Below are 113271 nucleotides of genomic sequence, written 5' to 3'. Positions count from 1 at the left end.
ACCTGATCACGCGGGTGCGTGGTTGGTTGGGCTCCCTGACGGGCGACATGCCGCGTACCGTCGCGGTGACGCATCCGGCAGTGATCCGGGCGGCGATCCTGCTGGCACTCGATTCCCCACCGAAATCGTTCTGGCGCATCGACATTGCGCCCCTGAGCCAAACCGTCCTGCACTTCCGGGACGGCCGCTGGACGCTGCGGTTGTGAGGGTTACTGCGGCGCGATCAGCGTGAACACCTGCTTGGCGACCTGCAAGAACCAGCCGGTCGCCGTCGGGCCATGATCGCGGGGCCAGTTCAACTGGAAGCTGACCACCCATGGCTGCCCCGTCTTGTCGACGGCGTACCAGCTGAACGTCAGGTCGCCCGGTAGGCCGCCGGCCTTCGCGCCGATGTACGGCCAGACGTTGCGGTCGAGCTGGATGCCCGATACGGCGGAAAGGATCTGTCTTACCGGCGCGGCCGCGCCCACGGCGTCGGCCTGCAGCGCCGCATGGACTCGGCAGATGTCCTCCGCGTTGCCGTACCACTCAGCGCCGTAGCTCGAGGCTGGAGTGTGGGCTCGGGTGGGATCGGGTTGATAGGGAGCGGAATTCGCCTGCGTCAGCAGCCGAGCCCGGTCGTCCGGCGAGCCCTGTTTCCACTGGTTGCGCAGATCAGGTTGGCCCCAGCCGACGGAGAACAGCTCGTACATCGTGGGGAAGGGCGTCATGCTGGCCGGATCGTGGTGGCCGGCCGTCGCGAGCGCTTCCTCGATCGCGTGCGTGCCCATCCGCCCGATCAGCAAGTCGGTCGCCATGTTGTCACTGGTGGCGATCATCTTCTCGGCGGCCGTGCGAACCGAAACATGAGCTCCCGGAGGCAATTCCAGGCCCGAGGAACCGACGGCCCTGCTCTTCTCCGTGACCGTCAGCTGGTCATCCCAGGACACCGTGCCGTTTTGCACCGCACCCGCCAGCGCGTGCAGCACGTACAGCTTGAAAATCGATGCCAGCGGCAGGGATTCGCGGGCGTTGGTGCCCTGCACCGGGTCGCAGCGACCGTTGTCGACCTTGGAAACCTGGTAGGAGTAGCGGGCGCCGGTCTTGCTCAACACCGCATCGACGTCGTGCCATGAGGAGACCGTCGGGGGTTGCGTCTCGAGGTCGAACCGATCGACACGCCCGTCGTCGTCGGTGTGGATCCGGATGTCTTGTCGCGCACCGTAGGAGGAGATGAGATGCAGCGTGGCGACGCTCGCGCCGATATCGACGCCCCCGAGGGTGAAGGGGCGATCCCACCACAAGCCCTCCATCGTGGTTTCCACCGACTCGACCTTGTCGGGCGCGGCGAGTGTGCGCACACCGACCGGGCCGATGGGCCAGTCGGAGTTCAGCATGTCCAACGTCTGCTGCGCGCGAATGCCGGGCGGAGTCCGGGTGTCGATCTGCCGTCCCGGGTTCGCCGCGTTCGCCTGTGGCGAGGGTGAGGGTGCGCAGCCGGGCGCCAGGGTGACCACCAGTGCTGCGGCGGCGCTTATCGCCGCCGCCCGGCGTCGCGCGGATGGCCGCTTGCTAGCCGGTCTTGTCGTTGGCGGCAACGTCCAGCACAACCTCGAATTCCAGCAGCGTCGCGCCCGTCGCCACGGGGTTGGCCCGGTGGCCGGCATGGGCTTCGATGGCAGGCCCTTTCGCCCACGCCTGGAATGCTTCATCGGACTCCCAGTGTGTCACCACGAAGTAGCGGTCCTCACCCTTGACCGGACGCAGCAGCTGAAAGCCGAGGAAACCGGGTTGGTTTTCCACCGCGTGAGCGCGATGGGCGAACCGCTTCTCCAGCTCGGGGCCAGCGTCCGCGGGTACTTCGATTGCGTTGATCTTCACCACTGGCATTCCGTTAGGCTACCGCGGCCCCTCGCCCGTCGAACTCGAGGGCGGGACACGCAAGATGGTCATATGCCCGGCGATCTGCTGACCTGCCACGGCGGCCAAGGCGCACCGTTGGTACTGGTGCACGGCCTGATGGGCCGGGGCACCACCTGGTCGCGGCAGCTGCCGTGGCTGATCCGTTTGGGCACCGTGTACACCTACGACGCACCGTGGCACCGCGGCCGCGACGTCGACGATCCGTTTCCGATCAGCACCGAGCGGTTTGTGGCCGATCTCGGCGACGCGGTGAGCGGATTGGGGGCACCGGCCCGGATGGTCGGGCACTCGATGGGTGCCCTGCACTCGTGGTGTCTGGCCGCGCAGCGTCCCGATTTGGTGTCGGCGTTGGTGGTCGAGGACATGGCCCCCGACTTCCGCGGGCGCACCACCGGCCCCTGGGAGCCCTGGCTTCATGCCCTTCCGGTCGAATTCGATTCCGCGCAGCAAGTATTCGATGAATTCGGCCCCATCGCGGGGCAGTATTTCCTGGACGCCTTCGATCGCACCCCCACCGGCTGGCGGTTGCACGGCCACACGTCGCGATGGATAGAGATCGCAGCCGAGTGGGGCACCCGCGACTACTGGTCGCAATGGCGGGCGGTGCGGGCGCCGGCGCTGCTCATCGAGGCCGGCAACTCGGTCACGCCGCACGGCCAGATGCGCGCGATGACTCAAACCGATTCCCCGACAACGTATTTGGCGGTCAAACAGGCGGGTCACCTGATCCACGACGAAGCGCCGCAGGTGTACCGCGAGGCGGTCGAGTCATTCCTCGCCGGCTGCTGAGCCTGCTACCCTTCGCCGGCCAGCGCGAAGCGGCCGTCGAGGGTCCGCGTCACCAACCCGTCGGCGAGTAGCGAATCCAGCGCCCGGTCGCGCTGAGCGCAATCGGTTAGCCACGCCACGTCCAGCTGGGCGCGCGTCACCGGAGAATCGTTGGCCCGCAACACATCCAGCAACCGCCCGCGGACCTGACGGTCCGTTCCGGCGTAGGTCTGGACGCGTCGCGCCGGACCCTGCGCCGGCGGGTATCCCGCATGCCGCCACGCGCACCGGTCGAGGGGACACAGCCCGCATCGCGGCGTGCGCGCGGTACACACCGTCGCGCCCAGTTCCATCAGCGCCACCGAAAACTTCGGCGCCGTGTCGTCGCGCGGCAGGAGCGCCGCGACGTCGGTGTGATCGCGCGCCGCGGCGGGTGCGGCGGCGTCGGCCAGGCCGTGTACGGCGCGGGCCACCACCCGTCGCACATTCGTGTCCACCACAGGTACCGCGTGGCCATAGGCGAAGCAGGCTACGGCGCGCGCGGTATAGCTGCCGATGCCGGGCAGCGTCAGCAGGGTTTCGACGTCGTCGGGAACCACGTCGCCGTGGTCGCGGGCAATGACCGTGGCGCATTCGTGCAGCCGTTTGGCCCGCCTCGGATAGCCCAGCTTTCCCCAGGCGCGCAGGACGTCGGCCGCGCTGGCGGCGGCCGTGGCCGACGGGGTGGGCCAGCGCTGCACCCAATCCGGCCAGATCGCCAGCACCCGGGCCACCGGCGTCTGCTGCAGCATGAACTCGCTGACCAGGATCTGCCAGGCGCTGACTCCGGGCTCGCGCCACGGCAGGTCGCGGCGCGATCGGTCATACCAGTCGATGAGCTCGTTCGGAGGGACGTTCATTCGCCCGTGCGGCATGATGTGTGCCATGCCCAACACCAGTCCGGTAACCGCGTGGAAAGCACTCAAAGAGGGTAACGAGCGATTCGTGGCCGGCAAGCCGCAGCATCCCAGCCAGAGCGTCGATCACCGGGCCAGCCTGGCCGCGGGTCAAAAGCCCACCGCGGTGATATTTGGCTGCGCGGACAGCCGGGTGGCCGCCGAGTTGCTCTTCGATCAGGGCCTGGGCGACGTGTTCGTGGTGCGCACCGCCGGTCAGGCGATCGATTCGGCGGTCCTGGGCTCCATCGAGTACGCGGTGACGGCCCTCGACGTGCCGCTCATCGTCATCCTCGGCCACACCAGTTGCGGTGCCGTCAAGGCGGCGATACAGGCGATCGATGACGGCGCGATACCGGCCGGTTTCGTCCGGGACGTGGTGGAGCGGGTCGCGCCGTCGATCCTGATGGGCCGCCGCGACGGGTTGAGCCGGGTCGACGAGCTCGAGGAACGCCACGTGCGCGAGACGCTGGCGCAGCTGGTGGCGCGTTCGACGGCGATCGCGGAGCGGGTCGCGGGCGGCACGCTGGCGGTAGCGGGCGTTACCTATCAACTCGCCGAAGGGCACGTGGTGCTGGTCGACCACGTGGGCGATATCGGCGAATAACCGGCCTCTTACACGCCTGCTGGCCAGCTAACATCGCGACACGCCGGGGCGGGTCGGGCAAAACCACGTGACCTGGCCCTACGGTGTGAATGTGCTGGATCTGGAACCGCGTGGCCCGCTACCGACCGAGATCTATTGGCGGCGCCGGGGCCTGGCCCTGGGCATCGCGGTAGTAGTGATCGGGATCGTCGTCGCCACCGTCATCGCCTTCATGAGCAACAACGCGGGTGCAAAGCCCGCCAACGCCGACAAACCCAACTCCGCGCAGAGCAAGCCGGGATCGCCCGCACCCCAGGCGCCCCCGCCGGTTGCGCCGGAAGGTCCGGCCCCCGCGCCGGCGCCGCAGGGTCAGAACCCGGAGTCGCCGACACCCACCGCCGCCGTGCAGCCGCCGCCGGTGCTGAAGGAGGGCGATGACTGCCCCGATTCGACGCTGGCCGTCAAGGGGCTGACCAACGCTCCCCAATATTTCATCGGTGACCAGCCGAAATTCACCATGGTCGTCACCAACATCGGGCTGGTGTCCTGCAAGCGGGACGTCGGGGCCGCGGTGCTGGCGGCATATGTGTACTCGCTGGACAACAAGCGCCTGTGGTCCAACCTGGACTGCGCGCCGTCCAACGAAACCCTGGTGAAGACCTTCACCCCGGGTGAACAGGTGACGACCGCGGTCACTTGGACCGGGATGGGGTCGGCGCCGCACTGCCCGCTGCCGCGGCCGGGTATCGGGCCGGGTACCTACAACCTCGTGGTGCAGCTGGGCAATCTGCGCTCGCTGCCGGTCCCGTTCATCCTGAACCAGCCGCCGGCGCCGCCGGGTCCGGTGCCGGGTCAGCCGGCGGTGCCGCAGCCCGAGGCGCCGCCCGGGGTTCCCCCGGGCCCTCCTACGGGGTAACCGAGCTCAGCTCAGCGGGTCGGCGATCGTCGACTCCGCCAGGTGCGACAACCCCTCCCGCACGTGGCGGGCCCACATCGTGCCGATGCCGTCGACCGATTGCAGGTCGTTGGCGCTGGCCGCCAGCAGGCCCTGCAGCGTCCCGAACGCCCTGACCAACAAATCCACGTGGGCGAACTGCAGCCGCGGGATACCGGCCATCGCGCGATAGCCACGCGGGCTCAGCGCCGAGTCCTGCGCCTCGGCGGTCGTCGGATACCCGAAAACCTTTGCCAGCGAAGTGAAGTCGAGTAGCTCGGTGTCCGACAGGGCGTCCAACTCGCTGAGGGTGGCGGTGATTTGCGCTTCGGATAGCGGTTCGGGGCTGGCGTGATAGTCGCGCACGATCAGCTCGCGGGCGGTGTCGTTGCCGCCCAGCAGCTCCTCGAGCTGCAGCCGCAGCTGACGTCCGTCGGTGCCGAGCTCGACGCAGTCGTAATCGATCGCCAGGCCGATCCGCCGGACCAGCTCCAGCCGCTGCACCACCGTCATCGCGTCGCGCAGCGTGACGAAGTCCTCGATCTCGGCCCGCGACAGCTGCCTGCTGACCTCGTCGAGCCGGGCCTTGTAGCGTTCCAGGGTCGCGATGGCTTGATTGGCCCGCGAGAGGATGGTCGCGGAGTCCGCGACCACGTGCCGTTCCCCGGCGACGTAGACGGTGACGATGTTCATCGAGTGGCTGACCGAGATCACCGGGTGCCCGGTCTGGATGGCGGCCCGTTCGGCCGAGCGGTGCCGGGTTCCCGATTCGTCGGTGGGGATCGACGGATCCGGCACCAGCTGCACGTTGGCGCGCACGATGCGGCTGCCGTCGGTGGACAGCACGACGGCGCCGTCCATCTTTGCCAGCTCGCGCAGCCGGGTGGGGGCGTAGCGGACGTCGAGGGCAAAGCCGCCGTCGCAGATAGCCTCAACGTTCTCGTCGTTGCCGAGCACGATCAGCGCACCGGTACGGCCGCGCAGGATGCGCTCGAGGCCGTCCCGGAGCCCAGTGCCGGGTGCCAGCCGGGCGATGGTCTCACGCAAGGTCGGACGGGTCACAGCGTGCATTCTGCGGCCCGATTGGGCGCTGCGTCTAGCCACGTCTAGCCACTGAGGCCTGGAATCGCGTTGCCGCGGTGGTCGCCGATGTCGACCATGTGCTCCAGCGCGGCGCCGATGGTGGGTGCGCGCAGCGCCCGCATGCCCGGTGGCACGATCTCGCGTCGCGGGTCGTCGCCGTCGGGGATCAGCGCGATGTTGAAGCCCTGGCGCGCCGCTTCGCTCAGCCGCCGTTCCATGCCGCTGACGCGGCGCAGGTCGCCCGCCAGACCCACCTCGCCGATCATCACCGCCGTCGTGGGCAGCGGCAGCTTCGCATACGCCGACGCCAGCGCCACCGCGACGGCCAGGTCGGACGACGGATCGGTCAACCGCATGCCGCCCACGGTGGACAGGTAGATGTCGTTGACGGCGATTGCCAGCCTGGCGTGCTTTTCCAGCACGGCCGCGATCATCGCCGCCCGCGAGTGGTCGATGCCGCTGACGGCGCGGCGCGGCGAACCGCCCGAAGGCGTCGCCAGCAGCGCCTGGACTTCGCCGATGAGCGGTCGCTTGCCGTCCAGCGTGACGGTGATCGCGGTGCCCGCGACCGGCGCGGGCCGTTGATCCAAGAACAGGTTCGACGGGTCGGCCACGCCTTCAATGCCGTTGTCGTGCAACATGAAACAGCCGACTTCGTCGGCGGCACCGAAGCGGTTCTTGATCCCGCGGACCATCCGCAGCGTGCCGTTGCGGTCGCCTTCGAAATGCAGCACCACGTCGACGAGGTGTTCGAGTGAGCGCGGCCCGGCGATGGCGCCGTCCTTGGTGACGTGGCCGACGAGGATCAGCGCGACGTCGCCGGCCTTCGCGGCGGCGGTCAGCCTGGCCGTGACCGCCCGCACCTGGGTAACGCCGCCGGCGACGCCGTCGGCTTCGGTGGTGGACATGGTCTGCACCGAGTCGACGATGACCAGCGCGGGCTTCACCGTCGCGATGTGGTCGAGCACGGTGTGCAGATCGGATTCGGTGGCCAGATAGAGCTCGTCGCCGCCGCAGCCGATCCGGTCGGCGCGCAACCGGATCTGGCCGGCGGACTCCTCACCGGAGATGTACAGCGCGCGCCTGCCGGACTGCGCCCAGCGGTGGGCGACCTTGAGCAACAGCGTCGACTTGCCCACGCCGGGATCGCCCGCCAGCAACGTCACCGAGCCCGGCACCACACCGCCGCCCAGAACGCGGTCGAGTTCATCCACGCCCGTCGACCGGTGCCGGCTCACGTTGGGCGCAATGGAATTGATCGGAACGGCCTGCGAGTTCGAGCCCGAAGCCAGGCCCACCCTGCGGCCGTTGCCGCCGACCGCGCTGAGCACCGCTACCTCGTCGACCGTGCCCCACGTACCGCACTCCAGGCAGCGACCCACCCACTTGGCGGTGACATGCCGGCATTCCGAACAGCGGTATTGCGAGCGCACGTTTGCCACGCCATGACGGTATCGGGCTGGACCGACAAGCCCGGCCGCACAGGACGGCGAGTCGTGCCTCAGGCTGGCTGTGGCCCCAGCCCGGCCGAGATCGGCACCAGCACGCTGGCCTGCCCGGCCTTCTCGAAGTTGAACGTGAAGTTGTAGGTGAGGCCGTTGGTGATGGGCTTGGCGAGGGCGACGGTCGCCTTTGCGGCATTGCTGGAACCCAGGGGTCCCGGCGCCACCTTCGCGCCTTCGGGCGTCCCGACGAACAGCATCCCGCCGGCGGGCAGTCGCGCGTCGCCAGTGACCGTCACCGTCCCGATGTCGCTCGTCACGCCCACCAGTCGGTCCTCGACGTCGGGCGACTGATTGACGGCGACCAGCACCAGGTCCACCGGTCGGCCCGGCTGAATGTAGTCGCCGGTCTGCACGGCCTGGATGCGGATGTCGCGCAGCGCCACGTTGTTGATCGTGACCTTGTTGCCGTTGACGGCGGGCTCCTGGGTGGCCATCTGCGAGATCTGCCCGGCGCCGCAACCCGTGAGCGCGACGGCGATCAAGGCGACCAGGCCGATCTTGAAGCGGTTCACTCATTGCCTCCTGCGGGGCCTCGCGCCGTCGTACGGCCGTTCCATGGTGCAACTATGCACAGTAGTAGGAAGGCCATCGGAGCGGTAGCGCAGGGCACCAGACCAGGGCCGCAGGGGTCCGGACGGGGTCCCCGGACAGGTCAGGTGAGGACGTTGGTACTGTGTTCCAGTGCACGTTCTTCTCCGCCTGTCAACCCCTAATCTGCACGTGTTGTGCCCCTGACCTGCACCGTTGTTCCGCATGCGTCGGCCCGCCGTGCTAGCATGAAGTAACGAAAGGGGCTCCAATCAGATGATCTTCAAGGTCGGCGACACCGTTGTCTATCCACACCACGGTGCTGCGTTAGTCGAGGCGATCGAAACCCGAACCATCAAAGGGGAACAAAAAGAGTATCTCGTCTTGAAAGTGGCGCAGGGGGACCTGACCGTTCGAGTACCCGCAGAAAACGCTGAGTACGTCGGTGTCCGCGACGTCGTCGGCCAAGAAGGCCTCGACAAGGTTTTCCAGGTGCTGCGCGCTCCCCACACCGAAGAGCCCACCAACTGGTCGCGCCGCTACAAGGCGAACCTGGAAAAGCTCGCCTCCGGTGACGTCAACAAGGTGGCCGAGGTAGTGCGCGACCTATGGCGTCGCGACCAGGAGCGCGGCCTGTCCGCCGGCGAGAAGCGCATGCTGGCCAAGGCGCGCCAGATTTTGGTTGGCGAGCTGGCGCTGGCCGAGAGCACCGACGACGCCAAAGCGGAGACCATCCTCGACGAGGTTTTGGCCGCCGCTTCCTGAAAGCCCAGAGGCTCTGGTGGTCGGGGCAGCGGGCAGCGTAGTCGCAATCGTCCCGGCCGCGGGCTCGGGTGAACGACTGGCGGCCGGGATTCCGAAAGCATTCTGCGAGCTCCATGGCCGCACGTTGCTCGAATGGGCCATCTCGGGCCTGCTGAAGTCGGGGGTCGTTAACCACGTTGTGGCGGCGGTGCCTTCCGATCGCATCGACCAGGCCAACCAAGTCCTGGGAGCCCAAGCCACCGTCGTGGCCGGCGGCGCCGCTCGCGCCGACTCGGTCAATCTGGCTTTGTCCGCCCTGCCCGGCCAACCGGAATTCGTGCTCGTCCACGACGCCGCCCGCGCGCTGACGCCACCGGAATTGATCGTGCGGGTGGTCGAGGCGTTGTGGTCGGGCCACGCGGCCGTCGTGCCCGCGCTGCCGTTGTCTGACACCATCAAGGCCGTGGACGCCAACGGGGTGGTCCTGGGCACGCCGGAGCGGGCCGGCCTGCGCGCCGTGCAGACGCCGCAGGGCTTCGCGACCGACCTGCTGCTGCGCGCCTACGCGCGCGCGGGTACCGCCGAATTCACCGATGACGCGTCGCTCGTCGAGCAACTCGGCGGCCAGGTCCAGGTGGTCGACGGCGACCCGCTGGCCTTCAAGATCACCACCCAGCTGGATCTACGGCTGGCCGAAACGATCGTGCACCGGTGAGCGAACTGCCGAGGGTCGGGCTGGGCACCGACGTGCACCCGATCGAACCGGGTCGGCCCTGTTGGGTGGTGGGGCTGCTATTTCCCGGAGCGGACGGTTGCGCAGGCCATTCCGACGGCGACGTCGGGGCTCACGCGCTGTGCGACGCCGTGTTGTCGGCCGCGGGGCTGGGCGATATCGGCGGTGTCTTCGGCATCGATGATCCGCGCTGGAAAGGCGCCAGCGGCGCCGACATGTTGCGCCACGTCGTCGATTTGATCGCGCGGCACGGCTACCAGGTGGGAAACGCCGCCGTGCAGGTGATAGGCAACCAGCCCAAGATCGGCCCGCGCCGCGCCGAGGCGCAGGAGGCGCTGTCGGGTCTGCTGCGGGCGCCGGTATCCGTGTCGGCCACGACCACCGACGGCCTGGGCCTGACCGGGCGGGGCGAGGGCCTGGCCGCCATCGCGACGGCGCTATTGGTCCCGATCGGCGACGAACCGGGTCATGCGGGGCAATAATCACGGTAGGCGGGGCTGGATATAGGAGTGCACGATGAACAAGCCGACAGCCGCTCTATTGACAGCGATGGCGCTCGCCGCGGCGCCGCTGGCACTGGCGCCGGTGGCGCACGCCGATGTGTGCGCCGGCGCCGACGGACGCCACGTCGCCGTGGGTGGATGCAGCCACGTGGCCGGCGATGTCGCGGCCGGCGCGGCCATAGCGGGGGCCACCGATCCGTACTGGCCGGGTGAGGTGCCGTGTTACTCGGTCGAGGGCGTGCCGTATTACACGCCCGATGGCGACCCCTGCTGACGGCAGCGCGTTCGGCCGCCGCGGCCCTGCCCTGAGGGCCGGGCAAATCGGAACCAGCAGGTAAGCTGGCACGTCGTGACCGATCACGCCCGCATGCGGCTACACGACACGGCCGCCGGTGCCGTGCGTGATTTCATTCCGCTGCGCGAGGGCCACGTCTCCATCTACCTGTGTGGCGCGACGGTGCAGGGCCTGCCACATATCGGCCACGTCCGCAGCGGGGTGGCCTTCGACATCTTGCGGCGCTGGTTGATCGCGCGCGGCTACGACGTCGCATTCATCCGCAACGTGACCGATATCGACGACAAGATTCTCAACAAGGCCGCCGCGGCATGCCGGCCGTGGTGGGAGTGGGCGGCCACGTACGAACGCGCTTTCAGCGCGGCCTACGACGCCCTGGATGTCTTGCCGCCGTCCGCGGAGCCGCGGGCGACCGGGCACATCACGCAGATGGTCGAGTTAATCGAGCGGCTGATCGAGAAGGGCCACGCGTACACCGGCGACGGCGACGTCTACTTCGACGTGCTCAGCTACCCGGAATACGGCCAGCTCTCCGGGCACAAGATCGACGACGTCCACCAGGGCGAGGGCGTGGCCAGCGGCAAGCGAGACCAGCGTGACTTCACGCTGTGGAAGGGTGCCAAACCCGGCGAGCCGTCGTGGCCGACACCGTGGGGGCGCGGACGCCCCGGCTGGCACACCGAATGCGTGGCGATGGCGCGCGAGTACCTGGGCCCGGAATTTGACATTCATTGCGGTGGAATGGATTTGGTCTTCCCGCACCATGAGAACGAAATCGCGCAGAGCCGTGCCGCCGGGGATGGGTTCGCCCGCTACTGGCTGCACAACGGCTGGGTGACGATGGGCGGGGAGAAGATGAGCAAGTCGCTGGGCAACGTGCTGGCCATCCCGGCGATGTTGCAGCGGGTGCGGCCCGCCGAACTGCGTTACTACCTGGGCAGCGCTCATTACCGGTCGATGCTGGAATTCTCCGAGGCCGCCCTACAGGACGCCGTGAAAGCCTATGTCGGCGTTGAGGATTTCCTGCACCGGGTCCGCAACAGGGTCGGTGCGGTCGTGCCCGGCGACTGGACACCGCGCTTCGCCGAAGCGCTCGACGACGATCTCGCCGTCCCGATCGCGCTGGCCGAGGTGCATCACGCCCGCGCGGAGGGCAACCGGGCGCTCGACGCGGGCGATCACGAAGGAGCGTTGACGTACGCCGGGTCTATCCGCGCCATGATGGGCATCCTGGGCTGCGATCCACTCGACGAACGCTGGGAATCTCGCGACGAAACATCCGCCGCGCTCGCGGCCGTCGGCGTGCTGGTGGAGGCCGAGCTGGAAAGCCGGCAGAAGGCCCGCGAAGAGCGCAATTGGGCTCTCGCCGACCAGATTCGGGATCGACTCAAGCAGGCCGGCATCGAGGTCACCGATACCGCCGACGGGCCGCAGTGGGAGCTGCTGGCCGGTCAAGACAAGTAGGGCCGGTAGATGGCCGGTAACTCGCGGCGCCGCGGAGCGATACGCAAACCCGGCACCAAGAAGGGCCCCACCGTGGGCTCGGGCGGACAGCGCCGCCGTGGGCTGGAGGGGCGCGGTCCCACGCCGCCCGCACATCTGCGTCCGAACCATCCCGCCGCCAAACGCGCCCAGCAGCCGCGAAGGCCGGCCAAACGCAGCGACGAAACCGAAACCGTGCTAGGCCGCAACCCGGTGCTGGAATGCCTGCGCGCGGGCGTGCCGGCGACCGCGCTCTACGTCGCGCTCGGCACCGAAGCCGACGAGCGTCTCACCGAATCCGTCTCTCGCGCAGCCGATTTGGGCATCGCGATCCTCGAGGTACCGCGCACGGACCTGGACCGGATGACCAGCAACCACCTGCACCAGGGCATCGCGTTGCAGGTGCCGCCGTACAACTATGCCCACCCTGACGACCTGCTCGGGGTCGCCGCCAAATCGCCGCCGGCGCTGCTGGTCGCGCTGGACAACATCTCCGATCCCCGCAATCTCGGTGCCATCGTCCGTTCGGTCGCCGCGTTCGGTGGTCACGGCGTGCTGATCCCGCAGCGACGTTCGGCCTCGGTGACAGCGGTGGCGTGGCGCACCAGCGCGGGGGCGGCGGCGCGTATTCCGGTGGCGCGAGCCACCAATCTAACCAGGGCACTTCAGAATTGGGCCGATGCCGGCCTGCGGGTGATCGGATTGGACGCCGACGGTGACACCGCGCTCGACGACCTGGACGGCACCGACCCGACGGTGGTGGTCGTCGGCTCCGAGGGCAAGGGTCTGTCGCGGCTGGTGCGTCAGAACTGCGACGAGGTCGTGTCCATCCCGATGGCCGGTCAGACCGAATCGCTGAACGCGTCGGTGGCCGCCGGTGTGGTGCTCGCCGAAATTGCCCGTCAGCGAAGGCGTTAGTTGACCGGCCGCCTTGTCGCCACACTGTTGGCGCTGGCGGTGCTTCTTGCGTCGCCGGCGTCAGCGCAATCGCCCGTCTTCGACCTGCAGGCCCATCGCGGCGGGCGCGGCGAGACGACCGAGGAGTCACTGCGGGCATTCGCCAAATCGCTCGAATTGGGGGTCAGCACACTCGAACTCGATGTCGGCATCACCAGGGACGGGCAGCCCCTGGTATGGCACGACCCGACGATTCAGCCCGAGAAGTGCTCCGACACCGCGCCCGTCGTCGCTGGCGACCCCGAGTACCCCTACGTCGGCAAGCTCGTGCACGAGCTGACCCTGGCGCAGATTCGCACGCTGGACTGCGGCCGCCGGCTCGAGGAGTTCCCGCGGGCGGAAGTGGTGCGGGGCAACAAGATCGCGAGCCTGCCGGAAGTGTTCGCGCTGGCCGATTCGTATCGCGCCGACGTCCGCTACAACATCGAGACCAAGGTGGAAGCCGATGACCCGGGCAGATCGGCAGACCCGCAGGAATTCGTCGATGTGATCCTGGCCGCGGTGAGATCGGCGGGCAAGATCGACCGCGTGGAGGTCGAAAGCTTCGACTGGCGCACGCTGCCCATGGTGCACCGGGCCGAGCCGTCGATTCCGTTGGTCGCCTTGTACGACGAGGAGACCTGGGCGCCGGGCTCTGCCTGGGTCGCGGGCGAAAATGTCGCCACGATCGGGGACCCGATGATCGGGGCGTTGCTGGTTGGCGCCAACATCCTCTCACCGGACTACCAACAGGTCACCGGCAAACCCTACGTCGATCGCGCGCATGCGTTGGGGCTCAAGGTGATTCCCTGGACCGTCAATGACGCCGACGCCATGCGTTCGCAAATCGCGGACGGCGTCGACGGCCTCATCACCGACTACCCGACGCGGCTACGCGGCGTGCTGGCCGAACTCGCGATGCCGCTGCCGCCAAAGGTCTAGGCCTCGACCTCGACTAGCCAGCCACGCTGTCGGCCAGAACACCGACGTCGTCGAGATCGTGTCGGCGTCTGCGCTGGTTGGCGCGGGCTGCGCGCCAAATCATGCCCGGGCGCAGCAGCCGGGTCGCGGGATCGACGAGTGCTGTCACCCTGAAGAACTGATTGAATGCGGTGGTGTCGTGTTCGGCCGCGGCGAGCACGCGATCGACGTATACGTTGAGCAGCCGGGTGACCAGCGGTGGTGTGCCGTCGATTTCGGGCAGAGACAGGTCGGGATTGGCCGAGAGCTCCCAAGCTTGGCGGATCGGCACCATCGCGTCTCGGAAAAACCTCCGCGCCAAATCCCTTGTGCCGCTGGATAAGCATTCGCGCAGCGCCACCGCCTCCAATGCGGCCACCGTCATGCCCTGGCCGTAGATCGGGTTGAAGCTGCAGATCGCATCGCCGATAACCAGCAAGCCCTCGGGAAATCGTCGCATCTTGTCGTAGCGGCGCCACTGACTGGATGGCTGACGGTGCCGCGCGGGCTCTCCGACAGGTTCGGCGGCTCGCACTGCGGCGAGCATGTGGGCCGGTGCGTAGTCCTCGACGAACTCGCACATCGCCGCGATGTCGGCGGGTGGCTCGTGTCCTGCCATTCCGAACACGGTGAACATCCAGGTGTCGTTCTCGCAGTGCAGAATTCCCAGCCCGTGCGGGCGACCCGGCACGACACCGACGAGGAAACCGCGTTCGTGCAGCGCGTCCGGCGCCATGCGCAGCAGCTGGCTCACATAGGTCAGCTGCACCGAGACATGATCCTCGCGCGGGCGGTCGTAGCCCATCCGGTTCAGCCACAGCGGGGTGCGGGCTGCGCGCCCTGTGGCATCGACCACCAGATCGGCCCTCAGCGGGGCGACTTCGCGGGTGCGACGATTGACCACCTGCGCTCCCGTGACGCGGTGGTGGTCGGGAGTTGATGTCAACTGCACGATGTCGTGCTCGTCGAGCAGGGTGACGTTGGGGACGCCGCGTAGCCGTCCGCGGACGTGTTCCTCGATGAACGGGCGGGTCGCGAGATAAGCGGTAACCGAGGTGGCGCTGCCGGTGCGCGCCATCAGGTGGCCGCCCAATTCGTAGTGCAGCCGCGACAGGTCCCGGCCGTCGATGTAGTGCGCACCGTCAAGGACCAGCTGATCGAGGATGCCGGGGAACAGTTCCTCGAGCACCTGGGCGCCGCGGGGCAGCAGGCCATGGAGGTGCCGGCCCTGCGGCACGCCTCGACGAGCCTCCGGGTTGGTGGGAAGGGCGCCGGGCAGCGGGTCGCGCTCGACCACCGTGACTGCTTCGTAGAACTCGCTCAGCGACCGCGCGGCCAGCAGGCCGGCCATGCTCGCTCCCAACACCACCGCTTTATTGCCGATCTTGGCCATGGTTTCCGCCTTTGCTCAGCGCCTATCTGACGAAAGCCATGCTCACGGCCCGCGGGTAGGGGCCGATAGCGTAGTCGACTACTTCACTAATGCGTGTCACGCGAAACGCGGGAAAATCGCCGTGCGTGGGAATCGCTGCGGGAACTCGTGCCTACCGGCAATCGTCTGCCCGCGCTGCGGCGTGCTCGCAGACGAGATTGGCGCCTGAAGCTCTTGGCCGGGGCCAACCGCCGACCCTAGAGTCCCAGCAGCCGCGCCGACCCCCACAGCGCCACCACGGCCACCGCCAGCGCCGGGGGCACGGTGCACAACCCGAGGCGGGTGTACTCGCCGACACCAGCGTCCGTATCGTGCTGTCGTAACACGCGCCGCCACAACAGGTTTGACAGCGAGCCGACATAGGTCAGGTTCGGCCCGATGTTGACTCCGATCAGCACCGCCAGGATGACAACCGGGCCGCCAGGCGCGACGAGCGGCAGCAGCACCAGCGTCGCCGGCAGATTGTTGACGACGTTGGCCAGCACGGCGGCCACCGTGGCGACGGCGAGCAGCGCGGGCAGTCCCGAGCCCGACGGCAGCACTGTGGACATCGCCCTGTCCATCCCATGGACCATCACCGCCTGCACAACGACACCCAGCGCCAACACGAACACCAGGAACGACGGTTGCGCCGAACGCGCGATCTCGACCACTGAGGTGTGCCCGCGGCTCAGGCTACGTACCGCCAGCACCGAAGCGCCGACCAGCGCGACCCACGCCGGGGCCACCCCCACGGATTGGCCGAGGGCGAACCCGGCGAGCGTGAGCCCGACGACCACCAAGACGAAGACGGGCGGCCGCGGTGCCGGCCCGGTGCGTTCCGGGTCGGGCTGGACGCGTAGGTCCCCGGCGAAAAACAAGCGGAACGCCACGTAGACGACGGCCACGGCGGCCACCCACGGCAACGCCATCGCCAGGGTGAACTTGGTGAACGAGAGGTTGGCGGTGTGAAAGGCCAGCAGGTTGGTCAGGTTCGACACCGGCAGCAGCAGCGAGGCGCCGTTGGCAAGGTGGGCGGTCGCGTACGCGTAGGGCCGCACCGGGGTCCGCAGCCGCCGGACGGCGGCCAGCACCACCGGGGTCAGCAACACCACCGCGGCGTCCAGGCTCAGCACCGCGGTGATCGCGGCCGCAATGCCGAACACCCGCAGCAGCAAGCCGGCCGACCCGACGCGCCCCTGGGCGATCGCCGCGCCCGCGGCCTCGAACAGACCTTCGTCGTCGCACAGCTTGGCCAGCACGAGCACCGCGCCCAGGAACGCGACCACGCCCGACAGCCCGGCGATCTCGTCGGCCGCCTGATGCACCGATATCGCGCCGACCGCGATCAGGATTGCCGCCGCCGGAACCGCCGCGGCCGCCTCGGGCCATCCCCGGGGCCGGACAACCGCAAAGCCGAGAACCACGGCGAGGAGCAGCAGGCCGAGGGTCAAGGCCATGCGGCGGGGCTCCTAACGCTGAATGCGGTGACGCCGCATGGTACCTGTCGGCGGCGCAATCCCGCGCGCGCTGAACGGCGGCGGGATCGGTTACTCTACGTCGATCCTTCTGACCGTCCCGGGAGAGCGGAATCGATGACGGAGCCGAACACCGTTGCGGCGCTTCCGCGCCGGACGGTGCACGCGCTGGATCTACTGTCCTTTTCGCTGGCCGACGTTCGCGATGGTTTGGGCCCGTATCTGTCCGTATACCTCCTGCTGACCCATCATTGGGATCAGGCTTCCATCGGATTCGTCATGGCGGTCGGCGGTATCGCCGGCGTGGTGGCGCAGACGCCGGTCGGCGCGTTGGTCGACAAGACGACCGCGAAGCGAGGCCTCGTCATCGGCGGCGCGGTGGGGGTCGCCGCGGCCGCGTTGGCCATGCCGCTGCTGCCCGGCTTCTACACGATCTCGTTCCTGCAAGCGGTTACCGGGATCGCCGGGTCCATTTTCAATCCGGCGTTGGCCGCGATAACGCTGGGCATCGTCGGCCCGAAATTGTTCTCCAGACGGGTCGGACGCAACGAATCGTTCCGGCATGCCGGCACCGCGTCGGCCGCCGCCGCCGCGGGCGGGCTCGCGTACTTCGTCGGTCCCGTGGTGGTGTTTTGGCTGCTGGCGGCGATGGCGGCGATCAGCGTTGTTGCGACGCTGCGTGTCCCGCGCGACGCCATCGACAACGACGTCGCGCGCGGTATGGACAAGGCAACCGGAAAGCGGCACGGGGAGCCGTCGGGATTCGCGGTGCTGCTGCGCAACCGGCAATTGATGATCTTCGCCGCGGTGGTCTTCGCCTTCCACCTCGCCAATGCGGCGATGCTGCCGCTGGTCGGCCAGGAGCTGGCCCTGCACAACAAAGAGGTCGGGACGGCGCTGATGTCGGCGTGCATCGTCGCCGCGCAGGTCGTCATGGTTCCGGTGGCCTACCTCGTCGGCACTAAAGCCGATGTCTGGGGCCGAAAGCCGATCTTCCTGGTCGGTTTCGCCGTGTTGACCGTTCGCGCGTTCCTGTACCCGCTGTCGGACAACTCGTACTGGCTTGTCGGTGTGCAGTTGCTCGACGGTGTCGGCGCTGGCATATTCGGGGCGCTGTTTCCGATCGTCGTCCAGGATGTCACGCACGGCACGGGCCGGTTCAACGTCAGTCTCGGGGCGATAACCACCGCGTGGGGAGTGGGCGCGGCGCTGTCGAATTTCGTCGCCGGCGGGATCGTGGTCGCCGCCGGGTACGGCACCGCGTTCATGTCACTGGGCGCCATCGCCGCGGCGGGATTCGCCCTCTATCTGATCGCGATGCCCGAGACGCTGGCCGGATCCGCTTCACGCCCAGGGGTTTTCGCGACGCCACACCGTGGGCATGTGCAGGGCGACGCCGTCGCGTCCGGCCAGCTCGTCGAGGACGGCGATGGACGCGTCTAAGTCGTCGCCCGCATAGGGCAAGGCCCGCAGCGGTTTCGACAACGGGCGGAAGAAATCGTCCCAGTGGATCAGGATCACCCGTCGCGCGCCGACCGCGCGCACGGTCTCATTCCAGTAGGCATCCAGGTACGAGCGCGGCTGCACGCCCAGCTGCCCGACGCTGAGGTAGACCGCGTCGGCGCGGTGCCCCGCCAGCGCGCCCTCGACGTAGCCGGCGCTGCCCTGGATCAGTAGCCGCTGCCCGGACGGCAGGTGGTGGACCAGCGTCGACCACGCCTCACCGCACCGGTAGGCCGACACCTTCACCGGCGGCGTCAGCGGTGCGTCGATCGTTCCGGGAAAGCGGTCGGGTGGACAGTGGTGCGACTCCACCAGCGTTACTTCGTAGGCGCCCAACCGAATTGGCTCACCGGAGGCGGCGACGACGAGGCGGTCTTCCGGCAGGCCGTATCCGCGCCCGACGTTGGCCGCCGACTCGCCCCCGACCAGCTGCGCGCCGGTGCGGTCGGCGACCAGCGCGGAATCCATCACGTGGTCGATGTGCGTGTGCACCGGGATGACGGCCACCAGCCGCGACACCTTCGCCCGGGCCAGGCAGCCGTCCACCCGCGCCGATGACGGCGAGAGCTTGCCGGCCGCGACCCGCGCCAGGCTTGGCCGGGAGAAGTAGCCGTCGGTCATCAGCGCGCACGACCCGTCGTCCAGCAGCAGTGTCGCCACACCCATCCACGTCACCGAAAGCGAATCGGCTTCGGCCGCGGGCACGTCGAACCGATCCGAATACCGCGCGATATCGGGACGACCGAGCCGCAGGCGCATCAGGCGAACGACCTGAGGTCGACGCCGGCCGCGGTGAGTCGCTCGCGTACCGCGGCCGCGATCGCCACCGCGCCCGGCGAATCACCATGCACGCAAACGGATTCCACGCTGACCGGAATCTGGGCGCCGTCGATCGCGGTGACCTGTCCCGAGGTCACCATTGTCACCACCCGCTCGGCGATTGCCGCCGGGTCGTGCAGCACCGCGCCCGGTTCGCGACGGGAGACCAGCTGGCCGTCCGGCCGGTAGGCGCGATCGGCGAACGCCTCGGCCACCGCGCGCAACCCGGCGCGGGCGGCTTCGTCGAAAAACGCCGAGCCCGCCATGCCCAGCACCGGCAGCTCGGCGTTCACCAGGCGTACCGCTTCCGCGACGGCGGCGGCCTGCTCACGGTTGGTCACGATCGTGTTGTACAGCGCGCCATGGGGTTTCACATAGGACACCGTCGAGCCGGACGCCTGCGCGATAGCCTGCAACGCGCCGATCTGATAGACGACGTCGGCGACGAGATCGTCGGCCGCGACGTCGATGAACCGCCGGCCGAACCCGGCCAGGTCCCGGTAGCTGACCTGCGCGCCGATGCGCACGCCGCGCTCGGCGGCCGAGCGGCACACCCGCAGCAGGCCGGCGGGGTCCCCGGCATGGAATCCGCACGCCACGTTGGCGCTCGTGACGATGCCGAGCATGGCGTCGTCGTCCCCGAGGCTCCAGACGCCGAAGCCCTCGCCCAAATCGGAGTTCAGGTCGATACCGGCCATCCGCCTAGCTTATTGGGGCGCTAATCGGACGGCTGGTGTCGCCGCCCCAGAACCCAGCAGAACACGTAGATCACGAACGAGATGCTGGCGACGAAAACCGACACCGGGACACCGGGCGCCAGCGAGAGCACGATGCCCCCGACCGCGGACACCTCGGCGAAGACCACCGATGCGACCATCGCCGCCGCCGGCGAGACGACCACCCGGGCCGCCGCGGCCGCCGGCGTGATCAGCAGCGACATCACCAGCAGCGCCCCGACGATCTGGACGGCCTGGGCGGCCACCACGCCGACCAGCGCGGCGAACACGATGCCCAGCGCGCGAACGGGCACGCCGCGCGCGGCCGCGACGTCGGGATCGACGGTGGCGAACAGCAGCGGGCGGTAGCACGTCGCCAGCGCGGCGATGACCAGCAGGCATACCAGCGCGAGCATGGCCAGCCCGGTGTAGCCCACCCCGACGATCTGGCCGGTCAGCAGCGCAAAGCTCGTCGCCGTGCGCCCCGGATACAGCTGGATGAAAAGCACGGCCAGGCCCAACCCGAACGCCAGCACCACCCCGATCGCCGAGTCGCGCTCCCGGGTCCGCTGGCCGAACAGGCCGAACAGCACGGCGGCCAGGGCGCTGCCGATCAGCGCGCCCAAGCCCACCTCGAAGCCGACCAGCAGCGCGAATGCCGCTCCGGTGAGCGACAATTCGCTGGATCCGTGCACGGCGAACGACATCTGGCGCATCACGATGAACGGCCCGATCAGCCCGGCCACCAACCCCAGCAGCGCGGCCGCGAGCAGAGCCTGCTGGACGAAGTCATGGGCGAGCAGGTTGGCGGTCACGTCGAAGGCGAACAGGTGGTCCAGCATGTCGGCGAGCCGGTGGTTCATCCGGTGCACCCCTCATCCGGCTCGCCCACCACCGCATAGCCGTCCTTGACCTTGACCACCTCGATGTCGGCGCGGTAGAGGTCCGACAGCGTCTCGGTGGTCATCACCTGCTCGACGGTGCCGATCCTGAATCGGCCGTCGACCAGATACAGCACCCGGTCGACGTAGGGCAGGAAAGGGTTGATCTCGTGGGTGACGACGATGACCGTGGTGCCGGCGTCGCGCCGGCGCCGATCGATCAGTGCCGACACCAATTTCGTGTTGGCGGGGTCGAGGGTCAGCAACGGTTCGTCGCACAGCAGCAGCGTCGGGTCGCTGACGAGCGCCTGCGCGATCCGCACGCGCTGCAACTCGCCGCCCGACATCACCCCGACCGGGACGTCGGCCAGGTGTTCGCCGTTGACCTGGCGCAGCGCCTGCCACATGGCCGCGCGCCGTCGGGCCCGGTCGGCGGAGCGCAGCGGCGTGCCGCCCCAGCGGCGTCCGTCGATGCCAAGCCGGACCAGGTCGCGCCCACGCAGCATCACGCCCCGGTCGATCGGGCGGTGTTGCGGCACATAGCCGATGTCGCCGCTACCCGCCGTAATCGGCTTGCCGCCCACCAATGCGGCGCCGGCGCTCAGCGGCAGTTGTCCGAGCAGGACCTTGAGTAACGACGTCTTGCCGCTGCCGTTGGGACCCAGCACGGCGATGAACTCGCCGGGCGAGACCGACAGGTCGAGGTGATCCCAGAGCACGCGATCACCGAACGCCAGCCGGGCGCCTGTCAGAGAAACGGCGGGACGGTCGACGGGCTGGACCGGTTGGACGCTCACCGGCCCGACCGCAGCGCGGCGAGCAACTGGTCGACGGTGTTGCGCTGCCAGGTCAGGTAGTCGGTGCCGTCGGGCAGCGTCTCCGTCACTTCGGTCACCGGCACACCCGCGCGGCGGGCCGCGGCTGCCACGCCGTTGATAGCCGAGGTGGACGTCTGCCGGTTGACCAGCAGCGCCGAGACTCGCCGGTGGTTGATCAGATCGAGGACCGATGCCATGTCAGCCGGCGCTGGGTCGGTCTCGTTCTCGTTGGCGGCGGAAAAGGCGGCGGGGGTGCGATCGGTCAGGCCGGAGGCCTCCAGCAGGTAGTCCGCCACGGGCTCGGTCGCGATGACTCCGGCGTGTGGGTACGCGCTGGCGATGGCGTGTTCGGAGCGGGTGATCGAGTCGGCGCCGCGGCAGAATTCGGCCGCGTTGGCCCGATAGTCGGCGGCATTCGCCGGATCGATGGCCGCCATCCGGTCGGCGATGGCGGAGGCAACCGATTTGGCGACGCTCAGGTCGTAGAAGACGTGCTCGTTGGGCGGATCGCCGGGGTTCGCGCGACCGACAAACGAGTAGGCGTCAACGGGTTTGACGGACCGATGCCCGGCCAGCACCTGGTCCACCCACGGGTCGTAGCCGCCGCCGTTGTAGACCACCAGGGCCGCGTCGATGATCGCCGCGGCGTCCGATGGCTTTGGCTGATACGAGTGCGGATCCTCATCCGCGCCGCTAAGGATGGACTTGACGGCGACGTGGCTGCCGACGACGGCTCGTGCCACGCTGCCCCAGACATCGGTGGAGGCCACGACGGTGGCCGCCTGCGGGCGCGCCGAATTGGCGATCCCGCAGCCGGCGAGCGCGCTCGCGACCGCCAAGCAAGCGACAATGGCCGACAGCCGCCGCGTCGGATTTACCAGTGCCATTCGTGTCCCATGTCCGCCGATGTGAGCCCGCTGAGTCCCTCAGACAGCTTAATCCTAATGACAATCGTTTCCATTAGGAATAGGGGGTCGAGGCTGCGTAGGCGCCGACGGGGATCCGCTGTAGCGTCACCGAACGTGAGTCCCACCCCCCGCCGGCGTGCGACTCTGGCGTCGTTGGCGGCCGAACTCAACGTCTCGCGCACGACCGTCTCGAATGCCTTCAACCGCCCGGATCAGCTCTCCGCCGACCTTCGCGAACGGGTGCTGGCGACGGCCAAGCGGCTCGGTTACGCCGGACCCGACCCGGTGGCGCGATCGTTGCGGACGCGCAAAGCGGGGGCCGTTGGTCTGGTGATGGCCGAACCGCTGACCTATTTCTTCAGCGATCCCGCGGCGCGGGATTTCGTTGCGGGAGTGGCACAGTCATGCGAGCAGCTGGGGCAGGGGCTGCTGCTGGTAGCCGTAGCCGGCAGCCGAACACTAGAGGACGGGACGGCCGCCGTGCTGGGTGCCGGGGTGGACGGCTTCGTCGTCTATTCCGTCTGCGACGACGATCCCTATCTCCAGGTGGTGCTGCAACGTCGGCTTCCCGTCGTGGTGGTGGATCAGCCCAAAGGCCTGTCCGAGGTGTCCCGCGTCGGCATCGACGACCGAGCGGCGATGCGCGAGCTCACCGACTATGTGCTGGGGTTGGGACATCGTGAAATCGGGCTGCTGACCATGCGATTGGGCCGGGACCGTCGGCAAGGACTCGTCGACGCCGAGCGGCTGCGGTCACCGGCATTCGATGTGCAGCGCGAGCGCATCATCGGCGTGTGGGAGGCGATGAAAGCCGCGGGGCTGGACCCGGATTCGCTGACCGTGGTGGAAAGCTACGAACACCTCCCGGCGTCGGGCGGCGACGCGGCCAAGGCGGCGCTTCAGGCCAATCCGCGGATCACCGCGTTGATGTGCACCGCGGACATACTGGCCCTGTCGGCGATGGATTACCTTCGCGCACACGGCATTTACGTGCCCGGCCAGATGACGGTCACCGGGTTCGACGGCGTGCCCGAGGCGATCAGGCGCGGGCTGACGACGGTCGCGCAGCCGAGTTTGCAAAAGGGACGCCGGGCGGGCGAACTGCTGCTGAACCCGCCGCGGTCGGGTCTGCCAGCCGTCGAGCTGCTGGACACCGAGCTGATTCGCGGGCGTACCGCCGGTCCGCCCGCCTAGCCGGATTCGGTGTCGCCGATGAGCAACCGCACGGCCAGGTCCAGCCGCTTGCTGACGTCGGTCGCCGAGGCGCGCCGGGTGAGCCACGCGAGCAGGTTCGACAGCCACACGTCGGAGATCACCCGGGCGATGTGGTACTGGTCCTCGGTCGGCTCGCCGTCGGCCATGGCACGCGCGAACATGGAATCGATGAGCTTCTCGACCTGGTCGACCTCGCTGGCCGCGGATGCGTCGGCGAAAACATAGGCGCGCGTCATCGCCTCGGTGAGTAGCGGATTGCGCTGCATCGCGCGGTTGAGCTTGCCCACCATGAAGTTCAGCCGCAGGAACGGCGTGGCGCCGGCGACCGCGGAGCGATCGGTTTTGGCGTCGATGCGGCTGAACTCCCGGCCCAGGGCAGACACCAGCAGATGCACCTTCGACGGGAAATAGCGGTACAGCGTCCCAACCGCTACGTCGGCCCGGTCCGCCACCGCGCGCATCTGGACCGCCTCGTAGCCACCCTTCGACGCGATGGCCATGGTTGCGTCCAGGATGCGTTTGCGGCGCTCCCGCTGTGCCTCCGAGCCCAGCTCGGATTCCGCCAATACCGCCACGTTTATGACCTCGCGCGGCTGCGATTCAGAAACGCGGCCCAGGTTCGTGTTCGCTGGCGACATCTGGCCGATTCCCCCTCTTCCGGGCGGTTCGTTCGCAAACGATACGCAAGCCGATTGTGAATTTCCCACCTCCACCCCACCGGGACAACGAGCTGTCCTGCTGCAATGGCGTTCGACTTGACGCTCGATCGCTGGCACTATTAGAACACGTTCTAGTGGGCACCGGGGCCCCATTTATTGCCTCGAATCAAGGACGCGGAGGACGCACACGTGGTAGCGACCGTCACCGACGAACAGTTCGCGGCCCGTGAGCTGGTGCGCGATTGGGCGCGCGATTCCTCCTCGGGACCCAACGGGACCCAAGCGATCCGCGACGTCGAGCAGGGCAACGCCGACGTGTGGCGGCCGGTGTTCGCGGGCCTGGCCGAACTGGGCCTGTTCGGCGTGGCGGTTGCGGAGGACTCCGGCGGGGCGGGCGGTAGCGTCGAGGACCTCTGCGCGATGGTCGAGGAAGCGGCCAAGGCGCTGGTACCCGGGCCCGTCGCCACCACCGCGCTGGCCACCCTCGTCGTCGACGATCCCGAGACGCTGGCCGCGCTGGCCTCCGGCGAACGCTTCGCCGGCGTCGCACTCGAGGGCGCCGTGCAGTTCGACGGCGCTCTTGCGTCCGGGACCGTCGACCTGGTGCTGGGCGCCGCGGACGGCGGTCTGTTGCTGCTACCCGCCGGCGAGACGTGGGTGTTGGTCGACACCCAGGGCGACGGCGTGCAGCTGGAACCCTTGCGGGCCACTGACTTTTCCCGGCCGTTGGCGCGGGTGGTACTGACGTCGGCGTCGGCCACCGCGATCCAAGCGCCGCGGGAGCGGGTCGAGGAACTCGCCGCGACCGTGCTGGCCGCCGAGGCGGCGGGCGTGACCCGATGGTCGCTGGACACCGCGGTCGCATATGCCAAAGTGCGGGAGCAGTTCGGCAAGCCGATTGGCAGTTTCCAGGCCGTCAAGCACCTGTGCGCCGAGATGCTGTGCCGGGCCGAACAGGCCGAGGTGGCCGCCGCCGACGCCGCGCGGGCCGCGGCGGACTCCGACCCCGCCCAGTTCTCGATCGCCGCGGCGCTGGCCGCGAGCATCGGCATCGCCGCCGCGAAGGCCAACGTCAAGGACTGCATTCAGGTGCTCGGCGGCATCGGGTGCACCTGGGAGCACGACGCGCACCTGTACCTGCGCCGGGCGCATGCCATCGGCCGTTTCCTAGGGGGCGCCGAGCGCTGGCTGCGTCGCATCACCGCGCTGACGCAATCGGGCGTGCGGCGTCGGCTGGGCATCGACCTCACCGAGGTGGAGGGCCTGCGGCCGGAGATCGCCGCGGCCGTCGCTGAGGTCGCCGCACTGCCGGAGGAGAAACGTCAGGCGGCGCTGGCCGACGCCCGGCTGCAGGCGCCGCATTGGCCGCCGCCGTACGGGCGCGCGGCGTCACCGGCCGAGCAGCTGCTGATCGATCAGGAGATGGCGGCCGCCGGTGTGGTGCGGCCCGACCTGGTGATCGGTTGGTGGGCGGCGCCGACCATCCTCGAGCACGGCACGCCCGAGCAGATCGAACGCTTCGTGCCGGCCACCCTGCGCGGCGAATTCCTTTGGTGCCAACTGTTTTCCGAGCCGGGAGCGGGCTCCGACCTGGCGTCCCTGCGCACCAAGGCGGTCCGCGGCGACGGGGGCTGGCTGTTGACGGGGCAGAAGGTCTGGACGTCCGCGGCCCACAAGGCGCGCTGGGGTGTGTGCCTGGCGCGCACCGATCCCGACGCGCCCAAACATAAGGGCATCACCTACTTCCTGCTGGACATGAAATCGCCGGGCATCGAAATCCGGCCATTGCGCGAGATCACCGGTGACTCGCTGTTCAACGAGGTGTTCCTGGACAACGTGTTCGTGCCCGACGAGATGGTGGTCGGCACGGTGAACGACGGCTGGCGGCTGGCCCGCACCACGCTGGCCAACGAGCGGATCGCGATGGCCACCGGCACCGCGCTGGGCAACCCGATGGAAGAGCTGCTCAAGGTGCTGGCGGGGATCGACCTCGACACGTCCCAGCAAGACCGGCTGGGGCGCTTGATCGTCACCGCCCAGACCGGAGCGCTGCTGGATCAGCGCATCGCGCAGCTCGCGGTGGGCGGGAAGGACCCGGGGGCGCAATCCAGCGTGCGCAAGCTCATCGGCGTCCGCTACCGGCAGGCGCTGGCCGAATTCACGATGGACGTCTCCGAGGGCGGCGGCCTGGTCCACAACCAAGCGGTCTTCGACTTCCTCAACACCCGCTGCCTGACTATCGCCGGGGGTACCGAGCAGATCCTGCTCACCGTGGCCGCCGAGCGCCTCCTCGGTCTGCCGCGCTGAGCGGCTTTGGCGGCGAGCCTGTAATTTTGGCGGTCCCTACTCGCACTTTGTCTGCAGATTTACAGGCTCGGCGCCGTCAGGAGCTAGGAGAACGTCGTCACCGCGCAGGTGCTGGGCGAGGTGATGTTGACCCCGGGGTAGACCACCTGGATATGCGTGCAGGTGATGACGTTGACGTCGGTCTTGGGCTGGCCGGTCCGCCAATCGGTCGAGTCGATGCGCCCGGTCGTCTGGTATTTGTCCGGCGGTCCCTCACCGAAGTAGACGGTGGTGATCTCGTCGTTGCCCATCGCCTTGTGGACCCGTTCGTACTGGCCGCTGGCGTGCGTGTCCAGGTAGGCCAACCGATCCGTCGACCGGACCTCGGTGGTCTGGCGGGCCCACAGCCCCGGCGGGAAGCCGGTCACGCCGCCGTCGGGGGCGCGCACGTCGGCCCCGGCAGTGAAGTCACAGTGACCGTCGGACTTGAAGCAATTGAGGAACATGTGCGTCTCGAGCTGGTTGGGGCCGTCGAGCGGAAACAGGGTGGTGGCGGTGTTGCTGGCCGCCGAGGACGCGGGCGCCGGCAGGAACGTCACCATCGCCCCCACCACCGCGAATCCCGTCACTAGCCGCATCATCGGCGCTCCCCTTCCCGATTCGCTACGCGACTAATCGTCGTAGGTGACTTCTACCGAATCAGATTCGGGGTGAGATTGACAGGCCAAAATCAAACCTTCGTCGAGATCCTGCTGCTCGAGCACGTCGTTGACCTCCATGTTCACCTTGCCGCTGCGCAGCGTGCAGGCGCATGCGCCGCAGTGGCCCTCTCGGCAGGAAAACGGCGCGTCCAAACCCTTCGCGAGCAAAACGTCGAGCAGCTTGGCGTTGCGCGGCCAGGACACGGTATGCGTTTCGCCGTCCAGCTCGACGACCGCGGTGGCCGGCGGCTCGTCGCCTTCGGCGGTGTCCTCGATCTTGACCGCCGCGAAGGGGTCGGAGTCCAGCGACTTGAACACCTCGATATGTACTTGCGGCGCAGGCACTTTCAGCGTCTCCAGCGCCTCACGCGAGGCGTCCATGAACGGGCCCGGCCCGCAGATGTAGATGGGCCGATCGGTGTACGGGGCCGCCAGCTTCGCCAGCGCCGTGGCGCTCGGCAACCCCTGCAGCGATTCCAGCCAATGCAGCACAGTGAGCCGGTCGGGATACTTGGCGGACAGCTCGCGCAGCGCGTCGGCGAAGATCACCGAGCGGTCGTCGCGGTTGGCGTAGAGCAGCGTCACCTGCCCACTGCCCTCGGCGAGGGCGGACTTGCAGATCGACATGATCGGGGTGATCCCGCTGCCGGCTGCCATCAGCAGGAAGTCGGCGTCCAGCGTCTTGGGCACGAAGTTGCCCGACGGCGCCAGCACGTGGATGCGCATGCCTTTGTGGGCGTGGTCGCACAGCCAGTTGGACGCGTAGCCGTCCGCGGTGCGCTTGACCGTGACGGTGAGCGCGTCGTCGGTGAACGGCGAGCTGCACAGCGAGTAGCAGCGGGCCACCGATCCGGTCCGATCGCTGGGCACGCGCAATGTCAGGAACTGGCCGGGCGCGTAGCGTAGCCGCTCCGGGGGGATGCCGGGGTCGCCCGCTGTGTCCGGCACCGCGAACACCAGCGATCGCGCGTCGTCGGTTTCGGCGACGACCTCGGCGATCTGCAGTTCAAGGACGTGGTCGCCGAGTGGCTCGTCGGGAATTGCTTCCGTCAAGACCAGCCCTTCCTTCGATGACAACTAGAACATGTTACAGAAAACCCGATTGGTACCGCTACCAGCCGCAGGAATACCCTGCTCGACACAAATCGGAACGTGTTCTAGTCTTCTGTGTAAATCCGCACTCCCAGGAGGCAAACGTAGGTGACTTCCATTCAACAGCGTGATGCACAGTCGATTCTGGCTGGCATCGATGATCTGCTTCCGCAGATTCGGGAGCGCGCTCAGGCGACGGAGGACTTGCGCCGGCTGCCCGATGAGACCGTTCAGGCGCTCGAGGACGTCGGCTTCTTCACCCTGCTGCAGCCCGAGCAGTGGGGCGGTCTGCAATGCGATCCCACGCTGTTCTACGAGGCGACGCGGCGACTGGCGAGTGCGTGCGGCTCCACCGGCTGGGTGAGCTCGATCGTCGGGGTGCACAACTGGCATCTGGCGCTGTTCGACCAGCAGGCGCAGGAAGAGGTCTGGGGCGAGGACCCCAAGACGCGGATCTCGTCGTCGTATGCCCCGATGGGGGCGGGCGTGGTGACCGACGGGGGCTACATCGTCAACGGCTCGTGGAACTGGTCGTCGGGCTGTGACCACGCCAGCTGGACGTTCGTCGGCGGCCCGGTCATCAAGGACGGCCGCCCGGTGGATTTCGGCAGCTTCCTGATCCCGCGCAGTGAATACCGCATCGACGACGTGTGGCATGTGGTCGGACTGCGCGGCACCGGCAGCAACACGCTGGTGGTCAAGGACGTCTTCGTGCCCCGGCATCGGTTCCTGTCCTACAAGGCGATGAACGACGGCACCGCCGGGGGATACCAGACCAATACTGCACCGGTCTACAAAATGCCGTGGGGCACAATGCATCCCACCACAATCTCGGCGCCGATCGTCGGCATGGCGTACGGCGCGTACGAGGCGCACGTCGAGCACCAGGGCAAGCGGGTGCGCGCGGCGTTCGCCGGCGAGAAGGCCAAGGACGACCCGTTCGCCAAGGTCCGCATCGCCGAGGCGGCCAGCGATATCGACGCCGCCTGGCGTCAGCTGTCCGGCAACGTCGCCGACGAGTACGCGCTGCTGTCCGCCGGCAAGGAGATCCCGTTCGAGCTGCGCGCCCGCGCCCGCCGCGACCAGGTGCGCGCCACCGGCCGCTCGATCGCCGCGATCGACCGGCTGTTCGAGGCGTCGGGTGCCACCGCGCTGGCCAATGACCAGCCGGTGCAACGCTTCTGGCGCGACGCGCACGCGGGCCGGGTGCACGCCGCCAACGACCCCGAGCGGGCGTACGTGATCTTCGGGAACCACGAGTTCGGGTTGCCGCCCGGCGACACGATGGTCTGATGCGCGCCGGTGACGATGCAGAGCGAAGCGATGAGGAGGAGCGGCGCTTAGTGACAGTGACGGCTACCGAAGAGCTGACGTTCGAGTCCACGTCGCGCTTCGTGGAGGTCGACGTCGACGGGCCGCTGAAGCTGCACTACCACGAGGCGGGAGTCGGCAACGACCAGACCGTGGTGCTACTGCACGGCGGTGGGCCCGGGGCGGCGAGCTGGACGAACTTCTCGCGCAATATCCCGGTGCTGGCCCGGCAATTTCACGTGCTCGCCGTCGACCAGCCCGGCTACGGCCACTCCGACAAGCGCGCCGAGCATGGGCAATTCAACCGCTACGCCGCGCGGGCGCTCAAAGGCCTCTTCGAGCAGTTGGGTCTGGGACGCGTTCCGCTGGTGGGTAATTCGCTGGGCGGGGGCACCGCGGTGCGGTTCGCGCTCGACTACCCGGATCTGGCCGGACGCCTGGTTCTGATGGGTCCCGGGGGGCTCAGCGTCAACCTGTTTGCGCCGGACCCCACCGAGGGCGTCAAGCGCCTCGGCAAGTTCTCCGTCGAACCCACGAAAGAGAACCTCGAGGCGTTCCTGCGCGTGATGGTCTACGACCAGAAGCTCATCACCCCCGAGCTGGTCGACGAGCGCTTCGCCCTGGCCAGCACGCCGGAGTCGCTGACCGCGACCCGCGCGATGGGAATGTCGTTCTCCGGGGCCGACTTCGAGCTCGGCATGATGTGGCGCGAGGTGTACAAGCTGCGCCAGCCGGTGCTGCTGATCTGGGGACGCGAGGACCGGGTCAACCCGCTGGACGGCGCGCTGGTCGCGCTGAAGACCATTCCCCGTGCGCAACTGCATGTCTTCGGGCAGTGTGGACATTGGGCGCAGGTGGAGAAGTTCGACGAGTTCAACAAACTCACCATCGATTTCCTGGGAGGTGCGTGATGAGCATCCGCTCGCTGGGCTATCTACGCATCGAGGCCACCGACATGGCGGCCTGGCGCGACTACGGCCTGAAGGTCCTCGGCATGGTCGAGGGCAAGGGCGCCACCGAGGGCGCGCTCTATCTACGCATGGACGATTTCCCGGCCCGGTTGGTGATTGTTCCCGGCGAGCAGGACCGGCTTGCGGAGGCCGGATGGGAATGCGCGAATGCCGAAGGGCTGCAAGAGATCCGCAACCGGCTCGACGTGGAGGGCACCCCGTACAAGGAGGCCACCGCCGCCGATTTGGCCGAGCGGCGGGTGGACGAGATGATTCAGTTCTCCGACCCCTCCGGCAACCCGCTGGCCGTCTTCCATGGCGCCGCACTGGAACACCGCCGCGTGGTCAGCCCGTACGGCCACAAATTCGTCACCGCCGAGCAGGGCCTGGGCCACGTCGTGCTGACCACCCGCGACGACGACGAGGCGCTGCACTTCTACCGGGACGTGCTCGGGTTCAAGCTTCGTGACTCGATGCGGATGCCGCCGCAGATGGTTGGGCGGCCCGCCGACGGCGCGCCGGCCTGGCTGCGCTTCTTCGGCTGCAACCCGCGCCACCACAGCCTGGCTTTCCTGCCGCTGCCGACCCCGAGCGGCATCGTGCACCTGATGGTCGAGGTCGAAAACGCCGACGACGTGGGCCTGTGCCTGGACCGGGCGCTGCGCCGCAACGTGCCGATGTCGGCCACCCTGGGCCGGCACGTCAACGACCTGATGCTGTCCTTCTACATGAAGACGCCCGGTGGGTTCGACGTCGAATTCGGTTGTGAGGGTAGGCAGGTCGAGGATCACGACTGGATCGCCCGGGAAAGCACCGCGGTGAGCCTGTGGGGCCACGACTTCACCGTGGGCATGCGCGGCTAGCCATGTCGGCGCCGATCGATCCGCGGGCCTTCCGGCAGGTGCTGGGTCAGTTCTGCACCGGGATCACCATCATCACCACCGTGCACGACGAGGCACCGATCGGCTTTGCGTGCCAGTCGTTCGCGGCGTTGTCCCTGGATCCGCCGCTGGTGCTGTTCTGCCCGACGAAGGTGTCGCGGTCCTGGAAGGCGATCGAGGCGTCGGGGCGGTTCTGCGTCAACGTGCTGACCGAAAAGCAGAAGGCCGTCTCCGCTCGATTCGGGTCGAAAGAGCCGGACAAGTTCGCCGGCATCGACTGGCACCCCTCAGAGCTCGGTTCGCCGGTCATCGACGGCTCACTGGCCTACATCGACTGCACCGTCGCATCGGTGCACGACGGCGGCGATCACTTCGTGGTGTTCGGCGCGGTCCAGTCGCTGTCGGAAGCCCCGAAGATCAAGCCCCGACCCCTGCTTTTCTACCGCGGCGACTACACGGGAATCGAGCCGGACAAGACCACGCCGGCGCAATGGCGCGACGACCTGGAAGCGTTCCTCACGACCACTACCCAGGACACCTGGCTCTAACGCGCTTTACGGCGGCGTCGCGATGTTCGGCGGGCTTCGGAAGTGCATTTGGTATGCATTCACCCATTCACCCGCGATAGGCCGTTGGGAAGCGGACAATAAGGGGTGATTCCCGGTGGCCCGCTGAGGGGGCGGGCCACCGGGTGGGACCCGTCTCTACGAGTTGCCCTATTAGACATATATCAAACAAGCGTTGGTCCGTGATGCACTTTGGCCATTTTGGGCGGCGGTCTTGCGCACCGAGGCCCAAGGATCGCTGGGCTTATTGCCGGTGGGCGGCCCCGGTGTCGGTTGCTGGTGTAGCCGACCCGCTCGTCGACTCATCACGAGTCGATTCATCACGAACGTTTGCGGACCCAGACGCAGCTTCCTGAGTCTCGGCCTTGACCGTCGGGTCGATGCGATCGGCACGTTGCTGCTGCTCCTGCAGTTCCTCCCGCGATGTCGCCACCTGGCTCTGATGCGTGGCCGCTCGCTCCTGCAGCTTGGCGGCTTCGGCGGCCTTGACCTCGGCCTCAGCCTGCGCAGCGCGTGCCTTCGCCGCTGTTTCATCGGCTAGCGCCTGACGCCGATCGATTTTGGCCTCCTCGGACCGCGCGTGTTCGCGAATCTCTTCGGCCCGCCGCTGCCGGCGTCGCCGCGTTGCCCTGGTCGCGATGACGATCAGGGCAACGACCACGAGGACTGCCACCGCCGCGGCGATCACCATCCAGACGATATTGCTGGTGCTCATAAATGGGGCTCCGTTGCTCGGTGTATTGGTCTGCCCGTCTACCCGGGGTCCCCGTACTCGACGTATGCCAAACAGCCAATGCCGGCGCCGGCGCCGCTACATGAAGTCCAGCGCCTCGACCGTCGCGATCGGACCCTCGTGGGTCGGCCGGTTTGCCCCGCCGATGCAGTACACCGTGTTGCCGACGGTCGCCACCACCTCGGCGTGCCGCGCCGTCGGCATGGGCGCCAGCGTGCTCCACTTCCCGCTGGCGATGTCATACATCTCGACCGTGTTCAGCACCATCGTCGGCTCTTCGCCACCGACGGCCACGATGCCGCCATCGATATAGGTGGCGCCGTAACTTCCCCGCGGCGTCGGCATGCCCACCAGCTTGGTCCAGGTCCCCGCCGCGGGGTCGAACCGTTCGAGGGCCGCGGAATTCTTGTCAGCCGAGAGGAACCGGCCGCCGACCGTGTACACGTAGGTGCCGTCGGAGACCGCGGCCAGGTGTTCGCGCGGCGTCGGCATGTCGGCGGCGTCGTTCCACGAAGTGCCGTCGAAGACCTCGGTCTGCGGGACGAGCTGCTTGGCGTTCTGCCCGCCGACCGCCACGAGTTTGTCACCCACCACGGCGGCGGCCGGCGCCGCCCGAGCGTGCGTGAGGCTCGGCAGCTCCACCCAGCTGCCACCCCGCAGCGCGAACACCTTGTTGGACGCGTTCGCGAGGTTGTCGCTCGCACCGCCGAGCACCACCACCTCGCCGCGGTACGTCGCTGCCGCCGCGTGGTGCAGCGGGATGGGCAACGGAGGGCCGGTTTCCCAGGCGCCGCTGCGCGGGTCGTAGCTTTCGACGGTCTGGAGCGCTACTCCGTTCTGCAGGCCGCCGAGGATCCAGATCTTGTTGTTGAGGACCGCCCAGGCCATCATCAACCGGGCCGTCGGCGCGTCGGGCAGGGACCGCCACTGCGAGGCCGGCTGGATCTTGCGGGCCGGCAGCTTCAGCACCTCCGCCGCAGCGGTTACCTGGCCATCTCCGACACCGGTGGACCCGCCGATCGCGTAGACGGATTTCTCCACCGCCGCGACGGCCATCCCGTGGCGCGGGGTCGTCATGTCCGGCAACCCGGTCCACGTTTTGGTCATCAGATCGAACACCGAAACGGTTTTGAGGACTTGCCCCGACGACACGCCGCCGACGGCCACCAGGCGGCCGTCCGTGATGGCCACGCCGAGGTCACTGCGCGCCTGGGGAAGCGCGGGCAACGACGTCCAGGCTTTCGCCGCCGGGTCATACGCCTCGAGCGTCGGCAGATCCGAGCCGCCGTTGGTACCGCCGACCGCGTACACCAACTTTCCGTCGGAGGCCGCGGCAAGCATCTGCCGCGGAGTCGGTATGGGCGCGCCCAGGCTCCAAGAGTTGCCGTCGAAGACCTCGGTCGTGTTCAGCAGCGCACCGCCCGCGTCGACACCGCCGGTGACAACGAGCCGATCACCGACGACGGCCGCTGCCGCCGCCGCCCTGGGCTGCAACAGGTGCGGCATCTCTACCCAGCGACTGTTGATCACACGCCAAACCTGGTCCGACGCAACGCTTTTGCCGCCCACTGACTTGAGCCCGCCCAGCACGACGGGGTTTCCCTGCCAATTGACCGCGGTCGCGCGCTGGACGGCAACCGGTAGATCGTCGCCGCCCTTCCAGCTATCGATGACTGGGTCGTAGCCCTCCTGCATCGCGCTGAGGGCTCCGTCGCTTCGAATCCCGCCGAAGATCCAGATCGTGCCGTCGACCTGGGTGGTGGCCCCGGCGTCGCGAGCGACGCGCGCATTCGTGATCGGTTTCCATTCGACCGGCGCCTCCGTGCTCGGTTGGCTCGCGGCGGTCTTGTGGCCGTTGTCGCCCGGAATCGCGAAAACCACAACGACGATCACCAGCAGCACGACGGCGGCGGCCGCGCCGGCGACCAGCGCAATGCGACTCCGCTTCTTTCCCGGCTCGCCGAACCAAGCGGCGGCCCGCGCCTGCAGCGGCGGTTTCCCACCCGGGGGCGGGACGGCGCCCGGCGGCTGCGCGGGGATCCTCGGTGGGGTCATTGCGTTGCCGTTTCCCGACGGCGGGGGCGGCGGAGCGGGCACCGGCCGCTGCGTTCCGGTGATGCCTCCGCCGCGCAATCTGGTCGCCGCGGCGGAGTACTCGTCGGACCCGGACGCCGCCAGCGGCGCGGTCGCGGGGGCGGACTCGCTCGGCGGCGGCGGTTTGGGAACGGACGACGTCGTGCGATCCGGCGGCCGCCCCGTTGCCGTGTGTCCGCGGGGGGAAGCGGAGGGAGTCGCGGTGAGGCCCGCCGTCACGTTGACCGTGTGCCCCGGCTCGACACCGACGCTGGTGATCGCCATCGAATCGGGTTTCAGGCCATTCTGGCGCTGCGCCGATTGCAATTCGCGGCCGAACTGCGCCGCGGACGTGGGCCGCTCGGCCGGATCGATGGCCATCGCATGCTCGATCGCCGCGCACACCGCGTCCGGGATCCCGTCCGGACGCATGTCCGGGACCCGTGTCGTGCTGATCCGCAGATACTGCGCAATGAGGTCCTCGCCGCTGCGGCGTTCGTGTGCGGCGCTGCCGGCAATGAGCGCATAAATTGTGGCGCCGAGAGAGTAAAGGTCGGAACTCACCGTTGCCGGATTACCGGTCATAACCTCGGGCGCGGTGTAGTCGATTGTGCCGGAGAAGAACCCGGTCGCGGTTTCATACCCGCCTTCGATGTGGGCGATCCCGAAATCGCTCAGCTGGGGCTCGCCGTAGTCGTTGATAAGCACGTTTGCGGGCTTGATATCGCGGTGCAAAGTTCCGCTCTTGTGTGCGGTTTCCAGTGCCCCGCACAACTTCACCCCGATCCGCAATGCCTCGGGCCAAGAAATTGGCCCCTCGCGGCGCAACCTGACGGCCAGCGAATCCGCTGCGTGGTAGGGCATCACGATGTACGGCTTGCCGCTCTCGGTCACGCCGACGCGCAAGATGTTGACAATATTCGGATGCCCCGAGAGGCCCCCCATCGCATAGCCCTCGCGCAGAAAGCGCTCCCTGCTGTCTTCGTCGAAATGCGATGGCAGCACCTTGACCGCGACATTTCGCCCGAGCGCCGTCTCGTAGCAGCAATAGATCACGCCGGCGCCGCCCCGGGCGACTTGGCGGGCATCTTCGAATCCGGCGGAAGCCAACTCCGCAGCGAGCCCGCTCGGGGCCGGCGTCGGACCGTCGCTGGCAGGTCCTTCAGCCATTTCTGGGCGCCAATCTGTGCAATGAATGAATTAGCGAGGTCAAGAGTATCGCTCGCGATCTCCCGCGGAGAAGATTCGGCGAGGATAGTTTCCGCCGGACATATTCTGACGCCTCCCTGGGCCAGAATGGCGTCATGACGCTCGATCTGAACGGATACTTCGATCGCATCGACTACCACGGCGCCGCCGAGCCGAACCTCGAGGTATTACAGGATCTGGTGACCGCCCACACTCGGACCATTCCCTTCGAGAACCTCGATCCGCTGTTGGGGGTGCCGGTCGACGACCTGAGCCCGGAATCCCTCGCCGACAAGCTGGTTCGCCGGGGTCGGGGCGGCTACTGCTACGAGCAGAACGGCCTAATGGGCTATGCGCTCGCCGAAATCGGCTTTCGGGTACGGCGATTCGCCGGGCGGGTGATCTGGATGGTCCCGCCCGACGCGCCGGTCGGGGCGCAGACTCATACGGTGTTGGCGGTGACGTTCCCCGGTTCCGCGGGCCCATATCTCGTGGACGTCGGTTTCGGCGGCCAGACCCTGCCTTCGCCCATCCGGCTGGAAACGGGCAGCGTCCAGCAGACGACGCTGGAACCGTACCGGTTGCGGGACCGCCGCGACGGACTGGTGCTGGAGGCCCAGATCCGCGGCGAGTGGCAGTCGCTCTACGAGTTCACCACGCGAACCAGGCCGGACATCGACCTGCGGGTGGGTAGCTGGTGGGTGTCGACCCACCCGTCGTCGCACTTCGTGACGAGCCTGACGGTCGCGCGGTTGACCGACGGCGCCCGAATGAACCTGGCGGGGCGCAACCTGACCGTTCACCGCGCCGATGGTAGCGAGAAAACCCGGCTCGAGGACGCCGCAGCGGTCGTCGACGCGCTGCGCGACCGGTTCGGCATCAATGTCGATGACGTCGCCGAGCGCGGTGCCCTCGAGGCGCGCATCGACAAGGTCCTCGACGCTTAGCGGCGCACCAGCCAGGGCCCCATGCGCCGCAGCGCCTCCTCGATGTCGGTGGTCGGCCCGGCGAAGGACAGCCGGACGAACGCATTGCCGCGCGCGGGGTCGAAGTCGATGCCCGGTGCGATGGCAACGCCGGTGTCGGACAGCAGCTTTGCGCAGAAACCCAGCGAATCGTCGGTGAAGTCGGAGACGTCGGCGTACACGTAGAACGCGCCGTCGGTCGGCGCCAGCCGGTCGATCCCGATCCGGCGCAGCCCGTCGAGCAGCAGCGAGCGGTTGACGGCGTAGTGACGCAGATGGCCGTCGGCCTCGGCGATCGCCTCGGGCGTGAACGCCGCCACCGCAGCGATCTGCGACAGCACGGGCGGGCAGATGGTGAAGTTGCCGGTCAGGCAGTCCACCGCGCGGCGCAGCTCCGGCGGCACCAGCAGCCAGCCCAGCCGCCAGCCCGTCATCGCGTAATATTTGGAAAAGCTGTTGACTACCACCGCGTTTCGCGACGTCTGCCAGGCGCAGCTGGTTTGCGGGGCGCCCGGGTAGACCAGGCCGTGGTAGACCTCGTCGCTGATCAGCCGCACCCCCGAGGCCTCGCACCACGACGCGATCGCCGCCAACTCGGCCGGCGGTATGACCGTCCCGGTGGGGTTGGCCGGGCTGGCGACGACGACTCCGGCCACCGGCGGGTCCAGTTCGGCCAGCATCCGCGCGGTCGGCTGGAACCGAGTCTCCGGCCCGCACGGGATCTCCACCACCTCGCATCCCAGCGCCGACAGGATGTTTCGATAACAGGGGTAGCCGGGACTGGCCAGCGCCACCCGATCGCCGACGTCAAAGCATGCGAGAAAAGCGAGCAGAAACCCGCCCGAGGAGCCCGTGGTGATCACCACGGCGTCGGACTCGACGTAGATTCCGTGCTGGCGCTGGTAATCCGCCGCGATCGCGTCGCGCAGTTCCGGGATGCCCAGCGCCACGGTGTAACCCAACTCGTTGAGATGCAGCGCGCTCGCCGCGGCCGCCCGCACCGGCTCGGGGGCACCGACACTCGGTTGTCCCGCCGATAGGTTCACCAGATCGCCATGACTGCGCTGGCGCTCCGCGGCCGCCAGCCAGACATCCATCACATAGAACGGCGGGATGCCGGCACGCAGCGCGACGGAGGCGTTCACGGCGTTTTGAGCACCTCGGATTCCAGCCGGCTCAGCAAGTCTCGCGGTGCGCCCAGCAGCTGGGCACTGCCGTGTGCGCGTTTGAAATACAGGTGCATGTCGTGTTCCCAGGTGATCGCGATGCCACCGTGTAGCTGAATGCCTTCGGCGGCCGCCCTGCTCAGCGCCTCGCTTGCGGCGAGGCGCGCGGTGGCGGCGTTGGTGGGTGTGGGGTCGACGCACGCGTCGGCGACGACGGCCCGCGCCGCCGCGATCGCGACATACAGATCCGCCATCCGATGCTTGAGCGCCTGGAAGCTGCCGATCGGACGGCCGAATTGCACTCTGCTCTTGGCATATTCGACGGTCAGCTCCAGGCAGCGCTCGGCGGCCCCGATCTGCTCGGCGGCCACCAGGATCGCCGCGGAGTCGGCCAGGCCGGGGTCGGGGCCCAGCGCGGTGGTCTCCTCGGGCCGCACCCGGGCCAGCCGGCGGGTGGGGTCCATGGTCGTCACCGGGTGCGCGCTGAACCGGGTCCACCTGGCCAGCTCGCCGTCCACCGCGGCGACGACCACGTCGGCGATGTCGCCGTTGACCACATAGTCGGCGTCGAGCACCAGCGCGCCGATCGAGCTACCCTCCGCCAGTCCCGCCAATGCGTCGGGGTCCGGCTCCGGCGCCGCCAGCAGCGCCAGCTCGGCCAGCGTGGTGCCCAGCAGCGGGGAGGGCACCAGCGCGCGGCCCAGTTCCTGCAAAACCGTTGCGGCATCGGCCAATTCGCCGTCCGCACCGCCGAGCTCCTCGGGCACCACCAGCGCGGCGGCGCCGACCTGCTCACACAGCAGCCGCCACAGCGATTCGTCGTAGCCCGCCTCCGACTCGATCGCGGCGCGCACGGCCGCCGGGTCCGCGTGTTTGGTGACCAGGGCTGCGACGGTCTCGCGCAGCATCTCCCGTTCTTCGCTCATAACGCCTCCAGCACCCTGCGCCGATGCGCCTCGGGATCACCCCACGCCGAGCGTAATGCCTGCACCCGCAGCAGCCACAGCGAAAGGTCGTGCTCCTGGGTGAAGCCGATCGCGCCGTGCGTCTGCAACGACGCCCGCGCCGCCAACAGCCCGGCCTCGGACGCGGCCGCCTTGGCGGCGCTCACGTCGCGCGGCTCCAACGTCAGCGCCGCGCCGTACACCAACGGACGGGTCAGCTCGATCGCGATGTGCACATCGGCCAGCTTGTGCTTGATGGCCTGATACGAACCGATCACCCGGCCGAACTGCGTGCGCTGCTTCGCGTAATCGACCGCGCCGTTGAGCAGCGCCTCCGCGGCGCCGACCAGCTGCGCCGCGGTGGCCAGCGCGCCGAACCGGTAGGCACGCTCGACGTCCCCCTGCCAGGTGTCGCCGGTTGCCGTCACGTCGTAGAGGCGGCGGCTGGGATCGACGGATTGGTGGCACTCACCCGCTACGGCTTCGCTGACACCGGCGTCGGTGGCCAGCAGCACCAGCCCGGCCGCCTCGGCGTCCACCGCGCGCGGGGTCTCGGGTGGCAGTGCGACGGTGGCGATCAGCTCACCGGACGCCAGCCCGGCGCTTCGATCGTCTTCGGCAAGCAAAACCGGTGCGACGGCGATGGATTCGGCCACCGGGCCCGGCACGCACCACCGACCGAGGCGCTCCAGCGCGACGACCAGGTCCACCGGGTGCGCGTCCAGGCCATCGTATTTCTCGGGCACGGCCAGGGCGGTGACGCCGAGGTTGGCGAGCTGCTCCCACACCTTGCGGCCGGGCGCGACGTCGCCGGCTGACCAGGCGCGCACCGCCCCGGGCAGGTCGGCCGCGCCGAGCGCCGCGTCGATGCTGTTCGCGAAGTCGCGTTGCTGTTGGTCTAGCGCAAAGTCCATTACCGCTTCTCCCTGGGCAGGCCCAGCAGGCGTTCGGAGATGATGTTGCGTTGAATCTCGTTGGTACCGGCATAGATCGGGCCGCCCAGCGCGAACAGCAGGCCATCGGTCCACGGCCCGGCGAGCTCGCCGTCGGCGCCCCGCAGGTCGATCGCGGTCTGATGGATGGCCACGTCGAGATCGGACCAGAACACCTTGGTCACCGACGATTCGGCGCCCAGCTCGCCGCCGGCGGCCAGCCTGGTCACCGTGCCGAAGGTCTGCAGCCGGTAGGCCTGCGCCTTGATCCAGGCGTCGGCGACCCGGTCGGCGAACTCAGCGGGCGAGCCGGTGTCCTTCCACAGCCGCACCAGCCGCTCGGCGGCCGCCAGGAAGCGGGCCGGGCTGCGCAGCGACATGCCACGCTCGTTGCTGGACGTGCTCATGGCGGCCCGCCAGCCGTCGTTGGGCGTGCCGATGACGTCCTCGTCGGGCACGAAGACGTCGTCGAGGAAGATCTCACCGAAGCCGGTGTCGCCGCCCAGCTGGACAATAGGCCGCACGGTGATGCCCTTGGCTTTCAGGTCGAACATGAAGTACGTCAGCCCGTGGTGTCGCTCCGCCGAGGGGTCGGATCGAAACAACCCGAAGCCCATCTCGGCGAACGGTGCCCGCGAACTCCAGATCTTCTGCCCGTTCAGCAGCCAGCCGCCGTCGGTCTTGGTCGCGGTGGACCGCAGCGACGCCAGGTCGCTGCCGGATTCGGGTTCCGACCAGGCCTGGGCCCAGATCTGTTCGCCGCTGGCCATTTTCGGCAGTATCCGGTCGAGTTGTTCCTCGGTGCCGTGCGCGAACAACGTCGGGGCCAGCATCGAGGTGCCGTTGGCGCTGGCGCGTCCCGGCGCCCCGGCGTGGAAGTACTCCTCTTCGAACACCACCCAGTGCAGCAGCGGCGCGTCGCGGCCGCCGTACTTCTTCGGCCAGGTGATCACCGACAGGCCCGCATCGAAGAGCACCTTGTCCCAATGCCGGTGTTGCGCAAAGCCTTCCGCGCTGTCGTAGGACTTCGTCGGGATCGCCTCGGCGTTGGCGGAGAGGAAGTCGCGCACCTCGGCCTGGAAGGCCAATGTCTCTTCGTCTAGTTCCAGATCCAATTCAGGCCAGCTCTCGCAGTTGTGGTTTAACCACCTTGCCGCCCGCATTGCGCGGCAACGCGTCGACGAATCGCACCGACCGCGGTGCCTTGAAGTTCGCCAAATGTTCACGGGTATAAGCGATTACCGATTGCTCGTCGAGGTCCGAGCCGGGCCGGGTCACCACGAACGCCCGGCCCACCTCGCCCAGGCGCTCGTCGGGAACCCCTATCACGGCGGCGTCGGCCACGCCCTCCAGTCGGGCCAGCACCTGCTCGACCTCGGCGGGATAGACGTTGAAGCCGCCACAGATGTACATGTCCTTGAGCCGGTCGGTGATGCGCAGGTTTCCGGCCTTGTCGACGGCGCCGATGTCACCGGTGTGCAGCCAGCCGTCGGCGTCGATGGCCGCGGCGGTGGCCTCCGGATCGTCGAGATAGCCCAGCATCACGTTGGGCCCGCGCAGCAGCACCTCTCCCGATTCGCCGGGTTCCGTTGCGTCGATGCGCAATTCGAAGTCCGCGAACGGGCGGCCGCAGGTGGTGGCGACGGTCACCGCGTCGTCGTCGGCTCGGCACATGGTGCCCATGCCATTGGCCTCGGTCAGGCCATAGGCGGTCAGCACGATGTCGATGTCGAGCTCGGACTGCATGCGTTCGACCAACACCACGGGAACGGTGGCCGCGCCGGTCACCGCGAACCGCAGCGAGCTCAGGTCGTAGTCGTTGCGGGCCGGGTGATCGAGCAGGGTCTGGTAGATCGTGGGCGGCCCGGGCAACACGGTGATGCGGTATTGCTCGATGGCCTGCAGCGTGCGCAGCGGATCGAAGGTCAGGTGCGGGATCAGCGTCGCCCCGGTCTGCAGGCAGGCCAGAATGCCGGCCTTGTATCCGAAGTTGTGGAAGAACGGGTTGATGCACAGGTAGCGGTCGTCGCTCGTGATCTTGCCGTTGGCGGCCCACGAGGCCGACGCCGAGAGCGATTGCCGGTGCGCGCACAGCACGCCTTTGCTGCGACCGGTGGTCCCGGAGGTGAACAGGATGTCGCTGACGTCGTCGGGGACCACGGCCGCGGCACGTTCGGAGACGGCGGCGGACCCGGAACCCTGGGCGATGAATTCGTCCCAGGTGCCGTCCTCGGCTTCGATCGGGATGCGCACGATGTGCCGCAGCGCGGGCAGGGCCGCGCGGTCGAGGTCGGCGAGTCGATCGTTACCGAGAAATCGGCCCATCCCGAACAGCACCGGCGCCTCGGTGCGGGCCAGGATGTCGGCGGCCTCCGAGGCGGTGTAGCGCGTATTGAGCGGCACCATCGCGGCCCCGGCGTGGTGAATCGCCAGGCAGGCGACCACCCAGTGCCAGGTGTTCGGCGACCAGATGGCCACCCGGTCGCGGTGTTGGACGCCGAGCGCGATGAGCGCGGCCGTCGCGCGGTGCACCTCGTCGCGCAGCTCGGCCGCGGTGAACGAACGGTCGTCGGTGATCAGCGCGGCGTGGTCGGGGAGCTGGTCGACGAAACGGTCCAGCGCCGCGGGCACGGTGCGCGGATCGTCAGTCATCGATGCTCCTAACAAAGCAAGTGCTTGGTAGGTTAGCCTACAGTGCATGCAGGATGTCGAGGAGTTCCGGGCGGAGGTCCGAGATTGGCTCGCCGACAATCTGGTCGGCGAATTCGCAGCGCTCAAGGGCCTCGGTGGCCCCGGGCGTGAACACGAAGCGTTCGAAGAGCGCCGGGCCTGGAACCAGCATCTGGCCGCGGCGGGGCTGACCTGTCTGGGCTGGCCGGTCGAGCACGGCGGCCGCGGCCTTTCGACGGCGCATCGGGTGGCCTTCTACGAGGAATACGCCCGCGCCGACGCCCCGGACAAGGTCAACCACTTCGGTGAGGAGCTGCTCGGCCCGACGCTGATCGCGTTCGGGACACCCGAGCAGCAGGAGCGCTTCCTGCCCCGGATCCTGGACGTCACCGAACTGTGGTGCCAGGGATATTCGGAGCCCGGCGCCGGCAGCGACCTGGCCAACGTCTCGACCACCGCCGAGCTCGACGGCGACCAGTGGGTGATCAACGGCCAGAAGGTCTGGACGTCGCTGGCGCACCTGTCGCAGTGGTGCTTCGTGGTGGCGCGCACCGAGAAGGGCTCCAAGCGGCACGCCGGGCTGTCGTATCTGCTGGTGCCGCTGGACCAGCCGGGCGTGCAGATCCGGCCTATTGTCCAGATCACCGGCACCGCGGAGTTCAACGAGGTGTTCTTCGACGACGCCCGCACCGACGCATCGATGGTGGTCGGCCAGCCGGGCGATGGCTGGCGGGTCGCCATGGGAACGCTGACGTTCGAGCGCGGCGTCTCGACGCTGGGGCAGCAAATCCGTTATGCCCGTGAGCTTTCCAACCTCGCCGAGCTCGCACAGCGCAACGGCGCAGCCGACGATCCGTTCATCCGGGAGCGGCTGACGCGGGCGTGGACGGGGCTGCGGGCGATGCGTTCGTACGCGCTAGCCACCATGGATGTCGAGCAGCCAGGCCAGGACAACGTGTCGAAGCTGTTGTGGGCCAACTGGCATCGCGATCTGGGCGAGCTGGCGATGGACGTCATCGGCAAGCCCGGCCTGACGCTCACCGATGGCGAGTTCGACGAGTGGCAGCGGCTGTACCTGTTCACCCGCGCCGACACCATCTACGGCGGGTCCAACGAGATCCAGCGCAACATCATCGCCGAGCGGGTGCTCGGCCTACCGCGAGAGGTTAAGGGATGAGTCTGGCCGAAGCACCGAAAGAGGTTGCCGGACACGGGCTTCTGGCCGGCAAGGTGGTCATCGTGACGGCCGCCGCGGGCACCGGCATCGGATCGGCGACCGCACGGCGGGCCCTGGCCGAGGGTGCCGACGTGGTGATCTCCGACCACCACGAACGACGGTTGGGCGAGGCAGCCGACGAGCTGTCGGCGCTGGGGCAGGGTCGCGTCGAGAAGGTGGTGTGCGACGTGACGTCGAGCGTCCAGGTCGACGCGTTGTTCGCGTCGGCCCATGCCCGGATGGGCCGCATCGACGTACTGGTCAACAACGCCGGGCTCGGTGGGCAGACGCCGGTGGTCGACATGACCGACGAGGAGTGGGATCGCGTCCTGAACGTCACCCTGACGTCGGTGTTTCGGGCGACTCGCGCTGCGCTGCGATACTTCCGCGACGCCCCACACGGCGGGGTGATCGTCAACAACGCCAGCGTCCTGGGTTGGCGCGCGCAGCACTCGCAGTCGCACTACGCGGCCGCCAAGGCCGGGGTGATGGCGTTAACCCGTTGCAGCGCAATCGAAGCCGTCGAGTACGGCGTCCGAATCAACGCGGTGTCGCCGAGCATCGCCCGGCACAAATTTCTGGACAAGACCACGTCGGCGGAGCTACTCGACCAGCTCTCCGCGGGCGAGGCGTTCGGGCGAGCCGCCGAGCCGTGGGAGGTGGCGGCCACCATCGCGTTCCTGGCCAGCGACTACTCGAGTTACCTCACGGGCGAGGTCATCTCCGTCTCGAGCCAGCATCCGTGAGCAAGGCGACTGGCCAAGCAAGCGCTTGGTTGATACTCTGATCCGGTGGACCGAGTGCCCGGTCAGGCGAACAGCCGGCGAGACGAGCTGCTGGACCTCGCCGCGACCATGTTCGCCGAGCGGGGCCTGCGCGCCACCACCGTGCGCGACATCGCCGACGGTGCCGGCATCCTGTCCGGCAGTCTGTACCACCACTTCTCCTCGAAAGAGGAGATCGTCGACGAGCTGCTGCGCAGCTTCCTGGACTGGTTGTTCGCCCGCTACCGCGAGATCGTGGACAGCGAGGCCAACCCGCTCGAGCGGCTCAAGGGCCTGTTCATGGCGTCGTTCGAGGCGATCGAGGATCGTCACGCGCAAGTCGTCATCTATCAGGACGAAGCCAAACGGCTGCTGTCGCAGGCCCGGTTCTCCTACATCGAGGACATGAACCGCCAGCAACGCAAGATGTGGGTCGAGGTGCTCAACCAGGGCGTCGACGAGGGCTACTTCCGGCCCGACCTCGACGTCGACCTCGTCTACCGATTCATCCGCGACACCACCTGGGTGTCGGTGCGCTGGTATCAACCCGGCGGACCGCTCACCGCGCAGCAGGTGGGTCAGCAATATCTCGCCATCGTGCTCGGCGGGATCACCAAAGAAGGAGTTTGAAAGATGCCTGAGGCGTACGTCATCGACGCTGTGCGTACTGCGGTCGGCAAGCGCGGCGGATCGCTGGCCGGGATCCATCCCATCGACCTGGGCGCGCTGGGGTGGCGCGGACTTCTGGACCGGATCGACGTCGACCCCGCCGCCGTCGACGACGTGATCGCCGGCTGCGTCGACGCCATCGGGGGACAGGCGGGCAACATCGCCCGGCTCTCCTGGCTGGCCGCCGGCTACCCCGAAGAGGTTCCCGGTGTCACCGTGGATCGCCAGTGCGGCTCCAGCCAGCAGGCGATTTCCTTTGGCGCGCAAGCGATCATGTCCGGCACGGCCGACCTCATCGTGGCCGGCGGCGTGCAGAACATGAGCCAGATCCCGATCTCGTCGGCGATGACCGTCGCCGAGCAGTTCGGGTTCACTTCACCGACCAATGAATCCAAGCAGTGGCTGCATCGCTATGGCGATCAGGAGATCTCACAGTTCCGCGGCTCGGAGCTGATCGCCGAAAAGTGGAACCTGTCGCGCGAGGAGATGGAGCGCTACGCGCTGACCAGCCACGAGCGCGCGTTCGCGGCGATCCGCGGCGGCCACTTCGACAACGAAATCCTCACCGTCGAAACCGAATCCGGGCCGTTCCGCGTCGACGAAGGCCCGCGCGAGTCGTCGATGGAGAAGATGGCCGGCCTGAAACCGCTCGTCGAGGGGGGACGGCTGACGGCGGCGATGGCCAGTCAGATTTCCGACGGCGCCAGTGCGGTGCTGCTGGCTTCCGAGCAGGCCGTCAAGGACCACGGATTGACGCCCAGGGCCCGCATCCACCACATCAGCGCGCGCGCCGCCGACCCGGTGTTCATGCTGACCGGCCCGATCCCGGCCACCCGCCACGCGCTGGAGAAGACCGGGCTGTCGATCAGCGACATCGATACCGTGGAGATCAACGAGGCGTTCGCACCCGTTGTGATGGCCTGGCTCAAGGAGATCAAGGCCGACCCGGAGAAGGTCAACCCCAACGGCGGCGCGATCGCCCTCGGTCATCCGCTGGGCGCCACCGGGGCCAAGCTGTTCGCCACCATGCTGAACGAGTTGGAGCGCATCGGCGGCCGCTATGGGCTGCAGACGATGTGCGAGGGCGGCGGCACGGCCAACGTCACCATCATCGAGCGGCTCTAACACACTGCGGCGAACGTGCGTGTCTGTACGCCGACACGCCGCAATTCGTGTACAACTGCGCACGCCCGCCGAAAAGCGATGGCTACTCCACGACGTAAGACGATGCCGCCTGGAGGTGTTCGATTGCGTCGCGCACGATCGCTTCGATCAGCTCGGCGCACGACGGCAGGTCGTCGAGGATGCCGGCCACCTGTCCCGACGCCAGCACACCGGCGTCGGTGTTGCCCTCGACGAGGCCGGCCTTCAGCAGCATCGGCGTATTGGCCGCCATCACCACCTGCGACCAGGTCAGCTCCTTGCCGTGCCGCATCGCCAGCCCGTCGCTGATCATCGAGCGCCAAGTCATCTGCGACATCTTCTTGAACTTGGCGGCATTGCGCAGCGCCGCGGTGAAACCCCTTGCCCGTGAACCGCTTTCCAGCTTCTCGACTAACCCGGTGCGCAGCACCCGGTGCGGCATGCCGTCAACGCGCGTGGTGACCACCGTGCCGTCCAGCGCCGCCTCTAAGTACCGCTGCTTGACCGCGTCGGGCACGGTGGAATCCGAGGTGAGCAAGAACCGGGTGCCCATCGCGACCCCGGCGGCGCCGTAGGACAGCGCCGCGGCGAGGCCACGCCCGTCGAAGAATCCGCCCGCCGCGATCACGGGGATGCCGGTGCCCTTGACCGCGTCCAGCACGGACGGCAGCAGCAGCGTCGTCGCGACGGGCCCGGTGTGCCCGCCGCCCTCGCCGCCCTGGACGATCATCGCGTCGGCGCCCCAGCCCGCGACCTTCCGTGCATGCTTGGCCGCACCGATCGAGGGGATGACCACCGCCCCAGCATCTTTCAGCCGCGCTATCAACTCTGGTTTGGGTGCCAGCGCAAACGACGCGACCTTCACACCCTCGCGGATCATCAACTCGACCCGGTCACCCGCGTCGGCCGCGTCGGCGCGGATGTTCACGCCGAACGGCTTGTCGGTAGCCGCCTTGACCTTGCCGATCGCGGTCGCCAGCTCGTCCAGCGTCATCGTCGCCGACGCCAGGATGCCCAGGCCGCCCGCGTTGGCCGTGGCGGACACCAGCCGGGCACCGGCCACCCAGCCCATCCCGGTCTGCACCACCGGATGCTCGACGCCGACCAGTTCGGTCAGCGGCGTGCGCAATCTCATAGCCACCGCCGACGATGCAGAGCAAAGCGATGAGGAGGAGGCGGAACAATCATGAACGTATCTCTCTGTCGCGCAGCGACTTCGGGTCGATGACCGAACGGATCAGGTTCAGCTCGTCGTCGGTCGGCAGCCTCGTCTCCTCGGCGCCGTCAATGCCGTGCACCTCGAACGACGTGTTCTCGCGGACCTCGTCGGGCGATACGCCCGGGTGCAGGGACACCGCGCGCATGGCCTTGTCCGGGCCGCCGAAGTCGAACACCCCGAGGTTGGACACCACCCGGTAGGGGTTGGCGAACCGGAACGCCGGGTTTGCCTCGTCGATCTTGTCCCAGCCGATGCCGCAGACGACGTCGACGGCTTCGCAGAACACCCGCTTCGAGTGGTTGCCGACCCAGTAGCTGGTCGCGTGGTTGATCGCGTTGCCGGGCGCGCCGCGGAGGCCGAACATCTGCCGGGTGGGGTGCTGCAGCGGGCCGAACGCCGAGATGTTCTGATTCCCAAAGCGATCGACCTGATTGGCGCCCATGATCACATGCCGCCGGCCCCAGGCCAGGGTCTCGAACACCCGGCCGAACGGCATCCAGCCTTCGACCGCTCCGGTCTTGCCCAGCGCCGGGGTGTCAGCCAGGAGCTGGGCCTCGCCATCGGTGAGCAGGATGTCCGGTGAGAACGTCAGCCGCGCCAGCCGCGCGCCTACGGAGGCCATGTTCGTCATCGGGCTGACCATGATTTCGCCCGCGTCCCTGAACAACTCGGCGCAGGCGACGGCGCAGACCTCGGCCCGGGTGGGCATTTCCCCGCTCATGACGACGCCTCCTCCGTGAACGCGCGCACGGCCGCCTGGTAGTCATCTTCGCTACCCGAGAGGTAGGTCTGGACGAAGCGCTGCCAGCCGTCTTCTGTCGAGGCGGCCTCGGCGTAGTGTCGCTGGAACTTCTCGTCCCGCCCGTAATCCGGTGCGGCGGTGGTGAAGTGGGCCCCGCCGGGCGCCTCTACCACCGCGTCGACCATCATCCGGTTCACCAGCAGCGCCTGCGGTGGCACCGCCTTGATCAGCTCGTCGGTCGGCACGACACGTTCCACCGACAGGTAGCGCCGCTCGGCGGCCATCAGGAAGAGATCGTCGAAGTAGGGGTCGATGCCGGTGTAGGCCGCATTGCCTTGACTATCACCGAGATTGAGGTGCACGAATGCGGCGTCCAATCGCAATGCGGGCATGGCGATCAGGGTCTCGTGTCCGCCGCCCGGGGCGGGGTACGGGCTGGTTACGGTCCGCAATTCGCCTTCCCAGAAGTCGGGCACCGAGCTGCCCAGCCCCGCGCGGATCGGCAGGAACGGCAGCCGCTGCGCCGCCGCCTGCAGCCCGCAGCGCAACATGCCCTCGTCCATTTCCCGGGCTTCGATCGCGCCGGCGGTGCGCGCCTTGGCGAACCACGGATCGTAGAACGGCGGCGAATCCAGCGAGACGAACCCGTAGTACACGCGCTTGACCTTGCCCGCAGAACACAGCAGCCCCAGGTCGGGGCCACCGTAGGTGACCACCGTCAAGTCCGTGATCTCGGTACGCAGCATCGCGCGCACGAAGGCCATCGGCTTGCGCCGCGACCCCCAGCCCCCGATGCCGATCGTCATGCCGCTGCGCAATTGCGCGACCGCCTCGTCCAGCGTCGTCCTTTTGTCGCTCACTCCTTCTTGCCCTTCGCTGTTCCGGCGAACGCGTCGCGGTGCTCGTCGGACACCCCGGCGAGGTTGAGCTCGAAGGTAAAGCCTTGCTCCATGCGATAACTCGAGTTGACCCGTTGCACGTCGATCAAGTTGAGCGCCTCCTTCGCCGCCCGGATCACCCGCGTGTCCTTGGCGGCGATGTCGCGCGCCACCCGCAGCGCGGCCTCGTCCAATTCCTCCCGCGGCACCACCTCGTGCACCGAGCCGAAGTGGTGCAGGGTGGCGGCATCGACGGTGGCCGCTGTGAAGAACAGGCGCCGCATCAGGTGCTGGGGCACCAGCCTCGACAGGTGGGTGGCCGCCCCGAGCGCACCGCGCTCCACCTCCGGGAGCCCGAAGGTCGCGTCGTCGGAGGCGACGATGACGTCGGAGTTGCCGACCAGGCCGATGCCGCCGCCGACGCAGAATCCGTTCACGGCCGCGATCACCGGCACCGCGCATTCGTAGACCGCGCGAAAGGCAGCGAAGCAGCCGCGGTTGGCGTCGATGAGCGCGGTGAATCCCTCGGTGCGCTGCATTTCCTTGATGTCGACGCCGGCGTTGAAGCCGCGCCCCTCGGCCCGCAGGATCACCGCATGAGTGGCGTTATCGGCGCCGGCGGCCGTGATGGCATCGGCGAGTTCGAACCAGCCCTGCGACGGGATGGCGTTGACCGGCGGGTAGTCCACGGTGACGGCGACTATGCCGGGTTCCGTGGTGGTGGATGTGATCGTCATTGGCACTTCCTGGTGGGCGGTTACCTAAGCAAGCACTTGCTTGGTACGCTAGCACAGTGACTCACGCCGAAGCAGCCGACGGTATCAACCTAGGGCTGGCCGGGCGGGTGGTGTTGGTCACCGGCGGCGTGCGAGGCGTAGGCGCCGGTATCAGTTCGGTTTTCGCCGAACAGGGCGCCACCGTGATCACCTGCGCGCGCCGCGCCGTCGAGGGCGTGCCCTACGAGTTTCACCCGTGCGACGTGCGCGACGAGGAGGCCGTCAAGTCGCTGATCGACTCCATCCTCGACAAACACGGCCGGTTGGACGTGGTCGTCAACAACGCCGGAGGGTCGCCCTACGTGCCGACCGCGGAATCCAGCCCCAAATTCAACCGCAAGATCATCGAGCTCAACCTCATTGGTGCGCTGCTGGTTTCGCAGTTTGCCAACGACAAGATGCAGGACCAGCCGGGCGGCGGGTCGATCGTCAACATCTGCAGCCTGTCCGGCCGGCGGCCGTCGCCGGGCACCGGCGCATACGGGGCGGCCAAGGCCGGCCTGGAGAGCCTGACGCAGACACTGGCGGTGGAATGGGGACCCAAGGTGCGGGTCAACGCCTGCGTGGTCGGGATGGTGGAAACCGAACAGGCCGACCTGTTCTACGGCGACGCGGAGTCGATCGCCGCGATTTCGAAGAACGTGCCGTTGGGCCGGCTGGCCAAGCCGGCGGATGTCGGTTGGGCCGCAGCGTTTTTGGCCTCGGACGCGGCGTGCTACATCAGCGGCGCCTCGTTGGAGGTGCACGGCGGCGGCGAGCCACCGCACTATCTGGCCACCACGAACGCGAGCTCGATCAAGTAAAGATCCAGTAGAGGAGATAAGGCATATGGGAGTGGTCGACGGCCGAGTCGTCATCGTCACCGGCGCGGGAGGCGGTATCGGGCGCGCGCACGCGCTGGCCTTCGCAGCCGAGGGCGCGCGCGTCGTCGTCAACGACATCGGCGTCGGCCTGGACGGGTCGCCCGCCGGGGGAGGCAGCGCCGCGCAGGGTGTGGTCGACGAGATCACCGCGGCCGGTGGCGAGGCCGTCGCCGACGGATCCAACGTCGCGGACTGGAATCAAGCGGCCGGCCTCGTCCGGACCGCCGTCGAAACCTTTGGCGGGCTCGACGTTTTGGTGAACAACGCCGGCATCGTGCGCGACCGGATGATGGCCAACACCAGCGAGGAGGAGTTCGACGCCGTCATCGCCGTGCACCTCAAGGGCCACTTCGCGACGATGCGGCACGCGGCGTCGTATTGGCGCGGGCTGTCCAAAGAGGGCAAAACCGTTGACGCACGGATCATTAACACCAGTTCGGGCGCCGGCCTGCAGGGCAGTGTCGGGCAGGGCAACTACAGCGCCGCCAAGGCCGGTATCGCGGCGATGACGTTGGTCGGCGCCGCCGAGATGGGTCGCTACGGCGTGACCGTCAACGCCATCGCACCGTCGGCCCGCACCCGCATGACCGAGACCGTCTTCGCCGAGATGATGGCGACGCAGGACCAGGATTTCGACGCCATGGCGCCGGAGAACGTCTCGCCGCTGGTCGTCTGGTTGGGCAGCGCCGAATCACGCGACGTCACCGGGAAGGTGTTCGAGGTCGAGGGCGGCAAGATCCGCGTCGCCGAGGGCTGGGCACACGGACCGCAGATCGACAAGGGTGCGAGATGGGAGCCCGCCGAACTAGGGCCGGTGGTGGCCGACCTGCTCGCCAAGGCGCGACCGCCGGTCCCGGTTTACGGCGCCTAGCGCGGTTCGCACACCACCAACGGAATCACCCGGTCCGCGGCCTCGCGGTACTTGCGGTAGGGCGGATACATCCGCATCAAGGGCGGCCAGTAGCGGTCGCGTTCGGAGTCCGTTGCGTCCCGGGCGACCAGGTCCAGGCGTTCACCGCGAATCTGCACCCGCACCTCGGGGTCTTCTTTCAGGTTGCGGTACCACAACGGGTGCTCGTCGCGCCCAACGAACGACGCCGGCAGGATCACCCGATCACCGTCGCGCAGGTACAGCGTCGCGGTGGTTCGCGGCTCGCTGGACGCGCGGCCGGTCGTCGTCAGCAGCGCCGCCGGAAGCCACAACAGCTTCGCGCCGATCCTGCCGTCAGTCCTGCGATATGCCCAAATATGGGCACGCGCAAAGTATTTGAGCAACAGCGCGACCGGGCGGGAATTGCGGATCCGGTGTCGGCTCGGCAACGCTAGGGGTCGCAGATGACGATCGGGATGGTCCGGTCGGTCCAGGACTGGTAATCGTCGTAGGACGGATACATGTCGACCAATTTGGGCCAGTACTTGGCGCGCTCTTCGTCGGTGGCATCCCGCGCCGTCAGGTCGAGCACCTCTTTTTTGATCTGCACCTGAACCTTGGGGTTGGCCTTCAGGTTGAGGTACCACATCGGGTTTTTCGCGGAGCCGCCCTTGGACGCCGCGACCACCACCCGGTCACCGTCGCGCAGAAAGTACAGCGGGCTCACGCGCGGCTCGCCGGTCTTGCGGCCAGTGGTGGTCAGCAGGGCGACCGGAATCTTCTGGAATGTCCCGCCAAGGCCCTCTCCGCCGTTGCGGCGGTACATGAATGTATTGAGGCGCGACATCCACTTGATCAGGAAGTCGGTGTAGGGCGTATTCAGAAACCGCGGCGGTGATTTTGGCATGACGTCATCCTAGAGACCCGTTAGCGCTTGATGAATGGGTGGAAGCGAACCCTGACGTGCTGTATTTCGGCGCGGCCGCTAGCGCTTTCGGCGGGGATCACGAACGTTTCGTCAACCCGGGCAGCGAGCCGCCTGCGGCCGAAGCCCGCCTTGGTCACCACGTCGTACGCCGCGTGCACCTCGTCGCCGGTGATGCGGTAATCCGGCGGCGTGGTGTCGGCGATGACCCAATACTGCGGGCCGCGATTCAGGCTGCGTCGCAAGTGATTCCCGGAGAATCCGTTCTTCACTCCCTGCTCGATGCGGGTGCAGCGAGCGGCGAACGGAACACTGTCGCCGTCATGGCTGACGAGCGCGTCGATGTACGCCTGCGCCGCGGCGATGCGGCTTTCCTCGGAGACAACCACCTAGATGCGTTCGATGATGGTGCCGGTGGACAGGGCGCCCCCGGCGCACATCGTGATCAGGGCCGTGCTCTGATCGGTGCGCTCCAGTTCGTGCAGTGCAGTGGTGATCAGCCGGCTGCCGGTGCTGCCCACCGGATGTCCGAGCGCGATCGCGCCGCCGTTCACGTTCACCCTGGCCATGTCGGGCTCGTGGACCCGCGCCCAGGACAGCACCACCGAGGCGAACGCCTCGTTGATCTCGGTGAGGTCGATGTCGCCGATCTTCATGCCGGCCTTCTCCAGCACCTTTGCCGTCGACTGCACCGGTCCGTCCAGGTGGTAGTAGGGCTCGGCGCCGACGAGCGCCTGGCTGACGATCCGGGCACGTGGCCGCAGCCCGAGCGCCTTGGCTTTGTCCTCGTCCATCCACAACACCGCGGCCGCACCGTCGGAAATCTGCGACGAGGTGCCCGCCGTGTGGATCCCGCCCTCGATGACCGGCTTGAGCTGGCTCAGGCCCTCGAGGGTGGTGTCGCGCAGGCCCTGGTCCCGGGAGACCATGTGGCGGTCGCTGGTGGGCTGCTTTTGCTCGTCGAGGACCGGTGCCTCGATCGGCGAGATTTCCCGGTCGAAGCGGCCCTCCTCCCAGGCCCGCTTGGCGCGCAGTTGCGACTCGAACCCCCAGGCGTCGATGTCCTCGCGGGTGATGCCGCGGCGCTTGGCGATCCGCTCGGCGGCGGTGAACTGGTCGGGCAGATCGATGTCCCACGACGCGGGCCGCAGGATGGTCCGGTCCGGACCCGCATTGGCGCCCAGGCCGACGCGGCTCATGGCCTCGATTCCGCACGCGATGCCGATGTCGATGGCGCCCGCGGCGATCAGGCCCGCGACGAGGCCGTTGGCCTGCTGGCTGCTGCCGCACTGGCAGTCCACGGTGGTGGCGCCGACGTGCTCCGGCAGGCCGGCGACGAGCCAGCTCACCCGCGTGATGTTGTTGGACTGCTCGCCGAACTGCGTGACGCAACCGCCGACGACCTGCTCGACGTCGCCGGCGTCGATGCCGGCCTTTTCAACCAGGGCCTTTTGCACCGCGCCCAGCAGCTCGGTGGCGTGCAGTCCTGACAGCCATCCGTTGCGCTTGCCGATCGGGCTGCGGGTGGCTTCAACGATTACCGGGTTACCCATGGGGTCAGGCTAGAACACGTTTCATTACTCTGACAAGCGAGGATGCTTGGGCGCCTTTTGTCTGCGGTGGAGGCATGTTTTACTGGCACCAGAGCATCACTAGGACAGCTAGTGTCCTGGGATCGCAGGTCATCGAGGACTGCAGTGAAGGAGAATTAGCGTGCCCAGCCCCAATCTTCCGCCCGGGTGGGATTTCACCGACCCCGACGTCTACGCCGAGCGGATTCCGGTCGAGGAATTTGCCGAGTTGCGGGCAACTGCGCCCATCTGGTGGAACGAACAAGCGCCCGGTACCGGCGGCGGGTTCCACGACGGCGGCTATTGGGCGATCTCCAAGCTCAACGACGTCAAGGAAGTGTCGCGGCGCAGTGACGTCTTCTCCAGCTTCGAAAACTGCGTGATCCCGCGGTTCCAGAACGACATTCCGCGCGAGAACATCGACATGCAGCGGGCGGTCCTGCTCAACATGGACGCGCCGCACCACACCCGGCTGCGCAAGATCATCTCCCGTGGCTTCACGCCGCGCGCGGTCGGACGCCTCGAGGCCGAACTCAGGGAACGCGCCCAGAAAATCGCCAAGACCGCGGCGGCCGCGGGGTCGGGTGACTTCGTCGAGCAGGTGTCCTGCGAGCTGCCGCTCCAGGCGATCGCCGGCTTGCTCGGCGTGCCACAGGACGACCGCGACAAGATCTTCCGGTGGTCGAACGAGATGACCGGCAACGATGATCCGGAGTACGCGGACATCGACCCGCAGATGTCGTCGTTCGAGTTGATTTCGTACGCGATGAAGATGGCCGAGGAAAAGGGACGCAATCCCGGCGACGACATCGTGACTCAACTGATCGAGGCCGACATCGACGGGGAGAAGCTCTCCGACGACGAATTCGGCTTCTTCGTGGTGATGCTCGCGGTGGCAGGCAACGAGACCACCCGCAACTCCATCACCCAGGGGATGATGGCGTTCGCCGAATTCCCCGACCAGTGGGAGCTTTACAAGAAGGAGCGCCCGGAGACCGCCGCCGACGAGATCGTGCGGTGGGCCACCCCGGTGACCTGCTTCCAGCGCACCGCGCTCGAGGACTACGAGCTGTCGGGCGTGCAGATCAAAAAAGGCCAGCGGGTGCTCATGTTCTACCGTTCGGCCAACTTCGACGAAGAGGTCTTCGAGGACCCGTTCACCTTCAACATCCTGCGGAATCCCAACCCGCACGTCGGTTTTGGCGGCACCGGTGCGCACTACTGCATCGGCGCCAACCTGGCCAAGATGACCATCAACCTGATCTTCAACGCGGTGGCGGACCACATGCCCGACCTGAAGCCGATCTCGGCGCCCGAGCGACTGCGGTCGGGCTGGCTCAACGGCATCAAGCATTGGCAGGTCGACTACACCGGCAAGTGCCCGGTGAATCACTGATGGACTTCGACCTCAGCGCCGAGCAAAACGCGGTCGCCGACGTCGTCACGTCGGTGCTCGACCGCGAGATCTCGTGGAGCGCTTTGGTTGACGGCGGCGTGACGGCGTTGCCGGTGCCGGAACGGCTGGGCGGCGACGGCGTGGGTCTGCCCGAGGTCGCGACGGTGCTCACCGAAGTCGGCCGCCGTGGCGCCATCACCCCGGCGCTGGCCACGCTGGGCCTCGGCGTGGTGCCGCTGCTCGACCTGGCGTCCGACGAACAGCAGGACCGTTTCCTTGCCGGAGTCGCCAAGGGCGGCGTGTTGACCGCGGCGCTGAACGAACCCGGCGCGGCGCTGCCCGACCGGCCGGCCACCACCTTCGTTCATGGGGGGTTGTCGGGCACCAAAGTCGGTGTGGCCCATGCCGAACAGGCGGACTGGATCATGGTGACGTCCGACAGCGCGGTCGTCCTGGTGTCGCCGAAGGCGGACGGGGTGCGGCTGGTTCGCACGCCGACGTCGAACGGTTCGGACGAGTACACGGTCACGTTCGCCGACGTCGCCGTTCCCGACGGCGACATTCTGGCGGGCGCGACGGCGCGCCGAGTCAATCAGCTGGCGTTGGCCGCGATCGGCGCATACGCCGACGGGCTGGTCGCCGGGGCGCTGCGGCTCACCGCCGACTACGTGGCCAACCGCAAGCAGTTCGGCAAGCCGCTGTCCACCTTCCAGACGGTGGCGGCGCAGCTGTCCGAGGTCTATATCGCCTCGCGCACTATAGATTTGGCCGCCAAGTCGGTGGTCTGGCGACTGTCCGAAGGCCGCGACGCCGACGACGACCTCGACGTGCTCGGTTATTGGATCGCGTCGCAGGCGCCGCCGGTGATGCAGACGTGTCATCACCTGCACGGCGGGATGGGGATGGACATCACGTACCCGATGCACCGCTACTACTCGACGATCAAGGACCTGGCACGGCTACTGGGCGGACCTTCTCATCGCCTCGACTTGGTGGGAGCGCAATGTTCATAGACCTCACGCCCGAGCAGCGTCAGCTGCAAGCGGAACTACGGGAATACTTTTCGACCCTGATCTCGTCCGACGAGATGAAGGCGATGGAGCAGGACCGGCACAACGAGGCCTATCGCGCCGTGATCCGGCGAATGGGCAAGGACCGCAAGCTCGGGGTCGGATGGCCAAAGGAGTTCGGGGGCTTGGGCTTTGGCCCGATCGAGCAGTCGATTTTCGTCAACGAGGCGCACCGGGCCGACGTGCCGCTGCCGGCGGTGACGTTGCAGACCGTAGGGCCGACACTGCAGGTCTTCGGCAACGAGATGCAGAAGAAGAAGTTCCTGCCCGCGATCCTGGCCGGCGAGGTCCACTTCGCGATCGGCTATACCGAACCCGAGGCGGGAACCGACCTGGCTTCCCTGCGGACCACGGCCGTCCGCCACGGTGACGAGTACATCGTCAACGGCCAGAAGATCTTCACCACCGGCGCGCACGATGCCGACTACATCTGGCTGGCGTGCCGCACCGATCCGGAAGCCGTTAAGCACAAAGGCATTTCGATCCTCATCGTCGACACGAAGGATCCCGGCTACTCCTGGACGCCGATCATCCTGTCCGACGGTGCCCACCACACGAACGCCACGTACTACAACGACGTGCGGGTGCCCGCCGACATGCTGGTCGGCGAGGAGAACGGCGGATGGCGGCTGATCACCACGCAGCTCAACAACGAGCGGGTGATGCTCGGCCCGGCGGGCCGGGTAGCCGGTATCTACGACCGCGTGCACGCCTGGGCTTCGAAGCCCGGAAGCGACGGTGTTACGCCGATCGATCACCAGGACGTCAAGCGGGCGCTCGGCGAGATCCACGCGATGTGGCGGATCAACGAGTTGCTCAACTGGCAGGTGGCAGCCGCAGGCGAGGACATCAACGTGGCCGACGCCGCGTCGACGAAAGTCTTTGGTACCGAGCGCATTCAGTACATCGGCCGGCTCGCCGAGGAGATCGTCGGCAAGTACGGCAACCCCGCGGACTCCGACACGGCCGACCTGCTCAACTGGCTGGACTCGCAAACCAAGCGCAACCTGGTGATCACCTTCGGTGGAGGCGTCAACGAAGTCATGCGTGAGATGATCGCGGCCGCTGGCCTCAAGGTGCCGAGGGTGCCCAGATGACCGATATCCAGGAAGCCGTCGCGCAGATCAAGGCCGCCGGCAGCAGTAAACCGCGCGCGGCCCGCGATCCGGTGAATCAGCCGACGATCAACAACTGGGTGGAGGCACTGGGCGACCGCAACCCGATCTACACCGACGAGGCCGCGGCCCGGGCCGCCGGTCACCCGGGAATTGTCGCACCGCCGGCAATGATTCAAGTCTGGACGATGTTCGGCCTGGGCGGCGAACGTCCGAAGGACGATCCGCTCGGCCCGATCATGCAACTGTTCGACGACAACGGCTACATCGGTGTGGTGGCCACCAACTGCGAGCAGACCTATCACCGCTATCTCCAGCCCGGCGAGGAAGTCAGCATCACCTCTGAGATGGGTGACGTGGTCGGGCCCAAGCAGACCGCGCTGGGCGAAGGTTTCTTCGTCAACCAGCACATCATCTGGCGGGTCGGCGACGAGGACGTCGCCGAGATGAACTGGCGCATCCTCAAATTCAAGCCGCGCGAGTCGTCGGAGTCCTCCGGCTCGGTGCCTGACGACCTCGATCCCGACACCATGATGCGCCCCTCGATGTCGCGGGACACCGCATTCTTCTGGGAGGGCGTCAAGGCGCACGAGCTGCGGATCCAGCGCCGGCCGGACGGCAGCCTGCAGCACCCGCCGGTGCCCGCGGTGTGGCAGGACAAGGCCGAGCCGATCGACTACGTGGTGGCCAGCGGTAAGGGCACCGTATTCAGTTTCGTCGTGCACCACGCGCCGAAGGTGCCGGGCCGCACGCTGCCGTTCGTCATCGCCCTCGTCGAGTTGGAGGAAGGCGTGCGGATGCTGGGCGAGCTGCGCGGCGCCGACCCGGCCGCGGTGGCGATCGGAATGCCCGTTCGCGCAACCTATATCGACTTCCCGGCCGGTGAGACGGGGCCGGAGTGGACCCTCTACGCGTGGGAGCCCGCGGCATGAGTGCACCGGTGATTGAGGTGGGCACGAAGCTGCCCGAGCTGAAGCTACACGGCGATCCGACGTTCATCATCTCGACGGCCCTGGCCACCCGCGACTTCCAGGACGTGCACCACGACCGCGACAAGGCGCAGGCCAAGGGCTCGAAGGACATCTTCGTCAACATCCTCACCGACACCGGGCTGGTGCAGCGCTACGTCACCGACTGGGCGGGGCCGTCGGCGCTGATCAAGTCGATCGGACTGCGACTGGGCGTGCCGTGGTACGCCTACGACACCGTGACATTCTCCGGTGAGGTGACCGCCGTGGACGACGGCCTGATCACCGTAAAGGTGGTGGGCAGCAACAGCCTTGGCGACCACGTCGTCGCCACAGCCACGCTCACGATGGGGGACGCCTAGTGTTGTCGGGTAAAGCTGCGATCGTCGGCATCGGGGCCACCGACTTCTCGAAGGACTCCGGCCGAAGCGAGCTGCGCCTGGCCGCCGAGGCGGTGCAGGACGCCCTCGATGATGCCGGCCTGAGCCCGGCCGACGTCGACGGGCTGACCACGTTCACGATGGACACCAACACCGAAATCGCCGTCGCGCGTGCGGTCGGCATCGGCGAGCTGAAGTTCTTCTCCAAGGTCCACTACGGCGGCGGAGCCGCGTGCGCGACCATCCAGCACGCGGCGATGGCCGTCGCGACCGGAGTGGCCGATGTCGTGGTGGCGTATCGGGCATTCAACGAGCGCTCCGGCATGCGGTTCGGCCAGGTTCAGTCGCGGTTGGTGGGTGACGCTGGCGCCCAAGCCGATTCGACGACGGCGGACAATTCCTTCTCCTATCCCCACGGGCTGTCCACGCCGGCCGCGCAGGTGGCGATGATCGCCCAGCGGTACATGCATCTGTCCGGCGCGACCAGCCGGGACTTCGGCGTCATCTCGGTGGCCGACCGCAAGCACGCGGCCAACAATCCCAAGGCCTACTTCTACGAGAAGCCGATAACCATTGAGGACCACCAGAATTCGCGGTGGATCGCCGAGCCGTTGCGGCTGCTGGACTGCTGCCAGGAAACCGATGGCGCGGTGGCGATCGTTGTGACGTCCGCGGAGCGTGCGCGGGACCTCAAGCAGCGGCCGGCCGTCATCGAGGCGGCGTCGCAGGGTTCCAGCCCGGACCAGTACACGATGGTGAGCTACTACCGCCCGGAGCTGGGTCTGCCCGAGATGGGTCTGGTTGGCCGGCAGTTGTGGCAGCAGTCCGGGCTCAAGCCGTCGGATATCCAGACCGCTGTCTTGTACGACCACTTCACCCCGTTCACCCTGATTCAGTTGGAGGAGTTGGGGTTCTGCGGCAAGGGTGAAGCGAAGGACTTCATCGCCGGCGGTGCCGTCGAGGTCGGCGGCCGGCTGCCCATCAACACGCATGGCGGCCAGCTCGGTGAGGCCTACATCCATGGGATGAACGGCATCGCCGAGGGTGTGCGGCAGTTGCGCGGCACCTCCGTGAACCCGGTGCCCGACGTCGAGCACGTGTTGGTCACCGCGGGGACGGGCGTCCCGACGTCGGGCCTCATCCTCGGCTAGCTTTCTCGGTGCCGAATGTGCGGCCAGCCGCACGTTCGTGGTTGAGCGTGCGTCCAGCCGCACGTTCGGCGCAAGGGGAGGCAGCGGCCGGCTAGCAGCGGCCGACAACCGGGAACACTGTCTCGGTCCCGCGTCGGCCCTTGATCTCCACCTGCTGGGAGTGGCCCCAGACGTATTGCGCCTCGACGGCGGCATGCACGCCGGCGCTAACCATCACGTCCGCATACCCGGCGCGCCCGGCAATGCCTGCCAGCCGGAACGCCACGTTGGTCGCGTCGCCGATGACGGCCGTGACCGTTCTTGTCATCGCCGCGATCGCGGCCCGGCCCTGCACCACGCCCCAGCCCATGCGGATCGGCGAGCCGTCCGGCGCCCGCAGCGGCAGCGAGGGCCCGAGTTCCTCGACCCTCCGGTTCGCGGCGAGCGCGAAGTCGATCGCGAGCTCGTTGGCCGCGGGAATCGTCCGCAGTTCCCAGACCGCGTACAGTGCGTCGCCGGCGTAATGGTTGAGCGTGCCGCGGTGGGCGCGCAGGACGCGGCCGAGTTCGTGCCAAAGGTAGTTCAGGCTCCGGGCGATCACCTGGTTGTCGGTGACTTCGGAGATCGTCGAGTAGTTGGTGATATCCCCGACCACCATCACCATGGTCTCCTCGACGATCCGCGTCAGGGTCGGGCTGGTGTTGGTCACCCCGACGGCATTGAACCGGTCCGATCGGAAGGTGAGTACGACGTCGCCCACCGAGATCCGGTCGTCGGGCTTGATCGGGACCTGTACGGCGCGCTCGAGCGGCATGCCGTTGAGCAACGTCCCGTTGGTGCTGGTGTCGATGAGGTAAGCCCGGTCGGTGGTGACGTCCAAGCGAATCTCGAGGTGGTTACGCGAGATGTTCGGGTCGGGGATAACAAGTCGGCGTTGTTCGTCGATCCCGGCGCACTGACGGCCGACGAACAGTTGATCGAAAATCGGCACGCTCACGTCGGCGCCGTTTATGCGCATGTCGAGATGGGCCTGTGGCTTGTCCCACCAATCGGAGCGCATCGCTTACCAACCTAGCCGCGCTGGAACGGCCGCGTGCCGTGTCGCGAGCGAGACCCCGCGTTGTCTGCCCCGCCCGGCTTGACGACCTAGTGCACACACGAAGCGTCCGCCATCTGAAGAGCCGTTTGCTGCAGAGGTAATGCTACAAGCTCGAGGAGACGAGCCCAGGCTGTGCTTCCAGGGCCGCCCGGGTTGCGATCCGACCGGCATCGAGGGCGGCATCGATGTTCTTGAAGTCCAACGGGCCGATCGCCGAGACGTCTGGCTCGATGATCGCCGCAACCCGGGGAAGCTCGCGCAGGTTTCCCTTCGGGGCGGCGAGTTCGACGCTGCGCAGCAAGGTCTCCTGCAGCGGTGGCAGGGCTACATCCGTGCCGGTCAGCAGGCGCCGGACGAACGCGGGAGGCTGCAGCATTGCCGGCAGCGGACCAAAGCCCTTCGATGGCACATACGTTGTCCGTAGGTCGACGCAGATGACTTCGCCATCCGGGTCGGCGCACATGATGTCGGCCGGCAGAATGTTCATCAGTCCACCGTCGACCAGGAGCTGCTCGCGCTGTTGCACCGGCGGCAGCAGACCGGGTATCGAGATCGATGCCCGCACGGCGACCCACAGCAGCCCACGCTGATGGATGATCTGATCGCCCGTGATCATGTCCGTGGAGACGGAGAAAAACTCCCTCGGCAGGTGCTCGATCAACGTGGTGCTGCCGAAGAACCCTTCGATCAGCCGATCGACGCGCCGACCTCGGGTAAGGGCTATCGCCGGGATCGTGTAGTCGCTGACTGGCCTGGTTTCCGCGATGTGCTCTCGCGCCGCGGCGGTCGCCTCTCGGGCGTCGATCCCCAGCGCGAAGGTTGCCGCGGCGAGGGCACCGGCGCTCGTTCCGCCGAACCTGTCGATGACGATGCCCGCCCGGGTGAGCTCCTCGTAGACGCCGTAATGCGCGAGCCCCCGAGCGCCACCACCGCCGAGCACCAGACCCAACGATCGGCCGGCGATCCTGCGGGCCAGGGCACCGATTCCGCCGTCGTCGGCCCGGTGATGAGAGACCGGTTGCAGCAGGTCCCACCAGCTGGGATCGGGCACCACGTCGCGCGTGACCAGGTGGACGGGCTTTTGCGTAACGGGTGGATCGAGCGCTTCCGGCGGACGGGCCTGATCCGCAAGGACCACGAGTCGGTCGCTTTGCGCGACGACATATCGTCGCCAGTTGTCGCCCGAGCCTCGATCGGCCACCAGCAAGACCCAATCGTTGCTGCGCTCCATCCGGTCAACGGTCTCGCTGAACGCTTCGACGAGCTCGCCGTAGTGATTGGCCGCGGCCGTAGTGTCGACGGGCGGCGCGACCACCGCGGCCTCACCGTGCGGGCCCAGGCGAGTCACGATCGTGTCGACGATCGGCGCCGCGGGCACATCCCCGGTCGACAGCACGCCGACCACCCGGCGACCCCGAGAGACGTTGGCAGATCGTGATTCCCGAAGCATCCCCGCCATCGCCCGGAACATCGCGTATTGCAGTGACGGAGCCTTCGCGAGTACCTCGGTGAACGTGTCCGCGGCGATCTTCCAGACGACGCCGTCCCGAAGGGCGCGTATTCCGGCCGATCGAGCGGCGCCGGTGATCACGCCCAGGTCTCCGACCGACTCGCCGGCCGCCATCTCACGAAACACCTGTCCATCAGGACCGACCGCCGCGAATCGCCCCGAGGCGATGACATAGAAGGCGTCGGGCGGGTCTCCCATGCGAAACAGCCACTCGTTCGCGGGAATGTACTGGCGAGCTACGGCGCTCGAGAGTCGATCGAGTTGCTCGTCCTCGATCTCAGCGAATATCGGAATACTCCGCAGTGCGGTTCGCTCATCGACCGCATGCGGTACGGGTGACTCCCGTTCGGGGCTCATGAGGTACTGCTATTGGTGTCCCGGCCCCAGGGCGGAAAGCATGTTCCGCAGTTTAGCGGTAGTTGCTGCGCGCAAAGGCGCTATGCGGGCAGAAGTTCGACGCCGCTCAGCACGACGGCGTCGTCACGCGATGGCGCGACGACGCTGGCCAGGAATCGGCCGTTCTCCTTCCAGATGCCGACCCTGAGCGTTTCGCCGGGGAACGCCACACCGGCGAAACGCGCGCCGTAGGCGGCCACCGCCCCGGCATCGCCGTCCAGCAGTGCGTCGGTGATCGCCTTGCAGGTCATGCCGTAGGTGCACAGGCCGTGCAGGATGGGCCGGGAAAAGCCTGCGGCGGCGGCGAATTCCGGATCCGAGTGCAGCGGATTGCGATCGCCGCACAACCGGTAGAGCAGCGCCTGCTGCGGCAGGATCGGCATGTCGACCTCCAGGTCGGGGGCGCGGTCCGGCGCCGCGTCAGCCGAAGACGGCCCGCGTTCCCCGCCGAATCCGCCCTCGCCGCGGGCGAAGATCGATCGCTTCTGAGTCCACAGCAGGGTGCCGTCGGGCGCGCTGACCGTCGTCTCGCTCCAAATCACCGCGGCCTTGCCCTTGTCCCAGATGTCGGTGAACCGCGTGACGGCGCGCGCGGAACCCGACGGCGGCAGCGGCCCGGGCACTTCCACCCGCTCGCTGGCGTGCAGTACCTTGCCCAGCTCGATGTCGATCCCGGGAAACTTCACCGTCGGTGGTTTGGTGGCGTGAAACGTCGCGGCCACGTTGCCGAACGTCGGTAGCACCTGGGGCGTGTCGTCGATCAGGTAGCGAAGCTCGCGGGGGTCCATCGGGTCGGCGCCGGCACCCAGCCCGAGGTGGTAAAGCTGGATATCGCTACTGACCCAAGAGAATTCGATCGGGTCCAGCTCCGCCGCCAGCGCGACGTCCACGTCAATCGGCATATCAGTTTTCTCCCGCCTGATCGGCAATGTGCAGCGCCGCCAGGTACCCGAAGGTCATCGCCGGTCCGATCGTGCCGCCGGGGCCGGGATAGGTGTGTCCCATCACCGGGGCACTGACATTGCCTGCGGCGTAAAGGCCTTCGATGATCGTCCCGTCGTCGCGCAGGGCGCGGCCGTGGACGTCGGTGCGGATGCCGCCCTTCGTGCCGAGGTCCCCTGGCACCATCTTGGCGGCGTAGTACGGCGGCTGATTGATCTCGCCGAGATTGGGATTCGGCTTGTTGGTCGGGTCGCCGTAATACTGGTCGTAGGCGCTTTCGCCGCGGTGGTAGTCCTCGTCAAGCCCCGAGCGCGCAAAGCCGTTGAACCGCTCTACCGTCGCGGCGAAGTCGGTCACGGGCAAACCGGCCTTGGATGCCAGCTCCTCCAGCGTGGCGGCCTGGATGATCACCCCGGATTCCAGCCATTTGCGTGGAATGCGTTGCCCGGGCTGCAAACCCGCGAAGATGTAGCGGTCGCGGTATCGCTGATCGAACACCAGCCACGCCGGGATGTTCTCGCCCGGCCCCGGCCCCTGGCCGAATTCCCCGCCGTACATGTGATGGCAGGCTTCGACGTACGGCATCGATTCGTTCATGAACCGCTTGCCGGACATGTTGACGATGATCGATCCCGGCGAATTGCGCTCGGAGAGGGCGAACCACGGCGCACCGACCAGCGGCACCGTCGGCCCCCACCACGCGTCTTCCATGAGATCCAATGCGGCACCGAGCTTTTCGCCGGCGATGATGCCGTCGCCGGTATTGGCCTTGGCGCCGACGGTCCATTCGGTGGTGATCGGCGCGCGCTGGTATTTCACCCGCATCTGTTCGTTGTGCTCGAATCCGCCGCTGGCCAGTATCACGCCGCGTCGGGCCCGGATCAGCTGGGGCTCAGCAGATTCTGAGGCGCTCGTGTCGCGGACGTAGACCCCACGCACCACTCCGTCCTCGACGTACAGGTCGGTGAGGGCGGTGTTGAGCAGCACGGGGACCCCGGCCCGTTGCAGACCGATCCGCAGCGGGCCGATCAGGGCCCGGCCCATACCGACCAGGTTTTTCCCGGTCGCCTTGGCCCACATCGTGCGCGCGCCGACCTTCAGGCTGCGCAGCACCCCGCGAGGGTGTCGCTTCAGCTGATTCAGCCGCACGTAGTCCTGTTGCATCACAACCACATTCAGCGGCACCTTGCCATACGCGGGCTCCAGCCCGGACTCGTCGGCGCCGAGCTTGCGGGCGTTGAACGGCTTGGGCTCGATCGAACGCCCTCCGGCGCGGCCGCCCGGGGCCTCGGGGTAGTAGTCGGAGTAGCGCGGCACCCAGCACATCTTCAGTGGCGTGTGCTTGAGCACGAACGACAGCATCTCGGGCCCGCGTTCGAGGTAGGCGTCGATGCGTTCGGGCTCGACGATATCTCCGACGATTCCGTGCAGGTAGGTGCGGGCCGCCTCGGGGGTGTCCTTCACGCCGTCGCGTCGCAGCACCTCGTTGTTCGGAATCCAGACCCCACCCCCGGACCGCGCGGTGGAGCCGCCGAAGTGGGGGGCCTTTTCGATGACTACTGTCGAAAGGCCTCGGTGCGCGGCGGCGAGGGCAGCAACCATGCCGGCTCCGCCGCTCCCGACCACGACGACGTCGTACTCCTGCGCTGTCATGTAGAACACGTTATAGAATTGCCCGGGTCGGGCGCTACTGGCCCGGTCACACGGACGAGGGGACTTCGGTAAATGCTCAGTGTTGCCACGCGCGATGAGCTGGCAGCCGACCTGGCGCAGGCCGAGCGAAGCCGTGAGGCGATCGCTCCGCTGACCGTGGCCTACCCGGACATCGACGTCGTGGACGCCTACGAGATCCAACTGATCAATATCCGGCAGCGCGTCGCCGAGGGGGCCCGGGTCCTGGGCCACAAAGTCGGACTCTCGTCGAAGGCGATGCAGCAGATGATGGGTGTCGACGAGCCGGACTACGGGCATCTGCTCGACGAGATGCAGGTGTTCGAGGACACCCCGGTCAAGGCGGGCCGCTACCTGCTGCCGAGGGTGGAGGTCGAAGTCGCGTTCATCCTGGGCGCCGACCTCCCGGGGGCCGGTTGCACCGAGGACGACGTGCTGGCGGCCACCGAAGCCCTGGCTCCGTCGATCGAACTGATCGACACCAGGATCACCGACTGGAAGATCGCGCTGTGCGACACCATCGCCGACAACGCCTCGTCGGCGGGTTTCGTGCTGGGCCAGGCCCGGGTGGCGCCGGGCGACGTCGACGTCAAGACGATCGACGCGGTGCTGACCCGCAACGGCGAGGTGATCGCCGAGGGCCGCAGCGACGCAGTGCTCGGTAACCCGGTCACCGCGGTCGCGTGGTTGTCCCGCAAGGTGGAAAGCTTCGGCGTCCGGCTGCGAAAAGGTGACATCGTGTTACCCGGATCGTGCACCCGCGCGATCGACGCACGCGCCGGAGACGAGTTCGTTGCCGACTTCACGGGCCTCGGTTCGGTCCGGTTGTCCTTCGAATAACGTCGGATTACTTTTGAACTAGTCCAAATACCAGGAGAATCGACATGCCGTCTAAGGCAAGCGTGGCCATCGTCGGGTCGGGAAATATCAGCACGGATCTGCTCTACAAGCTGCTGAGATCGGACTGGCTGGAGCCGCGCTGGATGGTGGGGATCGACCCGGAGAGCGAGGGCCTGGCCCGGGCCCGCAAGCTGGGTCTGGAGACCACCCACGAAGGCGTCGATTGGCTGCTGGCGCAGTCCGAGAAGCCCGACCTGGTGTTCGAGGCGACGAGCGCGTACGTGCACCGGGACGCCGCCCCTAAGTACGCGGCCGCCGGCATCCGGGCCATCGACCTGACACCCGCCGCCGTGGGCCCCGCAGTGATCCCGCCGGCGAACCTGCGCGAACATCTGGATGCGCCCAACGTCAACATGATCACCTGCGGCGGGCAGGCGACCATCCCGATCGTGTACGCCGTGTCCCGGGTCGTCGGCGTGCCCTACGCCGAAATCGTTGCGTCGGTGGCGTCGGTGTCGGCCGGGCCGGGCACCCGCGCGAACATCGACGAGTTCACCAAGACCACAAGCAAGGGCGTGGAAACCATCGGCGGGGCCGAGCGCGGCAAGGCGATCATCATCCTGAACCCGGCCGATCCGCCGATGATCATGCGCGACACCATCTTCTGCGCCATCCCCGAGGACGCCGACCGCGACGCGATCGCCAAATCGATCCACGACGTGGTGGCGGAGGTGCAGACCTATGTGCCGGGCTACCGGCTGCTCAACGAGCCGCAGTTCGACGAGCCGTCGATGAACTCCGGCGGCCGCGCGCTGGTCACCACGTTCATCGAGGTCGAGGGCGCGGGCGATTACCTGCCCCCGTATGCGGGAAACCTCGACATCATGACCGCGGCGGCCACCAAGGTCGGCGAGGAGATCGCCAAGGAAACGCTTTCGGTTGCGGGAGGTACACGATGACCGGCATTTGGGACGTCCGGATCACGGACACTTCGCTGCGCGACGGGTCGCACCACAAACGCCATCAGTTCACCAAGGACGAGGTCCACGCCATCGTGGCCGCCCTGGACGCGGCCGGCGTGCCGGTCATCGAGGTGACGCACGGCGACGGACTGGGCGGCTCGAGCTTCAACTACGGGTTCTCCAAGACACCCGAGCAGGAGCTGATCAAGCTCGCGGCGGAGACCGCCAAGGAGGCCAGGATCGCGTTCTTGATGCTGCCCGGAGTGGGCACCAAAGACGACATCAAGGAAGCGCAGGACAACGGCGGGTCGATCTGCCGTATCGCCACCCACTGCACCGAAGCCGACGTGTCGATTCAGCACTTCGGGCTGGCCCGCGAGCTGGGCCTGGAGACCGTCGGGTTCCTGATGATGTCCCACACCATCCCGCCGGAGAAGCTGGCCGCGCAGGCCCGCATCATGGCCGACGCCGGATGCCAGTGCGTCTACGTGGTCGATTCGGCCGGGGCGCTGGTCCTCGAAGGGGTGCGCGAGCGGGTGGCCGCACTGGTCGCCGAACTCGGGGACGACGCCCAGGTTGGCTTCCACGGGCACGAAAACCTCGGCCTGGGGGTGGCCAACTCGGTCGAGGCCGTCCGGGCCGGCGCCAAGCAGATCGACGGCAGCGTGCGCCGTTTCGGGGCCGGCGCGGGCAATGCCCCCGTTGAGGCCCTGATCGGGGTGTTCGACAAGATCGGCGTCAAGACCGGCATCGACTTCTTCGACATCGCCGACGCCGCAGAGGACGTGGTGCGGCCCGCGATGCCGGCCGAGTGTCTGCTCGACCGCAACGCGCTGATCATGGGCTACTCCGGGGTGTACTCGAGCTTCCTCAAGCACGCGGTGCGCCAGGCCGAACGCTACGGGGTGCCCGCGGCGGCGCTGTTGCACCGGGCCGGTCAGCGCAAGCTCATCGGCGGCCAGGAAGACCAACTCATCGACATCGCGCTGGAAATCAAGCGCGAGCAGGGTAGCGGTGCGGCCGTCACGCACTGACGCGGCTAATTTTGCGGGAGTAGCCTGTCGCGCATGACATCCAACACAGCGAGCCGTTCTCGCCGCGGAATCTGCGGTGTGCTCGCCGGTGGACTGCTAACTGCCGCCGCATCGGCGGTGATCGCACTGCCGGTGGCCAACGCTGATCCCCCGTGCAATCAAACGGTGGGTAATTCCATCGACGCTTACCTCCAGCGCCATCCCGACCTTCACCAGCAGCTGGAAGCCAGGTCGCGGGCGGAGGGCGGCAACGGCACGGTCCTCGACTACCTGAACCGGCACCCGGACGTGCGGCAGCATCTGATCGACCTGTCGCAGCAGTGCGTGCCGTAGTGAGCGGCAGTTGTCGTCGCGCGCCGTCGACGACGCGGGGGAATGTTCGCCATTGACGAAAAAGTAGAACACGTTCTAGCGTCTAGGCGTGTTCTCTGATCCCCTCATCGAAGCGATCGCCGAAGCGGAGAAACTCGTCGCCGCCGCGCCGCACATCGAATCCGAAGCCGACCTGCTCGAAGGACTGCAGTACCTGGCCGGCTGTATAGCCGCGTGCGAGCACCTGGCCTTCGACTACGAGCGTGACCATCCCTTCCTGCAGTCGGGCACCGGCCCCTTCACCAAGATGGGCCTGGACAACCCCGACACCCTCTACTTCGGCACGCGGGTGCATGCCGACCATGACTATGTGGTCACCGGCCGGCGTGGCACCACCACCGACCTGAGCTTCCAGCTGCTCGGCGGCGAGTACACCGACGACAACGTGCCCGCCAGCCAGGCCGCGTTCGACGACCGGGAACTCGAGATCGCCGTGGACGGCAGCTTCGAGTGGCGGGTGCGGCCGACCAGCAACGGGCAGTTGGTGATTCGTGAGGTCTACGGCGACTGGTCGGCGCAGCGCGGCACGCTGACCATCTCCAGGCTGGACACGGCCGGCACCGCGCCGCCGCCATTGACCCGGCAGACGATCGAAAAGCGTTATGCCACAGCGGGTAAGCAGCTGGTGAACCGGGTGAAGACCTGGTTGCAGTTCCCGCAGTGGTTCTACCTTGACCTCCCGGTCAACACCATGGTGCCGCCCCGGCTGACCCCGGGTGGCCTGGCAACCCAGTACTCGTCGGTGGGGCACTTCGATCTGCGGCCCGATCAGGCGCTGGTGATCACGATCCCGGTCTCGGACGCCCCGTATCTGGGCTTCCAGCTGGGCAGCCTGTGGTACATCTCGCTGGACTACATCAACCACCAAACCTCGCTGAACAACACCCAGGCTCAGGCGGATCCGGACGGCAAGGTCCGCATCGTCGTGGCCGACCAGAATCCGGGGGTGACCAACTGGGTCGAAACGCTGGGCCATCGGCGCGGTTTTCTGCAGTTCCGCTGGCAGCGGGTGTCGCGTGAACTCACCGAGGCCGACGGGCCCGCCGTAGAGGTGGTCGACTTCGACGCCGTACCGGCCGCGCTGCCGCATTTCGAGCACAACAAGATCTCCGAGGAGCAGTGGCGCGAGCGAATCGCGTTGCGCCAAAGTCAAATTGCGGCCAGGATGCTGGGGTGACGATGTCGGGCATGCTCAAACGAAAGGTCGTGGTCATCAGCGGGGTCGGGCCGGGCCTCGGCACCACGCTGGCGCACCGGTGCGCACGCGACGGCGCCGATCTGGTACTCGCGGCACGCACCGTGGAACGGCTCGAGGGCGTCGCAAAGGAGATCACCGATACCGGGCACCAGGCGCTCGCGGTGCGCACCGACATCACCGACGACGACGCGGTGAACAACCTCGTCGAGGCAACCATGGAGACCTACGGCAAGGTGGACGTGCTGATCAACAACGCGTTCCGGGTGCCGTCGATGAAGCCGTTGGCCGGCACCACATTTCAGCACATCCGGGACGCGATCGAGCTCAGCGCGCTGGGCGCGCTGCGGCTTATCCAAGCCTTCACGCCGGCGCTGGAAAAGTCGAGCGGATCTATCGTGAACGTCAACTCCATGGTCCTGCGGCACTCGCAGGCGAAATACGGCGCGTACAAGATGGCCAAGTCCGCCCTGCTGTCGATGTCGCAGTCGCTGGCCACCGAACTGGGCGAGAAGGGTATTCGCGTCAATTCGGTTGCGCCCGGATATATCTGGGGCGACACGTTGCAGTCTTACTTCGAACATCAAGCCGGCAAGTACGGCACCACGATGGACCAGATCTACCAGGCCACCGCCGCGAACTCCGACCTCAAGCGGCTGCCCACCGAGGACGAGGTGGCTTCGGCGATCCTGTTCCTGGCCAGCGACCTGTCCAGCGGCATCACCGGACAGACCCTGGATGTCAACTGCGGGGAGTACCACACCTGATGTCAGATCGCACCGATATCGGCACCGTTGACGAGTTGCACGCATCAGCCACCAAGCTGATCGGTCTGGACGACTTCGGCACCAACGACGACAACTACCTCGAAGCGCTGGAGGTCTTGCTGGATTCATACCGGCGCGAAGCGGGCCTAACGGTGTTGGGCAGCAAGATGAATCGGTTCTTCTTGCGCGGCGCACTGGTGGCCAGGCTGCTGTCCGAATCCGCGTGGAAGCAACACCCGCAGCACGCCGACGTCGCCATCGAACGGCCCATCTTCGTCACCGGGCTGGTGCGCACCGGCACCACGGCGCTGCACCGGCTGCTCGGTGCCGACCCGGCGCACCAGGGCCTGCACATGTGGCTGGCCGAGTTCCCGCAGCCGCGCCCGCCACGCGAAACCTGGGAATCAAACCCGCTGTATCGCCAGCTCGATGCGCAGTTCACCCAGCATCACGCGGAAAACCCCGGATATACCGGGCTGCACTTCATGGCCGCATACGAGCTGGAGGAGTGCTGGCAGCTGCTGCGGCAATCGCTGCATTCGGTGTCCTATGAAACCCTTGCGCACCTGCCGAGCTACTCAAAGTGGTTGTCGGAGCAGGACTGGACGCCGTCGTATCGTCGACACCGCAAGAACCTGCAATTGATCGGGCTGAACGACGCCGACAAGCGTTGGGTGCTAAAGAACCCCAGCCATCTCTTCGCGCTGGACGCCTTGATGAAGACCTACCCCGATGCACTGGTGATCCAGACTCATCGGCCGGTCGAGACGATCATGGCCTCGATGTGCTCGCTGGCTCAGCACACAGCCGAGGGCTGGTCGACGACGTACGTCGGCGCCCAAATCGGTGCCGACTCAATGGAAACCTGGTCGCGTGGATTGGAGCGATTCAATACCGCGCGTGCCAAATACGACCCTGCGCAGTTCTACGACGTCGAATACCGGGAACTGATCGCCGATCCCTTGGGAACGGTCGCCGACATCTACCGGCACTTCGGGCTGACGCTGACCGACGAGGCGCGGGCCGCCATGGAAAAAAGCCATGCCGAAAGCCAGTCCGGCGCCCGTGCGCCCAAACACACCTATTCACTGGCCGATTACGGGCTGACGGTCGACGCGGTCAAGGAGCGCTTCGCCGGGCTGTGATCAGGCGTCGATCCGCCGCGCCCCCAACCACACCCCGTCGGGGGCCCCGATCGCGCCCGCCCGCTCCCGCGCCTCGGCGAGCTCGGCCGACGCCGCGAATTGCCGTGCGGCGTCGATGTTTTCCATGTCCATGACGACGAGAACGGTGTTCGGATCGTCGCCGTCGACGTAGGTACCGGTTACCACGAGCCCATGCCGGCGCCGGGTCGCGTCCAGTTCCGGGTCGCGAAACACGTCATCCCATCGGTCGACGCTGGCTACTCGCTGCTTGACCAGCATGACTCCGGTCATGAGGACCTCCTTCGAGTAACATCTATGTCTACAGTCGTAGACATATCCACCACACTAGTGCGGCGGCGCCATAATGTCTACAGTTGTAGACATGATGCGAGACGCGGCCGCCACCAGGACACGACTTCTCGATGCTGCTCGCGAGCTGTTTCTCGGTCAGGGGTACAACGCCGTCGGCCTGCGCGAGGTGGCCGCGAAAGCCGGCGTCGACGTCACCCTGGTTCGCCGCTATTTCGGCTCGAAGCAACGGCTTTTCACGGAGGCCACCGACGTCTCGGAGGACACCGACGAAATCCGCAACGCCGCCGACGCCGCCGTGGGCCGGCGCATGATCGCCCGCGTCCTGGGGGCCCGGCGGGACGTCGACGCGCCGCTGTTCGCCCTGCTGCGCTCCAGCGGGGATCCCTCGGTGGTGAGCCGGCTGAACTCGCAACTCGAGCGCGGCCTCACCCGCAACCTGTCCAAGCGGATAACCGCCGACCACGCCCGGATTCGCGCCGACATGATCACGGCGCTACTGCTGGGCATCGGCGTGCAGCGTGTGCTCTTGCAGAAAAAACCCATGGCCAGCGCGCGCGACGACGACATCGCCGCGGTGTTCCTGGAGGCCTTCGAAGCGATCACCAAACTGCCCCAAGGCGATTGACTCAGTAATCCTCCGGAACCGAGTCCAGATAGCCCTCCGCGACCGCGTGCTCGATGCTGTCGCTCAACTTCGGGCAGGACCGGGTGCGCGCGGTATCCCCACCGGACTGGCGCACCTCGGCGAAGTGTGCGCATCGCTGCGACGCCTCGCTGTTCCATTGCACCGCGGTGTGGCCCGGGCCCAGCCGCCTGACGGTGACCGTGACGTGGCAGAACCGGCAATCCACCGGCAGCAGCCCCGAGGTGAGGTAGCGCTCGCGGTCGGCGCGGGTGGCGTCGGCGACCTGGGCGGCGCGCTGCGGGTCATTGGCGAAATCTCTTGACTTCGACCAGGATCCACCGCCGCGGCCGGTCGGGGCGTCGCGCTCGTCGTGGTTGTGATGATCGCCGTGCAGCAACAACATCGAACGCGCGAGTCGGTCGACGTCGGGGACCGCGGGCTGATCTTCGGACATGGGCCTAGTGTTGCTCGGCGGGTACCTCGTCGGATGTGGGGTCGGATTCCCGCGCCTTCAGGTTCTCTTCGACCTCGGCGTTCCAGTATTCGTTGGCGCGCGTGGTGTCCACCTCGATCTCGAAGCGCTCCACCATTTCCGGCTGGATGTCGGCGACGTCGACGTAGAACTGCTGATACCAACGGCGCAGCTGATAGACGGCACCGTCCTCCTCGACCAGCAGCGGGTTGTCGATGCGGGTCTTGTGTTTCCAGATCTCGACGTCCTGCATGAAGCCCTTGCTGACGCCCTCGGTGAACACCCGCGAGAGCTTGTCGGTCATCTTTTCGTCCATGCCCTTGGGCTTTTCGACGATGACACCCCACTGCAGGACGAACGAATTCTGCGTCACCGGGTAGTGGCAGTTGATCAGGATCGACTCGGCCTTGTAGTCACCGTATTTGTTGTGCAGCCAGTTGATCATGAACGACGGCCCGAAGTAGGACGCCTCCGAATCCAGGTGCGCCTCCCCATACGAGGTGCCCAGGTCGTTGACGTCCGGCCGGCCCACGTTGTGCAGGTACTGCGAAGCGATGTGGCCCTCGAAGACGTTCTTGAAATAGGTCGGCAGACCGAAATGGATGTAGAAGAAGTGCGCCATATCGGTGACGTTGTCGATGATGTCGCGGCAGTTGGAACCCTCGATCAGGACGCTGTTCCATCGCCAGTCGGTCCATTCGTCGCTGTGGGCTTCGGGAATCTCGGGGATCTGGACCGCGGGGTCCGGCGGATTGCCCTCGTGGTCGTGCCAGACGAACAGCAGGCCACCACGCACGTCGGTCGTCCAGGACCGGGTGCGCGCCGTCTTCGGCGTGCGCTTGGCGTACGGCACCAGCTTGCAGCGGCCGTCGCCGCCCCAGCGCCAGTCGTGGAACGGGCACGCGACCTCGTCACCCTTGATGGTGCCCTCCGACAGGTCGCCGCCCATGTGGCGGCAATAGCCGTCCAGAACCTTCAGGTCCCCGTGCGAGTCGGCGAAAACGACCAGTTTGGTGCCGAACGCCTCGATCGAGTGCGGCTTACCGTCCCGGAAGTCTTTTGCGACGCCCAGGCAGTGCCAGCCGCGGGCGTACCTGGTCGGCAAGGGGCCGGGATCGATTTCCCGGATGCCGACCGCTTTGGTATCGGTACTCACCTGTCACCTCCAACTTGCGAGCCCTCTAACTAGAACACGTTACAGTTTTGCGGTCGCCATGCGCAATGACGGTGCGTCTGGCCACGTGATATTCGCGCTGCGGTATATGTAAACGATGCCGCTGTTCTCTTTCGAGGGTCGTTCGCCCCGGATCGATCCCACCGCGTTCGTGGCCCCGACCGCCACCCTGATCGGCGACGTCACGGTCGAGGCGGGCGCGTCGGTGTGGTTCAACGCCGTGCTGCGCGGCGACTACGGGCCCATCGTGGTGCGCGAGGGTGCCAACGTGCAGGACGGGTCGATGCTGCACGCGCCGCCGGGCATCCCGGTGGACATCGGTCCCGGGGCGACCGTGGCGCATCTGTGCTGCATCCATGGGGCTCACGTCGGATCCGAGGCGCTGATCGCCAACCACGCCACCGTTCTCGACGGCGCGGTGATCGGCGCGCGCAGCCTGATCGCGGCCGGGTCGCTGGTGCTGGCGGGCACCCAGATTCCGGCCGGGATGCTCGCCGTCGGATCACCGGCCCAGGTGAAAGGGCCGATCGCCGGAACCGGCGCGGAGATGTGGGTCAACCTCAACCCGCAGGCCTATCGAGACCTGGCGCAGCGGCATATCGCCGGGCTCGAGCCGATCTAGACGTTGCCACCCGCGGCTTCAGGCGCCGAGCGTGCAGCCAGCCGCACGGTGGAAACCGAGTGTGCGGCTGGCCGCACGCTCGCGTCCGGCGTCAGACCTTCTTGGTGTTCGCGACCGCGCGATCCATCTCCCAGTACGCGCGCAGGGCGAGCATCTTGCCCTCGTCGTCGGCCCTGTAGGTGAACACGCCCTCCGCGGTGGTCTGGTAGTCGCCCGTGGTGATCAGGATGTGCCCGACGTTCGCTTCCTCGTTGCCGCACTGGTAGGTGTCGCGGAAGACGAACTCGATCTTGGTGGTGGGGGCGATCGCCTTGTCCCAGAACGCCGAGATCGCGTCGCGGCCTCGGTGCCCCTTGCCCTCCGGGTCGAACGGCGACGGCCCGATCGGGTCCTCGACGATGGCGTCGTCGGCGAACACCGCCAGCCACGCCTCTTTGTCCCTGGCGATGACGGCCTCGCGGGACCGGCGGCCGGCCTCGTGGGCGGGGTTCATGGTCTCTTGCTGAGTCTCCGTCATTGTCAACCCCTTTCGGGCTTGTCGGCGCCGACCACCCACATCGAGTAGTACTGCGAGCCGCCGCCGTAGGCGTGCCCCAACGCCTTTCGCGCGCCCGGCACCTGGTGATCCCCGCCCTTGCCCATGACCTGGATCGCCGCCTCGGCGAAGCGAATCAGGCCCGACGCGCCGATTGGGTTCGACGACAGCACGCCGCCCGACGGGTTCACCGGGAGCCGCCCGCCGATCCGGGTCTCGCCGGCCTCGGTGAGCTTCCAGCCCTCGCCCTCGGGCGCAAACCCGAGGTTTTCCAACCACATCGGCTCGAACCACGAGAACGGCACGTAGATTTCGGCGGCGTCGATCTCGTCGATGGGGCTGGTGATGCCGGCCGCCTTCCACAGCGCGGCGGCCGCGTCGCGGCCCGCCTGCGGGCTGACCTGGTCGCGGCCCGAGAATTGCAGCGGCTCGGTGCGCAGCGCCGTCGCGTGGATCCAGGCGACCGGATGTCCTTGTGCCAACCGGGATTCGGCGATCTCCTCGTTGCCGATGACGACCGCGGCCGCGCCATCGGACGACGGGCATGTCTCGTCGTAGCGGATCGGGTCCCACAGCATGGGGGACTCCATCACCTTTTCGAGGGTGATGTCGGGCTGGTGCAGGTGCGCCAGCGGGTTGCGGGCCCCGTTGAGCCGGTCCTTCACCGCGACCATGGCGCCGATGTTCAACGGAGCGCCCGACCGGCGGATGTACGACCGAACGTGCGGGGCGAAATAGCCGCCCGCTCCGGCGCCGACCGGCTTGATGAACGGGATCGGAATCGACAACGCCCACATGGCATTTGATTCCGACTGCTTTTCCCAGGCCATCGCCAGCACGCGGCGGTATTTGCCCGACTGGACCAGGCTGGCCGCCACCACGCCGGTGGATCCGCCCACCGAGCCCGCGGTGTGCACCCGGATCAGTGGCTTGCCGGTGGCTCCCATGGCGTCGGCCATGAACAGCTCCGGCATCATGACGCCCTCGAAGAAGTCGGGCGCCTTGCCGACCACGACGGCGTCGATGTCATCGAAGGTCGACCCGGAGTCGGCAAGGGCACGGTCGATGGCCTCGCGCACCAGGCCGTTCATCGAAACGTCTTGCCGCTTCGCGACATACTTGGTCTGCCCGGTACCCAGTACCGCGGCGAGGACCGCTCCCGCACCGGCCATCAGTTCTTCCCTTCCATGACCGCGACCAGGTTCTGTTGCAGCGCCGGTCCGCTGGTGGCATGCGCCAGCACACGCTGGGCCGACCCATCCCAGATATGTTGGGCCGCAAATCCGATGCGCTCAAGACCGGCGACGAACATCGGGTTGGCCGACAGCGTGCCGCCGGACGGATTGACCTTCGTCGCCCCCGGAATCCGGATCGCCTCCGCGATGATCAGGTGCTGATGGGTGAAGGGCGCATGGATTTCGGCGACGTCGAGGTTGCGGATGTGTCCGCCGGTGGCTGCCTTGGTCGCGGCCGTCGTCGACGGCGACTCGGTGAGGTCGCGTGCGCCCAGCACCGGCGTCTCGATGCGGTGTTCGATTCCCGTGATCCAGGCGGGGTTTTCGCGCAATTCACGGGCGCGGTCGTCGGCCGCGAGCACGATCGCCGCGGCACCGTCGGTGATCGGGGCGATGTCGTGGCGCCGCAGTGGGTCGGCGAAGAACGGCCGGTCGAGCAAATCGTCGATGGTGATCGCGGATTCGACGGAGTCCACCCGCTTGGCCTGCGCGAAGGAATCCAGGGCGACGCGCGCCATCTGCTCGAAACTCCACTTCTCGGCGTCGAGTCCGATGCGGGCCTGTAGCCCCGCGATCGACACCGAGTCCGGCCAGAGCGGCGCGACGGTGTAGGGGTCGGTCTGCCGCGATAGGACACGGCGCAGGGTTCCGGCCGAGGACTTGCCGAAGCCGTACACCAGCGCGGTGTCGACCTCGCCGGTCAGGATCTTGATGTAGGCCTCGTAGAGGGCCCACGCCGCGTCCATCTCGACGTGCGATTCGTTGATCGGCGGAACCGCGCCGATCGAGTCGATCGCCGAGATGAACGAAAACGCCCGTCCGGCAAGGTAATCCGAAGAACCTGAACACCAGAAGCCGATGTCGGCCTGGGAGATGCCGAGTTCTTCATAGAGCTCGGCGAAGCACGGCATCAACATCTCGACGCCGTTGGTGGTGCCGTCGGTGCGGCGGACATGCGGGGCGTGGGCAAAGCCGACGACCGCAACGTTGCGAGCGCTCATTGCAGGTAAGCCCTTTACAGGTGGTGCTTGTAGGTGTCGTAGTCGGCGTCGGGTTCGCCGGTCGGCCGGAAGTACTCGATGTTGTCGATGCCAAAACCCCACTCCTCGCGAGGTTTCCAAACCGCCTCGACGCGCATGCCCATCCGCACCTCGTGCGCGTCGATATCGGCGACCAGATGCAGGAACGGGATGTCGGCGCCGTCGAGCAGCACATAGGCCGCCACGTAGGGCGGTTTGATGCGCTGACCCTTGAACGGGATGTTGATGATCGCGAATGTCGTCACCGTGCCCTTGTCGGGCAGCTCGACGAACTCGGTGGTGGGCTGGCCGGTGGCGGGATCCGCGCCGTGCGGCGGGAAATAGACCTTGCCGTTTTTGCCGGTCTTCGCGCCCAGCAGCTTGCCCTCGGCGATGGCGCGCAGGTACGCGCTTTCCTCGTGCGAGGCGGTGTGCTGGATCGTCATCTCGATGGGTGTGACGATCACGGTGACCGGTTCCCGGTCGTCCTCGGGTTGCTCCGCCACCGGCTCGGCTTCCCCCCCCAGGGCGAAGTACGCGATGTCGGTGATCGCACCCACCGGCTCGTCGGCCCAGTGCACGTGCACCCGGGCGCCGCGCCGGATGGCCGCGGGTTCGCCGGCATCCACCGCGTGTAGCAGCGGGATGTCGGCACCGTCGAGCTTGATCAGCGCCCACGCGAACGGCCGGTCCAGCGGCTGGCCTTCCAGCGGCTCGGGCTGCCAGGCCCAGGACACCACGGTCCCGACCGCCGACACCGGTACCATCTCGGCCAGCGGCTCATAGGTAACCGGGTCATATTCCGCCGGAGGTACGTGTACCCGGCCATCGGATCCGCGCACCCCGAGGATGCGGCGCTCACGCAGTGCGGTGAAGAACTTGCTCAGCGTGGGGCCGACCGAACGGGTGTAGTCGAAGGACAACGTCAGTGGCGCGGAGAGTGGTGGCTCAGGGTGATCGATCAGGGTCGGGCCGCTCGAACTGGGTGTCACGCCTTCGAGTAGAACAGGTTCTAAGAATGGTTTCAACATCGGGTCGGCTGGAAGGGCGAACGTCATGAAGCTGGGTTTGCAGCTGGGGTATTGGGGCGCTTCGCCGCCGGAGAATGCCGGGGAACTCGTCGCCGCGGCGGAGTCGGCCGGTTTCGACGCCGTGTTCACCGCCGAGGCGTGGGGATCCGACGCCTACACCCCGTTGGCCTGGTGGGGCTCGTCGACGCAGCGGCTGCGGCTGGGCACGTCGGTGATTCAGCTGTCCGCGCGCACCCCGACGGCCTGCGCGATGGCGGCGCTGACCCTCGATCACCTGTCCGGCGGCCGGCACATCCTCGGCCTGGGCGTCTCCGGCCCGCAGGTGGTGGAGGGCTGGTACGGCCAACGATTCCCCAAGCCGCTGGCCCGCACCCGGGAGTACGTCGACATCCTGCGGCAGGTCTGGGCCCGGGAGAAGCCGGTGACCAGCGACGGCCCCCACTACCCGCTGCCGCTGAGCGGAGAGGGCACGACCGGCCTGGGCAAGCCGCTGAAGCCCATCACCCACCCGCTGCGCGCCGACATCCCGATCATGCTGGGCGCCGAGGGACCGAAGAATGTCGCGCTGGCCGCCGAGATCTGCGATGGCTGGCTGCCCATCTTCTACACCCCGCGGCTGGCCGGCATGTACAACGAGTGGCTCGACGAAGGGTTCGCCCGGCCCGGCGCGCGCCGCGGCCGAGAGGACTTCGAGGTCTGTGCGACGGCCACCATCGTCATCACCGACGACCGCAGCGCCGCCTTCGCGGCCATGAAGCCCTATCTGGCCCTCTACATGGGCGGCATGGGCGCCGAGGACACCAACTTCCACGCCGACGTCTACCGCCGGATGGGCTACGCCGAGGTCGTCGACGACGTGACGAAACTCTTCCGCAGCAACCAGAAGGACAAGGCTGCGGAGATCATCCCGGACGAACTCGTCGACGACGCCGCGATCGTCGGCGACATTGACTACGTGCGTGAGCAGGTCAAGGTGTGGGAGGCCGCGGGCGTGACCATGATGGTGGTCAACGGGCGCACTGCCGCGCAGATCAGCGAGCTTGCCACGCTGGTTTAGGCGTTCCTTGCCAGGGCAGTAGAACGCGTTCTAGATTGGCCCGATGACAGCCTCGCAGCACACCATCGCGGGCACCGTACTGACGATGCCGGTACGGATCCGCAAGGCGACCCAGCACATGGCGATGTTCTCGGTGGACGCCGGCGCCGCCCAGCGGATGATCGACTACAGCGGCCTGCGGGTCTGCCGTTACCTGCCCGGGCGCGCGATCGTGGTCCTGATGTTGATGCACTACATCGACGGCGACCTCGGCCAGTACCACGAGTTCGGGACCAGCGTGATGGTCAACCCGCCCGGATCGGACGCGAGCGGGCCCCGCGCGCTGCAGTCGGCGGGCGCCTTCATTCATCACCTGCCCGTCGACCAGCCGTTCACGCTGGAAGCCGGAACGAAGATCTGGGGTTACCCGAAAGTCATGGCGGACTTCACCGTTCGCGAGGGCCGCCAGTTCGGGTTCGATTGCACCGTCGACGGGCAACTGGTGATCGACATGGAATTCGGTCGCGGCCTGCCGTTTTCGCTGAGCCCGCGCCAGCAGGAGCAGCGCACCTACTCGCACCGCGACGGTGTCACCCGCGAGACGGCGTTCGAACACACACTTGACGGCGTGCGCACCCGATTCGGCGGGGTGCGCGTCCGGCTGGGCGATCACCCGTATGCGAAAGAGCTGGCCACGCTGGGCCTTCCGAAGCGCGCGATGCTGTCCAGCTCGGTGGAGAACGTACAGATGACATTCGGTGACGCTCAGGAGATCTCATGACGACTGCGATGACCAGACCCGACGTCGACCTCACCGACGGCGCTTTCTACGCCGGTGACTCCCGAGCCGTCTACCGCTGGATGCGGGAGAACGAGCCGGTCTTTCGCGACCGCAACGGGTTGGCCGCCGCGTCGACGTATCAGGCCGTGATCGACGCCGAACGCAACCCCGAGTTGTTCTCGAACGCCGGTGGCATCCGACCTGACCAGGACGGCGTCGAGATGATGATCGAGATGGACGATCCGCAACATCTGTTGCGCCGCAAGCTCGTCAACTCCGGTTTCACCCGCAAGCGCGTGAAAGACCAAGAGGCCAAGATCGTTTCGTTGTGTGACACGCTGATTGACGCGGTGTGCGAGCGCGGGGAGTGCGACTTCGTCTGGGACCTGGCCGCGCCGCTTCCGATGGCGGTGATCGGCGACATGCTCGGTGTGCGCCCGGAGGAACGCAAGATGTTCCTCAAGTGGTCCGACGATTTGGTCAGCTTCTTGAGCAGCACCGCGGCGCAAGAGGATTTCCAGGTGTCGATGGATGCCTTCGCCGCCTACACCGAATACATGATGGGGATGATCGCGGCCCGCAAGGAGGAGCCGACCGATGACCTGGTCAGCGTCCTGGTGCACGCGGAGGTCGAGGGATCACGCCTGGAGGACCATCAGATCGTCACCGAGGTGCTGCTGCTGCTGATCGGTGGCGACGAGACCACCCGTCACACGCTGTCCGGCGGGACGAGGCAGCTGCTGCTGCACCCCGATCAGCACCGCCGTCTGGTCAACGACCTGGAGCTGCTGCCCAACGCCATCGAAGAGATGCTGCGCTGGACGGCGCCGGTGAAGAACATGGCGCGCACCATCACCGCCGACACCGAGTTCCACGGCACGCCGCTGCACCAGGGCGAGAAGATGATCCTGCTGTTCGAGTCGGCGAACTTCGACGAGAAGGTCTTCGACGACCCGGAGAGCTTCGACATCGAGCGCTACCCGAACAACCACCTCGCGTTCGGCTTCGGGACGCACTTCTGCCTTGGCAACCAGCTCGCCCGGCTGGAGCTGTCGATCATGCAAACCCGCCTGCTGCAGCGGCTTCCGGACTTGCGACTGGCGTCTCCAGACGCCGCGCTGCCCCTGCGGCCCGCGAATTTCGTGTCCGGCCTCGAGAAGATGCCGGTGGCGTTCACCCCGAGCGCGCCGCTGGGCTGAGCCACCCGCGCCGAGCGTGTTCTCAGGGCGAGAATCAGGCCAAATTTTCACCGTGACTTCACGTTCGGCGGGCCCAGGCCGCCGCCAATCGTCCCAGGATGCCGCCGCGCGTGTTTCCGGCCGTGACCCGGATTGCGATCCAACCCAGCTGCGCTAGCGCTTCGAAGCGCTCGACGTCCCTGCGGAATTGCTCGGGATCGGTCCAGTGGTGGAGTCCCTCGTAGTCGAGCGCGATTCTCATGTCGTCCCAACCCATGTCGACAACGGCGACAAGCTCTCCATGCTCGCCTTGGACCGGTAGCTGGGTCTGCGGGGGTGGGTAACCGGCCTCGATGACCAGTAGTCGGAGCCACGTTTCTTGCGGTGACTGCGCACCGGGGTCGACGAGGGTCAGCGCACGCCGCGCGCGCCGGATGTTTCGGTGGCCTTTGTACCGTTCGGCGATCAATTCGGCATCGGCAACCTTCAGCCCGGTTGCTCGGGCCAGCGCATCGATAGCGGCCACGGCTTTGCCGACGGGATAACGACAGGCCAGGTCGAACGCGGTACGGGCCGGGGTGGTTGCGGGCATTTCACCGATGGCTTGGGTCTCGTCGTCCGCGATGGTGTCCGACCAGGTGTGGATGCCGGCCGGCGGGCGACGGTGCTCGTACAGCAACTGCGCCGGCGCCCGATCATCCACCCACCTGGCGCCATGCAGTGCCGATGCCGAGAGGCCGGCGACGACCCCACGCCGCCGCGACCACAGCCAGGCAGCGTGGGCTCGCTGTACCGCGGTGAGGTTTGTGCCGCATGCCACTAGACGTCCGGATGCAGCGAGACATATCGGCTGCGCAGCTGGTGACGCGTCAGTGCGCCCGATGCGAGCGCCTCGCTGCCGACGAATGGTCCCTGCATGCGCGAAGTGTGCCTATCGGCACCGACACCCTCGCCGAACGTGTTCTCAAGGCGAGGAAATGGCCAAAAAATCGCCCTGAGTACACGTTCGGCGCAACGGGTTAGCGGTTTTGGAAGTTGGGCTTGCGCTTCTCGGCGAAAGCCCGCGGCCCTTCCTTGGCGTCGTCGGACAGGAACACCTTGATGCCGATCTGGGTGTCGATCTTGAAGGCGTCGTTCTCGTTGAGGCCCTCCGTCTCGCGGATCGCCCGCAGGATCGCCTGCACGGCCAGGGGACCGTTGTTCTCGATGAGCTCGGCGATCTCCAGCGCCTTCGTCAGCGCCTGCCCGTCGGGGACGAGGTAGCCGATCAGGCCTATCTCCTTGGCCTCGGCGGCGGTGATGTGGCGTCCGGTCAGCAGCAGGTCGCACGCCACCGTGTATGGGATCTGCCGTACCAGCCGGACGGCCGATCCGCCCATCGGGTACAGGCTCCACTTGGCCTCCGAGATGCCGAACTTGGCGCTTTCGCCGGCGACCCGGATGTCGGTGCCCTGCAGGATCTCGGTTCCGCCCGCGATTGCGGGGCCTTCGACGGCGGCGATGAGTGGTTTGGTCAGCCGGCGGCCCTTCAGCAGGGCGTCGATGCGCGACGGGTCGTAGCTGCCGTCCTTGAACGAATCGCCCGGCGGCTTTTTGGTTGCTGTCTTGAGGTCCATGCCCGCGCAGAAGTAGCCACCCGCCCCGGTGAGGATGCAGCACCGGATGTCGTCGTCATTGTCGACGCGATCCCAGGCCTGAACCATGATCTCCATCATTTCCGTGCTCAGCGCGTTGCGGGCGTGCGGCCGGTTCAACGTGACGATCAGGGTGTGGCCGCGCTGCTCGACCAGCGCGTCGGGACCGGTCTGTTCGTTTGCTGGAGCGTCGGCCACGGCTACCGCCTTTCCGTCGACATGGGGCACGAGCTTGTCAAGAAATGTAACACGTTCTAATTTGGTGGCCGTGGCCCTGAATATTGCCGATCTCGCAGAGCACGCCATTGACGCTGTGCCCGACCGTGTCGCCCTGATCTGCGGCGACGAGAAACTGACCTACGCGCAACTCGAGGAGAAGGCCAACCGCCTGGCGCACTACCTGATCGACCAGGGGGTGAAGAAGGACGACAAGGTCGGGCTCTACTGCCGCAACCGCATCGAGATCGTCATCGCGATGCTCGGCATCGTCAAGGCGGGCGCGATCCTGGTGAACATCAACTACCGCTACGTCGAGAGCGAACTGCGCTACCTGTTCGACAACTCCGACATGGTCGCGCTGGTGCACGAGCGCCAGTACTCCGACCGTGTGGCCAACGTGCTGCCGGAGACGCCGAACGTCAAGACGATCCTGGTCGTCGAGGACGGCAGCGACAACGACTACCAGCGCTACGGCGGCGTCGAGTTCTACGCGGCGATCGCGCAGGGCGCGCCCGAGCGGGACTTCGGCGAACGCAGCGCCGACGACATCTACCTGCTGTATACCGGCGGCACCACCGGCTTCCCGAAGGGCGTGATGTGGCGCCACGAGGACATCTACCGGGTGCTGCTCGGCGGAACCGACTTCGCCACAGGCGAATTCGTCAAGGACGAGTACGACCTCGCCAAGGGCGCCACCGAGAACCCGCCGATGGTCCGGTATCCGATTCCGCCGATGATCCACGGCGCCACCCAGTCGGCCACCTGGATGGCACTCTTCGCCGGCCAAACCACCGTGCTCGCACCAGAATTCAACGCTGACGAGGTGTGGCGCACGATTCACAAACACAAGGTCAACATGTTGTTCTTCACCGGCGACGCGATGGCGCGGCCGTTGCTCGATGCGCTCGAGAAGGACAACGACTACGACCTGTCGTCGCTGTTCGTGCTTGCCAGCACCGCGGCGCTGTTCTCGCCGAGCATCAAGGAGAAGCTGGTGGAGCTGCTGCCCAACCGGGTGATCACCGACTCCATCGGCTCCTCGGAGACCGGCTTCGGCGGCACCAGCATCGTCGCCAAGGACGCACCGCACAGCGGCGGCCCGCGGGTGACGATCGACCACCGCACCGTCGTCCTCGACGAGGAGGGCAACGAGGTCAAGCCGGGCTCGGGCGTGCGGGGCTTCATCGCCAAGAAGGGCAACATTCCCGTCGGCTACTACAAGGACGAGAAGAAGACCGCCGAGACGTTCAAGACCATCAACGGCGTGCGCTATGCCATTCCCGGAGACTGGGCGCTGGTCGAGGAGGACGGCACCGTCACGATGCTGGGCCGCGGATCGGTGTCGATCAACAGCGGCGGCGAGAAGATCTACCCCGAGGAGGTCGAGGCCGCGCTCAAGGCCCACCCCGACGTCTTCGACGCCCTGGTGGTCGGCGTGCCGGATCCCCGCTACGGCCAGCACGTGGCGGCCGTTGTGCAGGCCCGGCCGGGCTCGCGGCCGACGCTGTCGGAGCTGGACGGCTTCGTGCGCTCCGAGATCGCGGGATACAAAGTGCCGCGCAGCCTTTGGCTGGTCGACGAGGTCAAGCGCTCGCCGGCCGGCAAACCCGACTACCGCTGGGCCAAGGAGCAGACCGAGGCGCGGCCCGCCGATGACGTGCATGCCGCTCACGTAACCGCCTGACGCCCTGACCGACTTCGTCAAACAGCACGCGGGCGCGCCCGCCGGCTACTTCGGCTGGGAAGCGGCCGGGCTGCGCTGGCTTGCAAGCGTCGACGGCGGCGTGCCCTGCGCGCAGGTTGTTTCTTTCGACGCGACCAGCCTGACCCTGCGGCGACTTGAGTCGGCGGCCCCGAGCCGCGAGGCGGCGCGCGTGTTCGGCAACCGGCTCGCCGTCACGCACGACGCGGGTGGGGCGGCGTTCGGCGCGGGTCCCGACGACTGGGATGGGCCGGGGTTCTTCGGGCCCTTATCCCAGCCCTTGCCAATGTCGTTGCGGCAACACCGGCGCTGGGGCGATTTCTACGCCGACGAACGGCTGCTCCCGATGGCCGAGCTCGCGGCGCCGGTGCTGGACGCATCGACGCGCGACGCGGTCGACTCGGTGGCGGCGCGCTGCCGTGCGGGCGACTTCGACGACGACGATCCGCCCGCACGGCTGCACGGCGATTTGTGGAGCGGCAACGTGATGTGGACGCCCGGCGGGGTGGTCGTGATCGATCCGGCCGCGCACGCGGGGCACCGCGAGACCGACCTCGCGATGCTCGCGCTGTTCGGCTGCCCGCACTACGACGCGGTCCTCGCCGGCTACCAGGAGGTGCGACCGCTGAAACCCGGCTGGCCCAACCGCATTGGATTGCACCAACTCTTTCCGCTGCTGGCGCACGTCGCGCTTTACGGGGGCGGATATGTGGGGCAGACGCTGGCCGCCGCCCGCGCCGCGCTGGCCGCCTGAACGCCGGTCTAGAGTCAGTTCTCGATGACGATCGACGTCTGGATGCAGCATCCGACCGCGCGGTTCCTGCGCAGCGACATGCTGGCCTCGTTGCGGCGCTGGACCGGTGGCACCATTCCGGAGGGCGACATCCCGATCGACGCGACCGTCGCGTCGATGGATGCGGCCGACGTGCAGCTGGGCTTGCTCAGCGCGTGGCGCGGGCCCGGCGGGCTGGATCTCGTCTCCAACGACGAGGTCGCCGAATGGATTCGGTTGCACCCCACCCGGTTTGCCGGCCTGGCCGCGGTCGATCTCGATCGCCCGATGGAGGCGGTCCGCGAGCTGAGGCGCCGCGTGAGTGAGGGATTCGTGGGCCTTCGGGTAGTGCCCTGGCTGTGGAACGCCCCGCCCACCGATCGCCGCTACTACCCGCTGTTCGCCGAATGCGTCGAATCCGGTGTGCCGTTCTGCACCCAGGTCGGTCACACGGGCCCGCTGCGGCCGTCGGAGACGGGACGACCCATCCCCTACGTCGACCAGGTGGCCCTCGACTTTCCGGAGTTGGTGATCGTGTGCGGGCACGTCGGCTATCCGTGGACCGAGGAGATGGTCGCCGTCGCCCGCAAGCACGAGAACGTCTACATCGACACCTCGGCCTACACGATCAAGCGGCTCCCGCAAGAGCTCGTCCGCTTCATGAAAACACCTACCGGACAACGCAAAGTCTTGTTCGGCACTAACTACCCGATGATCGGCCACGCCCACGCGCTCGCGGGGCTCGACGAACTCGGACTCGACGACGAGGCTCGCCGCGACTTTCTGCGCGGCAACGCCGAACGCGTCTTCAAACTGGAGGCAGTCAAGTGAACGGTGCCCAGGCCCTGATCAACACGCTGGTGGACGGCGGCGTCGACGTGTGCTTCGCCAACCCTGGCACCTCGGAGATGCACTTTGTTGCCGCGCTCGACGACGTCGCGGGGATGCGCGGTGTGCTGGCCCTCTTCGAAGGTGTCGCCACCGGCGCGGCCGACGGTTATGCGCGCATCGCGGACCGGCCCGCGGCGGTGCTGCTGCATCTGGGCCCCGGATTGGGCAACGGCCTGGCCAACCTGCACAACGCGCGCCGGGCCCGGGTACCGATGGTGGTCGTCGTCGGCGACCATGCCACCTATCACAAGAAGTACGACGCCCCACTGGAATCCGACATCGACGCGCTTGCCGGCAGCGTCTCGGGATGGGTGCGCCGGACGGGTGCGGCCGGCGATGTCGCGTCCGATGCCGCCGAGGCCATCGCGGCCAGCAGGTCGGGCTCATGCATTTCCACCCTGATCCTGCCCGCGGACGCGTCCTGGTCGGACGGCGCCCAGCCCGCCAAGGTGGTACCCGCGCAACCCGCGGGCGCCGATCCGCTCCTGGCACCCAAGGTGCTGGAGGTGCTGCGGTCGGGGGAGCCCGCGGTGATCATGCTGGGCGGGGACGCCACCCGCGGACCCGGGCTGGCCGCGGCCGCGCGGATCGCCGCGGCGACGAGCGCGCGCCTGCTCTGCGAGACGTTCCCGACGCGGCTGGAACGAGGCGCCGGTGTGCCCGCCGTCGAGCGGCTCGCATACTTCGCCGAGGCCGCCGCGGCCCAGCTGGACGGCGCCAAACACCTCGTCCTGGCCGGCGCCAAGTCGCCGGTGTCCTTCTTCGCCTACCCGGGGATGCCCAGCGACCTGGTCCCGGCCGGCTGCGAGGTGCACACGCTCGCCGGACACAGCGGCGCGGCCGGCGCGCTGGCCGCGTTGGCCGACGAGATCGCGCCCGGGACGGTCGCGGAGGTCGCGGCCCCGTCGCGCCCGCAGCTGCCGACCGGGGAGCTGACCGCCGCGTCGGCGGCCGACGTGATCGGTGCGCTGCTGCCGGAACGGGCGATCGTCGTCGACGAGGCGAACACGTCGGGCGTGCTGCTGCCGCAGGCCACCGCCGGCGCGCCCGCCCACGACTGGCTGACGCTGACCGGCGGGGCGATCGGCTACGGCATCCCGACCGCGGTCGGCGCCGCGGTCGCCGCACCCGAACGGCCGGTGCTGTGCCTGGAGTCCGACGGATCGGCCATGTACACGATTTCGGGCCTGTGGAGCCAGGCGCGGGAAAACCTCAACGTGACCACCGTCGTCTACGACAACAGCGCCTACGACATCCTGCGGATCGAGCTGGCCCGGGTGGGCGCCGGGTCTGCGCCCGGTCCCAGAGCGCTGGACCTCCTCGACTTGTCGCGCCCGACAATGGATTTCGTCAAGATCAGCGAAGGCATGGGAGTTCCGGCCCGCCGCGTCACCACCCCGGAAGAATTCGCCGATGCCCTGCAAGTAGCCTTCGCCGAACCTGGGCCGCACCTGATCGACGCCGTCGTCCCGTCAATAACGCGCTAGCCCGGGAATACGGCTGAGGAGCCACTCCGACAGCGCGTTGACGACCTCGACGCCCGTCTCGAACGCCCCATCGTGGACCTCGGCCGCCAGCGCCACGCCCCATTGGCCGGACGGTGTGGGGACGATCCCGAACTGCCGGACCAAATAGTCACCATTTACCCCCGGGCCCCAACCGCCCTTCGCCGCGAGGCCTTTAGCGGCCAGGCCCCATTGCTGGCCCGCGGTGAGGCGCTGCATCAGGTCGATGACGTCGGCCGCGTCGGGGATCGACGTCAGCTCGGCGGCGAACCGCGCCTGCCGCTGCAGCGTCCACGGTGTTTGGCCAAATGCCGTGTAACCGCGGCGAAGTCGGCGCGATTCGACCACGGTGGCGGTGTCGCCGCCCTCGGCGATGACGCCCTGCACCAGCCGTGCCGCGTCCGCCGGATCGCCCAGCCCGGACCACAACTGCTCGGACGCGCGATTGTCGGATTCCGTGATGGCCTTCACGGCCAGGTCTTTGGCGCGCAACCAGTCGCTGCGCAACGCCGCGATTGCCAGCGGCACTTTGATCGTCGACCAGGCGACGCCGGACCACCACCGGCCCAGCGAGTAGGTCCGGTCCGGGCGGGCGATCGCGATGCCGACACTCGCGGGCACCGCGGCGGCAAGCTGTTCGAAACTCGCTTCCAGCGCGAGCTCGAGGGGGCGGGACGTCATGTGCTTACCGGCGGATCGGCCAGACGGGTTCGCCGCAGTCGACACCCTCGGACGACAACTGTCGCTTGAGCACCTTGAAGGTCACCGTCCGCGGCAGCTCCGCGCTCACCCTGACGTACGACGGCCACTGCTTGGGTCCTAAGTCCGGTTGTTCGGCCAGGAAGGCCCGGAATTTCTCGGGGTCGAACTCGCTCCCGGGCGCCAGCACCAACGCCGCCATCACCTGGTCACCGACGACCGGATCGGGCACCGCGTACACCGCCACCTCGGTCGCATCAGGATAGCGCAGCAGCACCCGCTCGATCGGCGCCGCGCCGAGGTTCTCGCCGTCGACCCGCATCCAATCACCAAGTCTCCCAGCAAAGTAGGCGTAGCCGGACTCGTCGCGATAGGCGAGGTCGCCGCTGTGATAGATACCGCCGGCCATCCGCTCGGCCTCGGCGGCCTCGTCGTTGTAGTAACCCTCGAAACGGCCCGACCCGGCCGTGTTCACCAGCTCGCCGACCACTCCCGCCGGGCAGGGCTTGCCGGTGTCCGGGTCGACGATGTCGAGCCCCTCGGTGAGCGGACCCAACGCACCGGGCGGGGTGTCGGGGGTGCGCGCAATGGCCACCCCGCCCTCGGTGGAACCGAATCCGTCCTGCACCACACAGCCGAACCGTTGCCCGAAGCGCTCGACGTCGGCGGGCACGCCCTCGTTGCCGTACACCGCCCGCAGCGGATTGTCCCCGTCGTCGGGCCGCTCGGGTGTGGCAAGGACATACGACAACGGCTTGCCGACGTAGTTGGCGTAGGTGGCGCCGTAGCGACGAACATCGCTTAGGAAGTTCGACGCAGAGAACTTGCGCCGCAAGGCCATTGATCCCCGGCACGCTGCCGCCACCGCCCAGCCCACCAGCACCGCGTTGGAGTGAAACAACGGCATCGACACATAGCAGACGTCGTCGGGGCCGAGATCGAATCGCTGGGTCATCGTCACGCCGGCGATAGCGACCTTCCCGTGGCTGCACTTCACCGCCTTGGGATCGCCGCTGGTGCCCGACGTGAAGATCAGCATGAACAGGTCGGTGGGCGAGGCGGACTGGAAGCTGGGTTCGGCGTCGGAGTGCGCGGCCAGCTCGTCGGCCCATTCGCCGGAATCGACGTTGAGGTGCTCGATATCGCCCAGTGTGGCAGCCGAGTTCGAATCGGCCAGGACCAGCTGGCAGTCGGCCCGGTCGATATCGCGGGTCAGCGCCTCGCCCCTCCGCACGGGATTGAGCCCGACCGGCACGATGCCCGACATCCCGGCCGCGACCAACATTGCCGAGAAGAACGGAGTGTTTTCCAGCAGCACGCCGACGTGCGGTGGTCGTGCGGGGTCGAGGCGCTCGCGCAGCGTTGCGGCGATCCCGGCGCCCTGCCGGATGTGATCACGCCAGCTGGTGAACGAGTCCTCGAAGTAGACGCCCCGGTCGTCGATCTCAGCCAGCGGCACCAGCAGGTCGGTGACCGTGAGGTCGGCCGGGATCACGAAGCTCAATTCGCGCGCTCCCCGTTCGACGTTCCCGCGGGGCTAAGCAGGGGTTTCCGCCAGCTCACGGCCGATCCGACGCAGCTGGCCGGTCGCGCCGCCCAGCGCGAACTCGGTCTCCTTGGCGGCCAGGAAATAGCGGTGCACCGGGTGATCGGTGTCGACGCCGACGCCGCCGTGCACGTGCACGATGGTGTGCGCCACCCGATGTCCGGCATCGGCGGCCCAAAACGCCGCACTGGCCACGTCGATGTCCGCGGGGAGATCCTCCGAGACGCGCCAGGCCGCCTGCGTGAGCGTCAGCCGCAATCCCTTGACGTCGATGTATCCATCGGCCAGCCGCTGCCCGACGGCCTGGAAACTGCCGATCGGCCGATCGAACTGCTCGCGGGTGCGCGCATATTCGGCCGTCATCTGCAAACCCCGCTCGAGCGCGCCGAGCTGAAAGGCGCTGCGGCCCAGGGTGGCAAGCGTCTCGAGCCAGACCACCACCTCGGCGCCGCCCACCTTCCGGCCCGCGCCCACCTCGGTCCCGTCCAGCGTCAGCTGCCCCACGCTGCCCAAGCCCGTGGTTTGCAGTGCGGTCACCGTGACGCCCGGATCGTCCGCAGCGATCAGAAAGACGGCGGCGCCGGAATCGGTCTGGGCGGGAACCAGAAATGCGTCCGCGACCGGCCCGAAGCCGACCTGGGTTCGAGTGCCGGTGAGACGGTAGCCATCGCCGGCGGCGACGGCCTGGACCGGCCCCTCACCCATCTCGCCGTCGAGGGCGACCGTGAGGATCTTCTCCCCGCTGACCGCCGGCGCGCCCCACTGCTGCTGCAGTTCCTCGGAGCCGAACCGGGCCAGCGCCCCGGCGGCCAGGACGACCGAGTCCAGGTAGGGCACCGCGGCCAGTTGGTGGCCCAGCGCGACCAGCACGGCCGTTTGCTCGAGCACGCCGAAACCGTCGCCGCCCAGCGCCGTCGGCGCCGCGCTGGTCAAGATGTCGGCGTCGACGAGCTTGCGCCACAGCTCGCGGTCGAACCGTTGGTCAAGCCCGTCCAGCTCGCGCTGGTGTTCCGGTGTGCACACCGCGTCCACGATGGTGTCGACCAGCCCACCGAGGTCGTTCGCCGCTTCGGTTGTCGTGAAATCCATGAATGTTCGTCCTTAATTCAGCGGCTGGCTCGGGGCAATCCCAGCGCGACCATCCCGATGATGTCGCGCTGCACTTCGTTGGTACCGCCGCCGAAGGTCAGGATCAGGCACGCCCGGTGCATCCGCTCGACGCGGCCGCGTAGCAACGCGCCCGGCGAGTCCGGACGCAGGGTCGCCGCGGTGCCCAGGACCTCCATCAGCAGCCGGTAGGCCTCGGTGGCCAGCTCGGTGCCGAACACCTTGGCCGCCGACGCGTCGGCCGGCCCCAGGTTCTCACTTGCCGCCGATGCCAGCTCCCAGTTGATCAGCTTGAGCACCTCGGCCTTGGCGTGCACGCGGGCGAGGTTGAGCTGCACCCACTCCGAGTCGATCAGCCGGGCCCCGCTGGCGTCCTTGGTGTGCTGCGCCCACTCACGGACCTCGCGCAGGGCCACGATGATGGGTTGTGCTGACACCAGGGCGACCCGCTCGTGGTTCAGCTGGTTGGTCACCAGCTTCCAGCCGCCGTTCTCCTCGCCGACCAGGTTGGTCACCGGCACCCGGACATCGGAGTAGTAGGTGGCGCTGGTGTCGGGGCCGGCCATGGTGTGCACCGGCGTCCACGAGAAGCCCTCCGCGGTCGTCGGGACGATCAGCACCGAAATGCCGCGGTGCTTTTTCGCCTCGGGATTGGTGCGCACCGCCAACCAGACGTAGTCCGCGTACTGAATCAGGCTGGTCCACATCTTCTGGCCGTTGACCACGTAGTCGTCGCCGTCGCGGACCGCGGTGGTGCGCAGGTTGGCCAGGTCGGTGCCGGCGCCGGGCTCGGAGTAGCCGATCGAGAAGTGCAGATCGCCCGCGGCGATCTTGGGTAGGAAGAACTTCTTCTGCTCGTCGGTGCCGAAGGCCATGATCGTCGGCGCCACGCTGTTGATGGTCAGGAACGGCACCGGCGCGCCGGCGATGGCGGCCTCGTCGGTGAAGATCAACGAGTCCATCGGGGACCGATCCTGGCCGCCGTACTCCTTGGGCCAGTTCAGGGTGAGCCAGCCGTCCTTGCCCATCTGCGCGACCGTCTCGCGGTACACGTTGCCGACGCCGATTTCGCCCTGCGTCGAGCTCAGCGCCTCGCGGCGCTCCGGGGTCATCAGCGTGGTGAAGTACGACCGCAGCTCGCGACGCAGCTCCTCCTGTTCAGGGGTGTAACTGATGCGCATTCCAGCCGTCCTTTGTTCAACGTGACCGGCCATTCTGGCGGCCGCGGCTCGACCAACGGCTACCCGTTCGTCTTCCCGGTTGTAACACGTTCTAGTCTGGGAATCCAGCGACCGTTTCGCCAGACGCACCGGGGCCCTATGGTGGAGCTACCTACCGATGGGGCGCGTGCTCAGGTTGAAGGCCAGGTTCAAGGAGGGTGCCGTGCGGGTGATCGTCGATCGTGACCGGTGTGAAGGTAACGCGGTGTGCTTGGGAATCGCGCCGGATATCTTCGACCTGGACGATGAGGACTATGCCGTCGTGAAGACCGATCCGATTCCGTCCGACCAAGAACAACTGGCCGAGCAAGCAATCGCCGAATGCCCGCGCGCCGCGTTGCTGCGCGAGGACTAGGCCGCGGCCGGCACCGGTAACCCGAAACTAGAGGTATTCATAAATTGACTAGCAGCACGAACGCGACCGATCTATCCCGAAAGGTCGCGGTGGTGACCGGTGCGGCCGCGGGGCTGGGACGGGCCGAGGCGCTGGGCCTGGCCCGGCTGGGCGCCACCGTCGTCGTCAACGACATCGCCGCGGCGCTGGACGCCTCGGACGTCATCGACGAGATCACCGCCGCCGGCTCCAAGGCCGTCGCCGTCGCCGGCGACATCAGCCAGCGCGCGACCGCCGACGAGCTGGTGGCCACGGCCGACGGCCTGGGCGGCCTGGACGTCGTGGTGAACAACGCCGGGATCACCCGCGACCGGATGCTGTTCAACATGTCCGACGAGGAATGGGACCTCGTCATCGCGGTCCACCTGCGCGGCCATTTCCTGCTCACGCGCAACGCGGCCACCTACTGGCGCTCCAAGGCCAAGGACGCGGGCGGATCGGTCTTCGGCCGGATCGTCAACACCGCGTCGGAGGCGGGCCTGGTGGGCCCGGTCGGGCAGGCCAACTACGGGGCCGCCAAGGCGGGCATCATCTCGCTGACCTTGACGGCCGCCCGGGCGCTGGGCCGCTACGGGGTGTGCGCCAACGCGATCTGTCCGCGGGCCCGCACCGCGATGACGGCCGACGTGTTCGGCGACGCGCCAGATATAGAGGAAGGCGGCGTCGACCCGCTGTCGCCGGAGCACGTGGTGAGGCTGGTCCAGTTTCTGTCGTCGCCCGCCGCCGCGGAGGTCAACGGGCAGGTGTTCATCGTCTACGGTCCTCAGGTGACGTTGGTTGCGGCACCGACGGCGGAGCACAGGTTCATCGCGGAAGGAGCGGCCTGGGACCCCGCTGCGCTGAGCAACACATTGCGGGATTACTTTGCTGGACGCGATTCGGAAAAGAATTTTTCCGCGACTGGGCTGATGGAGCAATAGCGATGTAGTGCTAGTCAACGGGGGGGAATCGGCCAGTAGAACATGTGTCAGATTGATAACGGCGCAACGGCCTGACCTGGACAAATTAACGCTTTGGGTAGAGAAATGCTGTTCATTGACAGCGTGCACTTTCTCTGAGTTAATATGATCCGGCTCACTCCGAGCCGCTTGTGTCCGAAGGCCGCGCTAAGGCGAAACATAGGCTTCGCCGCGAGCAGCAGAGGGGGGTGCCTGAGTTGAGAGAGCAACTTGCGGTCCCGGCTCGTGCTGTCGGCGGGTTCTTCGAGATGATGATCGATACGGGCCGCGCTGCTTTCCGGCGACCGTTCCAATTCGGCGAGTTCCTGGACCAGACGTGGATGATCGCCCGCGTCTCACTGGTCCCCACCCTGCTGGTGTCCATCCCCTTCACCGTCCTGGTGGCATTCACCCTCAACATCCTGCTGCGCGAAATCGGTGCGGCCGACTTGTCCGGCGCCGGAACGGCATTCGGCACCATCACCCAGCTGGGCCCGGTGGTGACGGTGCTTGTCGTGGCCGGGGCCGGTGCCACCGCGATCTGCGCCGACCTGGGCGCCCGCACCATCCGTGAGGAAATCGACGCGATGCGGGTGCTGGGCATCGACCCGATCCAACGGCTCGTCGTCCCACGGGTTTTGGCGTCCACCGTGGTCGCACTGTTGCTCAACGGTCTGGTGTGCGCGATCGGTTTGTCCGGCGGCTATGTGTTCTCCGTTTTCCTTCAGGGCGTCAACCCGGGTGCGTTCATCAACGGGCTCACCGTTCTCACCGGGCTGCGCGAGTTGGTGCTCGCCGAAGTCAAGGCGCTGCTGTTCGGTGTGATGGCGGGCCTCGTCGGCTGTTACCGCGGCCTGACCGTCAAGGGCGGGCCCAAGGGCGTCGGCAATGCCGTCAACGAAACCGTCGTTTACGCGTTCATCTGCCTGTTCGTCATCAACGTGGTCATGACCGCCATCGGCGTGCGGATTACGGCTAAGTGATGAGACGAGTGGGCCACCGATGAGCTACGACGTCACTTACCGGTTACGCAATGCGGTGTCGCGGGTGCTCCAAGGGCCGGTTGACGACTTCGGCGAGCAGGCGCTGTTCTTCGGCGAAACCATTCGTTATGTCCCCAACGCGCTCACCCGCTACCGCAAGGAGACGATCCGCAACGTTGCCGAGATGACGATGGGCGCGGGCGCGCTCGTCATGATCGGCGGCACGGTCGGCGTCGCGGCCTTCCTGACGCTGGCCTCCGGTGGGGTCATCGCCGTGCAGGGTTATGCGTCGCTGGGCAACATCGGTATCGAGGCGCTGACCGGCTTCCTCTCGGCGTTCCTCAACGTCCGCGTCGTCGCCCCGGTGATCGCGGGTATCGCGCTGGCGGCCACCATCGGTGCCGGCGCCACCGCGCAACTGGGTGCCATGCGGGTATCCGAAGAGATCGACGCCGTCGAATGCATGGCGGTGCACTCGGTTTCCTACTTGGTGTCGACCCGCTTGATCGCCGGTCTGATCGCGATCGTTCCGCTGTACTCGCTGTCGGTGCTCGCCGCGTTCTTCGCCGCCCGCTTCACCACGGTGTACATCAACGGACAATCCAAAGGCCTCTACGACCACTACTTCAATACCTTCCTCATCCCGTCGGACCTGTTGTGGTCGTTCCTGCAGGCGATCGTGATGTCCATCGCGGTGATGCTCGTCCATACCTATTACGGCTACAACGCCCACGGCGGACCGGTCGGGGTGGGCATCGCGGTCGGCCAGGCTGTGCGGACTTCGCTGATCGTCGTCGTCGTCATTACTTTGTTCATCTCGCTCGCCGTTTACGGGGCGTCCGGTAACTTCAACCTCTCCGGATAAGGGGACCGCTTAAAAGACATGGCAGAAGGCGAATCGCGACGTAGCACCGTCCGGCTGGCAGCAGCGCTGCTGGCCGGCTTGATAGTGGCGTTCACCGTCGTGACTTACCTCTCCTACACGGCGGCTTTCGCCTCGATCGACACGGTCACCGTCTCGGCGCCGCGGGCCGGACTCGTCATGGACAAGGGCGCCAAGGTCAAATACCGGGGCCTCCAGATCGGCAAGGTCTCCGATATCAGCTACAGCGGCGACCAGGCGCGGCTGACGCTTGCCATCAACAGCGACCAGATGCACTTCATCCCGTCCAACGCGGCCGTGCACATCGCGGGCAACACCATCTTCGGGGCCAAGTCGGTGGAATTCATTCCGCCCCAGACGCCCTCGCCGACAACGCTGCGCCCCGACGCGCATGTGGAGGCCTCGGCGGTGTCGCTGGAAGTCAACACCTTGTTCCAGTCGCTCATCAACCTGCTGCACAAGATCGACCCGCTCGAATTGAACGGGACGCTGAGCGCGCTGGCCGAAGGCTTGCGCGGTCACGGTGACGACTTCGGCTCGCTGCTCTCCGGGCTGAATACGCTGGCGCGGCAAGCGAACCCGAAGCTCCCTGCCCTGCAAGAGGACTTCCGCAAGACCGGCGTCGTCACCAACAACTACGCCGACGCCGCGCCCGATCTGAACACCATTTTCGACAACCTGCCGACGATCAACAAGACGGTCGTCGACCAGCAGCACAACCTCAACGACACGCTGCTGGCAACGATCGGTCTGGCCAATAACGCCTACGACACGTTGGCGCCGGCCGAGCAGAACTTGATCGACGCCATCAACAGGCTGCGGGCGCCGATCAAGGTGGCCCACGACTACTCGCCCGAATTTGGCTGCCTGTTCGCCGGTATCGAGCGCGGTATCAAGGAATTCGCCCCGCTGCTCGGTGTCCGCAAGGCGGGTCTGTTCACGTCCTCGAGCTTCGTGTTGGGCGCGCCGTCGTACACCTATCCGGAGTCGCTGCCGATCGTCAACGCTTCCGGAGGCCCGAACTGCCGCGGTCTGCCCGATATCCCGACCAAGCAGACGGGTGGGTCGTTCTATCGTGCGCCCTTCCTGGTCACCGACAACGCCAACATCCCGTACGAGCCGTTCACCGAACTTCAGTTCGACGCACCCTCGACGATGCAGTTCTTGTTCCACGGCGCCTTCGCAGAACGGGACGACTTCTGATGGCGGCCTCATCGGGTATGCCGACGCATCGGTCGATGGTGATCAAGGTCAGCATCTTCGCCGTGGCGATGTTGATCGTGGCGTCGGGCCTGGTGGTGATCTTCGGTGATCTGCGGTTCGGTTCCGAAAACACCTACCACGCAACCTTTATCGACGTGACCAAGCTGAAGGCCGGACAGAAGGTGCGTATCGCCGGCGTGCCCGTCGGTTCGGTGTCCGGCGTAAAGCTCAACCCCGACAACACCATTGACGTGAAATTCGGGGTCGACCAGCGCTACACCCTGTATTCCTCGACGCGCGCGGTGATCCGCTACGAAAACCTGGTCGGTGACCGGTTCCTCGAAATCACCTCGGGGCCAGGCGAATTGCGCAAGCTCGCGCCGGGCGGCACGATCAATTCCCAACACACCCAGCCCGCCCTGGATCTCGATGCGCTGTTGGGTGGGCTGCGACCGCTGGTCAAGGGCTTGGACGCAGAGAAGGTCAACACCATCAGCAGCGCGGTCATCCAGTTGTTGCAGGGCCAGGGCGGAGCGTTGTCGAACGTGCTGGCCGATACCAGTGCGTTCTCGACGGCGCTGGGACAGCGCGACCAACTCATCGGTGACACCATCACCAACCTCAACACCGTGCTGGGAACCGTCGACCAAAAGAGCGCGCAATTCTCCGCCAGCGTCGACCAGCTGCAGCAGCTGATCAGCGGACTGGCCAAGAACAAGGACGTGATCGCCGGCGCCATCCCGCCGCTGGCGTCGACCACGACGGATTTGACCGAGCTGCTGAGGAATTCGCGCCGGCCCCTGCAGGGCATCCTGGAAAACACCCGGCCGCTCGCGACCGAGCTCGACAACCGAAAGGCCGAGGTAAACAACGACGTTGAGCAGCTGGGCGAGGACTACCTGCGACTGGCGGCGCTCGGCGCCTACGGGTCGTTCTTCAACATCTACTTCTGCTCCGTGACGATCAAGATCAACGGTCCGGCCGGCAGCGACATCCTGCTGCCACTCGGCGGCCAGGTGGACCCGAGCAAGGGGAGGTGCGCTTTTGCCAAGTAACGCAAAGCGTGACCGCGACCCGCTGCGCACCGGCATCTTCGGCGTCGTGCTGGTGGTGTGCGTCGTGTTGCTCGCCTTCGGCTACGCCGGACTGCCGTTTTGGCCGCAGGGCAAGACATATGACGCCTACTTCACCGACGCCGGCGGCATCTCGCCCGGCAACAATGTATATGTCTCGGGCTTGAAGGTCGGCAGAGTACAGTCCGTCGGCCTGGCCGGGGACAGCGCCAAGGTGACCTTCACCGTGGATCGCCACGTCGCCGTCGGCGACCAGTCACTCGCCGCCATCCGCACCGACACCATCCTCGGCGAGCGCTCCATCTCCGTGACCCCGGCCGGCACCGGCAAGGGCGGCACCACCATTCCGCTGAGCCGGACGACGACCCCGTATACGTTGGCGGGCGCGCTCGAGGATCTGGGGCAAAACGCGAACGATCTGAACAAGCCGCGGTTCGAGCAGTCCCTGAACGTGCTCAGCGATACCCTGCGCGACGCCACCCCGCAGCTGCGCGGCGCGCTGGACGGAGTGACCTCGCTGTCCCGTACCCTGAACCGCCGTGACGAAGCGCTGCAAGGGCTGCTGGCGCACGCGAAGTCGGTGACGTCGGTGCTGGCGCAGCGCGCCGATCAGGTCAACAAGCTGGTCGACGACGGGAACGAGTTGTTCGCCGCCCTCGACGAGCGGCGTGCCGCGATCGGTCAGCTGATCGCGGGCATCGGCCCGCTGGCGCAACAGATTTCCGGTTTCGTCGCCGACAACCGAAAAGAGTTCGGCCCGGCCCTGAGCAAGCTGAACCAGGTGCTGTCCAATCTCAACGAGCGCCGCGACTACATCACCGAAGCCCTCAAACGACTGCCCACCTACGCCACCGAACTCGGTGAGGTGGTCGGATCCGGGCCCGGGTTCAACGTCAACGTCTACAGCGTGATCCCGGCCCCCCTCATGGCCGCGATGTTCGACTTCTTCTACCAGCCCGGCAAGCTGCCGGCCAGCCTGTCGGACTACCTGCGCGGACTCATTCAGGAACGCTGGATCATCAGGCCCAAGTCACCATGACCAATCGGATCGCCGGCAGCCGGGGGCTGCGCTACGCCACCGTCATCGCGCTCGTCGCGGTGTTGGTGGGGGGCGTGTATGTCCTTTCGTCGCAAGGCAATAACCGAACCATCGTCGGCTACTTCACCTCCGCCGTCGGTCTCTATCCCGGAGATCAGGTGCGCGTTCTCGGTGTCCCGATCGGCTCGATCGACACGATCGAACCGCGGCCCTCCGACGTGAAGATCACTATGTCGGTGTCCAAGGACGTGAAAATCCCCAAGGACGCCAAGGCCGTCATCATCTCGCCGAACCTGGTGTCGGCGCGGTTCATTCAGCTCGCCCCGGCCTACACCGGCGGGGCGGCGCTGCCCGACGGCGGAAGCATCGATCTGAATCACACCGCGGTCCCGGTGGAGTGGGATGAGGTGAAACAGGCCCTGACGCAGCTGGCCGTTCAGCTGGGTCCCACGGCAGGGTCGGCGCAGGGCCCGTTGGGACGAGCGATCAACCAGGCCGCCGACACGCTCGACGGCAAGGGCGAATCGTTCCACAACGCGTTGCGCGAACTTTCACAAGCCGCTGGGCGGCTTGGGGATTCGCGCAGCGACATATTCGGCACGGTCAAGAATCTGCAGGTGCTGGTCAACGCGCTGTCGTCGAGTAACGAACAGATCGTGCAGTTCGCCGGAAACGTCGCGTCGGTGTCGCAGGTGCTCGCCGACAGCTCGCGCCGTCTGGACAACACCCTGGGCACGCTCAACCAGGCGCTCTCGGACATCCGGGGATTCCTGCACGAAAACAACTCGACGATCATCGATACGGTCAACAATCTCAACGACTTTGCGCAGACACTGAGTGACCAGAGCGAAAACATCGAGCAGGTGCTACACGTCGCCGGGCCCGGTATCGCCAACTTCTACAACATTTACGACCCCGCGCAGGGCACGCTGAACGGCCTGTTGTCGATACCCGAGTTCGCTAACCCGGTGCAGTTCATCTGCGGTGGTTCCTTCGAGACCGCCGGCGGGCCGGAAGCGCCGGACTACTACAGGCGCGCCGAGCTCTGCCGCGAGCGGCTGGGGCCGGTGCTGCGCCGCCTGGCCGTGAACTACCCGCCGGTGATGTTCCACCCGCTCAACACGATCACCGCGTACAAGGGCCAGATCATCTACGACACCCCGGAAACTCAGGCCAAGGCCGCGACTCCGATTCCGCAGCTGACCTGGATACCCGCGCAAGGCGCGCACCCGCCGGCGCCCACCCAGAACCCGGCGGATCTGCAGAGCCTGCTGCTGCCGACCGCCCCGCAGACCGGCCCCGCACCGGCCGCCACCGGCGCGGGTCCCGCGCCCGGACCCGCTCCGGGCTCGGCGTTCGGTCCGCTGCCCGGCCCCCCGCCGAACCAAGCGCCAAGCGCGCCGGCGCCCACCGACCAGGGTGGTGGCGGATGAGCCGGATCTTGCTGCGCGGGAGCGCTTTAGCGGCGGGCAGCGTGCTGCTGGCCGGTTGCCAATTCAGCGGGCTGAACTCTCTGGTGATGCCCGGGACCGCCGGCCATGGTGCGGGCGCGTATTCGATCACCGTCGAGATGCCTGACGTTGCCACGCTGCCACAGAACTCGCCGGTCATGGTCGACGACGTCACCGTCGGCAGCGTCTCCGGCATTTCGGCCGAGCAGCGGGCCGACGGATCCTTCTACGCCGCAGTGAAGTTGGCGTTGAACAAGAACGTCGTGTTGCCGGCCAACGCGACCGCGACGGTAGCCCAGACGTCGCTGCTGGGCTCGATGCACATCGACCTCGCCGCCCCCAAAGACAAGCCGGCCACCGGCAGGCTGAAGGACGGGTCGAAGATCCCGCAGTCCAACACGGGCCGGTATCCCACCACCGAAGAGGTGCTGTCGGCGCTCGGTGTGGTGGTGAACAAGGGCAATCTCGGTGCGCTGCAAGAGATCACCGACGAGACGTATCAGGCCTTCGCCGGCCGGCAGGACCAGTTCGCCGACTTGATCCCCAGGCTGTCCGAATTGACCGCCGGACTCAACCGGCAGGTCAACGACATCATCGATGCGGTCGACGGGTTGAACCGATTCTCCGCGACCCTCGCGCGCGACAAGGACAACCTGGGTCGGGCGATCGACACGCTGCCCGAAGCCCTTCGCGTGCTCAACAAGAACCGGGACCACATCGTCGACGCGTTCGCCGCCCTCAAACAGCTGGCGACGGTGACATCCCATGTGCTGTCGAAGACCAAGGTGGACTTCGCCGAGGACCTCAAGGGGCTGTATTCGGTTGCCAAAGCCCTCAACGACAACCGGAAGAATTTCGTCACCTCGCTGCAGCTGCTGCTGACGTTCCCGTTCCCCAACTTCGGGATCAAGCAAGCCGTGCGCGGCGACTACCTCAACGTGTTCACGACCTTCGATCTCACTCTGCGCCGCCTCGGTGAAACGTTCTTCACCACAGCGTATTTCGACCCGAACATGGCTCACATGAACGAGATCCTCAACCCGCCCGATTTCTTGACCGGCGAATTGGCGAACCTGTCGGGGCAGGCGGCCGACCCGTTCACGATTCCGCCCGGCACGGCTTCGGGTTCTGAAGGGCACTGAGGGGCGGCGCAGATGATCGACAAACTGACCAGGATCCAGCTGTGGATTTTTGCGGTGATCACCGCCGTCACGCTGACCATCATGGCGATCTTCTACCTGCGGCTGCCGGCCACGTTCGGCATCGGAACCTACGGCGTGAGCGCCGACTTCGTCGCGGGCGGCGGCTTGTACAAGAACGCCAACGTCACCTACCGGGGTGTCGAGGTAGGTCGGGTGGAGTCTGTCGGGCTGAACCCCAACGGGGTTACCGCCGAGATGCGCCTCAACAGCGGCACACCGATCCCGTCGAACGTCACCGCCACCGTCAAGAGCGTGTCGGCCGTCGGTGAGCAATACATCGACCTGGTGCCGCCGACCAGTCCGTCATCGGCCAAGCTGCGCAACGGATCTCGCATCGAGCGGGCCAACACCCGGATCGGCCAGGACGTCGCCGACCTGTTGAAGCGGGCGGAGACACTAGTCAACAGCCTCGGTGATACGCGGTTGCGCGAGCTACTGCACGAGACGTTCATCGCGGCCAACGGTTCGGGTCCCGAACTGGCCCGGCTGATCGAGTCGGCCCGGTTGCTGGTGGACGAGGCCAACGTCAACTACCCGCAGGTCTCGCAGTTGATCGATCAGGCGGGTCCGTTCCTGGAAGCCCAGATCCGTGCCGGCGCCGACATCAAGACGCTGTCGGATGGTTTAGCGCGGTTCACGTCCGATGTGCGTCAGGCCGACCCGCAGCTTCGCTCGACGTTAGCTAACGCCCCGAGCACCGCCGACGAGGCCAGCACCGCGTTCTCCGGTATCCGCCCGTCCTTCCCGGCGCTGGCCGCCAGCCTGGCCAACCTGGGCCGGGTGGGAGTGATCTACCACAAGTCGATCGAGCAGCTGCTGGTGGTCCTGCCCGCGTTGTTCGCCGCGATCACCACCGCGGCCGGCGGCGCCCCGCAAGACGAGGGCGCCAAGCTGGACTTCAAGCTCGACCTGAACGACCCGCCGCCGTGCGCCGTCGGCTTCCTGCCCCCGCCGCTGATGCGAACGCCGGCGGACGAGACGCTGCGGGAGCTCCCGAGGGACATGTACTGCAAGGTCGCGCAGAACGATCCGAGCACGGTGCGCGGTGCCCGTAACTATCCGTGCCAGGAGTTCCCGGGCAAGCGGGCGCCGACGATCCAGCTGTGCCGCGACCCGAGGGGCTACGTGCCGGTCGGCCGCAACCCGTGGCGCGGCCCGCCGGTGCCCTACGACACGCCGGTGACCAACGGGCTGAACACGTTGCCGCCCAACAAGTTCCCGTACATCCCACCGGGCGCCGATCCCGACCCCGGTACTCCGATCGTCGGCCCACCCCCTCCCGGCGTAGTCCCCGGGCCCGGGCCGGCGCCGCACCAGCCGGCGTACGACCCACCGCCGCCCAACGACAACGGGCCGCCGCCGCCGTTCACTTCGTGGCAGCCGCCGGGAATACCGCCCGTGCCGCCCCAGCTCCCGTATCCGAAGTGGCTGCCGCCGCCGCCACCGCCGGAGGGGATCAATCCTCCACCCGCGGGCCCGGGACCGGCGAAGCCGTGGGGGCCGCCGCCCGGGCAGCCGACGCCGCAGGCCAGCGGTCCGGCCTACGCCACCTACGACCAGCGCACCGGAGCCTTCGTGGACCCGGCCGGCGGCACTGGTATCTTCGCGCCCGGCGCCAGCGGCGCGTCCGGTGCCGAGAATTGGGTGGACCTCATGCTTGATCCAAGGCCTCTTTAGTGGGGGCTGCAGTGACCGAAACGACTCAGCGAGTTCGACGGCGCGCATCGCGCGCGGCGGGCCCGGCGAAGGGCGCCTCGGACGAGGGCTTCACCGCTCGGGTCAACGTATCGGACGGGCCGAAGCGGTCCGCGACGCCCGTCAAGGCCCTCAAATCGGTCAAGCCGCCACCGCGGCGGCGGCCGAACCGCGTCCTGGTCGGCTGGATCTCCTTTGCCGCCGCGCTGGTGGCGATCGGGGCGTTGGCGGCCGGCCTGGCGTTCATGCTCGTCCAACAGCGGCACGCCGAAGCGGCGCAAGCCCGCGACCAACGCTTCGTGGACACCGCGACGCAGACGGTGGTCAACATGTTCAGCTACAAGCAGGACAACATCGACGAGAGCGTGAACCGCTTCTACAACGGCACCAGCGGACCGCTGCGCGGCATGCTCGGCGCCAACAACAACATCGAGAACCTCAAGGGCATCTTCCGCTCGACCAACGCGACGTCGGAGGCCGTCATCAACGGCGCCGCCCTGGAAGGCGTCGACGCGGTCACGGACAACGCCTCGGTGCTGGTATCGGTACGGGTCACGGTGGCCGACATCGACGGGGTCAACAAGCCGTCCATGCCGTATCGGCTGCGGGTGATCGTGCACGAGGACGAGCAGGGCCGGATGACCGGGTACGACCTGAAGTATCCCGACGGGGGCAACTAGATGCGTCGGGTGCCCTGGCCCCGTTTTCGGAGGTGGCTGACGGCCGTCGCGGCCTCCCTGTCGATTGCGCTCGTGGTCGGGTTGTCCGCGGCGGCAGGATGGTTCTACTGGGAGCGGGTGGAGACCCGCGGCGAGGCGGCCGCACGCGCGGAGTTGCCTGGCCTGGCGGCCAAGCGGGTACCCGAGGTCTTCGCCTACGACTACCAGACCGTCGAACGCAGCCTCTCGGCCGCTTACCCGTTGCTGACTCCCGAATATCGCGCGGAGTTTCAGAAGAGCGCCAACACGCAGATCATCCCCGAGGCCAAGAAGCGCGAGGTGGTGGTCCAGGCCAACGTCGTCGGCGTCGGCGTCATGACTGCCACACGGGATTCGGGATCGGTGATGGTCTACATGAACCGCACCGTGAATGACAAGTCACGCCAACCGCTTTACGACGGCAGCCGATTGCGCGTCGACTTCAAAAAAGTCGGCAAGCAATGGCTGATCGCCTACATCACGCCGATTTAGCGCTGCGACTTGACCTCAAGTGTTGTTGAGGTTTTAGCGTGGGCGGATGGACATTGGGATCAAGAGCGAGATCGCCGAATTGGTCGATCGATACCTGTGCTCACTGGACGAACGCAACTTCGACGAGGACTGGGCGCGTCGATTTTTCACCGAGGATGCGACCGTTGCATTTCCGATCGGGAATGCCGAGGGGATCGACGGGATCCTGGCGAATACACGCCGCGGCGTGCTGCGCTTCGCCCGGACCCAGCACCTCGGCCTGAACTACCTGGTCGATGCGAGTCCCAGCGGCTCTGGGGCATCGGCCCGCTGGAACCAGGTCAACCATCACGTTCACCCCGAAGGCGATCTGTTCAGCTCGGGCACCTGGAGTGAGGCCGATTTTGTGCAACTCCCCGCAGGGTGGAGAATCAGTCGTAGCACGATGCATGTCACCTGGACGTCCGGTCGGCCGCCGGACCGGCCGTCCTGAAGGGCACGGGCTAGTCGCGCCCGAATTTGATAGCACATGCGCTATCAAATTCTGAAACTAGAGCACACCCGCTCGGGTGCGCCGCTAACGACGAAAGCTCAGTAGCACATCGCAATGCCGTTGCAGTACAACGGATAACGTTGGATCGGGCTGGGTGGCGGCCCGGTCAGCTGCAGCGAGAACGGTTGCTTCTTCATCTCTGGCTGCATCCCACAGACCGGACCGTGGAGGCTGGTGTGGGTGCCGCTCATGGTTTCGTCGCTGAACGCGTAGGTTTCGGTGGACGGCGCGGTGCCGCCGCCCGGACATGACACGCCGTCGCTCTTATCCACCTTGAAGGTCCACAGCATGCTGGAGTAGCGCGCCCTGCCGCTGAAGTTCTGCAACTTGTCCGCGCGGCTGATCTGTTCGGGCGTCGCACTCACGACATTCAGAGCGCAGTTCATCGCAAAAACGATCGGGTCGGAATAGTCGTTCATGTTGCGGGTTCCGGATGGCTGGTCGCACAGTGCCGTGATCGTCCAGGTAACCCCCGACACACCGGCCTCGTTGAAGCTGTAGTTGCCATCCGCGGGCGGCCCCACCGCGTGCGCCGGGTCGCCCGACTCCAGCGCGATTCCGATTGCAACTGCCGAGACGATGCCGGCGCCCGCGGCCAGCGCGCGACGCAGATTCACAGTGCCCCTCCCTTCACGCTGCATCGAGTATCACAGCGTTTGGGTGGCAACACCATGGGTGCGCGGCCGCTACTTGGCGTCATGGGGATTCGCCTCGGCGAGCGCATCGAGAAACGACCGCGCCCAGCGGTCTACGTCGTGGGCGAGCACTTGGCGCCGCAACGCGCGCATCCGGCGCCGCCCGTCTTCGACCGGCTGGTTCAGGGCCGCCTCGATCGCGTCCTTGACCCCTTCGAGGTCGTGTGGGTTGACCAGATAGGCCTGCCGGAGTTCGGATGCCGCTCCGGTGAATTCGGACAGCACTAGTGCGCCGCCGAGGTCGCTGCGGCAGGCGACGTATTCCTTGGCCACCAGGTTCATCCCGTCGCGCAGCGGCGTGACCAGCATGACGTCGCTGGCGACGAAGAACGCGACGAGCTCTTCGCGCGGCACCGGGCGGTGCAGGTAGTGCACCACCGGGTGGCCGACTTCGGCGTATTCGCCGTTGATGTGGCCGACTTGGCGTTCGATGTCGTTGCGCAGAATCTGGTAGCTCTCCACGCGTTCGCGGCTCGGCGTCGCCAGCTGCACCAGCACGGTGTCGTCGCGTTTGGCGCGACCCTCGGCGAGCAGCTCGGAAAAGGCCTTCAGCCGGACGTCGATGCCCTTGGTGTAGTCCAGCCGGTCGACGCCGAGCAGGATCTTGCGGGGGTTGCCGAGTTCGGCGCGGATCTCGCGGGCGCGGTGCCTGATGTTGCGATCGCGGGCCGTGTGGTCGAGCGCGCCGGAGTCGATGGAGATCGGGAAGGCGCCGACGCGAACGGTACGAGACTCCAGCTCCACCTCACCGAACCGCGACCGCACGCCCACCGCTCCCCGCGAGGTGTTGGCCCCGACCAGCCGGCGGGACAGAAACAGGAAATTCTGGGCACCACCGGCCAGGTGGAAGCCCACCAGGTCGGCGCCGAGCAGCCCCTCGATGATCTCGGTGCGCCACGGCATCTGCATGAACAGCTCCACCGGCGGGAACGGGATGTGCAGGAAGAAACCGATGGTCACGTCCGGCCGCAGCGTGCGCAGCATCTTCGGGACCAGTTGCAGTTGGTAGTCCTGGACCCAGACCGTGCCGCCCTCGCCGGCGGCGCGCGAAGCGGCTTCGGCGAAGCGCCGGTTGACGTCGACGTAGCGCTCCCACCATTCGCGGTGGTAGAGCGGCTTGACGATGACGTCGTGGTACAGCGGCCACAGCGTGGCGTTGGAAAAGCCCTCGTAGTACTGGGCGACGTCGTCGGCGGACAGGCGTACCGGGTGAAGTTGCAGTTCTTCCTGCGTGACGGGCTCGTCGACCACGTCCACGACATCGTCGACCACGCCCGGCCAGCCGACCCAGGCCCCGCGCCGGCGGCGCAGGAGCGGCTCTAGTGCGGTGACCAAGCCGCCCGGGCTGCGTTTCCACGAGGTCGTGCCGTCGGGCAGCCGCTCCAGATCGACGGGCAGCCGATTGGCGACCACCACGAAGTCGGAATCGCCGTAGTGCCTAGTTTTCGAGTTCTGGCCTCCCTTGGGAGCCATTTAGGTGTCGAGTTTCGCCGGTCCAATACCGAGCATGGACAAGAAAATGCGGCACTCGTCGGCGTCGTTGGCGTAGGCCGCGACGACACGCCTGGCCTGGCTGGCGGTGCTGTCAGCCAGCGGCTCCACATCGCCGAGTTCGCCAGGATCAGATTTCGTAGGCATGACATAACTCTATGCGACGCGAATATTTGCCCGCAGGTAGTCGCAGTATGGGCATCGTTGCGGGTTGGGATCAACCCAGCGATGACTGTGCTCGGCACTGGCCGTAAGCTGCAAAGAGTCGATTCGGGCATTTACGGATCGATGTCAACTTGTAACGAGCCCGACAACAAGGTAGGTGGGCGGAATGACTGTCTCCGACCAGGCCGGCACCCAGGCGACCAACGCCGACGCCGGCGCCGACGAGCTGGTGGCCTATGAAACCCTCGACGAGGGTCGCATCGCGCGGATCTGGCTCAACCGGCCCGAGGCCCACAATGCGCAGAGCCGCGGCCTGTTGGTGCAACTCGACGAGGCGTTCCTGCGCGCCGAGGCGGATGACACCGTTCGGGTGGTGATCCTGGCGGCGCGCGGCAAAAACTTCTCCGCGGGTCACGACCTGGGCTCGGAGTTGGCCATCGCCGAGCGCAGCCAGCTGCCGAGCTTCCGAATCAACGGCGGGACCCGCGACCCCATCGCGGAGAAGATCTACCTGCAGGAGTGGCACTACTTCTTCCAAAACACCTGCCGCTGGCGCGATTTGCGCAAGATCACCATCGCCCAGGTGCAGGGCAACGCGATCTCGGCCGGCCTGATGCTGATCTGGGCGTGCGATCTGATAGTCGCCGCCGATAATGCAAAGTTCAGCGATGTGGTCGCAGCGCGCCTGGGGATGCCGGGCGTCGAATTTTTCGGTCACCCTTGGGAATTCGGCCCCCGTAAGGCCAAGGAGCTGCTGCTGACCGGTGATGCGCTGGACGCCGACGATGCCTATCGGCTTGGCATGGTGTCGAAGGTATTCCCGGTCGATGAGCTGGCGGACAAGACTTTGGAATTCGCCCGGCGCATCGCCGACCGGCCCACGATGGCGGCGCTGCTCGTCAAGGACTCGGTCAACGCCGCCTCCGACGCAATGGGATTCACCGAGGCGTTGCGGCACGCGTTCCACATCCACGAGCTCGGGCACGCGCACTGGGCCGCCCACAACGAGAACAGGTACGCGGTCGGCCAGCCGCCGGATGTCGAGGACTGGCGCAACGCGAAACCGACGAAACTGGCCCGTCGCGATACGCCCTAGCAGACAGCTCGTCCGCCCGCATGGTTCTATTGCTAGAACGTGTTTCAGTTTTGGCGTGAAGGGGCGCGGCGTGCAGCTTTCTTTCGAAAACCGGACGTATCTGGTCACCGGCGGTGGCAGCGGAATCGGCAAGGGCGTCGCGGCGGGGCTGGTCAAATCCGGTGCCTCGGTCATGATCGTCGGCCGCAATCCCGACCGGCTGGCGGGCGCCGTCGAAGACATCGAAGCGCTGCAGGGCGACGGCTCCATCCGATATGAACCCACCGACGTCACCAGCGAGGACGAGGCCGCCCGCGCGGTGGACGCGGCGACGGCCTGGCACGGCCGGCTACACGGTGTGGTGCACTGCGCCGGCGGCTCGGAGACCATCGGGCCGATCACCCAGATCGACTCGGAGGCGTGGCGGCGCACGGTCGACCTCAATGTCAACGGCACCATGTACGTGCTCAAGCACGCGGCGCGTGAACTGGTCCGCGGCGGCGGGGGTTCGTTCGTCGGGATCTCGTCGATCGCGGCCAGCAACACCCACCGGTGGTTCGGCGCCTACGGGGTCAGCAAATCCGCCATCGACCACATGATGCAACTGGCCGCCGACGAACTCGGACCCTCGTGGGTGCGGGTCAACAGCATCCGCCCGGGTCTGATCCGCACGGATCTGGTTGCGCCCGTGTTCGCTGTGCCGGAGGTCAGCGAGGACTATCGCGTGTGCACGCCGCTGCCTCGGCCCGGTGAGGTCGAGGACATCGCCAACCTCGCGATGTTTCTCCTCAGCGATGCCGCCAGCTATATCACCGGCCAGGTCATCAACGCCGACGGCGGCATGATGCTGCGCCGCGGACCCGACTATTCCGCGATGCTGGAACCCGCGTTCGGCGCCGACGGGCTACGCGGAGTCGTCTGACGTCAGGCCCGCGTCGCGGTCCGCGAGCGTGGCCAGCGCCGACCAGTCCAGGTGCCCGCCACCCGTTGCGACGAGCGTGAGCAGACGGTCGCGCAGCACGCTGGCCACTGGCAGCGGCACCTGCAGGCCCTCGGCCGCGGCGAGCACCAGCCGGACGTCCTTGAGACCGAGGCGCGACGCGAACCCCGCCGGCTCGAATTCCCGACGCGCGATCAGCCCGCCGTAGGTCTGATAGGCCGGCGCGGTGAACAACGTCGAGGTGAGGATGTCGACGTACTGCTGCCGGTCCACCCCGGCCTTGCCGACCAACGCGACGGCCTCGGCGACGGACTCGATCGCCGACGCGAGCAGGAAGTTACCGCTCAGCTTCACCAGATTGGCGGTATACGGCTGATCGGAGACCACGAAGGTCCGCTGCCCTATGGCGTCGAAGAGCGGAACCAACGGCTCCAGCACCTGCGGGGCGCCCGCGGCGATGACGAAAAGCTTTGCGGCAGAAGCGGCTTCGGGCCGACCGAACACCGGCGCCGCGGCATAGCGTTGTCCGGCTTCGGCATGCGCGGCCGCCAGGCGCTCCGACAGCGCCACGCTGATCGTGCTCGACGACACGTGGGTGGCACCGGGGGCCAGCGAAGCCACAAGGCCGTTCGCACCGAACGCGACCTCCTCGACGGCGTCGTCGTCGGAGAGCATCGTGAACACGACCTCACCGGTGCTGGCTTCGGCCACGCTGCGCGCCGCGGTCGCGCCCCGCTGGACGAGCGGCTCCGCCTTGGCTGGCGAGCGGTTGTAGACGGTGATCTGGTGACCCGCCGTCAGCAGGTTCGTCGCCATGCCGTGGCCCATGTTCCCCAGGCCGATGAATCCGATCTCCATGCCGTCCACCATGCCGCGTTTAGGGGGTCTTGGTGAAAGATGTGCTAGATGAACCGACTCGAGGGCAAGCGGATCCTGGTGACCGGCGCGGCGTCAGGCATCGGTCAGGCCACCGCGTTGCGGTTGCTCGAAGAAGGGGCCAGGGTCGTGGCCTCAGACGTCGCGGAAGACGGGCTGGCCGCCACCCAGACCCAGGCGGAGGAGGCCGGAACGGCTGACCGCCTCACCACCATGCCGATGGACGTCGGTAGCGAGGATTCGGTGATCGACGGCGTGTGCTGGGCCGTTCAGACACTCGACGGCCTCGATTCGCTGGTCAACGCCGCCGGCGTCCTGCGGGCCGCGCACACCCACGAGACCAGCCTCGAACTGTGGAATCGGATCGTCGGTATCAACCTCACCGGAACGTTTCTGGTGGTCCGCGAGGCGCTTCCGGCGCTGCTGGGGAATTCGCGCAGCGCGATCGTCAACTTCAGCTCCACGTCGGCCTCGTTCGCCCATCCCTACATGGCGGCCTACGCCGCGAGTAAGGGCGGAATCCAGGCCTTCACCCATTCGTTGGCTCTCGAATACGCGAAGGACGGTCTGCGTGCGGCTTGCGTGGCGCCCGGCAGCATCAAGTCCGGAATCACCGACGCGACTGGGGGATACATACCCAAAGACGCCGACTGGTCGTTGTTCCCCCGCCTCATGCCGATCCTGCCCACGACGGTCGAATCCAGTGGCGCCGGGATGGCCGAGCCCTCTGCGATCGCCGGCGTGATCGCGATGCTGGTGTCCGACGACGGCGCCTGGATCACCGGCACCGAAATTCGCATCGACGGCGGTACCCACGCCTAGCCCGATCGCGGCTAGTTAACGCAGGGCACCCCGCCGCCGCCGATGGGCTTGCCCTGATCGGGCGTGGGATAGGTGCTGGTGGCGTACCCGTAGCGATTCGTCTTGGTGGTCGTCGTGGTGGTGGTGGTCTCGTCGGTGGTGCTGGTGTCGTCGGCGGCGGGCATCGAGTAAGTGGTATCCACGGTCACGCGGATGTGGCCGGGCTGCAGGCTGGGGTCGGGTTGTTTGGGGGCGTCGAGGCCGAGCAGCGTGGCCAGGTTGTGCGCGTCGGTTTCGGCGCCCGCGCCGTACTGGATCGTGGTGGACGTCGGGTCGCCGGATTGGCGGTCGCGGACCTGGCCGGCGGTGTAGCCGCGCTTTTTCAGCGCGCGGGACACCTCACTGGCCGCGCCGCTCATGCTGCCCGCGTTGACGACGTCGACGACCGTCGACGGACTGGGCTTGCTCGCCGTGGTGGCCGGCGTGGTCGTCTCGGGCGCGGCGCCGATCGCCTCGGCCACTTCGGCTTTGATCGCGGCCTGGTCGATGATGTTGACGTCCTGCCCGTTGATGTTGTCGTAGCGCACCACGGGCAGCGTCCGGAACTCGACGTTGCCGCCGCCGGCGAGTTCACCCATGCGGCGGAACAGGTCCTCGTCCCAACCCGTCGACAGCACAACGTCTTTGCGCGCCACCGCCATCAGGCCCTTGAGCTTGTCCAAGTTCGTGAAGGTCCCCGAATCCTGCAGTTCCCGCATGACAGAGGAGATGAACGCCTGCTGCCGGTGCGTACGGTCCAGGTCTCCGTTGTCCAGGCCGTGACGCTGCCGGACGAACGCGAGTGCCTGCGACGCGTCCAGCCGCTGGGGGCCGGCCGGGAAATCCGCACCGGAATACGAGTCGTAGACGGCGTGGTTCAGGCACACGTCCACGCCGCCCAG

The 113271-nt window shown here is 67.3% G+C and carries 115 protein-coding genes and 1 pseudogene (2 of these 116 cut by a window edge); 63 read left to right on the top strand and 53 right to left on the bottom strand.

Translation table 11 applies throughout. The features are described 5' to 3' along the window. Positions 1-206, top strand: partial view of a histidine phosphatase family protein gene (locus A5745_RS12620; RefSeq protein WP_076116228.1) — the end only. It extends 346 nt beyond the left edge of the window; 206 of the gene's 552 nt are visible here — the last part of the coding sequence; its start codon lies off the left edge, out of view; it ends in the stop codon at positions 204-206. Positions 207-209: 3 nt separating this feature from the next. On the opposite strand, the gene A5745_RS12615 is transcribed toward A5745_RS12620, so the two are convergent. Both A5745_RS12615 and mhuD read right to left on the bottom strand, forming a co-directional pair. After that, positions 210-1577, bottom strand: a complete 1368-nt coding sequence (locus tag A5745_RS12615; RefSeq protein WP_083662904.1) for a serine hydrolase — start codon at positions 1575-1577, stop codon at positions 210-212. Further along, positions 1552-1869, bottom strand: coding sequence for a mycobilin-forming heme oxygenase MhuD (gene mhuD / locus A5745_RS12610; RefSeq protein WP_076064116.1), 318 nt, complete (start codon positions 1867-1869; stop codon positions 1552-1554). The genes A5745_RS12615 and mhuD overlap by 26 nt, the downstream gene beginning before the upstream one ends. Positions 1870-1932: 63 nt before the next feature. On the opposite strand from mhuD, the gene A5745_RS12605 reads away from it, so the two are divergent. Then, on the top strand, positions 1933-2691 hold the full coding sequence (locus tag A5745_RS12605; RefSeq protein WP_076116226.1) for an alpha/beta fold hydrolase: 759 nt from the start codon (positions 1933-1935) through the stop codon (positions 2689-2691). A gap of 5 nt (positions 2692-2696) precedes the next feature. Here the strand turns inward: A5745_RS12605 and A5745_RS12600 are convergent, their stop codons facing one another. After that, positions 2697-3596 (bottom strand): A/G-specific adenine glycosylase, encoded by a 900-nt coding sequence (locus A5745_RS12600; protein WP_076116225.1) that lies wholly within the window; start codon positions 3594-3596, stop codon positions 2697-2699. On the opposite strand from A5745_RS12600, the gene A5745_RS12595 reads away from it, so the two are divergent. Beyond that, entirely contained in the window at positions 3595-4212 is a 618-nt protein-coding gene (locus A5745_RS12595) for a carbonic anhydrase (protein WP_076064121.1), read from the top strand. The genes A5745_RS12600 and A5745_RS12595 overlap by 2 nt on opposite strands. A gap of 91 nt (positions 4213-4303) precedes the next feature. Then, the gene (locus A5745_RS12590; protein WP_139329567.1) at positions 4304-5107 is read left to right on the top strand and encodes a hypothetical protein; all 804 of its coding nucleotides are present in this window, start codon (positions 4304-4306) and stop codon (positions 5105-5107) included. 6 nt (positions 5108-5113) lie between these two features. Here A5745_RS12590 and disA read toward each other — a convergent pair whose 3' ends face one another. The 3 genes from disA to A5745_RS12575 are packed head-to-tail and all read right to left on the bottom strand — an operon-like array spanning position 5114 to position 8225. Continuing rightward, positions 5114-6196 (bottom strand): DNA integrity scanning diadenylate cyclase DisA, encoded by a 1083-nt coding sequence (gene disA / locus A5745_RS12585; protein WP_139329565.1) that lies wholly within the window; start codon positions 6194-6196, stop codon positions 5114-5116. 35 nt (positions 6197-6231) lie between these two features. After that, on the bottom strand, positions 6232-7650 hold the full coding sequence (gene radA, locus A5745_RS12580) for a DNA repair protein RadA (protein ID WP_076064125.1): 1419 nt from the start codon (positions 7648-7650) through the stop codon (positions 6232-6234). A 59-nt stretch (positions 7651-7709) separates the two neighbouring features. Next, positions 7710-8225: a hypothetical protein gene (locus A5745_RS12575; RefSeq protein ID WP_076064126.1), complete on the bottom strand. Its 516-nt coding sequence runs from the start codon at positions 8223-8225 to the stop codon at positions 7710-7712. Between the two features lie 292 nt (positions 8226-8517). On the opposite strand from A5745_RS12575, the gene carD reads away from it, so the two are divergent. From carD to A5745_RS12540, 7 genes are all read left to right on the top strand, one after another. Next, entirely contained in the window at positions 8518-9006 is a 489-nt protein-coding gene (gene carD / locus A5745_RS12570; protein ID WP_003419482.1) for an RNA polymerase-binding transcription factor CarD, read from the top strand. A gap of 16 nt (positions 9007-9022) precedes the next feature. Next, positions 9023-9700: a 2-C-methyl-D-erythritol 4-phosphate cytidylyltransferase gene (gene ispD, locus A5745_RS12565; protein WP_076116224.1), complete on the top strand. Its 678-nt coding sequence runs from the start codon at positions 9023-9025 to the stop codon at positions 9698-9700. Beyond that, a complete protein-coding gene (gene ispF, locus A5745_RS12560; RefSeq protein ID WP_076116223.1) occupies positions 9697-10200 on the top strand; it encodes a 2-C-methyl-D-erythritol 2,4-cyclodiphosphate synthase in 504 nt (167 codons plus the stop codon). Before ispD ends, ispF begins: the two co-directional genes overlap by 4 nt. Before the next feature lie 34 nt (positions 10201-10234). Beyond that, entirely contained in the window at positions 10235-10495 is a 261-nt protein-coding gene (locus tag A5745_RS12555) for a hypothetical protein (RefSeq protein ID WP_076064131.1), read from the top strand. 75 nt (positions 10496-10570) lie between these two features. Beyond that, positions 10571-11980 carry a cysteine--tRNA ligase gene (cysS, locus tag A5745_RS12550; protein ID WP_076064133.1) on the top strand — a complete coding sequence of 470 codons (1410 nt, stop codon included), beginning with the start codon at positions 10571-10573 and terminating at the stop codon, positions 11978-11980. Between the two features lie 9 nt (positions 11981-11989). After that, positions 11990-12916, top strand: coding sequence for a 23S rRNA (guanosine(2251)-2'-O)-methyltransferase RlmB (gene rlmB, locus A5745_RS12545; protein WP_076064135.1), 927 nt, complete (start codon positions 11990-11992; stop codon positions 12914-12916). Continuing rightward, positions 12917-13876, top strand: coding sequence for a glycerophosphodiester phosphodiesterase (locus tag A5745_RS12540; RefSeq protein WP_076116222.1), 960 nt, complete (start codon positions 12917-12919; stop codon positions 13874-13876). It abuts the gene before it with no gap. 13 nt (positions 13877-13889) lie between these two features. Here the strand turns inward: A5745_RS12540 and A5745_RS12535 are convergent, their stop codons facing one another. Both A5745_RS12535 and A5745_RS12530 read right to left on the bottom strand, forming a co-directional pair. Next, positions 13890-15287 carry an NAD(P)/FAD-dependent oxidoreductase gene (locus tag A5745_RS12535; RefSeq protein ID WP_076116221.1) on the bottom strand — a complete coding sequence of 466 codons (1398 nt, stop codon included), beginning with the start codon at positions 15285-15287 and terminating at the stop codon, positions 13890-13892. A 236-nt stretch (positions 15288-15523) separates the two neighbouring features. After that, entirely contained in the window at positions 15524-16765 is a 1242-nt protein-coding gene (locus A5745_RS12530) for an SLC13 family permease (protein ID WP_076116220.1), read from the bottom strand. A 135-nt stretch (positions 16766-16900) separates the two neighbouring features. On the opposite strand from A5745_RS12530, the gene A5745_RS12525 reads away from it, so the two are divergent. After that, positions 16901-18226, top strand: coding sequence for an MFS transporter (locus A5745_RS12525; protein WP_076064141.1), 1326 nt, complete (start codon positions 16901-16903; stop codon positions 18224-18226). On the opposite strand, the gene A5745_RS12520 is transcribed toward A5745_RS12525, so the two are convergent. The 5 genes from A5745_RS12520 to A5745_RS12500 are packed head-to-tail and all read right to left on the bottom strand — an operon-like array spanning position 18128 to position 22407. Further along, entirely contained in the window at positions 18128-19045 is a 918-nt protein-coding gene (locus A5745_RS12520) for an MBL fold metallo-hydrolase (protein WP_076116219.1), read from the bottom strand. The genes A5745_RS12525 and A5745_RS12520 overlap by 99 nt on opposite strands. Continuing rightward, complete coding sequence (locus A5745_RS12515; protein WP_076116218.1) at positions 19045-19803, bottom strand: LamB/YcsF family protein; 759 nt, start codon at positions 19801-19803, stop codon at positions 19045-19047. The genes A5745_RS12520 and A5745_RS12515 overlap by 1 nt, the downstream gene beginning before the upstream one ends. Before the next feature lie 20 nt (positions 19804-19823). Then, a complete protein-coding gene (locus A5745_RS12510) occupies positions 19824-20684 on the bottom strand; it encodes a metal ABC transporter permease (protein ID WP_076064147.1) in 861 nt (286 codons plus the stop codon). Continuing rightward, on the bottom strand, positions 20681-21499 hold the full coding sequence (locus tag A5745_RS12505) for a metal ABC transporter ATP-binding protein (protein WP_076116217.1): 819 nt from the start codon (positions 21497-21499) through the stop codon (positions 20681-20683). The genes A5745_RS12510 and A5745_RS12505 overlap by 4 nt, the downstream gene beginning before the upstream one ends. Then, entirely contained in the window at positions 21496-22407 is a 912-nt protein-coding gene (locus A5745_RS12500) for a metal ABC transporter solute-binding protein, Zn/Mn family (RefSeq protein ID WP_076064150.1), read from the bottom strand. The genes A5745_RS12505 and A5745_RS12500 overlap by 4 nt, the downstream gene beginning before the upstream one ends. A gap of 135 nt (positions 22408-22542) precedes the next feature. On the opposite strand from A5745_RS12500, the gene A5745_RS12495 reads away from it, so the two are divergent. Continuing rightward, the gene (locus tag A5745_RS12495) at positions 22543-23622 is read left to right on the top strand and encodes a LacI family DNA-binding transcriptional regulator (RefSeq protein WP_076116216.1); all 1080 of its coding nucleotides are present in this window, start codon (positions 22543-22545) and stop codon (positions 23620-23622) included. Here A5745_RS12495 and kstR read toward each other — a convergent pair. Continuing rightward, complete coding sequence (gene kstR, locus A5745_RS12490) at positions 23619-24218, bottom strand: cholesterol catabolism transcriptional regulator KstR (protein ID WP_139329563.1); 600 nt, start codon at positions 24216-24218, stop codon at positions 23619-23621. The two genes, A5745_RS12495 and kstR, sit on opposite strands and share 4 nt — an antisense overlap. Before the next feature lie 273 nt (positions 24219-24491). On the opposite strand from kstR, the gene A5745_RS12485 reads away from it, so the two are divergent. Beyond that, entirely contained in the window at positions 24492-26609 is a 2118-nt protein-coding gene (locus A5745_RS12485) for an acyl-CoA dehydrogenase (RefSeq protein ID WP_076116214.1), read from the top strand. A gap of 83 nt (positions 26610-26692) precedes the next feature. On the opposite strand, the gene A5745_RS12480 is transcribed toward A5745_RS12485, so the two are convergent. Together A5745_RS12480 and A5745_RS12475 are read right to left on the bottom strand one after the other, a co-directional pair. After that, entirely contained in the window at positions 26693-27229 is a 537-nt protein-coding gene (locus A5745_RS12480) for a hypothetical protein (protein ID WP_076116213.1), read from the bottom strand. Between the two features lie 30 nt (positions 27230-27259). Then, on the bottom strand, positions 27260-28342 hold the full coding sequence (locus A5745_RS12475; protein WP_076116212.1) for a ferredoxin--NADP reductase: 1083 nt from the start codon (positions 28340-28342) through the stop codon (positions 27260-27262). A gap of 147 nt (positions 28343-28489) precedes the next feature. On the opposite strand from A5745_RS12475, the gene hsaA reads away from it, so the two are divergent. From hsaA to hsaB, 4 genes are read left to right on the top strand one after another with little or no spacing between them, the layout of a single operon-like run. After that, complete coding sequence (hsaA, locus tag A5745_RS12470; RefSeq protein ID WP_076064160.1) at positions 28490-29674, top strand: 3-hydroxy-9,10-secoandrosta-1,3,5(10)-triene-9,17-dione monooxygenase oxygenase subunit; 1185 nt, start codon at positions 28490-28492, stop codon at positions 29672-29674. Between the two features lie 56 nt (positions 29675-29730). Next, positions 29731-30603, top strand: a complete 873-nt coding sequence (gene hsaD / locus A5745_RS12465) for a 4,5:9,10-diseco-3-hydroxy-5,9,17-trioxoandrosta-1(10),2-diene-4-oate hydrolase (protein WP_076064162.1) — start codon at positions 29731-29733, stop codon at positions 30601-30603. Then, the gene (gene hsaC / locus A5745_RS12460) at positions 30603-31505 is read left to right on the top strand and encodes an iron-dependent extradiol dioxygenase HsaC (protein ID WP_076116211.1); all 903 of its coding nucleotides are present in this window, start codon (positions 30603-30605) and stop codon (positions 31503-31505) included. The genes hsaD and hsaC overlap by 1 nt, the downstream gene beginning before the upstream one ends. Before the next feature lie 2 nt (positions 31506-31507). Further along, positions 31508-32071, top strand: a complete 564-nt coding sequence (gene hsaB / locus A5745_RS12455) for a 3-hydroxy-9,10-secoandrosta-1,3,5(10)-triene-9,17-dione monooxygenase reductase subunit (protein WP_076064165.1) — start codon at positions 31508-31510, stop codon at positions 32069-32071. A gap of 262 nt (positions 32072-32333) precedes the next feature. On the opposite strand, the gene A5745_RS12450 is transcribed toward hsaB, so the two are convergent. Beyond that, positions 32334-32780: a hypothetical protein gene (locus tag A5745_RS12450; RefSeq protein ID WP_254848557.1), complete on the bottom strand. Its 447-nt coding sequence runs from the start codon at positions 32778-32780 to the stop codon at positions 32334-32336. 120 nt (positions 32781-32900) lie between these two features. Then, positions 32901-36065: a serine/threonine-protein kinase gene (locus A5745_RS12445; RefSeq protein WP_076116209.1), complete on the bottom strand. Its 3165-nt coding sequence runs from the start codon at positions 36063-36065 to the stop codon at positions 32901-32903. Between the two features lie 134 nt (positions 36066-36199). Between A5745_RS12445 and A5745_RS12440 the strand changes: the two genes are divergently transcribed. After that, complete coding sequence (locus A5745_RS12440) at positions 36200-37030, top strand: arylamine N-acetyltransferase (protein ID WP_076116208.1); 831 nt, start codon at positions 36200-36202, stop codon at positions 37028-37030. Here A5745_RS12440 and A5745_RS12435 read toward each other — a convergent pair. From A5745_RS12435 to fadD3, 5 genes are read right to left on the bottom strand one after another with little or no spacing between them, the layout of a single operon-like run. Then, positions 37027-38145, bottom strand: a complete 1119-nt coding sequence (locus A5745_RS12435; RefSeq protein ID WP_076064342.1) for a pyridoxal phosphate-dependent aminotransferase — start codon at positions 38143-38145, stop codon at positions 37027-37029. The genes A5745_RS12440 and A5745_RS12435 overlap by 4 nt on opposite strands. 44 nt (positions 38146-38189) lie before the next feature. Continuing rightward, the gene (locus tag A5745_RS12430; RefSeq protein WP_076116207.1) at positions 38190-39140 is read right to left on the bottom strand and encodes an acyl-CoA dehydrogenase family protein; all 951 of its coding nucleotides are present in this window, start codon (positions 39138-39140) and stop codon (positions 38190-38192) included. After that, positions 39137-40072 carry an acyl-CoA dehydrogenase family protein gene (locus A5745_RS12425; protein ID WP_076116206.1) on the bottom strand — a complete coding sequence of 312 codons (936 nt, stop codon included), beginning with the start codon at positions 40070-40072 and terminating at the stop codon, positions 39137-39139. The genes A5745_RS12430 and A5745_RS12425 overlap by 4 nt, the downstream gene beginning before the upstream one ends. After that, on the bottom strand, positions 40072-41205 hold the full coding sequence (locus A5745_RS12420; protein WP_076064176.1) for an acyl-CoA dehydrogenase family protein: 1134 nt from the start codon (positions 41203-41205) through the stop codon (positions 40072-40074). The genes A5745_RS12425 and A5745_RS12420 overlap by 1 nt, the downstream gene beginning before the upstream one ends. 1 nt (position 41206) lies before the next feature. Beyond that, positions 41207-42742 (bottom strand): 3-((3aS,4S,7aS)-7a-methyl-1,5-dioxo-octahydro-1H-inden-4-yl)propanoate--CoA ligase FadD3, encoded by a 1536-nt coding sequence (gene fadD3, locus A5745_RS12415; RefSeq protein ID WP_076116205.1) that lies wholly within the window; start codon positions 42740-42742, stop codon positions 41207-41209. 46 nt (positions 42743-42788) lie between these two features. Here fadD3 and ipdE1 point away from each other — a divergent pair, with 46 nt between their 5' ends. The 4 genes from ipdE1 to fadA6 are packed head-to-tail and all read left to right on the top strand — an operon-like array spanning position 42789 to position 46534. Further along, entirely contained in the window at positions 42789-43937 is a 1149-nt protein-coding gene (gene ipdE1, locus A5745_RS12410) for an acyl-CoA dehydrogenase IpdE1 (RefSeq protein ID WP_076064180.1), read from the top strand. Further along, entirely contained in the window at positions 43934-44722 is a 789-nt protein-coding gene (gene ipdF / locus A5745_RS12405) for a (5R,7aS)-5-hydroxy-7a-methyl-1-oxo-2,3,5,6,7,7a-hexahydro-1H-indene-carboxyl-CoA reductase (RefSeq protein ID WP_076116204.1), read from the top strand. The genes ipdE1 and ipdF overlap by 4 nt, the downstream gene beginning before the upstream one ends. Positions 44723-44767: 45 nt before the next feature. Then, positions 44768-45370, top strand: coding sequence for a TetR family transcriptional regulator KstR2 (gene kstR2 / locus A5745_RS12400; RefSeq protein ID WP_139329560.1), 603 nt, complete (start codon positions 44768-44770; stop codon positions 45368-45370). Positions 45371-45373: 3 nt separating this feature from the next. Then, positions 45374-46534, top strand: coding sequence for a steroid 3-ketoacyl-CoA thiolase FadA6 (gene fadA6 / locus A5745_RS12395; RefSeq protein ID WP_076116203.1), 1161 nt, complete (start codon positions 45374-45376; stop codon positions 46532-46534). Between the two features lie 82 nt (positions 46535-46616). Here fadA6 and ipdC read toward each other — a convergent pair whose 3' ends face one another. Genes ipdC through echA20 form a run of 4 tightly spaced genes read right to left on the bottom strand, consistent with a single transcriptional unit; the run spans position 46617 to position 50128 of the window. Next, positions 46617-47687, bottom strand: coding sequence for a (3aS,4S,5R,7aS)-5-hydroxy-7a-methyl-1-oxo-octahydro-1H-indene-4-carboxyl-CoA dehydrogenase (ipdC, locus tag A5745_RS12390; protein WP_076116202.1), 1071 nt, complete (start codon positions 47685-47687; stop codon positions 46617-46619). A 49-nt stretch (positions 47688-47736) separates the two neighbouring features. Next, positions 47737-48480, bottom strand: coding sequence for a cholesterol ring-cleaving hydrolase subunit IpdB (gene ipdB, locus A5745_RS12385; protein WP_076116201.1), 744 nt, complete (start codon positions 48478-48480; stop codon positions 47737-47739). A gap of 8 nt (positions 48481-48488) precedes the next feature. Beyond that, complete coding sequence (gene ipdA, locus A5745_RS12380; RefSeq protein WP_076116200.1) at positions 48489-49373, bottom strand: cholesterol ring-cleaving hydrolase subunit IpdA; 885 nt, start codon at positions 49371-49373, stop codon at positions 48489-48491. Beyond that, complete coding sequence (gene echA20 / locus A5745_RS12375; RefSeq protein ID WP_076064193.1) at positions 49370-50128, bottom strand: (7aS)-7a-methyl-1,5-dioxo-2,3,5,6,7,7a-hexahydro-1H-indene-carboxyl-CoA hydrolase; 759 nt, start codon at positions 50126-50128, stop codon at positions 49370-49372. The genes ipdA and echA20 overlap by 4 nt, the downstream gene beginning before the upstream one ends. A 56-nt stretch (positions 50129-50184) precedes the next feature. On the opposite strand from echA20, the gene A5745_RS12370 reads away from it, so the two are divergent. Continuing rightward, a complete protein-coding gene (locus tag A5745_RS12370) occupies positions 50185-50970 on the top strand; it encodes an SDR family oxidoreductase (RefSeq protein ID WP_175879814.1) in 786 nt (261 codons plus the stop codon). Between the two features lie 25 nt (positions 50971-50995). Then, positions 50996-51901 (top strand): SDR family oxidoreductase, encoded by a 906-nt coding sequence (locus tag A5745_RS12365; RefSeq protein ID WP_076116199.1) that lies wholly within the window; start codon positions 50996-50998, stop codon positions 51899-51901. Here A5745_RS12365 and A5745_RS12360 read toward each other — a convergent pair. Genes A5745_RS12360 through A5745_RS12345 form a run of 4 tightly spaced genes read right to left on the bottom strand, consistent with a single transcriptional unit; the run spans position 51898 to position 54379 of the window. Next, positions 51898-52350 (bottom strand): nitroreductase family deazaflavin-dependent oxidoreductase, encoded by a 453-nt coding sequence (locus tag A5745_RS12360; protein WP_076116198.1) that lies wholly within the window; start codon positions 52348-52350, stop codon positions 51898-51900. The two genes, A5745_RS12365 and A5745_RS12360, sit on opposite strands and share 4 nt — an antisense overlap. Before the next feature lie 2 nt (positions 52351-52352). Continuing rightward, on the bottom strand, positions 52353-52808 hold the full coding sequence (locus tag A5745_RS12355) for a nitroreductase family deazaflavin-dependent oxidoreductase (protein ID WP_076064198.1): 456 nt from the start codon (positions 52806-52808) through the stop codon (positions 52353-52355). 20 nt (positions 52809-52828) lie between these two features. Continuing rightward, positions 52829-53215 (bottom strand): hypothetical protein, encoded by a 387-nt coding sequence (locus A5745_RS12350; RefSeq protein WP_076064200.1) that lies wholly within the window; start codon positions 53213-53215, stop codon positions 52829-52831. Next, complete coding sequence (locus A5745_RS12345) at positions 53216-54379, bottom strand: steroid 3-ketoacyl-CoA thiolase (protein ID WP_076064202.1); 1164 nt, start codon at positions 54377-54379, stop codon at positions 53216-53218. It abuts the gene before it with no gap. Between the two features lie 160 nt (positions 54380-54539). Here A5745_RS12345 and A5745_RS12340 point away from each other — a divergent pair, with 160 nt between their 5' ends. Genes A5745_RS12340 through A5745_RS12315 form a run of 6 tightly spaced genes read left to right on the top strand, consistent with a single transcriptional unit; the run spans position 54540 to position 60477 of the window. Further along, entirely contained in the window at positions 54540-55793 is a 1254-nt protein-coding gene (locus A5745_RS12340) for a cytochrome P450 (RefSeq protein ID WP_076064204.1), read from the top strand. Beyond that, positions 55793-56806, top strand: coding sequence for an acyl-CoA dehydrogenase family protein (locus tag A5745_RS12335; protein WP_076064206.1), 1014 nt, complete (start codon positions 55793-55795; stop codon positions 56804-56806). Before A5745_RS12340 ends, A5745_RS12335 begins: the two co-directional genes overlap by 1 nt. Beyond that, a complete protein-coding gene (gene fadE29, locus A5745_RS12330) occupies positions 56797-57960 on the top strand; it encodes an acyl-CoA dehydrogenase FadE29 (protein WP_076064207.1) in 1164 nt (387 codons plus the stop codon). Before A5745_RS12335 ends, fadE29 begins: the two co-directional genes overlap by 10 nt. Next, the gene (locus A5745_RS12325) at positions 57957-58910 is read left to right on the top strand and encodes a bifunctional MaoC family dehydratase N-terminal/OB-fold nucleic acid binding domain-containing protein (protein WP_076064209.1); all 954 of its coding nucleotides are present in this window, start codon (positions 57957-57959) and stop codon (positions 58908-58910) included. Before fadE29 ends, A5745_RS12325 begins: the two co-directional genes overlap by 4 nt. Further along, positions 58907-59308, top strand: a complete 402-nt coding sequence (locus A5745_RS12320) for a MaoC family dehydratase (protein ID WP_076064344.1) — start codon at positions 58907-58909, stop codon at positions 59306-59308. The genes A5745_RS12325 and A5745_RS12320 overlap by 4 nt, the downstream gene beginning before the upstream one ends. Then, complete coding sequence (locus A5745_RS12315; RefSeq protein ID WP_076064211.1) at positions 59308-60477, top strand: lipid-transfer protein; 1170 nt, start codon at positions 59308-59310, stop codon at positions 60475-60477. The genes A5745_RS12320 and A5745_RS12315 overlap by 1 nt, the downstream gene beginning before the upstream one ends. Before the next feature lie 91 nt (positions 60478-60568). On the opposite strand, the gene A5745_RS12310 is transcribed toward A5745_RS12315, so the two are convergent. The 4 genes from A5745_RS12310 to kstD form a co-directional block, all read right to left on the bottom strand. Beyond that, entirely contained in the window at positions 60569-61516 is a 948-nt protein-coding gene (locus A5745_RS12310; RefSeq protein WP_076064212.1) for an adenylate/guanylate cyclase domain-containing protein, read from the bottom strand. A gap of 142 nt (positions 61517-61658) precedes the next feature. Then, entirely contained in the window at positions 61659-63422 is a 1764-nt protein-coding gene (locus A5745_RS12305) for a cyclic nucleotide-binding and patatin-like phospholipase domain-containing protein (RefSeq protein WP_076116197.1), read from the bottom strand. An 80-nt stretch (positions 63423-63502) separates the two neighbouring features. Then, positions 63503-64363, bottom strand: a complete 861-nt coding sequence (locus tag A5745_RS12300; protein WP_076116196.1) for a MaoC family dehydratase — start codon at positions 64361-64363, stop codon at positions 63503-63505. Between the two features lies 1 nt (position 64364). Further along, positions 64365-66056, bottom strand: a complete 1692-nt coding sequence (gene kstD / locus A5745_RS12295) for a 3-oxosteroid 1-dehydrogenase (protein ID WP_076116286.1) — start codon at positions 66054-66056, stop codon at positions 64365-64367. A gap of 72 nt (positions 66057-66128) precedes the next feature. Here kstD and A5745_RS12290 point away from each other — a divergent pair, with 72 nt between their 5' ends. From A5745_RS12290 to A5745_RS12260, 7 genes are all read left to right on the top strand, one after another. Beyond that, the gene (locus A5745_RS12290; RefSeq protein ID WP_076116195.1) at positions 66129-66914 is read left to right on the top strand and encodes a 2-keto-4-pentenoate hydratase; all 786 of its coding nucleotides are present in this window, start codon (positions 66129-66131) and stop codon (positions 66912-66914) included. A gap of 44 nt (positions 66915-66958) precedes the next feature. Continuing rightward, entirely contained in the window at positions 66959-67873 is a 915-nt protein-coding gene (locus A5745_RS12285) for an acetaldehyde dehydrogenase (acetylating) (RefSeq protein ID WP_076116194.1), read from the top strand. Continuing rightward, a complete protein-coding gene (dmpG, locus tag A5745_RS12280; RefSeq protein ID WP_076116193.1) occupies positions 67870-68910 on the top strand; it encodes a 4-hydroxy-2-oxovalerate aldolase in 1041 nt (346 codons plus the stop codon). Before A5745_RS12285 ends, dmpG begins: the two co-directional genes overlap by 4 nt. Positions 68911-68943: 33 nt before the next feature. Continuing rightward, positions 68944-69243, top strand: coding sequence for a hypothetical protein (locus tag A5745_RS12275; RefSeq protein WP_076116192.1), 300 nt, complete (start codon positions 68944-68946; stop codon positions 69241-69243). Positions 69244-69331: 88 nt separating this feature from the next. After that, entirely contained in the window at positions 69332-70459 is a 1128-nt protein-coding gene (locus tag A5745_RS12270) for a hypothetical protein (RefSeq protein ID WP_076116191.1), read from the top strand. 2 nt (positions 70460-70461) lie between these two features. Beyond that, positions 70462-71244, top strand: coding sequence for an SDR family oxidoreductase (locus A5745_RS12265; RefSeq protein ID WP_076064222.1), 783 nt, complete (start codon positions 70462-70464; stop codon positions 71242-71244). Continuing rightward, complete coding sequence (locus A5745_RS12260) at positions 71244-72389, top strand: sulfotransferase (RefSeq protein ID WP_076116190.1); 1146 nt, start codon at positions 71244-71246, stop codon at positions 72387-72389. Before A5745_RS12265 ends, A5745_RS12260 begins: the two co-directional genes overlap by 1 nt. Here the strand turns inward: A5745_RS12260 and A5745_RS12255 are convergent, their stop codons facing one another. Further along, a complete protein-coding gene (locus A5745_RS12255; RefSeq protein ID WP_254848556.1) occupies positions 72390-72680 on the bottom strand; it encodes a hypothetical protein in 291 nt (96 codons plus the stop codon). Between the two features lie 91 nt (positions 72681-72771). On the opposite strand from A5745_RS12255, the gene A5745_RS12250 reads away from it, so the two are divergent. Further along, complete coding sequence (locus A5745_RS12250) at positions 72772-73326, top strand: TetR/AcrR family transcriptional regulator (RefSeq protein WP_240563125.1); 555 nt, start codon at positions 72772-72774, stop codon at positions 73324-73326. 1 nt (position 73327) lies between these two features. Here A5745_RS12250 and A5745_RS12245 read toward each other — a convergent pair whose 3' ends face one another. Together A5745_RS12245 and A5745_RS12240 are read right to left on the bottom strand one after the other, a co-directional pair. Then, a complete protein-coding gene (locus tag A5745_RS12245; RefSeq protein WP_076116189.1) occupies positions 73328-73780 on the bottom strand; it encodes a hypothetical protein in 453 nt (150 codons plus the stop codon). 4 nt (positions 73781-73784) lie between these two features. After that, a complete protein-coding gene (locus A5745_RS12240) occupies positions 73785-74954 on the bottom strand; it encodes a Rieske 2Fe-2S domain-containing protein (protein WP_076116188.1) in 1170 nt (389 codons plus the stop codon). Between the two features lie 115 nt (positions 74955-75069). Between A5745_RS12240 and A5745_RS12235 the strand changes: the two genes are divergently transcribed. Then, positions 75070-75594: a gamma carbonic anhydrase family protein gene (locus tag A5745_RS12235; protein WP_076116187.1), complete on the top strand. Its 525-nt coding sequence runs from the start codon at positions 75070-75072 to the stop codon at positions 75592-75594. 91 nt (positions 75595-75685) lie between these two features. On the opposite strand, the gene A5745_RS12230 is transcribed toward A5745_RS12235, so the two are convergent. The 4 genes from A5745_RS12230 to A5745_RS12215 are packed head-to-tail and all read right to left on the bottom strand — an operon-like array spanning position 75686 to position 79375. Next, entirely contained in the window at positions 75686-76087 is a 402-nt protein-coding gene (locus A5745_RS12230; RefSeq protein WP_076116282.1) for a nuclear transport factor 2 family protein, read from the bottom strand. A 26-nt stretch (positions 76088-76113) separates the two neighbouring features. Continuing rightward, the gene (locus A5745_RS12225) at positions 76114-77301 is read right to left on the bottom strand and encodes a thiolase domain-containing protein (protein ID WP_076064229.1); all 1188 of its coding nucleotides are present in this window, start codon (positions 77299-77301) and stop codon (positions 76114-76116) included. Continuing rightward, positions 77301-78365 carry a thiolase domain-containing protein gene (locus A5745_RS12220; RefSeq protein WP_076116186.1) on the bottom strand — a complete coding sequence of 355 codons (1065 nt, stop codon included), beginning with the start codon at positions 78363-78365 and terminating at the stop codon, positions 77301-77303. The genes A5745_RS12225 and A5745_RS12220 overlap by 1 nt, the downstream gene beginning before the upstream one ends. Before the next feature lie 14 nt (positions 78366-78379). Next, positions 78380-79375 carry a Zn-ribbon domain-containing OB-fold protein gene (locus tag A5745_RS12215; RefSeq protein ID WP_076116185.1) on the bottom strand — a complete coding sequence of 332 codons (996 nt, stop codon included), beginning with the start codon at positions 79373-79375 and terminating at the stop codon, positions 78380-78382. Positions 79376-79439: 64 nt separating this feature from the next. On the opposite strand from A5745_RS12215, the gene A5745_RS12210 reads away from it, so the two are divergent. From A5745_RS12210 to A5745_RS12200, 3 genes are read left to right on the top strand one after another with little or no spacing between them, the layout of a single operon-like run. Next, on the top strand, positions 79440-80471 hold the full coding sequence (locus A5745_RS12210; protein ID WP_076064232.1) for an LLM class F420-dependent oxidoreductase: 1032 nt from the start codon (positions 79440-79442) through the stop codon (positions 80469-80471). A gap of 43 nt (positions 80472-80514) precedes the next feature. Beyond that, complete coding sequence (locus A5745_RS12205; RefSeq protein WP_076116184.1) at positions 80515-81231, top strand: acetoacetate decarboxylase family protein; 717 nt, start codon at positions 80515-80517, stop codon at positions 81229-81231. A gap of 8 nt (positions 81232-81239) precedes the next feature. Then, positions 81240-82430, top strand: a complete 1191-nt coding sequence (locus tag A5745_RS12200; protein WP_371336930.1) for a cytochrome P450 — start codon at positions 81240-81242, stop codon at positions 82428-82430. Between the two features lie 58 nt (positions 82431-82488). Here A5745_RS12200 and A5745_RS12195 read toward each other — a convergent pair. Both A5745_RS12195 and A5745_RS12190 read right to left on the bottom strand, forming a co-directional pair. Beyond that, positions 82489-83327: pseudogene (locus tag A5745_RS12195) on the bottom strand (hypothetical protein). A 101-nt stretch (positions 83328-83428) separates the two neighbouring features. Further along, a complete protein-coding gene (locus A5745_RS12190; protein ID WP_076064236.1) occupies positions 83429-84241 on the bottom strand; it encodes a crotonase/enoyl-CoA hydratase family protein in 813 nt (270 codons plus the stop codon). Positions 84242-84305: 64 nt separating this feature from the next. Between A5745_RS12190 and A5745_RS12185 the strand changes: the two genes are divergently transcribed. Genes A5745_RS12185 through A5745_RS12170 form a run of 4 tightly spaced genes read left to right on the top strand, consistent with a single transcriptional unit; the run spans position 84306 to position 89114 of the window. After that, positions 84306-85946, top strand: coding sequence for an acyl-CoA synthetase (locus tag A5745_RS12185; RefSeq protein ID WP_076116182.1), 1641 nt, complete (start codon positions 84306-84308; stop codon positions 85944-85946). Positions 85947-85950: 4 nt separating this feature from the next. Beyond that, entirely contained in the window at positions 85951-86718 is a 768-nt protein-coding gene (locus A5745_RS12180) for a fructosamine kinase family protein (protein WP_076116181.1), read from the top strand. A 24-nt stretch (positions 86719-86742) separates the two neighbouring features. Further along, positions 86743-87567 (top strand): amidohydrolase family protein, encoded by an 825-nt coding sequence (locus tag A5745_RS12175; protein ID WP_076064239.1) that lies wholly within the window; start codon positions 86743-86745, stop codon positions 87565-87567. After that, entirely contained in the window at positions 87564-89114 is a 1551-nt protein-coding gene (locus A5745_RS12170; RefSeq protein ID WP_076116180.1) for an acetolactate synthase large subunit, read from the top strand. The genes A5745_RS12175 and A5745_RS12170 overlap by 4 nt, the downstream gene beginning before the upstream one ends. Here the strand turns inward: A5745_RS12170 and A5745_RS12165 are convergent. The 4 genes from A5745_RS12165 to A5745_RS12150 are packed head-to-tail and all read right to left on the bottom strand — an operon-like array spanning position 89100 to position 93665. Continuing rightward, entirely contained in the window at positions 89100-89813 is a 714-nt protein-coding gene (locus tag A5745_RS12165; protein WP_076116179.1) for a serine hydrolase, read from the bottom strand. The genes A5745_RS12170 and A5745_RS12165 overlap by 15 nt on opposite strands. A gap of 4 nt (positions 89814-89817) precedes the next feature. After that, complete coding sequence (gene fadD17 / locus A5745_RS12160) at positions 89818-91323, bottom strand: long-chain-fatty-acid--CoA ligase FadD17 (protein WP_076116280.1); 1506 nt, start codon at positions 91321-91323, stop codon at positions 89818-89820. A 45-nt stretch (positions 91324-91368) separates the two neighbouring features. Next, positions 91369-92466: an acyl-CoA dehydrogenase family protein gene (locus tag A5745_RS12155; RefSeq protein ID WP_076116178.1), complete on the bottom strand. Its 1098-nt coding sequence runs from the start codon at positions 92464-92466 to the stop codon at positions 91369-91371. A gap of 17 nt (positions 92467-92483) precedes the next feature. Continuing rightward, entirely contained in the window at positions 92484-93665 is a 1182-nt protein-coding gene (locus A5745_RS12150; RefSeq protein WP_076064242.1) for an acyl-CoA dehydrogenase, read from the bottom strand. A 202-nt stretch (positions 93666-93867) separates the two neighbouring features. On the opposite strand from A5745_RS12150, the gene A5745_RS12145 reads away from it, so the two are divergent. The 13 genes from A5745_RS12145 (at position 93868) to A5745_RS12085 (ending at position 106227) form a co-directional block, all read left to right on the top strand. Continuing rightward, a complete protein-coding gene (locus tag A5745_RS12145; RefSeq protein WP_076064349.1) occupies positions 93868-94059 on the top strand; it encodes a ferredoxin in 192 nt (63 codons plus the stop codon). Between the two features lie 44 nt (positions 94060-94103). Beyond that, entirely contained in the window at positions 94104-95018 is a 915-nt protein-coding gene (locus A5745_RS12140; RefSeq protein ID WP_076116177.1) for a 3-oxoacyl-ACP reductase, read from the top strand. 236 nt (positions 95019-95254) lie between these two features. Next, on the top strand, positions 95255-96019 hold the full coding sequence (locus tag A5745_RS12135) for an ABC transporter permease (protein WP_076064244.1): 765 nt from the start codon (positions 95255-95257) through the stop codon (positions 96017-96019). 19 nt (positions 96020-96038) lie between these two features. Then, a complete protein-coding gene (locus tag A5745_RS12130; RefSeq protein WP_076064245.1) occupies positions 96039-96884 on the top strand; it encodes an ABC transporter permease in 846 nt (281 codons plus the stop codon). An 18-nt stretch (positions 96885-96902) separates the two neighbouring features. After that, complete coding sequence (locus A5745_RS12125; RefSeq protein ID WP_076116176.1) at positions 96903-98105, top strand: MCE family protein; 1203 nt, start codon at positions 96903-96905, stop codon at positions 98103-98105. Further along, positions 98105-99160 carry an MCE family protein gene (locus A5745_RS12120; protein ID WP_076064247.1) on the top strand — a complete coding sequence of 352 codons (1056 nt, stop codon included), beginning with the start codon at positions 98105-98107 and terminating at the stop codon, positions 99158-99160. The genes A5745_RS12125 and A5745_RS12120 overlap by 1 nt, the downstream gene beginning before the upstream one ends. Next, positions 99150-100217, top strand: a complete 1068-nt coding sequence (locus tag A5745_RS12115) for a virulence factor Mce family protein (RefSeq protein WP_076116175.1) — start codon at positions 99150-99152, stop codon at positions 100215-100217. The genes A5745_RS12120 and A5745_RS12115 overlap by 11 nt, the downstream gene beginning before the upstream one ends. Continuing rightward, on the top strand, positions 100214-101650 hold the full coding sequence (locus tag A5745_RS12110; protein ID WP_076064249.1) for a virulence factor Mce family protein: 1437 nt from the start codon (positions 100214-100216) through the stop codon (positions 101648-101650). Before A5745_RS12115 ends, A5745_RS12110 begins: the two co-directional genes overlap by 4 nt. Beyond that, a complete protein-coding gene (locus A5745_RS12105; RefSeq protein WP_076116174.1) occupies positions 101647-102810 on the top strand; it encodes a virulence factor Mce family protein in 1164 nt (387 codons plus the stop codon). Before A5745_RS12110 ends, A5745_RS12105 begins: the two co-directional genes overlap by 4 nt. 12 nt (positions 102811-102822) lie before the next feature. Then, positions 102823-104547 (top strand): virulence factor Mce family protein, encoded by a 1725-nt coding sequence (locus tag A5745_RS12100; protein WP_076116173.1) that lies wholly within the window; start codon positions 102823-102825, stop codon positions 104545-104547. Between the two features lie 11 nt (positions 104548-104558). Further along, positions 104559-105245: a mammalian cell entry protein gene (locus A5745_RS12095; RefSeq protein ID WP_371336924.1), complete on the top strand. Its 687-nt coding sequence runs from the start codon at positions 104559-104561 to the stop codon at positions 105243-105245. Between the two features lie 9 nt (positions 105246-105254). Next, positions 105255-105755: a mammalian cell entry protein gene (locus A5745_RS12090; protein ID WP_371336923.1), complete on the top strand. Its 501-nt coding sequence runs from the start codon at positions 105255-105257 to the stop codon at positions 105753-105755. A 46-nt stretch (positions 105756-105801) separates the two neighbouring features. Next, positions 105802-106227 (top strand): nuclear transport factor 2 family protein, encoded by a 426-nt coding sequence (locus A5745_RS12085; protein ID WP_076116170.1) that lies wholly within the window; start codon positions 105802-105804, stop codon positions 106225-106227. Between the two features lie 98 nt (positions 106228-106325). Here the strand turns inward: A5745_RS12085 and A5745_RS12080 are convergent, their stop codons facing one another. The 3 genes from A5745_RS12080 to A5745_RS24370 form a co-directional block, all read right to left on the bottom strand. Beyond that, the gene (locus A5745_RS12080) at positions 106326-106904 is read right to left on the bottom strand and encodes a hypothetical protein (RefSeq protein WP_076064255.1); all 579 of its coding nucleotides are present in this window, start codon (positions 106902-106904) and stop codon (positions 106326-106328) included. Positions 106905-106973: 69 nt separating this feature from the next. Continuing rightward, a complete protein-coding gene (locus A5745_RS12075; RefSeq protein ID WP_076116169.1) occupies positions 106974-108455 on the bottom strand; it encodes a trehalose-6-phosphate synthase in 1482 nt (493 codons plus the stop codon). Further along, on the bottom strand, positions 108456-108620 hold the full coding sequence (locus A5745_RS24370) for a hypothetical protein (protein WP_139329559.1): 165 nt from the start codon (positions 108618-108620) through the stop codon (positions 108456-108458). 184 nt (positions 108621-108804) lie between these two features. Between A5745_RS24370 and A5745_RS12070 the strand changes: the two genes are divergently transcribed. Further along, complete coding sequence (locus tag A5745_RS12070) at positions 108805-109734, top strand: enoyl-CoA hydratase (protein WP_076064350.1); 930 nt, start codon at positions 108805-108807, stop codon at positions 109732-109734. A 70-nt stretch (positions 109735-109804) separates the two neighbouring features. Next, on the top strand, positions 109805-110635 hold the full coding sequence (locus A5745_RS12065) for an SDR family oxidoreductase (protein WP_076116275.1): 831 nt from the start codon (positions 109805-109807) through the stop codon (positions 110633-110635). Here A5745_RS12065 and A5745_RS12060 read toward each other — a convergent pair. After that, complete coding sequence (locus tag A5745_RS12060; protein WP_076116278.1) at positions 110618-111511, bottom strand: NAD(P)-dependent oxidoreductase; 894 nt, start codon at positions 111509-111511, stop codon at positions 110618-110620. The two genes, A5745_RS12065 and A5745_RS12060, sit on opposite strands and share 18 nt — an antisense overlap. 48 nt (positions 111512-111559) lie before the next feature. Between A5745_RS12060 and A5745_RS12055 the strand changes: the two genes are divergently transcribed. Then, complete coding sequence (locus tag A5745_RS12055; RefSeq protein ID WP_076116168.1) at positions 111560-112351, top strand: SDR family NAD(P)-dependent oxidoreductase; 792 nt, start codon at positions 111560-111562, stop codon at positions 112349-112351. Positions 112352-112362: 11 nt separating this feature from the next. Here the strand turns inward: A5745_RS12055 and A5745_RS12050 are convergent, their stop codons facing one another. Continuing rightward, positions 112363-113271, bottom strand: the 3' portion of a protein-coding gene (locus A5745_RS12050) for an LCP family protein (RefSeq protein WP_076116167.1). 645 nt of this gene lie beyond the right edge of the window; only the last 909 of its 1554 coding nucleotides appear in the window; the start codon falls outside the window, past its right edge — the gene reads right to left on this strand; its stop codon occupies positions 112363-112365.

It is taken from the genome of Mycobacterium sp. IS-2888 (assembly GCF_001954215.1).
Classification (GTDB): domain Bacteria; phylum Actinomycetota; class Actinomycetes; order Mycobacteriales; family Mycobacteriaceae; genus Mycobacterium.
This window is presented reverse-complemented; position numbering and strand designations above follow the sequence as displayed.

Coding starts and splice junctions, on each gene's coding strand:
- A5745_RS12520 (WP_076116219.1), bottom strand. CDS start 19,045: ATGCGCCTGCGGCTCGGTCGTCCCGATATCGCGCGGTATTCGGATCGG.
- A5745_RS12070 (WP_076064350.1), top strand. CDS start 108,805: ATGACTGTCTCCGACCAGGCCGGCACCCAGGCGACCAACGCCGACGCC.
- A5745_RS12085 (WP_076116170.1), top strand. CDS start 105,802: ATGGACATTGGGATCAAGAGCGAGATCGCCGAATTGGTCGATCGATAC.
- A5745_RS12130 (WP_076064245.1), top strand. CDS start 96,039: ATGAGCTACGACGTCACTTACCGGTTACGCAATGCGGTGTCGCGGGTG.
- A5745_RS12605 (WP_076116226.1), top strand. CDS start 1,933: ATGCCCGGCGATCTGCTGACCTGCCACGGCGGCCAAGGCGCACCGTTG.
- A5745_RS12150 (WP_076064242.1), bottom strand. CDS start 93,665: ATGCGCATCAGTTACACCCCTGAACAGGAGGAGCTGCGTCGCGAGCTG.
- A5745_RS12300 (WP_076116196.1), bottom strand. CDS start 64,363: ATGCCGATTGACGTGGACGTCGCGCTGGCGGCGGAGCTGGACCCGATC.
- A5745_RS12100 (WP_076116173.1), top strand. CDS start 102,823: ATGATCGACAAACTGACCAGGATCCAGCTGTGGATTTTTGCGGTGATC.
- A5745_RS12105 (WP_076116174.1), top strand. CDS start 101,647: ATGAGCCGGATCTTGCTGCGCGGGAGCGCTTTAGCGGCGGGCAGCGTG.
- A5745_RS12355 (WP_076064198.1), bottom strand. CDS start 52,808: ATGCCAAAATCACCGCCGCGGTTTCTGAATACGCCCTACACCGACTTC.
- rlmB (WP_076064135.1), top strand. CDS start 11,990: ATGGCCGGTAACTCGCGGCGCCGCGGAGCGATACGCAAACCCGGCACC.
- A5745_RS12210 (WP_076064232.1), top strand. CDS start 79,440: ATGAAGCTGGGTTTGCAGCTGGGGTATTGGGGCGCTTCGCCGCCGGAG.
- A5745_RS12430 (WP_076116207.1), bottom strand. CDS start 39,140: ATGAGCGAAGAACGGGAGATGCTGCGCGAGACCGTCGCAGCCCTGGTC.
- A5745_RS12600 (WP_076116225.1), bottom strand. CDS start 3,596: ATGGCACACATCATGCCGCACGGGCGAATGAACGTCCCTCCGAACGAG.
- A5745_RS12325 (WP_076064209.1), top strand. CDS start 57,957: ATGACCGATATCCAGGAAGCCGTCGCGCAGATCAAGGCCGCCGGCAGC.
- A5745_RS12310 (WP_076064212.1), bottom strand. CDS start 61,516: ATGCGCTCCGATTGGTGGGACAAGCCACAGGCCCATCTCGACATGCGC.
- A5745_RS12365 (WP_076116199.1), top strand. CDS start 50,996: ATGGGAGTGGTCGACGGCCGAGTCGTCATCGTCACCGGCGCGGGAGGC.
- A5745_RS12220 (WP_076116186.1), bottom strand. CDS start 78,365: ATGAGCGCTCGCAACGTTGCGGTCGTCGGCTTTGCCCACGCCCCGCAT.
- mhuD (WP_076064116.1), bottom strand. CDS start 1,869: ATGCCAGTGGTGAAGATCAACGCAATCGAAGTACCCGCGGACGCTGGC.
- A5745_RS12500 (WP_076064150.1), bottom strand. CDS start 22,407: ATGGCACTGGTAAATCCGACGCGGCGGCTGTCGGCCATTGTCGCTTGC.
- A5745_RS12555 (WP_076064131.1), top strand. CDS start 10,235: ATGAACAAGCCGACAGCCGCTCTATTGACAGCGATGGCGCTCGCCGCG.
- A5745_RS12515 (WP_076116218.1), bottom strand. CDS start 19,803: ATGGCCGGTATCGACCTGAACTCCGATTTGGGCGAGGGCTTCGGCGTC.
- fadD3 (WP_076116205.1), bottom strand. CDS start 42,742: ATGACTGACGATCCGCGCACCGTGCCCGCGGCGCTGGACCGTTTCGTC.
- carD (WP_003419482.1), top strand. CDS start 8,518: ATGATCTTCAAGGTCGGCGACACCGTTGTCTATCCACACCACGGTGCT.
- ipdF (WP_076116204.1), top strand. CDS start 43,934: ATGAGTCTGGCCGAAGCACCGAAAGAGGTTGCCGGACACGGGCTTCTG.
- A5745_RS12055 (WP_076116168.1), top strand. CDS start 111,560: ATGAACCGACTCGAGGGCAAGCGGATCCTGGTGACCGGCGCGGCGTCA.
- A5745_RS12480 (WP_076116213.1), bottom strand. CDS start 27,229: ATGATGCGGCTAGTGACGGGATTCGCGGTGGTGGGGGCGATGGTGACG.
- A5745_RS12445 (WP_076116209.1), bottom strand. CDS start 36,065: ATGGCTGAAGGACCTGCCAGCGACGGTCCGACGCCGGCCCCGAGCGGG.
- A5745_RS12165 (WP_076116179.1), bottom strand. CDS start 89,813: ATGACGTCCCGCCCCCTCGAGCTCGCGCTGGAAGCGAGTTTCGAACAG.
- A5745_RS12525 (WP_076064141.1), top strand. CDS start 16,901: ATGACGGAGCCGAACACCGTTGCGGCGCTTCCGCGCCGGACGGTGCAC.
- A5745_RS12265 (WP_076064222.1), top strand. CDS start 70,462: ATGTCGGGCATGCTCAAACGAAAGGTCGTGGTCATCAGCGGGGTCGGG.
- A5745_RS12320 (WP_076064344.1), top strand. CDS start 58,907: ATGAGTGCACCGGTGATTGAGGTGGGCACGAAGCTGCCCGAGCTGAAG.
- A5745_RS12175 (WP_076064239.1), top strand. CDS start 86,743: ATGACGATCGACGTCTGGATGCAGCATCCGACCGCGCGGTTCCTGCGC.
- A5745_RS12535 (WP_076116221.1), bottom strand. CDS start 15,287: ATGGCCAAGATCGGCAATAAAGCGGTGGTGTTGGGAGCGAGCATGGCC.
- ipdC (WP_076116202.1), bottom strand. CDS start 47,687: ATGAGATTGCGCACGCCGCTGACCGAACTGGTCGGCGTCGAGCATCCG.
- A5745_RS12235 (WP_076116187.1), top strand. CDS start 75,070: ATGCCGCTGTTCTCTTTCGAGGGTCGTTCGCCCCGGATCGATCCCACC.
- disA (WP_139329565.1), bottom strand. CDS start 6,196: ATGCACGCTGTGACCCGTCCGACCTTGCGTGAGACCATCGCCCGGCTG.
- A5745_RS12155 (WP_076116178.1), bottom strand. CDS start 92,466: ATGGATTTCACGACAACCGAAGCGGCGAACGACCTCGGTGGGCTGGTC.
- dmpG (WP_076116193.1), top strand. CDS start 67,870: ATGACCGGCATTTGGGACGTCCGGATCACGGACACTTCGCTGCGCGAC.
- hsaC (WP_076116211.1), top strand. CDS start 30,603: ATGAGCATCCGCTCGCTGGGCTATCTACGCATCGAGGCCACCGACATG.
- A5745_RS12285 (WP_076116194.1), top strand. CDS start 66,959: ATGCCGTCTAAGGCAAGCGTGGCCATCGTCGGGTCGGGAAATATCAGC.
- ipdB (WP_076116201.1), bottom strand. CDS start 48,480: ATGCCCACCCGGGCCGAGGTCTGCGCCGTCGCCTGCGCCGAGTTGTTC.
- A5745_RS12110 (WP_076064249.1), top strand. CDS start 100,214: ATGACCAATCGGATCGCCGGCAGCCGGGGGCTGCGCTACGCCACCGTC.
- A5745_RS12230 (WP_076116282.1), bottom strand. CDS start 76,087: ATGAACCCCGCCCACGAGGCCGGCCGCCGGTCCCGCGAGGCCGTCATC.
- A5745_RS12260 (WP_076116190.1), top strand. CDS start 71,244: ATGTCAGATCGCACCGATATCGGCACCGTTGACGAGTTGCACGCATCA.
- A5745_RS12510 (WP_076064147.1), bottom strand. CDS start 20,684: ATGAACCACCGGCTCGCCGACATGCTGGACCACCTGTTCGCCTTCGAC.
- A5745_RS12250 (WP_240563125.1), top strand. CDS start 72,772: ATGATGCGAGACGCGGCCGCCACCAGGACACGACTTCTCGATGCTGCT.
- A5745_RS12200 (WP_371336930.1), top strand. CDS start 81,240: ATGACCAGACCCGACGTCGACCTCACCGACGGCGCTTTCTACGCCGGT.
- A5745_RS12205 (WP_076116184.1), top strand. CDS start 80,515: ATGACAGCCTCGCAGCACACCATCGCGGGCACCGTACTGACGATGCCG.
- A5745_RS12530 (WP_076116220.1), bottom strand. CDS start 16,765: ATGGCCTTGACCCTCGGCCTGCTGCTCCTCGCCGTGGTTCTCGGCTTT.
- A5745_RS12075 (WP_076116169.1), bottom strand. CDS start 108,455: ATGGCTCCCAAGGGAGGCCAGAACTCGAAAACTAGGCACTACGGCGAT.
- A5745_RS12425 (WP_076116206.1), bottom strand. CDS start 40,072: ATGGACTTTGCGCTAGACCAACAGCAACGCGACTTCGCGAACAGCATC.
- A5745_RS12245 (WP_076116189.1), bottom strand. CDS start 73,780: ATGTCCGAAGATCAGCCCGCGGTCCCCGACGTCGACCGACTCGCGCGT.
- kstD (WP_076116286.1), bottom strand. CDS start 66,056: ATGACAGCGCAGGAGTACGACGTCGTCGTGGTCGGGAGCGGCGGAGCC.
- A5745_RS12225 (WP_076064229.1), bottom strand. CDS start 77,301: ATGGCCGGTGCGGGAGCGGTCCTCGCCGCGGTACTGGGTACCGGGCAG.
- A5745_RS12435 (WP_076064342.1), bottom strand. CDS start 38,145: ATGGATGTCTGGCTGGCGGCCGCGGAGCGCCAGCGCAGTCATGGCGAT.
- A5745_RS12450 (WP_254848557.1), bottom strand. CDS start 32,780: ATGGTGATCGCCGCGGCGGTGGCAGTCCTCGTGGTCGTTGCCCTGATC.
- A5745_RS24370 (WP_139329559.1), bottom strand. CDS start 108,620: ATGCCTACGAAATCTGATCCTGGCGAACTCGGCGATGTGGAGCCGCTG.
- echA20 (WP_076064193.1), bottom strand. CDS start 50,128: ATGACGATCACATCCACCACCACGGAACCCGGCATAGTCGCCGTCACC.
- A5745_RS12305 (WP_076116197.1), bottom strand. CDS start 63,422: ATGAGCCCCGAACGGGAGTCACCCGTACCGCATGCGGTCGATGAGCGA.
- fadA6 (WP_076116203.1), top strand. CDS start 45,374: ATGCCTGAGGCGTACGTCATCGACGCTGTGCGTACTGCGGTCGGCAAG.
- A5745_RS12275 (WP_076116192.1), top strand. CDS start 68,944: ATGACATCCAACACAGCGAGCCGTTCTCGCCGCGGAATCTGCGGTGTG.
- hsaB (WP_076064165.1), top strand. CDS start 31,508: ATGTCGGCGCCGATCGATCCGCGGGCCTTCCGGCAGGTGCTGGGTCAG.
- A5745_RS12290 (WP_076116195.1), top strand. CDS start 66,129: ATGCTCAGTGTTGCCACGCGCGATGAGCTGGCAGCCGACCTGGCGCAG.
- A5745_RS12120 (WP_076064247.1), top strand. CDS start 98,105: ATGGCGGCCTCATCGGGTATGCCGACGCATCGGTCGATGGTGATCAAG.
- A5745_RS12255 (WP_254848556.1), bottom strand. CDS start 72,680: ATGACCGGAGTCATGCTGGTCAAGCAGCGAGTAGCCAGCGTCGACCGA.
- A5745_RS12440 (WP_076116208.1), top strand. CDS start 36,200: ATGACGCTCGATCTGAACGGATACTTCGATCGCATCGACTACCACGGC.
- fadE29 (WP_076064207.1), top strand. CDS start 56,797: ATGTTCATAGACCTCACGCCCGAGCAGCGTCAGCTGCAAGCGGAACTA.
- A5745_RS12595 (WP_076064121.1), top strand. CDS start 3,595: ATGCCCAACACCAGTCCGGTAACCGCGTGGAAAGCACTCAAAGAGGGT.
- ipdE1 (WP_076064180.1), top strand. CDS start 42,789: ATGCAGGATGTCGAGGAGTTCCGGGCGGAGGTCCGAGATTGGCTCGCC.
- A5745_RS12335 (WP_076064206.1), top strand. CDS start 55,793: ATGGACTTCGACCTCAGCGCCGAGCAAAACGCGGTCGCCGACGTCGTC.
- A5745_RS12060 (WP_076116278.1), bottom strand. CDS start 111,511: ATGGAGATCGGATTCATCGGCCTGGGGAACATGGGCCACGGCATGGCG.
- A5745_RS12345 (WP_076064202.1), bottom strand. CDS start 54,379: ATGGGTAACCCGGTAATCGTTGAAGCCACCCGCAGCCCGATCGGCAAG.
- A5745_RS12125 (WP_076116176.1), top strand. CDS start 96,903: ATGGCAGAAGGCGAATCGCGACGTAGCACCGTCCGGCTGGCAGCAGCG.